Raw genomic sequence first — 111,433 nt, forward strand, 5'->3', positions numbered from 1 at the left:
GGACCGCGGTGCGGGAACCGGACGATGTGGTCCTGACCGCCGTCACCAAGACACAGCCGGACGAGGCGCTTCTGGAGGCCCTCGCCGCGGGCCAGAGGGTGTTCGGCGAGAACCGCGTCCAGGAGGCGCAGGCGCACTGGACCGGCCGCCGGGGCGATCACCCGGATCTCGAGCTGCGTCTGATCGGCCCCCTGCAGACCAACAAGGCCGCGGACGCCGTCGCCCTGTTCGAAGTCATCGAGACGCTGGATCGGCCGAAACTCGCCGAGGCCCTCGCCGCGGCGGCGGACAAGGCGGGTCGGGCGGTGCGCGTGCTGATCCAGGTCAACACCGGGGCCGAGCCGCAGAAGGCCGGGATTCTTCCGGAGCAGGCCGACGCCCTGATCCGCCATGCCCGGGACAGGGGCCTGATCGTCGAGGGCTTGATGTGCATTCCGCCGGCGGACGAGGCCGCCGGGCCGCATTTCGCCCTGCTGCGCAAGATCGCCCGGCGCAACGGCCTGAAGGTGCTATCGATGGGGATGAGCGGCGACTTCGAGACCGCCATCCGCTTCGGCGCCACCCATGTGCGGGTCGGATCGGCGCTGTTCGGGGAACGAAAACGCCCTGAAACGTCCTCTAGAGACTGAAAACCGCTCCGCTTCGGCTCCAACCCTTGGCGGAACGGCCGACGCCCGCCATTCTGGTACCCATGCCCACGCCCAAGACGATCCTGATCATCGACGACGACGACGACCTCCGCGAGGCGCTGGCCGAGCAACTGGCCCTGCATGAGGCCTTCCGGCCGGTGCAGGCGGCGACCGCGGCCGAAGGCGTGCGGATGGGCCGCGAGGTCCGAGCCGACCTGATCCTGCTCGACGTCGACCTGCCCGACATGGACGGGCGCGAGGCCTGCCGGCTGCTGCGCAAGGACGGCGTCTCGACCCCGATCATCATGCTGACCGGCCAGACCTCGGATTCCGACACCGTTCTGGGCCTGGAATCGGGAGCCAACGACTACGTCACCAAGCCCTTCCGCTTCGCGGTCCTGCTGGCCCGCATCCGGGCCCATCTGCGCAGCCACGAGCAGTCCGAGGACGCCGTGTTCCGCGTCGGCCCCTACGAGTTCCGGCCGGCCGCCAAGGTGCTGATCGACGACAAGGGCCGCAAGGTGCGGCTGACCGAGAAGGAAACCAGCATCCTGAAGTACCTCTATCGCGCCGGGGCCAAGGCCGTGTCGCGCGAGGAGCTGCTGACCGAGGTCTGGGGCTACAATGCCGGGGTCACCACCCACACGCTGGAGACCCACATCTACCGCCTGCGCCAGAAGATCGAGCCGGAGCCGGGTCAGGCGAGACTGCTGCTGACCGACGCGGGCGGGTATCGGCTGCAGCCGTAGGCGTCAGACGTCCAGATCCATCGTCACCGGCGCGTGGTCGCTGGGCTGGGTCCATTCGCGGACCGCGTCGTGGATGCGCGCGCTGGCGGGGACGACCGCCGGGGTCAGGCCGGGCGAGGTCCACAGGTGGTCGAGGCGCAGGCCGCGGTTGGACTTGCGGAAGTCGGCGGCGCGGTAGCTCCACCAGCTGGCCAGCTTCACCGGCTCGGGGATCTGGTCGCGGATCACGTCAGAGAAGCCGCCGGCGGCCTGGAGCCGGCGCAGGGTCTCGACCTCCAGCGGGGTGTGGCTGACGATCTTGGACATGTAGCGGTGGTTCCAGACGTCGTTCTCGCCCGGCGCGATGTTGAAGTCGCCGGCCAGCACCAGCGGGCGCTGGCGGTTGCGGGCCGCCATCTCGGCGGTGAGGCGCTCGTAGAAGTCCAGCTTGTGGTCGAACTTGGGGTTCAGGGCGCGGTCAGGAACGTCGCCGCCGGCGGGGATGTAGAAATTCTGGATCTCGACGCCGTCGACGACCACGCCACAGCAACGGGCGTGGCGTTCGCGGCAGACGTCGAGCGCGGGCGCCTCGCCGATCGGCTTGCGGCTGGCGATGGCCACGCCGTGCCAGCCCTTCTGGCCGCCGATCTTCAGGTGGGGCAGGCCCATGGCCTCGAAGGCGGCGCGGGGGAACTGATCCTCCAGGCATTTGATCTCCTGCAGGCACAGGACGTCGGCGCCGCTTTCGGCGACGAAGCGGGCGACCTGGTCGATGCGCAGGCGGACGGAGTTGATGTTCCAGGTGGCGATGCGAAGCATGGAGGTTTCTTAGTGGGAGCGCGTCCAAAAGGCTCCGCCTTTTCGACCCGGCGCGCTCCTGGCGCTTCGCGCAGGCCAATCGCGACTGCAAGTGGGCTGCACCCGGGCCGCGTCGGGTCGGGAGGTCCCGCAGGGCCGACGAGCGCGGCCCAACATAAAGAGACGCCCGGTCCTTGCGGGCCGGGCGTTTCAGGTTCGTCTCTCTCGCCGCCGGGAAGGGGATGAAATCCGTAGCGGGTCAGACCGGCTCCCGCCGATCTGTGGCTAAAACAACACGCCGGAGAAAAAATGTCAAGCCAATTGGAACCGCTTCCGGACGAAATTCGCCTAAAGGGCGAATCGGTTGGGGCTAGTTCCGACGGGGCCGCTGGGTCGGGTCGCGCAGCTGGAACAGGCTGGCCGCCAGGCCCGAGGCCGGGCGCAGCGTGGTCAGCTGGGTGCGGGTCCGGCCGCCCTGGGCGTCGATGATGGTCCATTCCTGCAGCCGCACGGGATCGCCGGCGAAGGCCAGGACCACAGAACCGTCGTTGGGACGGCGATTGTCACGGGCGGTGATGGCGAAGGCGCCGGAGTCCATGCGGGTGATCCGGTCGATGCGCACGCCCTGGTCGAGCCGGACGGTGCGGGCGAGGAAGGTCGACAGCGGCGTCTGGCCCAGCGGCACCTGGCGGAAGACGTTCAGGCGCGGATCGTAGCGCTTCACGTTCGAGCCGTCGGAGACGACCAGCAGGCCGGCGGGGTTGGTGTATTCGAAGCGCATCCTGCCGGGACGCTGCAGGTAGAAGCGGCCCTCGCGGCGCTGGCCCCCCGAGGTCTCGACGAAGGTTCCCTGGGCGGAGGTCAGGCCCTGCAGATAGGTCTGGGCGCGGGCGAGGACGGCGCGGTCCTCGGCGGACAGCCCGGACTGGGCGTGAGCCGGCAGGGCCGCGCCGAACGTCGACAGACCGGCGAGGGCGGCGGATCCGAGCGCAAAAGCTCTACGTGAGACGGTCATGAGGTCTTCTCCCGTTCGGGATGGTTGGGAACTGCCGTCTTGCAGGAGCGGTCTGGCGAGGGCGTGTCCCCAGCCTGACCATATTCCGGCGCCGCGATGAAGCCCTGTTCAGGTTCGCGCGGCCGACGATGGTCCGGACGAACGCAGACGGAGCCGGTCCGTTGCCAGGGCGGCCCGGAAGTGTCCGCGGAAAATTCGTGGGACAGTTCGGACAGTTCGGACAAATCGCTCTCCTCCCCGGCCTCCCTGGAGGCGATCCGCCATTGTACGGCCGCCCGGGAGAGTGCGGGGAAGACAGGTCGAGAAAAACCGGAATGTCCGTACATTCAGAGGTTTGTCGCGCCGCCGGGTGCGGGAAGAGCGTCAGGCGCGCCCGCAGGACTACATCGGCGGGGGCCCGGCGAGGATGTCGCGCTTGCCGGCGTGGTTGGCGGGACTGACCACGCCCTCCTGCTCCATCCGCTCGATCAGCGAGGCGGCGCGGTTGTAGCCGATCTGCAGGCGGCGCTGGATGTAGGAGGTCGAGGCCTTGCGGTCGCGGGTGACCACGGCGACGGCGCGGTCATAGAGGTCGTCGCCCGAGCCGCCGCCCTCGTCGTCGAAGGCCGCGTCGCCGTCGCCGTCCGGATCGTCGGTGATCAGGTCGAGATAGTCCGGCTCGGCCTGCGAACGCAGGTGTTTGCAGACCTCATCGACCTCCTGATCGGTGACGAAGGGCCCGTGCAGACGGGTGATGCGGCCGCCGCCGGCCATGTAGAGCATGTCGCCCTGGCCCAGCAGCTGCTCGCCGCCCTGCTCGCCGAGGATGGTGCGGCTGTCGATCTTGGAGGTGACCTGGAAGGATATCCGGGTCGGGAAATTGGCCTTGATGGTGCCGGTGATGACGTCGACGGAGGGGCGCTGGGTGGCCATGATCAGGTGGATGCCGGCGGCGCGGGCCATCTGGGCCAGACGCTGCACCGCCCCCTCGACGTCCTTGCCGGCGACCAGCATCAGGTCGGCCATCTCGTCCATGACCACGACGAGGAAGGGCATGGGCTCGGGGCGGATTTTCTCGGATTCATAGACCGGGCGGCCCTGGTCGTCGAAACCGGTCTGGACGGTGCGTTCGAAATGCTCGCCCTTGGCCACGGCCTCGCGGGCGCGCTCGTTGTAGCTGGCGATGTTGCGCACGCCGAGCTTGGACATGCGGCGGTAGCGGTCCTCCATCTCGCGGACGGTCCACTTCAGCGCCACTACGGCCTTCTTCGGATCGGTGACCACCGGGGCCAGCAGGTGCGGGATGCCGTCGTAGACCGACAGCTCCAGCATCTTGGGGTCGATCATGATGAAGCGGCACTCGGCCGGGCTGTGCCGGTAGAGGATCGACAGGATCATGGCGTTGACCCCGACCGACTTGCCCGAGCCGGTGGTGCCGGCGATCAGCAGGTGCGGCATGCGCGCCAGATCGGCGACATAGGGCTCGCCGCCGATGGTTTCGCCCAGGGCCAGCGGCAGGAGGTGGGCCGGCTTGTCGTATTCGGCCGAGGCCAGCAGGTCGCGCAGATAGACGGTCTCGCGCCGGGCGTTGGGCAGTTCGATGCCGATGGCGTTGCGGCCGGGGACGACGCTGATGCGGCAGGCGCGGGCGGACATCGAGCGGGCGATGTCGTCGCTGAGGGCCACGACGCGGCCGTGCTTGACGCCGGGGGCGGGCACCAGTTCGTACAGGGTGACGACGGGACCGGGGCGGATCTGGTCGATGACGCCGCGCACGCCGAACTCCTGCAGCACGCCCTCGAGCATCTTGGCGTTCTGTTTCAGCGCCTCCTCGTCGACCGAGGCGACGCGCTTGACCGGCTTGGTCAGCATGCCGAGCGGCGGCAGATCGAAGCCGGTCGAGGGACGGGCGAAGTCGAAGGCGGCCTGACTGTCGTCGATCTCGCGGCGCGAGGTCTTCGGCGCCTTGGCGGCGGCGACCTTTGGTTCAGGGGCGCCGCGGGCGGGGACCGGCTCCTGCCACGGCGGACCGGCGTCCAGAGCGACCGGGGCGTAGTCCTCGGGTTCAGGCGCGGGGCGCGGACGCGGGGCTGTCCGGGCCGGGTCGCGGCGGGCGGCGGTGGCGGGCGGCGGGGCGGACGGGCGCAGGCCCCGGGCCCAGTCGACGGCGTCGCCGAGGTCGGAGAAGCGCAGGCCGATGGCGTAGCCGACGCACCACAGGCCGAGCGGCAGGAACAGGACGCCGGCGCCGATGGCGGCGCCGGGCAGGCGCAGCGCCTCGAAGGCCAGCCGCACCAGGCCGACGAGGCCGTCGCCCCACAGGCCGCCGAGTCCGGCCGCCAGCGGCCAGGCGGCCGGCGGCGCCAGGGCGGACAGCGCCGCCGACAGGGCCAGCACGCCGCCGGCGGCGGAGAGGCCCTTCAGGGGTGTGGGCTTGAGCCTCTGCTGCATGGCGTCGCCGATCGCGCCGGCCAGTCCGAAGGCGATCAGCAGCAGGACGGCGGGCCAGGCGGCGAGTCCCAGCGACTGCATGAACAGGTCGGCGAACATCGCGCCGTTCAGGCCCAGCCAGTTGGTCGGCGGCGCCGCGGAGGCCGCGTTGAGGCTGGGGTCGGCCGGATTCCACGAGATCAGCGCCGCCAGCAGCAGGGCCGCCAGCAGGGCCTGGGCCACGCCGCGGAAACGCACCGCGAACGGCGCGGCCCACAGGACGCGAGCGCTCTCGAAGGCGCGACGGCCGAGGAAGGCGGCGGACATGCGGCGGCGAACTCCGGCGAAACAGGACTGCCCCGGTTGTCGCCCGGGCAGGGTTAAGGGGCTGTTTACCTAGCGAGGGGCGAGGGGCGAGGGGCGATTCAGTCGCATGGCCGGATGGACCTCTCGATGAGGATCGAGAATGCGCCCCGCTCGGCTGTTGCGTGTCCGACCTCGGAGCCCCTAGTAAACGTTGAGGCTGGGCGGCGCGTCGGGGGGATGCATATGGATGAGCGAAAACTTCAGAAGCTTCGAGACGTCCTGGTCGAGCGCCTGTCGAGCGGCGAGGATCCGACGGTTCTGCGGGATCATCTCGTCCGGGAGTTGTCTCCGGACCAGGCGGAACGGCTTATCGCGGAGGCTCGCGACCGCGTCGATGCCGGTCGAGGCGATCCGGTGTTCGCTCGTTCGGTGGACGAAATTCGCAAGCGCCGCGAAACCGGCGCCCACCGGCGCCCCCCCGTCGCGCTGGATAAGCCGAGCTTGCGGGTCACGGCGGGCATGTTTGGAGGAATAGGCGTCCTCCTTCTCATCAGCTCCATTTCGCAGGGCCGGCCCGATCTCTCTCCCTTCGTCGCGGGCCTGCTCTTCGCCGTCCCCGCCGCGGCGCTCTGGAGATCGAACAGTCTGATCGCGGCGGGGGCCCTGATGGGCATCTGCGGCCTAGCGTGCGCCGCTTCGGCCATCTTCGCGGTCAACGCCAGCAGGAGTTTCGGCCTAGCGCCATTCTCCATCGTGGTTATCTGGCTGATCCTGCTGGCGGTCGCGGTCCGGGCGTTCCTCATCGTCCGCGCCGCTCGCCTCCGGTCGGCTGCCTCGCCTCGTTTGGCCGGGGTTTTCGAATAGGTCGACAGCGGCGCACCCCGGGCCGCTTCCGCGACCTTCTCGCACTGGACGCCGGCCCGCCGCGGCGCGACAACCACGCTATGACCAAGCCCGACCGCCATGACGTCATCATCGCCGGGGCCGGGATGGCGGGGGCGACCTTCGCCCTCGCCGCCGCCCAGGGCGGGCTGAGGGTGGTGCTGGTCGATCCCCAGCCCTTCTCGGCCCAGCTGGCGCCGAGCTTCGACGGGCGGTCGACGGCGATCGCCTTCTCGACCTTCCGCATGCTCGATGCGCTCGGAGTCGGCGCGGCGCTGCGGCCGCACGCCTGCCGCATGGACCGGATCCTCGTCACCGACGGCCGGCGGCCCGGGGCGGCGTCGAGGGCGGCGTCGTCGGCCTTCCTGCGCTTCGACGCCGACGAGATCGGCGACCGCACGGACGGCGAGCCGCTCGGCTATATGGTGGAGAACCGCCGGATCCGCTCGGCGCTGGCCGAGGCGATCACCGCCGCGGGGATCGCGGTCCGGGCGCCGGCCGAAGTCGCCGCGGTCGAGGCCGGCCCCGCGCGAACGACCGTGACCCTCGCGGACGGGGCCATGCTGGAGGCGTCGCTGGTCGTCGGGGCGGAGGGCCGCGGTTCGCGGGTGCGGCGCGAGGCGGGCATCGATACGGTGGGCTGGAGCTATGGCCAGAGCGGGGTCGTGGCCACCGTGTCCCTCGGGCGGGACCACGGCAATGTGGCGCACGAATACTTCCTGCCGTCGGGGCCGTTCGCCATCCTGCCGCTGACCGAAAGCCGGGCCAGCCTGGTCTGGACCGAGACCACGCGGCGGGCCGAGGCGCTGAAGGCCGCGTCGGACGAAGCCTTCCACGCCCATCTGATGCGGCGCTTCGGCGACTTCCTCGAGGATGTCGCGGTGGTGGGGCCGCGATTTGTCTATCCGCTGTCGCTGCAGCTGGCGGAGCAGCTGACCGCGCCGCGCACGGCCCTGATCGGCGACGCCGCCCACGCGGTGCACCCGGTGGCGGGGCAGGGATTGAACATGGGGCTGAAGGACGCGGCGGCGCTGGCCGAGGTGCTGATCGAGGCCATGCGCGTGGGCGAGGACCTCGGCTCGGAGACGGTGCTGGACCGCTACGCCCGCTGGCGGCGCTTCGACAATGCGGCGCTGGCGGCCGGATTCGACGGTTTCGTACGGCTGTTCTCGAACGACCTCGCCCCGGTGCGTCTGGCGCGGGACCTCGGCATCGCCGCCGTCAACCGCATCGCGCCGCTGCGCCGCGCCTTCATGCACGAGGCGGGCGGCGCGACCGGCGACCTGCCGCGGCTGTTGAGGGGAGAGAGTCTTTAGGTCGCTATCGCCCGCGACGCGGTCGCTCGCTGCCTGAGCGCGGCGGTTCAGTCCAGCTTGCGCGCTTCGTCGGCCAGCATGATCGGGACGCCGTCGCGGATGGGAAAGGCCAGCCCGGCGCCCTTCGAGACCAGTTCCTGGCGCTCGCGATCCCAGGTCAGCCGGCCGCGGGTCACCGGGCAGACCAGCACCTCGAGCAGGCGCGGATCGACGGAAGCGGGAGTGTGGAAGGCGTCGCTCATGTCGGACCTATTGGATCGAAGGGGTGTCGCCGTCGCCTGATTCCGCGGCGTCGATGGTCATCAGGGCGGTGAGGACGGTGGAGCGGTCGGTCAGGCTGCCGGCCTCCAGCAGCGCCTGCTTTTCCGGCGGCTCGAACGGCAGGGCCATGGACAGGCTGTTGATCAGGGCCTCGGGCGGGGCGGTCTCGGCGGTGTCCCAGTCGATATCCAGCCCGCGCGTCTCCAGATAGGCCCGCAGGGCGTCGAGCAGGGTGTCGCGGTCGAGGCCGACATCGTCGACGGGCGGCGCCGTGAGATCGGCCTCGAACGGCCCGAAGTCGGCGCGGACCTGGCGATAGGGCGTCTGGGTCGGCAGTTCGCTGGCGAGGCGGAAGCGGGCGCAGCCGGTCAGGGTGATCAGATAGCGGCCGTCCGAGGTCTCGGCGAAGCTGGTGATGCGGCCCGCGCAGCCGACCGGCGACAGGCCGGGCAGGCCGCGGGCGCCGGGGTGCGGCTGGATCATGCCGATGATCCGGTCACCGGCCATCGCGTCGTCCACCATGTTGAGATAGCGCGGCTCGAAGACGTTCAGCGGCAGCTGGCCTCGCGGCAGCAGGATGGCGCCGGGCAGGGGGAAGACCGGAATGACCTGCGGCAGGTCGGCCGCCCTGACATAGCCCTGCGCCATGCGTGATCCCCTATGCGAACAGGATGGAGGAAAGGCGGCGGCGGCCGTCGCGGGCGATTTCCGAGGCGGGGTCGGCGGCGTCGAACACGACCAGCAGCTGTTTGCGGGCGGCCTGGTCGTTCCATTCGCGGTCGGCGGCGACGATGGCCAGCAGGCTGGCGACCGCGCCCTGCAGATCGCCGGCCGCGGCCTGGGCCAGCGACAGGTCGTAGCGGGCCTGGTGGTCGTTCGGGTCGGCGGCGACGCGGGCTTCGAGCTCCGCGCTCGCGCCCGTCGGGGCGGCCGCGGCGAGCGACAGCTGGGCGCGCACCGACTGAACCTGGGCGTTCTTCGAGTCGGCCGGGGCCATGGCGATGGTCTGGCGGGCCTGGTCGACATCGCCATCGGCCAGATAGACCCGGGCCATGCCGGCGATCGCGCCCTCGTGCCCCGGCTCCAGGGTCATCACCTGGGCGAAGGCCTGGGCCGCGCCGCCGAGATCGTTGAGCGACAGCGATTCCTCGCCCATCGACATCATCTGCTCGATGTCGGAGTTGGCGCTCGTGCCGCCGGTGAGCTTGTCGATGAAGGCCCTGAGCTGGCTCTCGGGCACCGCGCCCTGGAAGCCGTCGACCGGCTGGCCGTTGACGAAGGCGTAGACGGTGGGGATCGACTGCACCTTCAGCTGGCCGGCGTAGGCGGGGTTCCGGTCGACGTCGATCTTGACCAGCTTCACCGCCCCGCCGGCGGCGCGCACAGCCTTTTCGAGCATCGGCGTCAGGGTCCGGCACGGTCCGCACCAGCTGGCCCAGAAGTCGACCAGCACGGGCCGGGTCTTCGACGCCTCGACCACATCGGCCATGAAGCCGGCGTCGGACCCCTCCATGATGAGGTCTTCGGGCAGGATGGTGGGGTCGGCGAGGGTCATGGCGGTCCTGTATCGGATCATTCGTAACGCGGCAGCCGTCAGATGGTCGCGAACGCGCCGCGCCTCAAGTGGTGCGACGCGCCTGCACGCTGTTCACTCAGGTCGGATCACCGCCCGCCCCGGCCGGGCTGAGCTTCCAGCGGATCTTGGTCTCGGAATCGGTGCGGGCCGAGCCGCGCACGACGATCTGCAGCGAGCGGCGGGTCAGGCCCTCGTCGATATGGACCGAGGGCTCGATGGCCACGTCGGGCCCGTCGGTGCGGAACCACCAGCCCCGGCCCGAATGTCCGCGCAGCAGGATCGAGCGGCGGTCGCGGGCCAGCGAGGCCTGCACGCCGGGCTCGAGCTGGAAGCGGATGGCGTAGGGGGCGGCGATGGCGCGCACCACCTCCTTCTGGCCCGGCGCCGGATGCAGCCGTTCCTCGGCCCGGAGCTCGTCCAGCCGCTGATCGAGATAGAGGCGGCGCTGGTGCAGCAGGCCGAAGTCGTGGACCCAGCCGTCGTGCTCGGCCTCGAGCCAGACCGCGCCCTCGCCGTCGCGGCGATGCACCTCGACATGCAGCGGGCGGCCGATCAGGCGCTGGCCCAGCAGCTCGCCCTTCCAGCCGCCCAGCGGCGCGCCGGTCGAGCTCTCGCCGAGGGTCAGGGTCGAGTGGCCGGGAGGGAGCCGCAGGCCCTGGCGGTCGGCCGCGCGGGGGGTCCAGCCGCAGCCGGTGACCAGCCGGTCGCGACCGCAGACGATCTCCAGCGCCAGCGGCTGGGCGCAGGCGGCGGCGGACCATGCGCCGCGCGCCGGGGCGGCGATGTCGGCGGCCACGGTCAGCAGCGGACTGCGGATGCGGCCCACGCCCGCCACGGTCCCGGCCGGCGGTCCGGCGTTTTCGGCGTCGTCGTGGGCCACCGCCGCGGCGACCCGGGCGGCGCTCGACGGGCCGCCGCCCTGCAGGGTGATCAGGCGGCCGTCCGGCAGGGTCTGGAAGCGCACCGCCGCGGTCAGGCGCCGGATCGCGGCCAGCACGGCGTCGGGCGGCGCCACCGACAGCTGGGCCAGGCCGTCCTCGAGCGTCAGCAGGTCGAGCAGCAGCTCCAGCCCGGCCTCGGGGCTGCGCGAGGCGTGGCCGCCGTCCTCGCCGATGGTCCGGGCCAGCGCCCTGGGCAGGGCGCGCAGGGCTTTCCGGCGCAGCGCGACGCCGGGCGGGCCGGCGAGGACGCAGCCGGCCACCGCCACGGCGACCAGCCGCCCGGCCCTGCCGGCCACGCCGCCGGGCGGGCGCAGCAGCTGGCGCGCCTGCCGGCCCAGCACGTCGGCCAGCCGGAGCCGTTCCGCCTCGGTGGCGACCTGGCCCATGCGGCGCGCGGCGCAGGCGAGGTTGAAGGTGCGGCGGGCGAGGATGGCGGGGTCCCAGGCGAAGGGCGACCAGCGGGCGAAGACCGTGGCCCAGGTCAGAGTCAGCCGCAGCGCCTCGCGCGCGCCGCGCTCTCCCTCCAGGATCAGCGACGGCAACCAGGCGAAGGCGTGCAGCTCGGCGGCGAAGGCGCGGGTCGGGCTGGGCCGGTTCCACGGGTCCTCGGGGGCGGGCGCCTCAAGGCTCGAGCCGGCGAGAATGAATTTCCCGCCCAGGACGGCCCGCCCGGGCGTCGCGTCGACCGGGCGGAAATCGCGCGGGGTGGCCGCGAAGCCCTGGGCGACGCGCCCCTTCAGCGTCAGGGCGTAGCCGGGCAGGCCGTAGAGCTCGATCCACAGCTGGCGGCTCAGCAGGCGGCCGACGACGGCGGGCCACAGACCGGGGCCCGTCGCGGCCTCGACCGTTCGCACCGGCGTTCGCATCGGCGCGCCGCGCAGGCCGGGAATCTCGCCCGGCGCGGGGCTGTCGGCTTCGACGCGGGCGAAGGGACCGAGCGGGCTCATGCGCTCGGGGTTTGGGCGGCCTTGAGGGCCCGGATGTTGTCGGCGTAGGCGGCCGCGCCGCCGCGGAACACGGCGGTTCCCGCGACCAGGGCGTCGGCGCCGGCCGCGACGCAGACGCCGGCGTTGGCGGCGGTGACGCCGCCGTCGACCTGCAGGTGGGCCTTCGACCCGGCGGCGTCGAGCACGGCGCGGGCCCGTTCGATCTTGCGCAGGGTGGAGGGGATGAAGGACTGGCCGCCGAAGCCCGGATTGACCGACATCAGCAGCACCAGGTCGACCAGGTCGACGACCTCCTCCAGCACCGTCAGCGGAGTGCCCGGATTGAGCACCACGCCGGCCCTGGCCCCCAGCTGGCGGATTCGGCCGAGGGTGCGGTGCAGGTGCGGGCCGCTCTCGGGATGGACGGTCAGGAGGTCGGCGCCGGCCTCGCGATAGGCCTCCAGCCACGGATCGACCGGGGCGACCATCAGATGCACGTCGAAGGGCAGGGCGGTGTGGGGCCGCAGCGCCTTCACCACCTCGGGACCGATGGTGATGTTGGGCACGAAATGCCCGTCCATGACGTCGACGTGGATCCAGTCCGCGCCGGCGGCCTCGAGGGCGGCGACCTCCTCGCCCAGACGGGCGAAGTCGCTGGCGAGGATCGAGGGGCAGATCAGGGGCGTGGGCATGGTCCGGGGATAAGGCGGGTCGCGGGCCGTAGCAAGGCGTGGGCTGGGTTTCAGACGCCGCCCCGGCTACACGGTTCGGTCATCACGCCGAACCGGCACGCGGAGGACCGTCATGAGCGAACACCTGGCCACCATCGAATGGCGCCGGGACGGGCAGGCCTTCTCCGACAACAAATACGCCCGCGCCCACGACTGGCGCTTCGACGGCGGCGCGGTGGTGCGCGGCTCCTCGGCCCCGTCCAGCGTGCCGGTCCCCATGTCCGACCCCGCGGCGGTCGATCCGGAGGAGGCGCTGGTCGCCGCTGTGTCGAGCTGTCACATGCTGTTCTTCCTGGCCTTCGCCGCCAGGGGCGGTTTCGTGGTGGACCGCTACAGCGACGAGGCGTCCGGCGTGCTGGGCCGCGACGAGCGGGGCCGGATGTCGATCACGGCGGTGACCCTGCGTCCCGAGGTCGTGTTCTCCGGCGAGACGCGGCCTGACGCCGCCGCGCTCGACGATCTGCACCATCGCGCCCACGAGGCCTGCTATATAGCCAACTCGATCCGGGCCGGGGTCACGGTCGAGCCTCGCTGACCCGGGCCGGCGGACGGCCGTTCCCAAGTCCGTTCCCAGGCCGGAACAAATGAGGCACAAGGCGGCGATGCCCGCCGACTCACTCCAGATTTCCGCCTCGCCGTCGCTGGCCAACGCCCGCGCGGTGCTGGAACGGGTCTGGGGCCACGCCGACTTCCGCGGGCGGCAGGCCGAGGTGGTCGCCGAGGTGCTGGCCGGCCGTGACGTGCTGGCGGTGCTGCCGACCGGCGGCGGCAAGAGCGTCTGCTACCAGATCCCCGCCATGCTGCGGCCCGGCCTCGGCCTTGTGGTCTCGCCCCTGATCGCCCTGATGACCGACCAGGTCGAGGCGCTGAAACAGCAGGGGGTGGCGGCGGCCCGGCTCGACTCCGGGGTGTCGCTGGACGACCGCTCCGAGATCTGGCGCGCGGCGCGGGCGGGCGAGCTGGACCTGCTCTATGTCTCGCCCGAGGGACTGGCCCAGCCGCACCTGATCGACCGGCTGCACGACCTGCCGCTGTCGCTGATCGCCATCGACGAGGCGCACTGCGTCTCGCAATGGGGACATGACTTCCGGCCCGACTACCGGACGCTGGGCCGGCTGGCGGAGCTGTTTCCCGGCGTGCCGCGCGTCGCCGTCACGGCCACGGCCGACGCCCGCACCCGCGACGACATCGTGCGCTCGCTGCGGCTGGGCGAGGCCCGGGTTGTGGTCGACAGCTTCGCCCGTCCGAACCTGCAGCTGTCGGCGGTGCGCAAGGAGAACGGCTCGCGCGCCCGCACCGACGCCGCCGTCATCGATCTGGTCCGCCAGCGGCGCGGCAAGCCGGGCGTGGTCTATTGCGGTTCGCGCGACGGCTGCGAACGGGTGGCGCAGGCGCTGCGCGACGCGGGGACCAACGCCATCGCCTACCACGCCGGCATGGAGGCTCGGGACCGCGACCGGCGGCTGGAGCGGTTCCTGGCCGAGGACGGGGCGGTGATGGTGGCGACCATCGCCTTCGGCATGGGGGTGGACAAGGCCGACGTGCGCTTCGTGATCCACGCCGATCCGCCGGGCTCGCTGGAGGCCTATTGGCAGGAGATCGGCCGGGCCGGGCGCGACGGCGAGCCGGCCGAGGGCATCACCCTGTACGGCCCGTCCGACATCGCCTGGACGCTCCGGCGGCTCGAGGGCCGGCCGATGGCGGAGGAGGTCAAGGCCGTGCAGGTGCGCAAGGCCCGCCAGCTGTTCGCCATGCTGGACGGGGCGGTGTGCCGGCCGCAGGCGGTGCGCCGCTACTTCGGCGAGGGCGACGCCGAACCCTGCGGAATCTGCGACATCTGCCAGGACCCGCCGGCCCAGTTCGACGCCACCGTACAGGCCCAGAAGGCGCTCGCGGCGGTGCAGCGGCTGGGCGAGCGCTTCGGCCGCGGCCGGGTCGTCGACCATCTGCTGGGCAGGACCAAGGACGTCCAGCCGTGGGAGACGGCGTTGTCGACCTGGGGCATCGGCGCCGACACCGCCCTGCACAGCTGGCGCGACGTGCTCGATCACCTGATGTTCGAGGGCCTGCTGGTCGAGGACCCCAACGACGGCAAGCCGCTGGTCAGGCTGGGCGACCCCGAGGCCGTCCGCGGCGTCTATCGCGGCGAACGGGCCATCGAGGTGCGTCTGGCGCCGGCCCGCGCCGGGGCCTCGAGGGAACGGGTCCGGACCGGCCGCAACGCCGCGCTGGAGTCGATGGACGCCGACGTCCGCGCCCGGTTCGAGACCCTGCGGGCCTGGCGGCGCGACCGCGCGGCCGAGCAACGGGTGCCGCCCTACGTCATCTTCCAGGACAAGACCCTGCTGGAGATCGCCCTCGCCGAGCCCGGCGATCTGGAGCGCCTGTCGCATATTCCGGGGGTCGGTCAGACCAAGTTGGACAGGTACGGCAAGGGCGTGCTCGCCGCCCTGGGCCGCCAGACCGCCTGACGGCGCCCCGAACGGCGTTCCACTGGTAAGATTCGGTCAAGGTCTCGGAAGGGGGGCCTTAAACATTCACCGTCACAGTTCGTGGGTGATTCCCCGTCGCGCCCCCTCTCCGATCGACAAACTGGCCGTGGCGGTGGTCCATGAGCCCGCGCGATCCGTGAACACCTATGCGCCGCTGCCCGCGGGCGCGCGCGAGGAGGCCCTGCGTTTCCTGCTGCAGACCGCCGCCGACGCCGGGGTGACGCTGGTGGCCACCAAGCCGGACGGCGACGGCGAGCGCCGGCTGGGCCAGGCCTGGCCCTTCCCGTCGCCTTTCCAGGTCTCCGTCCGCACCGTTTCGATCACCGACGGGGTCGATCGGGTCGAGGCGCGGGCGCGCCGGTCGCTGGAGCGGCTGGGCCTGCCCCGGGGCGACACGCTTCTGGTCTCCAGCGCCGGAGATCTGGCCGGGGCCGAGGGCCGCGCCCTGTGGGACCGGCTGGAGGCGCTCAAGACCCGCGGCCTCTATCGCCGGATCGGTTTCCGCGCCGCCCTCGAGGACGGCCCCGCCCTGCTGGCGCGGCGATTCCAGCCCGACGTGGTCGAATTGCCCATCAATCTTCTGGACCAGCGGGCCCAGCACAGCGGCGTGCTGGCGGAACTGGCGGCGCTGGACGTCGCGGTGCACGCCCGCTCGGTGTTCGCCGACGGCCTGCTGTTCATCAGCGGCGAGTCGCTGCCGCCGGAGGCGGCCGGTCACGCCCACGCCCTGTCGCGCATCCGCCGCCGCCTCGCCGAGGCCCGGATCGATCCGATGCAGGCCACGCTGGCCTATGTCATGGGTCTGCCGGAAGTGTCGGCGGTGATCGCCAGCGTGGCCTCGGCCGCCGAGCTGCGCGCCGTGGTGGCGGCCGCCAACGCCCAGACCCCGGCGCTCGACTGGTCCGCCCTGCAGCTGGAGCCGGCGACGGCCGCCGGCGGCTCCAGCCTTCACGGACGGGGCCGCGTCAGTAGCGCAGCCTGATCCCGACGTAGCCGGAGCGGCCCGGCTCGCCGTAACCAAGCACCTGCTGATAGCGGTCGTCCGCCAGGTTCTCGATCCGCGCGGTCAGCGAAACCCTGTCGGTCAGGGCGTATGAGCCGTTCAGATTGGCCGTGACGAAGGCCTCGCGCACGCCGCCGGCGTCGTCCTGGTCGCTCTCGCCGCGCACGGTCAGGGCCGCCGACAGCCGCTCGCCGGTCCAGCCGAGGGTGGCGGATCCCGCCTGCTCCGGCACGCGCAGCAGGCGGGCGCCGGTGGTCTCGTTGCGCGCGTCGGTCCAGGCCCAGGCGAGGCCCAGGTCGAAGCCGCCGCCCAGCCGGGCGCGGCCCTCCAGTTCCACCCCGTCCGTCGCCGTCTCGGCCACGTTGACGTAGTAGCTGTCGAAGGTGACGGGATCGAACACATAGGTGATCTGGTCCTCGACCTCGAGCCGGTAGAGGGTGGCCCGGCCCTCGATCCGCCCGTCGGCCGACGTCCAGCCGATCGCCGCCTCGTATCCGGTCGCCGTCTCGGGCCGCAGGACCGGGAAGGGTTGCGACGAGAAGCAGAAGTCGCAGACGGACTGGCTGATCGACGGCGCCTTGAAGCCCGTGCCGTACGCCGCCGACAGGGTGACGCCCGCGCCGGCGTCGAACGCCGCCGATGCCCGCCCGGTGGTCTTCGAGCCGAAGTCGTCGGTGTCATCGAAGCGCAAGGCTCCGGAGAGGCTCAACCGGGCGGTCGGCTCGATCCGCGCCGTGGCGAAGGCCGAGGTCGTGCCGAGATCCTCGGTCAGGCCGGTCGACAGGCTGCCTGCGGTTTCCTCCCGCTCGGCGCCGAGCACGAAGGCGACGCCCCCGGCCTCGCCGTCGGCCTGCCAGCGGTACGCCTGCCGGTCCGCTTCGAACGCCCAGGGAAAGGCGGCGATCGTCTCGCGGGCGATGTCGGAGGCCGAAACGCTGAACTGGTGCGACAGGCCGAGCGCGTCGAGGCGCAGGCGGCCGAAGCCGGACCATTGCTCGACGGCCTGGGTGTCTGTGGTGTCGGCCAGGACGAAGGCCGGGGCCGGATAGCCGTCGAGGTCGGCCTCGCTGTCCGACCAGCGGATCGCGCCGTCCACCGACAGGGTCCCGCTGAAGGCGTAGCGGCCCCGGGCGCCGGCGGTGGTCGAGGTGAGGCCGTCCGCCTCCGGATTGCCGTCGGCCTCGTCGGCGGCGGAGACGCCGGCCGTGTCGAAATGCGACACCCAGGCCCCGAAACCGTAGCGGTCGGTCGAGACGCCGGCCGCCAGCCGGCCCCGGACAGTGTCGAACGATCCGGCCTCGGCCTCGGCCGCCAGCCCGTCCAGATCGCGGGTGGTGAAGGCGATCACCCCGCCGATGGCGTCCGAGCCCCACAGCGACGACTGCGGCCCTGACAGCACCTCGATGCGTTCGATGTCGGACAGCTCGAGGCCTGAGAAGTCGAAGGCGCCGTTGACCTCGGCCGGGTCGTTGACCGGCACGCCGTCGATCAGCACCAGGGTCTTGCCGGGCGAGGCGCCGCGCATCCGCACCTGGGCGACGCCGCCGAAGGCCCCGGAGCGGACCACCGACAGGCCGGGCACGTCGGTCAGGATGTCGGAGGCGAAGACGGCGCCGCGCTGGTCGATGGTGCGGCGGTCGATGACCCGGGCGCCGGGGGTGTCGGCGACGATGGCCGGCAGGCGGGTGGCGGTGACCACCACCTCGGGCAGGGTGTCGGGATCGTCCACGGCCTGGGCGTGGGCGGACAGGGGAGCAAGTACGGCCGCGGCCGTGGCGAGAAGCAGGGATCGCATCAGCGATGTCTCCGTCGTCCCCGCGCGAGCGCATCGCGGCGACGTTGGGAAGGGCGACCGACCCGTTCCGGAGGAACGGCGCAGGTGTCGGGTCGCCTCGACGGATCACCGCGCCTCTGCCTGGTCCCGGGCAGCGGACGAGCGACGTCGGCGGCCAGGTCTCCTGGCTTGCGGGTCAAAAACGGAGGATCGCGCCTTCCCGGTTGCCCCCAAGGGATTCACCAGTGACGCCGAAGCCGAAGCCCCGGAATGATCGACCGTCTCGCCGCCTACAGTTGCGGGCACAGCCGCGGTGTCTGACCGCGTTCCCTTAACCGCCTGCGCCGCTTGTCGCAGCGCGGCGAAGCCTGTGCAAGGGCGTCAGACGCCGCTTGAGCGCGCCCGCGCATTCCGTCACCCTGCGCCGCTCGCATGAACGCCCCCCTCGCCCATCTTCCGAACGCCGGCGCCCTCCCGTCCACCGAGGGGGTGACGCCGGTCATGGCGCAGTTCCTGGCGGCCAAGGCCCAGGCGCCGGACGCCATCCTGTTCTTCCGCATGGGCGATTTCTACGAGCTGTTCTTCCGGGACGCCGAGATCGCCGCGGCGGCGCTGGGCATCACCCTGACCAAGCGCGGCAAGCACCAGGGCGAGGACATCCCCATGGCCGGGGTGCCGGTGCATGCGCTGGACGGCTACCTGGCCCGATTGATCCGGCAGGGCCACAAGGCGGCGATCTGCGAGCAGCTGGAGGCGCCGTCCGAGGCGCGGAAGCGCGGCTCAAAGGCGGTGGTCCATCGCGACATCGTCCGCGTCGTCACGCCGGGCACCCTGACCGAGGACAGCCTGCTGGATGCGCGCGGGGCCAACCGGCTGGCGGCGGTGGCGATCCGCAAGGGACGGGCGGCCGTGGCCGTGATCGAACTGTCGGCCGGGTCGGTCGATGTCGTCGCCTGTCCCCTGGATGACCTCGCCGCCACCCTGGCCTCGTTCCGGCCGTCCGAGGTGCTGGTCCCCGACCGGCTGTTCTCGGACGAGGCTGCGAAGGCGGCGCTCGACGGCTCGGGCGGCGTGGTTCAGGCCCTGCCGCAGGCGCTGGCCGAGCCGGTCGGGGCGCGGGTCCGGGTCGAGCGGCTCTATGGCGTGGCGTCGCTGGACGGTTACGGGGCCTTCGAGGAGGCGGAAGTCTCGGCGCTGGGCCTGATCGCGGCCTATCTGGAGACCACCCAGGCGGGGAAAATCCCCGCCCTGTCGCCGCCGCGCCGCTCGGGCGACACCGGCTTTCTCGCCATCGACCCGGCCACCCGGCTGAGCCTCGAGATCGACCGCACCCAGCGCGGCGAGCGCGACGGTTCGCTGCTGGCCTGCATCGACCGCACGGTCACCTCGGGCGGGGCGCGGGCGCTGGCCGAGCGCATCGCCCGGCCCCTGCGGGACCCGGTCGCCATCAACGATGGACTCGACGCGGTCGAATGGCTGCTTGAGCGCCGCGACCTGCGCCGTGACCTGCGTGACGGACTCAAGGCTGCGCCGGACGTGGCGCGCGCCGTCTCGCGGCTGGCGCTGGGGCGTGGCGGACCGCGTGATCTGGCGGCGATCCGCGCCGGCCTGTCGGCCGCCGAGGGCGTCGCCGGCCTGTTCCCGCCGGAACGCGATCCCCTGACCGGCCCGCCGTCGCGCCTCGCCGGCTGTCTCGACCGGCTGGCCCTGTCGCCGGAGACCGGGCGGCTGCTGGTCGATCTGGTCGAGGGTCTGGTCCCGGAGCCGCCGCACCTCGCCCGCGACGGCGGCTTCGTGAACCCCGGCTTCCGCCCCGAACTGGACGAGGCGCGGGCCCTGCGCGACGACAGCCGCCGGGTCGTGGCTGATCTGGAGGCGCGGGCGGTGGCGGCCTCGGGCGTGCCGTTCAAGATCCGCCACAACGCCGTGCTCGGCTATTTCCTCGAGACCTCGGCCAAGGCCGCCGAGCCGCTGTTGCGCCCGACCGGCGACAGTCCGTTCATCCACCGCCAGACCCTGGCCAGCCAGGTGCGTTTCACCACCGTCGAACTGTCGGAACTGGACGCGAAGATCAGCCAGGCCGGCCACCGGGCGCTGGCCATCGAGGGCGAGTCCTTCGAGACTTGGCGGCGCACGGTCCAGACCCTGGCCCGGCCGCTGCAGGCGGTGGCCGAGGCGCTGGCCGAGCTGGACGCCCACGCGGCGCTGGCGGAATGGGCCGAGGAGGTCGGGGCGGTGCGGCCGAGCGTGGACGACACCGCCTGTTTCGAGGTCACCGCCGGACGCCATCCGGTGGTCGAGGCGGCGGTCAAGTCGGCCGGCGATCCCTATACGCCCAACGACTGCCGGCTCGACGGGTCAGGGGCGAGCTGCGCGCGGCTGTCGATCGTCACCGGGCCGAACATGGCCGGCAAGTCGACCTTCCTGCGCCAGAACGCCCTGCTGGTGGTGCTGGCCCAGGCCGGCGCCTTCGTGCCGGCCCGGGCGATGCGGCTGGGCGTCGTCGACCGGCTGTTCAGCCGGGTCGGGGCCGGCGACGATCTGGCCCGCGGCCGTTCGACCTTCATGACCGAGATGGTCGAGACCGCCGCCATCCTGACCCAGGCCACCGACCGCAGCTTTGTGGTGCTGGACGAGATCGGCCGCGGCACGGCGACCTACGACGGCCTGGCCATCGCCTGGGCCGTGGCCGAGGCCCTGCACGACCGCAACCGGGCCCGGACCCTGTTCGCCACCCACTATCACGAGCTGGCCGGGCTGGAGACGCGGCTGGCCCATGTCTGCAACCTGTCGATGAAGGCGAAGGAGTGGAACGGCGACCTGGTCTTCCTGCATGAGGCCGCGCCGGGCGCCGCCGACCGCTCCTACGGCGTGCAGGTGGCGAAACTGGCCGGGGTGCCGGCGGCGGTGGTCAGCCGCGCCCGCGAGGTGCTGGACCGGCTGGAGGGCGAGAAGTCCGCCGCCGTCAGTCTCGACGACCTGCCGCTGTTCGCGATGGCGGAACCGCCCGCCCCGCCGCCGTCCTCGGCGCTCAAGGACGCGCTGTCGGCGATCGAGCCGGACGAACTGTCGCCGCGCGAGGCGCTGGAAGCCCTTTACCGGCTCAAGGCGATCAAGGCCTAGCCGGCGCGGGCGAGATCGAGGACGCAGACCTCGCGCCAGACCGGATGCGGCGCGCAGGCTATGCCGATCAGGGCGTAGGCCGGGTTGAACAGGATGCGGCGGTGGCCGCGGTCCGGCACGCCGTCGTCGACGATCAGCTGCAGGACCACGTCCTCGGCCCGGTGGGACCCGTAGGCGATGGCCTCGCCCGTGGCCGACCAGCGGCCGTACCGGCGCATCCGCTCGGACGGGCTGGAGCCGTCGCCGCCCGTGTGGCCGATCACGCCGCTTTGACCCTGGTCCGCCGCATGATCGCCGGCCGCCCGGTCGAGCCCCGGATGGCTGCGCACGGCCGGCAGGGGCGTCTGGCGTTCGAGAAACTCTATGGCCTCGTCGACGGCGGCCGTCCCCTCCCGGGTGACGAGGGCGATTTCGCCGGTCCGCTCGATGCGGTCGCCGCGGTACAGGGTGCGGAGGGCGCGGGCCTTGCGGGCGTAGGCGGCGGGATCGGTCCGGGCGGCGTTCAGTTCGGCGACGATGTCGGCCCGGGAGGCCGCGTCCGCAGACGCCGCGGGGATTTCAGCATCAAGGGAGGGCGTCGTCGGAGCGGGGGCGCAGCCCGCGAGCAGGGCGGCGAACAGCAGCCCCGGGATCCTGATCATGCCGTCCCCTCCACAACCTCCTGCTCACTGTCGCGCAGGCCGGCGCCACGGTCTATACCGGCGCGATGAACTCCCGCAGCCGGCGTCCGGCCGATATCGCAGAAGGACGTGGGCCCGACGGCGACGCCTGGGCCGAAGCGGCCTCGGCGACCGATCCGCGCGCCGCCGCCACCGCGCTGCTCCGGCAGTCGTGGGACGCCGCCCGGGCCCGCGCGGCCCAGCGCCTCGAACACGGGCTGGGCGGGGTAGAGGTGGCCCGGCTGCACGCCGTCGCGGCGGACGAGATGCTGACCTCCCTGTGGCGGTTCGCGACGGAAACCCTCTATCCCGCCCCCAATCCGACCGAGGCCGAGCGGCTCAGCCTGATCGCCGTGGGCGGCTACGGGCGCGGCGTGCTCGCGCCGTTCTCCGACCTCGACCTGCTGTTCCTGCGGCCGTGGAAATCGATTCCGCGCACCGAGCAGGTCATCGAGTTCATGCTCTATGTCCTGTGGGATCTCGGCGTGAAGGTGGGCCAGTCGGCGCGGAAGGTCGACGAATGCCTGGCCCTGGCGAAGACCGACATGACGGTGCGCACGGCCCTGCTCGAGGCGCGGCCGCTCGCCGGCGACGAGCGGCTGGCCGAGGATTTCATCGCCCGCTTCCGCGCCTTCGTGGTCAAGGCCGATCCGCGGCCCTTCATCGCCGCCAAGCTGGAGGAGCGCGACGTCCGCCATCAGAAGTCGGGGGCGGTGCGCTATCGCGTCGAGCCCAACGTCAAGGACGGCAAGGGCGGCCTGCGCGACCTCAACACCCTGTTCTGGATCGCCCGGTCTCTGGCCCCCGAGAGCCCGCTGGGCGCGCGGGTCATGGACGATCTGCTGACCCCGCGCGAGCGCCGCACCTTCGAGGAGGCCTTCGACTTCCTGTGGCGCACCCGGGCGCATCTGCACCTCGTGGCCGGGCGGGCCGAGGAGAAGCTGACCTTCGACCTGCAGCCCGAGGTGGCCCGGCGGATGGGCTGGCGCGGCCGCGGCGACGAGCCAGCCGTCGAGCGGTTCATGCGCCGCTACTTCCTGGTCGCGCGCGATGTGGGCGGCCTGACCCGCGCCCTGTCGGCCAAGCTCGAGGCGCGCCAGCAGAAGCCGACCCTGAGCCTGTCCCGGCTGATCCCGGGCCGCAAGCGCAACCTCGGCGTCGAGGGCTTCATCGAGGACGGCGGCCGGCTGTCGGTGACCGGGCCGGAGGTGTTCGCCGCCGCGCCCGAGAAGCTGCTGATGCTGTTCCGCTGCGCCGACGCCCATGATCTGGACCTGCACCCGGACGCTTTCTCGGCCGTGAGCCGGTCACTGTCGCTGGTCACGCCGTCGCTACGCCGGGACCCCGAGGCGACGCGGGCCTTCCTCGACATCCTCGCCCAGGGCCTGCGGCCCTACCGGGTGCTGTCGCTGATGAACGAGACCGGCCTGCTGGGCCGCTTCCTGCCCGAGTGGGGGCGGATCGTCGGCCAGACCCAGTTCAACATGTACCACGCCTATACCGTCGACGAGCACACGCTGCAGGCCATCGGCATCATCAACGACATCTGGCGCGGCAAGCTGAAGGCCGAGCACCCGGCCGCGACCGAGATCGTCCACAGGATCGACGACTTCGAGGCCCTGATGCTGGCCATGCTGCTGCACGACGTCGGCAAGGGCGGCGACCGGGGACAGCTGGAGGACGGGGCCATCGCCGCCCGCCGCGCCTGCGACCGGCTGGGGCTCGATCCGCGCCGGACCGAGTTCGTGGTCTGGCTGGTGCGCAACCATCTGGCGCTCAGCGACTACGCCCAGAAGCGCGACGTGTCCGACCCCGAGACGGTGCGGGCCTTCACCGAGCTGGTCGGCGATCCCGAGCGGCTGCGCACCCTGCTGATCCTGACCGTGGCCGACATTCGCGCCGTCGGTCCGGGGGTCTGGAACGGCTGGAAGGGGCAGCTGATCCGCGACCTCTACCAGCGCACGGAGGCGGCCTTCCGCGGCGAGGACATCACGCGGGCCGACCCCCTGGACGACTATCCGGCGCTGATGGCGCGGGCCCGGGCCGAGGGGGCGGTGGCCGAGGTGCTGGACGCCGCCAAGGCGGACCCGGCGACCCGGGTGGCCGTGGCCGCGGGCGACCGGCCGGGCCTGTTCGTCGATCTGGCCCGGGCCCTGGCCGCGGCGGGGGCCGACGTCGTCGGGGCGCGCGTGGCCACGGCGGAGGACGGCACGGCGCTGGACGTGTTCGAGCTACAGGACGGGGCGGGGGCCCCCTACGGCCAGGCCGAGCCGCGGCGGCTCGAGCGGCTGCTCAAGGCGCTGGAGGGGGCGGCGCGCGGTCAGGCGGGCCGCGCCTCGCCGCCGCCCGCGCCGTTCAATCCGCGCCGCGCCGCCTTCGACGTGCGGCCGACGACCATCGTCGATCTGGAACAGAGCCCGACCGCCGCCGTGGTCGAGGTGTCGGGCGCGGACCGGCCGGGCCTGCTGGCCGATCTGGCGCGCGTGCTGGCCGACGCCGGACTGTCGATCCGTTCGGCCCACATCGCCGGCTTCGGCGAGCGCGCCGTCGACAGCTTCTACGTCACCGACGCCCGGGGACGGAAGCCGAAGGCCGGCGCGGCGCTGGAGCGGTTGCGCGGCGATCTGGAGGCCGTGCTCGACCACAAGGAGCGGGGCGGGGCGCCCCTGTCCGCGCCGGTGCGGGCCAGCCTGCGCGACGTCTCCGAGGTCGGCCGCCTGCGCCCCGCCCGCCGCCCGGTATCGCGCGGCCCGGAAGCAGGCTAAGGCGCTGATATGGCCGACAAGACCCCGCCCGACGCCGAACCGATGGAGGCCGCGCCGCCCGTGCCCTCGGCCTCGGGGACGTCGGAGCCGATCGTCCAGCCGCCGGCCTCGGCGACCATGCGCAAGGGCGGCGGCATGATGCGGTCGTCGGCCATCTTCAGCGGCCTGACGCTCGTGAGCCGCCTGGCCGGCTTCGCCCGCGACGTGGTCATCTCGGCGGCGCTGGGGGCGTCGGCGGGACCGGCGGCGGACGCCTACAATACGGCGCTGAACTTCCCCAACCTGTTCCGCCGCATCTTCGCCGAGGGCGCCTTCGCCGCCGCCTTCGTGCCGGCCTATGCGCGGACGCTGCAGGCCGAGGGCGAAGAGGTCGCGGACAAGGTCGCCACCGACGCCCTGGCCGCCGTGGCCTTCGCCACCGTCGCCCTGACCATCGTCGCCCAGCTGACCATGCCGTGGCTGATGACCGTCATCAACGTCGGCTTCCTCGACGATCCGGCGCGCTTCAAGCTGGCGGTGATCCTGACCCAGATCACCATGCCCTACCTGCCGTGCATGGCCATCGCGGCCCTGCTGTCGGGGGTGCTGAACGCGCGCGGCCGCTTCATCGTCTCGGGCGCCTATCCGATCCTGCTCAACCTGATCATGCTGGCCGCGGTCATCCCGGCGCAGGGGAACCAGATCGGCGCGGCCTACGCCGCCTCGTGGGCGGTGCTGGCGGCGGGGGTGTCGCAGGCGGGCCTCTGCTGGTGGGCCGCGCGCAAGGCCGGGGCCGACATCCGCCTCGGGCTTCCGAAGCTGACCCCGGCGGTCCAGGCCATCATCATCACCGCCGTGCCGGCCGCGATCGGCAATTCGGCGACCCAGATCAACGTCTTCATCTCCGGCAACCTGTCCAGCTTCGTCGCCGGCGGCCGGACCTGGCTGGCCACGGCGGACCGGCTGTACCAGCTGCCGCTCGGGCTGGTCGGGGTGGCCATCGGCATCGCCCTGCTGCCGCGCCTGTCCCGGGCCGTGGCCTCGCAGGACCATCAGCAGCAGCAGGCCTCCATGGACGAGGCCCTGACCCTGTCCATGGCCCTGACCCTGCCGGCGGCGGCGGCCCTGATGGCCATGCCCTACTTCCTGATCGACGCCCTGTTCACCCGCGGGGCCTTCCTGACCTTCGACGCGGTCAACACGGCCCAGGCGCTGTTCCAGTTCGGCTGGGGCGTGCCGGCCTTCGTGCTGATCCGCATCCTCGCCCCGGCCTTCTTCGCGCGGGGAGACACGCGGACGCCCATGGTCTTCGCCCTCGTGTCGGTGGCGGTCAACGCCGCCCTGGCGATCGGCCTGTTCTATGCCGGCCTGGGCGTGGCCGGCATCGCCGCCGCGGTGTCGGGCGCGGCCTGGACCAATGTGCTGCTGCTGGGCGGCGCCCTGTGGCGGCGCGGGGTCTACCGGCCCAGCGTCCCGGCCCTGTCGCGTCTGGCGCGGATCGCGGCGGCCGCGGCCGGGCTGGCGGTGGTCGTCGGGGTGGCGGCGACACTGCGGCCCCATATCGAGGCTCCGGTCGCCGACCTGCTGGCGGCCCTGGGGACGACCCACGGCGCCAAGGAGGCGGCGCTGCTGCTGGTCACGGCCGCCGGGGGCCTGACCTATCTGGCGCTGGCCTTCGTCACCCGCGCCGTCACCGTCGCCGAGGTGAAGAGCCTGATCCGGCGATCGCGCTAGCGCCCCAAGGATCGGGCGGGTTGCCCTCGCCGTCCCGCTGGGGCATGTGCCGCCTATGTCAGACGCGTCGACTTCCTCTCCCGCACCGGTCGCCTACGCCGGCCCGCGCCGCATTCTCAGCGGCATCCAGGCGTCCGGGGCCCTGCATCTGGGCAACTACCTCGGGGCCCTGAAGCGGTTCACCCAGCTTCAGGAGACGGGCGCGCCCTGCTTCCTGTTCGTGGCCGACCTGCACGCCATCACCGTGTGGCAGGACCCCGCCCTGCTGGCCGCCCAGACCCGCGAGATCGCCGCCGCCTACCTGGCCTCGGGGCTGGACCCGGCCCGCTCCGTGATTTTCCCGCAGTCGGCGGTGCGGGCGCATGCCGATCTGGCGTGGATCCTCAACTGCGTGGCCCGGCTCGGCTGGCTGGACCGGATGACCCAGTTCAAGGAGAAGTCGGGCAAGCACAAGGAACGCTCGTCGGTCGGCCTCTACACCTATCCGGTGCTGCAGGCGGCCGACATCCTGCTCTACAAGGCCACCGAGGTGCCGACGGGCGAGGACCAGAAGCAGCACCTCGAGCTGACCCGCGACATCGCCGCCAAGTTCAACAACGACTTCAACGTGCCCGGCTTCTTCCCGCTGCCGGAGCCGCTGACCCAGGGGCCGGCCCCGCGGGTGATGAGCCTGCGCGACGGGGCGGCCAAGATGAGCAAGTCCGATCCGTCGGACCAGTCGCGCATCAACCTGACCGACGACGCCGACTCGATCACAGCCAAGATCCGCAAGGCCCGCACCGACCCCGAGCCGCTGCCGGAGACGGTCGAGGACCTCGACGCCCGGCCCGAGGCGAAGAACCTGGTGACCATCTACGCCGCCCTCGCCGACGAGACCCGGGAACAGGTGCTGCGCGAATGGGGCGGCAAGGGCTTCGGCGCCTTCAAGCCGGCGCTGGCCGAGCTGGCCGTGGCCTCGATGGCCCCGGTGACGGCCGAGATGCGCCGGCTGATGGCCGATCCGGCCGAGATCGACCGGGTGCTGAAGGACGGGGCGGACCGGGCCGCGGCCATCGCCGAGCCGGTGCTGGACGAGGTGCGCAAGATCGTCGGCTTCTGGCGGGCCTGAGCGCGTTTTCCGGACGCGACGTCCGGCGAGGGACTGGCGAACGGCGGCGCTTCACCCAGATAGGGTGCATGGCCCTGAACCATCCGCTCGATCGCCCCGTGTGGAGCACCCTGACCAGCCGTCAGGCGCATCTGGCGCTCGGCGACGCGCGGGCCCTGCGCATCGACCCGGCCCATGGCCTGTTCGCGGCGGCGGCCGATGACTCGCCGGAGAGCACGGAGGCGCTGGGGCGGCTCAATATCTCGCCCAACGGCATGGGGCTGGTCGAGACCGGCGACATGCCGGTTCCGCCGGGCGCGGCGGTGCGCAGCCGGGCGGCGTGCGTCCAGATGGTCGCGACGTCGCTCAATGGCGGCGGCAAGGCCGTCGACTTCGAGCCGCTGGGAGAAGCCGACGCGGCGGAGATGCTGGCGCTGGCGACGCTGACCGCGCCCGGCCCGTTCTTCGAGAAGACCCATCGTCTGGGCGACTTCATCAGCGTCAAACAGGATGGGCGGCTGGTGGCCATGGCCGGCGAGCGGATGAAGCCGGAGGGGTTCACCGAGGTTTCCGGCGTCTGCACCCATCCGGACTTCCGCGGCCGGGGCTACGCCGGAGCGCTGATGCGGGTGGTCACGGGCCGCATCCTCGAGCGGGGCGAGCAGGCCTTCCTGCACGCCTATGCGGCCCACACGGCGACCATCGCCCTGTACGAGACGCTGGGCTTCCGGGTGCGGACGCCGATCACCTATACGGTGCTGGACGGCCCGGCCTGAGGGTCCGCGATGGCAGGGTTCGCACTGAAAAAACGCGGCCTGTCCTTCATGAACATACAAGCCCGATGTCCCGTTTGTGGGATCGCCACGCCTGGACGGCGGCGGCGGGGTATTGAAGCTGTCAAAGACCAGGCCCGGCGGGCATTTCACCAGTATGCATGCGCCTGCGTCAGAAGCGGACGTGGGGTGGGGATCGAGGGGTGTTTTCTCTGTTCCGGGGTGACCGGGAGTGTCTGATTCGGCCCGGAATGGTCGGGATGACAGGGTCCGGGATGGCAGGGTTTTCCTTCTCCCCTCCGGGGGAGAAGGTGGGCGGCGAAGCCGCTCGGATGAGGGGGATGTTTGACGTCAACTGGCGGGCGGTCGATGTGTCGCCGGCCAACCCCTCATCCGCCCCTCCGGGGCACCTTCTCCCCCAAGGGGAGAAGGGTCTTGAGTCAATCCACCCGGTCCAGCCGGGCGATGAAGAAGCCGTCGAGGCCGCCCTTTTCGGCCCACATGGAGGGCAGGATGCGCAGCCAGCCTTCGGGGGTCAGGGCCTCGTCGGGCGCGCCGAGGTCGGCGGGGACGGCGAGGGCGGTCCTGAAGGCGGGGTTGCGACGCAGGAAGGCGATGATCTGGGTCTCGCCCTCCTCGCGCTCGATCGAGCAGACGCAATAGACCAGGCGGCCGCCCGGCCTGACGCGAAGCGCGGCGGCGTCGAGCAGGCGATGCTGGACGTCGGCCAGCTTGGCCACGTCGGCGGGCCTGGTGGCGCGCAGCACTTCCGGATTGCGCCGGAAGGTGCCGGTCGAGGTGCAGGGGGCGTCGAGCAGGACGGCGTCGAAGACGCGCGGGTCATCCCAGTCCTCGGCGGGCACGGCGACGACCTCGGCGGCGAGGCGGGTGCGGGCGAGGTTGGCCTCGAGCCGTTTGAGGCGGGTCGCCGAGCGGTCGAGGGCCACGACCGAGGCGCCGGCGGCGGCCAGCTGCAGGGTCTTGCCGCCGGGCGCGGCGCAGAAGTCGACGATCGTCTCGCCCGCCTTCGGGGCCAGCAGGCGGACCGGAACCGCGGCGGCGGCGTCCTGCACCCACCAGACCCCGTCGTCGAAGCCGGGCCAGCCGGCCAGGTCGCCCCGACGGCCGGTGCGGACGGTTCCGCCCGGCAGAACCTCGCCGTCGACGGCGTCGGCGACGGCGGCGGGATCGACCCCCGGCCTGAGGCTGAGATCGGTGGGCGGCTCCTCGCGGGCGGCGAGGGCCAGCCCGGCCAGGGTCGGTTCCCCATAGGTCGCGCGCCAGCGGGCGGCCAGCCAGTCGGGCAGGTTGGACTCGGCCGTGGTCAGGCCGGGCCCCTCGCGCTCGATGCCGCGCAGCACCGCGTTGACGAGGTTCTTGTAGGGCCGGGTCTTGGGGTCGCGCTCGGCCAGTTTCACCGCCGTCGACACCGCCGCGAAGGCCGGGGTGTCCAGCACCAGGGTCTGGGCCAGGGCGACGCGCAGGATGGTGCGCACCGCCAGCGGCGGGCCTTTCTTGAGGCGGCGGTCGAGGATCTGGTCGATCTCGCCGAGCCGGCGCAGGGCGGCCATGGCCACGGCGCGGGCGAAGGCGCGGTCGGGGCCGGGCAGGTCGGCGACCTCGCGGAACGACAGGGCGGCGTCGAGGCCGCCGCGGCCCTCGAGCGCCGCGTTCAGCAGCACGCCGGCGGCCAGCCGCGCCTCGACGCCGATGTCGGCGGCCTCGTCGCGGGGCAGTTCAACCTTCGGCGGGCGCGGTCCGCGCGACCTGTCGGCCATGCGGCGGCCGCGCGCGGCTGAGTTGCGGCCCTGACCGGGGCCCTGCGTCGGTTCGCGGCTCAAACCGACACCTGCGTGCCGAGCTCGACCACCCGTCCGGGCGGGATGTGGAAGAAGTCGGTCGGGTTGGCGGCGTTGCGCATCAGGAAGATGTACAGCCGGTCCTGCCACAGGGGCATGCCCTGGTTGGCCGAGGGAATGATCGAGCGGCGGCCGAGGAAGAAGCTGGTCGACATGATGTCGAACTTCAGACCCTGCTGCTTGCGGCATACGTTGAGCGCCTTGGGCACGTTGGGCCGCTCCATGAAGCCATAGGAGATGACCAGCTTCTTGAAGTCGTCCGAGATCGGCTCGATGCGCACCCGGTCGGCCTCGGAGACGCGCGGCCGGTCTGTGGTGCGCACGGTCAGGATGACGTTCTTCTCGTGCAGCACCTTGTTGTGCTTGAGATTATGCATCAGGGCGACGGGGGCGATGTCCGGGTCCGAGGTCAGGAAGATGGCCGTGCCGGGGGCGCGGTGCGGCGGCCGCGCGCGCAGCATCTCGATCAGATCGGCGAGCGGCAGGCTGTCCTTGCGGGTCTTCTCGGAAATGATCTGGGTGCCGCGCACCCAGGTCCACATGATCAGCACCAGCGCGGCGCCGAGCACCAGCGGCATCCAGGCCCCGTCGGGAATCTTCAGCAGGTTGGAAGTCAGGAAGACGGTGTCGATGAAGCCGAACGGGATCAGGGCGCCCAGCACCGCCCACAGAGGCCAGTTCCATTTCCGGCGGATGACCGAATACGCCATCAGGGTGTTGATCAGCATCACGCCGGTGACGGCCACGCCATAGGCGGCGGTCAGGTTGTGGGAGCTCTGGAAGGCGAACAGCAGCACCAGCACGCCCACCAGCAGGAAGGTGTTGACCGCCGGGACATAGATCTGGCCGGCCTGGGTCTCGGAGGTGTTGCGGATGTCGATGCGCGGCAGCAGGCCGAGCTGGACCGCCTGCTGGGTGACCGAGAAGGCGCCGGTGATGACCGCCTGGCTGGCGATCACCGTCGCGGCGGTGGCGAGCGCCAGCATGGGCCAGTAGATGAAGGTCGGAACCATGCTCCAGAACGGATTCTCGGACGCGCCGGGATTGTCGAGGATCAGGGCGCCCTGGCCGAGATAGTTCAGGGTCAGGCAGGGCAGGACGAAGGCGACCCAGCCGAAGCGGATCGGCGCCTTTCCGAAATGGCCCATGTCGGCATAGAGCGCCTCGGCGCCGGTGACGGCCAGGAAGACGCTGCCGAGAATGACGAATCCGAGGAAGCCGTCGTTGATCAGCAGCTGCACGCCGTAGTGCGGCGACAGCGCGCGCAGGATGCTGACGTCGTCGAAGATGTGGATCAGGCCGAGGACGCCGAGGCTGAGGAACCAGACGGCGGTGATAGGGCCGAAGAAGCGCGCCAGACCGGCGGTCCCGCGCGCCTGCACAAGGAAGAGGGCGATCAGGATGCCCGCGGAGACGGGCACGATGAAGGGATCCAGCCTGCCGCCCACGCCGGGCGCGTCCTTGACCCCCTCGATGGCCGAGAGGACCGAAATGGCCGGCGTGATGATGCCGTCGCCATAGAACAGCGCCGCGCCGCAGATGCCGAGGATGAAGATGAAGGCGCTGCGTCGGCCGACTGCGTGGGTGGCCAGCGCCATCAGCGCCAGGGTGCCGCCCTCGCCCTTGTTGTCGGCGCGCATCAGGAACATGACGTATTTGAACGTCACCACGATCATCAGCGCCCAGAAGGCCAGCGAGACGACGCCGATGACGGCCAGGTCGCCGCCGACGCCCTCGCGGGCATGGCCGATGGCCTCGCGCAGCGCGTAGAGCGGGCTGGTGCCGATGTCACCGAACACGACGCCGATGGCGCCTATGACAAGGCCCCATTTGCCGGCCTTGACGTGACCGCCCTCGCCGGCCGCCGCGGGGTGCGGATGGGCCGGGGCGACGGATTTGTCGGCGGGGGTCTGGGGATTTGCGGCGGCGGCGTCCGCGCCGTCTTCACCTTGGGGAGAGGCCCCGGCCATGAAGTTCCTCCGGGACGCCGCACGGCGCGGTTCCCATCAAAAGAGCGGCGAGCCTTTAGGCCCTTTCATCGGACGGTTCAATCGTGCTGCGGGTGCGAAGGTTGCAGGCGTCCGGGGCCTGGAAGGAACCGTGTTTGTGAAAGCGCCCCCGGCGTCCTATCTTGGGGATAACGCCATGTCAGACAGCCAACGATTTCCCGTCGCCGCCCACGCCCTGGCCTATCTGGCCCACAAGGGCGCCTACTCGCCGGCCGAGGCCGCGCCGAGTGCGGTTCTGGCCGCCTCGGTGCCGACCAATCCGGTGGTGGTGCGGCGCGTGACCGCCCTGCTGGCCAAGGCCGGGCTGATCGCCACCCGGCCGGGCGCGTCCGGCGGCGCATGGCTGCTGCACCGGCCCGAGGACATCACCATGGACGCGGTGCTGCGGGCCGTGAACGGCTGCGCCCAGTTCGGCTCCCCGCCGGCCGGGGCCAAGGGCTGCCCGGTCAGCGAACATATCCCGCGCCAGGTGGCCCGGGCCATCACGGCGGCCGACAAGGCCGCGGGCGAGGCCCTGTCGAAGATCACCATCGCCGACCTGCTGGCTCCGAACCCGCCGTCGCTGGCGGGCTATGCGCCGCATCCGTCCTGCCCGGTCGCGGCCTGAGCGAGGCGGCCCTGACCACGGTCCGAAGCCCGACGGCGCTCATCACCGGCGCCTCGGCGGGGATCGGATCGGCGCTGGCGTCGGTTTACGCCCTGCATGGCTGGGACCTCGTCCTGACGGGGCGCCGGCAGGCCGCCCTGCAGGACCGGGCGGAGTTCCTGCGCGACATCTATCAGGCGACGGTCACGGTCCTGCCCGAGGACCTCGCTGATCCCGCCGCGCCCCGCCGCCTGTTCGAGGCCATCGGGGCGAAGGGCCTGACCATCGACGGCCTGGTCAACAACGCCGGCTTCAGCCGTACGGCGGGATTCCTCGACACCGAGCCGGAGGCGCACGCGGCGATGATCCGGGTCATGCTGACCGCGCCGGTCGAGCTGGCCCGGCTGTTCGCCCCGGGCATGGTCGAGCGGGGCTACGGCCGCATCCTCAACGTCGCCTCGCTGGCCGGGCGGATGCCGGCGACGGGCGGGGACACGCTCTATGGTCCCATCAAGAGCTTCCTGATCAAGGCCTCGCAGGGGCTGCATCTGGAGCTGCGCGGGACGGGGGTGCATGTCACGGCCCTGTGCCCCGGCTACACCCTGACCGAGTTCCACGACGCCAACGGCACAAGGGCGGAGGTGTCGGCGGCCTATCCGGGCTGGATGTGGATGGACGCCGGACGGGTGGCGCGGATCGGCTATGACGCCTGCGAAGCCAACCGGCCCGGCGTCACGCCGGGGGTGGTCAACAATCTGCTGGGCGGGCTGGCCAAACACCTGCCGGACCGGCTGGCGCTGGCCATGGTCGGCGGGCATGCGAAGCGGCTGAAGCGGATCTAGTCGACGCTCATCCGGGGCGCCGGAAAGTCGCCCGGACGTGACGGGTCGGCTGGATCGCGACCTCGCAGCGGTCGGGGCCGACCACCCGGTCGCAACCCTCCCAGTCAACGGTCCAGTCCGATCCGGCCCGGCCCGGATGCGCGGCCGACAGAACCACCGTGCTGTCCAGACGGCGACGCAGCCAGCACAGTCTCGGGCGGCCGAACTCTTCCCAGCGATAGGCGTCGGGGCCGCAACGAAGATCGGGCTCGCTGGTCACCAGGGTTCGAACGTCCGCCTCGCCGTCGACCACGACGGTGAGCAGCCCGGTCGCGGGGTCGCCGACCACCACGATCTCCCCCAGTTCCGTCGCCTCGGCCGGCTCCGCGGCCTGCGGGACGGACTGCAGGACGGACTGGGAGGCGAGGACCAGGAGCGAGGCGATGACGATCATGATCCGGCTTTCCTGATGAACGGCCCGACGCCTCTACACCCTCGGGGCCGGCCCGAAAGGGGCTCCGCTCAGTGCCCGCCCTCGGGATACGGCGTCGTCACCGCCCCCGAGATCATCCCCGGAATGGCTTCCGACAGGCCCAGCAGGATGAACTGGATCGCCAGGGCGCACAGGATCAGGCCCAGCACCCGCACGATGATCGACATGCCGATCTCGCCGAGCATACGGCTGATCGGGCCCGTCAGGGCGAAGCACAGGAAGGTGGCGATACAGGCCGCGACGATGGCGACCATGCCCGCGACCTGGCCCTGATAGCCGATCTTCGAGGCCTCGCCCGCCTGGATGATGATGGTCGAGATGGCGCCGGGCCCGATCATCAGGGGCATGGCGAAGGGCACCACCAGCCGCTGGAAACGCCGCCGCGCATAGCCGCGCACGTCCGCCGGATCGCTGTCCGTGTCGTTGTCGGCGAAGGATTTCAGGAAATCCCCGCGCGTCATGTCGAGACCGAGCAGCAGAAGCAGGATGCCCCCGGCGATCCGGAACGCGGCCAGCGAAATGCCGAAGAACTGCAGCAGCCCCAGACCGGTGAAGAAGAAGAAGGCCAGGAAGGCGGCGGCGAACAGGCAGATCAGCCCCGCCACCGACAGCCGCTGACGCATGCCGGCCCCCGCCGTCGCCGCGGCGAAGATCGGGATGTTGCCGATCGGATCCACCAGGGCGAACAGGGCCACGAACAGGTTGACGCCCAGATCGACCGCGTCCATGTGCTGACCTCGCCCTGCAATTCACCCGTCCGCAGCCATCTAAGGCTGACGCCCGCGCGCGCGTCCAGTCCTGATTGGCCCCGAGGAGCGACGCCATGACGCCTGTGTTGACCGACCCCCGCCTGATCATCGGCCTGGACCTGCCGTCGATCGACGCCGCCCGGGCCATGGTCGACCGGATCGGGGCGACCGTTTCGGCCTACAAGATCGGTCTGACCCTGCTGGCGCGGCCGGGCGGCGTGGCCTTCGCCCACGAACTCAGGGCGCGCGGCAAGATGGTGTTCCAGGACTGGAAGCTGCACGACATCGGCGCCCAGGTGGAGGGCGCCGCCCGGGCGGTGGCCGAAGGCGGCTGCGACCTGCTGACCGTCCACGCCGAGCCGCAGGTGATGCGCGGCGCGGTCAGGGGACGCGACGCGGCGGGGTCGGGCACGAAGCTGCTGGCGGTGACGGTGCTGACCAGCCTGTCCGACGCCGACCTGGCCGAGCTGGGCTACGGCTTCAGCGCGGCGGACCTGGTCGAGCGGCGGGTGCGCCAGGCGCTGGACTGCGGCGTCGACGGCGTGGTGTCGAGCCCGCTGGAGGCGGCGCGGGTGCGCGCCCTCGCCCATGAGGCGGGCCGGCCGGACTTTCTGATCGTCACCCCGGGCGTGCGGCCCGAGGGCGCGGACAAGGGCGACCAGCAGCGGACGGCGACGCCGCGCGCGGCGCTGGAGGCGGGGGCGACCCACCTCGTCGTCGCCCGCCCCGTGGTGGCGGCCGACAATCCGCTGACGGCCGCCTCGGCGATCGTCGAGTCGATCGACGGGATCGCGCTCTAGCCGCGTTCGCCGGGCTCCTGGCGGTATTCCTGCCGGGGCGGGGCCTCGCGGGGTTCATAGGGCCGGGGGTAGGACGGGGGTTCGTAGCGCGGCGGTTCCGGCAGATAGGCCGGCGGATAGGGGGCGGGCGCGCGGTCCCGGCAGTCGCAGCGGTCGTCGACGGCGCCGTAGTCCGCATCCTCGAGGCGGCCTTCGTACCGGTAGGCCCCGTACTCTTCGTACTCCTCGTACGCCTCGTAGCTTTCGTAGGATTCGTACGAGCTTTCCTCATAGCTGTCGTGACGCTCGCTGTAGCCGTAGCGGCCGCCGCGGTCGTGATCGTCGTAGCGGCGCCGGTCGCGGCCGCCGCAGGACGGCGGTTCGCGGCCGTCGCGGCCGAAGCCGGTGACCACATAGCCGAACGGGGCGCTGGCGCAGGCGAGCACGCGACGGTCGATGTCGTAATAGACGGGCGCGCCGACGTAGCCGTAGCCGCCGGCGTCGCCGCCGTACCCCCCGCCGACATAGACCGTCCCGCCGCCGTGGCCGCGGCCGCGAATGCCGCCGACGTCATAGGCGCGGGCGTTGAAATGGGAGGTGGCGGAGGCCTCCGCGAAGGCCCGGGCGCTGGCGTTCACATTGATGTTCACATTGCGCGAGCCGCCGCCGCCGCCGCCATGGGCGCAGCACGGCGGGGGAGGCGGCGGGGGCGGGGCGCAGCAGGGACCGCCGCCATGGCCGCCGCCATGCCCACCGCCTCTGGGGTCGCCGGCGAGGGCGGGCCCGGCCGCGAGCAGGACGAAGGCGGCGGAAAGGGTTAACAGGCGCATGACGCGGACTCCGGATGCTGGAGCCGTTCTAAGCTACTGGAAAGAAAAGGGTCCGCCGTGCACCGAGCGGGCGAAAACCCGGCCCCGGCTTTCCCCGGACGGCGTCGGAATTAACCCTGTTCCGCCCTAACGGTCGTAGAGATAGACGTCGGCGCATCCGCAATCGCGGTCGTAGCGCCGGTCGCGCCGCTCGCGGGACACCCGTGACGACGGATGGCGGTCGTCATTGTAGCCCCAGACGTCCCGGTAGCCCGGGCGCGGGCGGGGCTCGTATCCGCCATAGCCGTAGCGCTCCCGGTCGTAGCCATAATGGTCGGCGCGACCGTAGCCGTGGTGGTCGCGATAGCCATGCCGCCGGTCGTATCGGCCATCGTGACCGTAGCCATGTCCGTAGCGCTGCCCGTAGACCGGGGCCGGCACATGGACGTACGCCTGATCGGAATAGCCGTCGGCCCAGCGGCCGGTGGCGACATAGGACCGCGTCTCGATTTCCGACAGCGGCGTGCCGCCGACGACGTGGCCGTACGGGCTGACGTAGACCGGCTGGCCCCAGGTCTGGGCCGAGGCCGCGCCGGCCAGGGTGAAGAGGAAGAGAGCGCCGACAGCGGCGACGGGGCGGATCATGACGGCGAACTCCTGTGCGACAGGGTTAACGCTGTTCGTCCGCCAAGGTTCGTCCACGGTTCTCCGGGCTCAGAAGTCGACCGCGAGGCCCTTCTTCTCCCAGTCGCCGTAACGGGTCGGCTCGGGACCGCGCGGGCCGCCGTGCTCGGGCGGCAGCGCGGACTCGCCCCCCGAGGCGCGACGTTCGGCCGCCTCCAGCAGGGCTCGCCGCGCGGCGTCGCCCAGCGGGCGTTCCGGCGTGGCGTGGGGCACGTCCGCGTTGAAGGCGGGAGGCGCGGCCTCGGGGGCGGCCTCGGGGGCGGGGGCGTCGGAGGTGGGATGATCGGTCACAGCGGTCCTGCCTTGAGCCAAAGCCCGGGACTCCACAAGTTAGCGCCGGGCGCCTTCCGCGCCAGAGGCCACCGAGTTCCGATCGACGATGAACCATCTGAAGACCTTCACCCTGCTGGCGGCGCTGACGGCCCTGTTCGTCGGCCTCGGCTATCTGATCGGCGGGACGGCCGGCATGCTGATCGCCCTGGTGTTCGCCGGCGGCATGAACCTGTTCAGCTACTGGAACGCCGACAAGATCGTGCTGCGCATGTACCGGGCCCAGCCGGTCGACGAGACCCATCCCAACGCGGTGGTGCGCACCTATGTCGCGGACGTGGTGCAGATGGCCAGGGACGCCGGCCTGCCGCGTCCGGTGGTGGCCATCATCCCCAACGACCAGCCGAACGCTTTCGCCACCGGCCGCAATCCGGAGAACGCCGCCGTCTGCGCCACCACCGGCCTGCTGGATATGCTGACCCGCGAGGAGATCCGCGGGGTCATGGCGCACGAACTGGCCCATGTGAAGAACCGCGACACCCTGACCATGACGGTGACCGCCACCGTCGCCGGCGCCATCGCGGCCCTGGCCAATTTCGCCCTGTTCTTCGGCGGCGGCGACGACCGCGAGCGGCCGGGCGGCATCGTCGGCACATTGGCCCTGATGATCCTCGCGCCTATGGCGGCCGGCCTGGTGCAGATGGCCATCAGCCGGACGCGGGAATACGAGGCCGACCGCGTCGGCGCGGAGATCGCCGGCGATCCTGCGTCCCTCGCCTCGGCCCTGCAGAAGATCGAAGGCTGGTCGAAACGCATCGTGAACGTCACCGCCGAGCGCAATCCGGCCTCGGGCCAGCTGTTCATCATCAACCCGCTGGCGGGGCGCGGCGCGGACAACCTGTTCTCGACCCATCCGGCCACCGGCAACCGCGTGCGGGCCCTGATGGAGCTGGGCGCGAGGATGGGGCTGAACCCGCGGCGGCCGGCGGTGGTCGAGGCCGCGCCGGGATCGGTCACGACCAGCGTGCCGACCACGCCGTCACAGGCGAAGGGGCCGTGGGGCTGATCCTGCCCCATTCCCGCCCTTGCATCGCGGGGCGTCTGGTCCTTTAAGCGCGCGCAACACCGCTGACGCCTCCCCGCGTTCGTTCAAGGACCCTCCCATGACCCTGCCTGCGCCCAAGAAGGTCGTGCTCGCCTATTCCGGCGGGCTGGACACCTCGATCATCCTCAAGTGGCTGCAGACCGAGTACGGGGCGGAGGTGGTGACCTTCACGGCCGACCTCGGCCAGGGCGAGGAGCTGGCGCCCGCCAAGGAGAAGGCGCTGAAGCTGGGCATCAAGCCCGAGAACATCTTCATCGACGACCTGCGCGAGGAGTTCGTGCGGGACTACGTCTTCCCCATGTTCCGCGCCAACGCCCTGTATGAGGGCCAGTATCTGCTCGGCACCTCGATCGCCCGGCCGCTGATCGCCAAACGCCAGATCGAGATCGCCCGTCAGGTGGGCGCCGACGCCGTCTGTCACGGGGCCACCGGCAAGGGCAACGACCAGGTCCGATTCGAACTGGGCTATTATGCGCTGGAGCCCGACATCCGGGTGATCGCGCCCTGGCGCGAGTGGGCCTTCAAGTCGCGCGAGCACCTGCTCGACTTCGCCGAGAAGCACCAGATCCCGATCTCCAAGGACAAGCGCGGCGAGGCCCCGTTCAGCGTCGACGCCAACCTTCTGCACTCGTCGAGCGAGGGCAAGGTGCTGGAGGATCCGGCGGTCGAGGCCCCGGAGTTCGTGCATCAGCGCACCCTGTCGCCCGAGGACGCGCCGGACCGGGCGACCGTCATCACCATCGGCTTCGAGAAGGGCGACGCGGTCTCGATCAACGGCGAGGCCATGAGCCCGGCGACCCTGCTCACCGCCCTGAACCAGTACGGCCATGACAACGGCATCGGCCGGCTGGATCTGGTCGAGAACCGTTTCGTCGGCATGAAGTCGCGCGGCGTCTACGAGACCCCGGGCGGGACCATCCTGCTGGCGGCGCACCGCGGCATCGAGTCGATCACCCTGGATCGCGGCGCCATGCATCTGAAGGACGATCTGGCCGTCAGATACGCCCACCTGATCTACAACGGCTTCTGGTTCTCGCCCGAGCGCGAGATGCTGCAGGCGGCGATCGACCATTCGCAGGGCAAGGTGTCGGGCACGGTCCGGGTCAAGCTCTACAAGGGCAATGCGACCGTGATCGGCCGCGAGAGCCCGCACAGCCTGTACGACCAGGAACTGGTCACCTTCGAGGACGGCGCCGTGGCCTACGACCAGAAGGACGCCGCCGGCTTCATCAAGCTGAACGCCCTGCGCCTGCGGGTGCTGGGCAAGCGGGACCAGCGCGGCGGGAACTGACGGACGCCGACGGGGCCGGGCGTACAAATGGCCTCGCCCTCGGCCCGGTTTGGCGCCACCGTAGGGGCAGGAGCATGGGCTCCTTCGACGCATCAGGAACCTCGCATGTCTCTTCGTATCGTTCTGGCCGCTTCGGCCGTTCTGGCCCTGGCCGCCCCCGCCTTCGCCCAGGAAGCCCCGCCCGCGCCGCCGGCCGCCGCGGCCGAGGCCGTCGATCCGGCCGAAGCCGCGCTGGAAGCCAGGGGCGAGGCTTTCGGCGCGCGCATGGAAGGGATGGCCGGCGAAATGCAGGCCGCCATCACGGCCGCCGCCGGCGACCAGGCCCAGGCCAGCGCCGCGCTGGACGCTATTGTCGCCCGGTACCAGATCGAGGCCGACGCCTTCGCCGAGGAGCTGAAGACCTTCCTGGACGCCAAGGCGGCGACCGCCCCCGAGGACAAGAAGGCTGAGCTGGCCAACGTCGCGACCACGGTCGTCCCGATGATCAAGGGACTGCCGACCATGGTGCGCGGTCAGATCGAAGCGGCGGCGACCGCGGGCGCGGCCGCCGGAGCCGCCGCGGGCGCCGCTCCCGCCCAGTAGGCGCGTGCGGAAGAGGCGGCGGGCGGGGGCGTCCGCCGCCTTACCGCGATTTCACTTGAGGCCGGACGATCTTCGGCGGAGTTTGCGCCTGTCCTTCAGGAGCCCCGTCATGATCAAGGCCCTTTCCCTCGCCGCCGCCCTCGCCCTGCTGCCCCTGTCCGCCTCGGTCGCCCAGGAGGCCCGCGGTTCGTCGGAAGCCGCCCTCGAGGCCGCCGCCGCCGCCTTTGAGGCGCGGATGGAATCCTTCGGCGAACGCGCCGAGGCCATCTCCGGGGACGCGAGCCTGACGGAAGCCCAGCGCGAGCTCCGGATCGCCGCCCTGTGGACGGAGTATCAGCCGGACGTCAACGCCTTCACCGCCCTGGCGTCCCAGCACGCCGCCGGGATCGCCGCGGAGGCGCTGGCCGACATCGACGTCGAGGCCATCGTCGCCGAGGCCCTGGCGGGGGTCGATGTCCCGGCTGTCACCGCCGAAGCCCTGGCGAAGGTCGAGGCGTCGGGCGCCGTGAGGGGCGCCATCGCCGCCGGACAGGGCATGGCCGTCAACGGCTCCTGGGCGTCCAATGACCCCGAGCACATGGCGACCTATGGCCTGATGGCCGAGTACGCCCTCGGCGAGGCCATGGATTCGGCCGACGACGCCGGCGCCGCGGTCGAGCCCGACGCGGATGTCGAGGCTGACGTGGACGTGGACACAGACGAGGCCGATTCCGACGAAGGCTGATCGTTCCGGCTTGACCGTGGGCGCGGCTGACGCGACACGGCGGCATGTCCAGCCTGCCTGTCGATCCGCAGCTCTATCTGACCTTCCTCGGCGTCATGGCCGTGATGGCCTGGACGCCCGGACCCGCCAATCTGTTCTCGGTGGCCAACGGGGTCCAGCGCGGCCCGGCCGGGGCCCTGGCCGGGGTGGTCGGCATGAACGCCGCGACCCTGGTCTGGTTCGGGGCCGCGGCCCTGGGGCTCGGCGCCCTGGTGATCGCCTTCCCGCAGGTGTTCCGGCTGATCTCGATCGCCGGCGCCCTCTATGTCGCCTGGCTGGGGATCAACGCCCTGAGGGGCGCCTTCCGCACCGCCGCCGATCCGGACTCGCCGACCATCCGCCTCGGACGCAGCGCGCTGCTGGACGGGTTCATGGTGCAGATCGCCAACCCCAAGGCGGTGCTGTTCTTCACCGCCGTGCTGCCGCCGTTCCTTGATGTGAGCCGCCCGGCGGCCCCGCAACTGGCCCTGTTCGCGCTCGCCACCATCGGCATGGACGTGCTGTCGATGTCCGCCTACGGTCTGGGTGGGGCGGCGCTGGCCCGGCGCATGTCGGAGCCGCGCTTCAGGCGCGGTTTCGCCCTTGTCACCGGCGGACTTCTGCTGGCGGCGTCGGTGCTTATTGTTTCGCGTTTATAAGGGCTTGTCCGTCGGCGGAACCGTGTTGTTCATGTGCCGTTCAGCTGGAAAGGCGTCTGCTGGGCGCCCAAGGAGAATTGAGATGAAGACTCGCGTCCTCAAGCCCGTCCTGCTGGCCATGACGGCGGCGCTGGCTCTCTCGGCCTGCGCGACGGCGACCCCCTACGGTCCGGCCGGACAGGGCAGCCGCTACGGCTATTCCGATGCGCGGATAGACGACACCCGTTTCCGCGTCGCCTTCGCCGGCAATTCGGTGACGTCGCGCGAACAGGTCGAGATGGGCCTGCTGCTGCGCGCCGCCGAGGTGACGCTGGAAAGCGGCCACGACTGGTTCGCCACGGTCAACCGCGCCACCGATCGCGACGTGCGCTATTCGGCCTCGCCCGATCCCTTCTACTACGACCGGTACTGGCCGTACTGGGGCCCGTCGTGGCGCTACTACCGCCGCGGCTACTGGAGCCCGTGGCGCGACCCGTTCGGCCCGAGCATGGATATCCGCGAGATCGACCGCTACGAGGCCACCGCCGAGATCGTGGTCGGGAACGGGCCCAAGCCGGCCGGCGATCCGAACGCCTTCGACGCCCGCGAGGTGGTCCAGAACCTCGGCCCGCGCGTGCCGCGCCCGATGTGAGGCCAACGAGCCCCTTCGCCCGACGGCGGAGGGGCTTTTTGTCAGCCGAGGCGGGGCGTCTTGAGCCGCCGCTTGTTGGCGTGGGTCTCGGGCGCCGCGCCCAGCTCCTCGGGCAGTTCGCCCTTGAAATAATAGCGCTGCCACGCCTCCTTGGCCGCGTCGGGATCGCCCGAGGCCAGCCGCCGGTTGAAGTCGGTGCGCTGGCGGTTCCACGCCTCGAACTGGTCCTTCATCACCGCATTGGACTCCAGCGAGCGGATCACCGGCTCGAAGGCCTCGGCCTTGCGATGCTCGATCGGGGTGATGAAGCAGAACGGCTCGCCGCGCTCGAACTTGACCCGTCCGGGCCGGGTGAAGATCCAGTTCATGGTGAAGGGGAAGGGCAGCCAGTCGGTCTCGATCAGGCCCGTCAGCGGCGCGATGCCGTCCTTGACGTGGTTGGGCGCGCCGGTGGCCAGCAGGCCCCAGCCCGGCGGGGTGCGGAACAGGTATTGCGGATGCATGGTCATCACCCCGCGCGAGAAATGCGAGGTGACGATGTGGTGCAGATTCGGCGCGTGGCGGTCGGGGGTGATGACCAGGTCGCTCTGGGCCGGGCCGCCGTTCCACTCCGCCGTGAAGCTGATCGGGCACAGGATCTCCCAGCCCGTGGTGTTGGCCATGGTCAGCGGCAGACAGCGGTAGGGATGGCGGCTGGGGAAGGCGTCCATCCAGTCGCGCGGCTGGCGGCCCGGCACCAGATCGCACGGCTGGTCCGACATCGGGTAGCATTCCAGTTCCACGGCGGCGCTCCGGAGGGTATCGGGGATGGTCCTCCTCACTAGCTGCGCCCGATGACCCAAGACAAGCCGCCCGCCGACACAGCCCCGGCCTACGACCGCGCCCGCCTGCTGGCGTGGATGGCGGAACACGGCGTGGCGCAGACCACGCACGACCATCCCGCCGTGTTCCGGGTCGAGGAAGGGCTGGAGCTCAAGGCGGCGATGGCGGGGGCGCACACCAAGAACCTGTTCCTCAAGGACAAGAAGGGCCGGCTGTGGCTGATCTCGGCCCGGCAGGACACGGTCATCGACCTCAAGCGGGCGCCGAAGGCGATGGGCTCGGACCGGCTGTCGTTCGGCAACGAGACGCTGCTGTGGGAGACGCTGGGACTGACGCCGGGATCGGTGACGGCGCTGGGGCTGATCAACGATGGACAGCGGCGCGTGACCTTCGTCCTCGACAAGGCCTTGTGGGAGGCGGAGATCGTCAACTTCCACCCCCTGACCAACACGGCCACGACGGCGCTGGCGCAGGCGGACTTCCGGCGGTTCCTGTCGCTGATCGGGCGAGAGCCGATCGTGGTCGATTTCGATCAACTGGGGGCTGAAGGCGTATGAGCGGCAGGAGGTGGTGTTGAGAAAAGGCGTAGCTTGGAGAATGCCCGTTACGGCGGGACTGGTCGGATTTTTCCTGTTCGGTCTGGCTGTACTGCTTCGATTCGCGGAGCCGCCCTGGCCTGTCGAGGCGTCGCTTGCATCCGCTACAGTTGGGTTGGCTCTGGTTCTGGTCTACCTGCGTTCCGGCGTCAGGGACCGGGAACAACGATTGCACGAACTTGCTCCCGCTCTTCGCGAACGACTCCAGAAGCAGAGGTGGGTAAGCTTGCTGCTCGCGGTTGGTCTGTTCGGAATCTTCGGTATGGCGGGCTCTGTGGCGATTGCGCGGAGCTTCTCCAATCCAGCCGTGTCCAACGCCCTGATCGGCTGCTGTATAGTGGGGTTGTTGGTCTGGTGCCTTGCCGCAGCGGCGGGCCACTGGGCGCGTCAACACGCACTCGACCAACATGAGGCCACGGTACGGATGTCGCCCGACAATCAGGCATGACCAAACTGATCTGATCCGGCGGTTCTATCCCGGCGCGGACAGTGCTAGAGCCCCCGCGTCTCCCCGACCCCCACGCCAGACACGGACGCCGCCATGCCCGCCGCTCCCGACTTTCCTCCCGCGCCCGACCGCGTGGCGCCGCAGCGCGCCCTGATCTCGCTCAGCGACAAGACCGGGCTGGAGGATGCGGCCCGCACCCTGCACGACCTCGGCGTCGAACTGGTCTCGACCGGCGGCACGCGCGCGGCCATCGCCGGCTTCGGCCTGCCGGTGAAGGACGTGGCCGACCTGACCGGCTTCCCGGAGATGATGGACGGACGGGTCAAGACGCTGCACCCGGTGGTGCACGGCGGCCTGCTGGGCGTGCGCGACGCCGCCGACCACGCCGAAGCCATGGCGACGCACGGCATCGGCCCGATCGATATCGTCTGGGTCGACCTGTACCCGTTCGAATCAACCGTTGCCTCGGGCGGGGCCTTCGACGCCGTGGTCGAGAACATCGACATCGGCGGCCCGGCCATGATCCGCTCGGGCTCCAAGAACCACGGCTATGTCGCCGTCGCCGTGGACGGCGAGTCCATCGGCCTGATCCTCGAGGCGCTGAAGGCGGACGGGGCCACCACCCTGGATCTGCGCAAGCGGCTGGCCGCCCGCGCCTTCGCCCGCACCGCCGCCTATGACGCCGCCGTCTCCGGCTGGTTCGCGGGCCAGGTCGGCGACGCCGCCCCGGCGCGGAAATCGATCAGCGGCGCGCTGGCCCAGACGCTGCGTTACGGCGAAAACCCGCACCAGACCGGCGCCTTCTATCGCACCGGAGAGGCCCGTCCCGGCGTGGCCAACGCCCGCCAGCTGCAGGGCAAGGAGCTGGGCTACAACAACATCGCCGACGCCGACGCGGCCTACGAGCTGGTCGCCGAGTTCGAGGCCCCGGCCTGCGTCATCGTCAAACACGCCAACCCCTGCGGCGTGGCGGTCGGCCATGACCTGACCGAGGCCTACGCCCGCGCGCTGGAATGCGACGCCGTCTCGGCCTTCGGCGGCGTCATCGCCGTCAACCGGACCCTGGGCGGGGCCGATGCGAAACTGATCACCGACATCTTCACCGAGGTGGTCATCGCCCCCGGCGCCGACGACGAGGCCCTGGCGATCTTCGCGGCCAGGAAGAACCTGCGCCTGCTGCTGACCGACGGCCTGCCCGATCCGCTGGCGGCCGGCGAGGTGTTCCGCTCGGTGGCCGGCGGCTTCCTGGTGCAGGGCCGCGACCGCTCGCGCATCGCGCCGTCGGACCTCAAGATCGTCACCCGCCGCCAGCCGACGCCGCAGGAGGTCGACGACATGCTGTTCGCCTTCACCGTGGCCAAGCACGTCAAGTCCAACGCCATCGTCTATGCGAAGGACGGCCAGACCGCCGGCATCGGCGCCGGCCAGATGAACCGCCGCGACTCGGCCCGCATCGCCGCCATCCGCGCCCGCGAGGCCGGCGAGGCCAAGGGTCTGGCGCATTCCCTGGCCCAGGGGTCCGCCTGTGCGTCGGAAGCCTTCTTCCCGTTCGCCGACGGCCTGCTGGAGGCGGTCGCGGCGGGCGCCACGGCGGTGATCCAGCCGGGCGGCTCGATCCGCGACGACGAGGTCATCGCGGCGGCGGACGAAGCCGGCGTGGCCATGGCCTTCACCGGCGTGCGCGTGTTCCGGCATTGAAGCGCAGGGCGCTACCGCTCGCGACGCGGTCGCTCGCTGCTTGAGCGCGGACGTTTCTCTCCTCCGGCCGTCATCCTCGGGCTTGACCCGGGGATCAGACGTCGTTGCGAGCGGGGTGCGGGGCGGGCCCCTCGATCGCGATCCATCATCCAACGGCGCGCACCGGCGGGTCTGACCCTCGGGTCAAGCCCGAGGGTGACGGAGCGATGCTCACAATCCGCCGCCAGCCATCACGGTTCCGGCGACAGACCCTCGCGATTCCAGCAGCTTGCGAAAAAGCCGGCGTCACCAACCCGCCACAGGAAGCCGCGGCGGCATAATGCGCGCCGGTCTTTGACAAACGCACCCTCGTCCCGCCGCCAGGCGCGGACCAACAAACGCTTCGGACTCTTCGGACTGTTCAGACCTTTCAGACCATAATTTTGGTTCCACCCGGCCTAAGCGTCTCGCCCGATGCCGGCTTCCCCCGGCCCGGCCCTCCGCTATGGTGGCGCTTATGGAAACACTCGCGCAACGCTGGGCCCGGCTTGAGCCCCACACCACCGTGGTCGGCCCGGACGACGACCGGCCGCGGCCGGCGGTGCTGCTGTTCCATGGCTGCGGCGGGCTGAGGGGCCACCTTCCGAAGTATGCGGACGTGGCGAAGGCGGCGGGCTGGCGGGCCTTTACGGTCGATTCCTTCGGCCCGCGCGGCTGGAGCCGGCAGTTCGCCATGGCGACGGTGTGCACCGGCCTGCTGCTGCGCGGCGCCGGGCGCGGCGGGGACATCCTCGCCACCCTGCACGGCGTGTCGCGGCGGCCCGACGTCGACGCCTCGAAGATCGCGCTGGCCGGCTGGAGCCACGGCGGCTGGGGCATCATGGAGGCGATGAGCGCCGACCGCTCGCGCCCGTCGCTGGGCGTGACCGATCCCGGGAGCATCGACCTCGACGGCGTGGTCGGCGCCTATCTGGCCTACCCCTATGTCGGGATCGCCGCGCTGAACCGGATGCGGCCGTGGCGGCATTGTCCGAAGACGCTGGCGGTGATCGCCCGCTCGGACCACCTGACCACGGTGCGCAACGCCGAACGGGTCCACGCCATGATCCGCGACTGCGGGGCCGAGGTCGACACCTGGGTCGCCGACGGCAGTCACAGTTTCGACGAGCCGATGACCGCGCCGCCGATGCGCTACGACCCTGACCTCAGCGAAGAGGCCCTGCGCCGGTTTGGGGCCCTGCTGCACGATGTGGCGGTCGCGCCGCCGGTCTGAGCCCGCTATAGCCCCGGGATGACCACCCTTCTGTATGGCCGCCCCCCGGCGGTGTTCGATCCGCCCGGCGACGCGGTCCAGACCTCGCCCCTGATCCCCGGTTCGACCCCGCTCGAGTCGGTCGCCGGCGGCTCGGCCGACGCCGCCATGATCTACGCCCCGCCCGGGGTGCTGGAGCGGCGCCATGCGCTGGCCCTGGCGCTGCGGGCGCTCAAGCCCGGGGGCAGGCTCGACGTCATGGCCCCCAAGGACAAGGGCGGCTCGCGGCTGAAGAAGGAGCTGGAGGCGTTCGGCGTCGAGGTCGGCGAGAGCGCCAAGGCCCATCACCGGCGCTGCGTGGTGGTGAAGCCGGACGCGGTCGAAGGTCTCGACGAGGCGATCGAGGCCGGCGCGCCCCGGCGCGTGCCCGGTCTGGACGCCTGGTCGCAGCCGGGCGTGTTCGCCTGGGATCGGGTCGACGCGGGCACCCTGCTGCTGGCGCAACACCTGCCGCCGATGAAGGGCGCGGGGGCTGATCTGGGCAGCGGCTACGGCGCCCTCGCCACGGTGGTGCTGCGCTCGCCGGCGGTGACCGCGCTGCGCCTGATCGATGTGGACCGGCGGGCGATCGAGGCGGCGCGCCGCAACGTCGAGGATCCCCGCGCCACCTTCGAATGGGCCGATGCGCGGACGGTCGAGGCCAACGGCGATCTGGACTTCGTGGTCATGAACCCGCCCTTCCACGACGGCGGCGCCGAGGACCGGCGGCTGGGCCAGGCCTTCATCCGCCAGGCGGCCGCCATGCTGAGGAAGGGCGGCGTCCTGTGGCTCGTGGCCAACCGCCACCTGCCCTATGAGGCCGAGATCGCGGCGGCCTTCAAACGCTCCCAGCCGGTCGCCGACAAGGGCGGCTACAAGGTCATCGAGGCGGTGAAGTGAGCCTTTTGCTTTCGTCATCCTCCGGCGAGCGTAGCGAGACCGGGGGACCCAGCGGCGCCGAAGGCGATTTGCTCACGCAGGGTGTCTGCCGCAGTTTCGCGCTCGCGCGCGCCGCTGGGTCCCCCGGTCTGCGCCGCTTCGCGGCTGGCCGGAGGATGACGAAAGGGAGGGCGCGATGAAGACCCCCACCGCCCGCGTCGACAAGCTGCTGGGCTCCATGGGCTACGGTTCGCGCACCGAGATGGCGCGGCTCGGCAAGGCGGGCGGCATCGTGCTGGACGGGGTTGAGCTGACCGACGTGTCGAAGCGGATCGCGGTGACGCCGGACCTGCCGGCGCGGATGGAGGTTGACGGCCAGCCGCTGGACCCGCCGCCGGGGCTGGTGCTGATGCTGCACAAGCCGTTGGGCATGACCTGTTCGCGCAAGGAGGACGGGGCGCTGGTCTATGACGTCCTGCCCGACCGCTGGCGGCGGCGCGACCCGGCCATCTCGACCATCGGCCGGCTGGACAAGCAGACCACCGGCCTGCTGCTGCTGACCGACGACGGCGACTTGCTGCACCGGGTGATCAGCCCCAAACGCCACGTGGCCAAGGTCTACCGCGCCACCCTGGCCCGCCCGCTGGCCGGAACCGAGGTCGAGCTGTTCGGCGCCGGCGGTCTGGTGCTGGAGGGCGAGGACAAGCCGCTGGCCCCGGCCGCGCTGGAGGTGCTGTCGCCGACGGAGGCCCGGCTGACGGTGACCGAGGGCCGCTATCACATGGTGCGGCGGATGTTCGCCGCTGCCGGCAACCACGTCGAGGCCCTGCACCGCGAGCGGGTCGGCGGGCTGGCCCTGCCCGACGACCTGGCGCCGGGGGAATGGCGGCTGCTGGACTCGGCGGAGATCGACGCCATCTTCGAAACATGACCTCCGTCAAGATCTGCGGCCTGACCACGCCGGACGCGCTCGACGCCGCCCTGGCCGGCGGCGCGGCCTTCGTCGGGGCGGTGGCGTTCCCGAAGAGCCCGCGCCACCTCGATCCGTTGCACGCCGCCACCCTGTTCGACCGGGCGCGGGGCAAGGCGAAGGTGGTGGCGGTGACCGTCGACGCCGACGACGCCCTGCTGACCGAGATCGCCCTGATCCTCAAGCCGGACCTGATCCAGCTGCACGGATCGGAGACGCCGGCGCGGGCGGAACGGGTGCGGACGCTGACCGGGGCGGGGATCATCAAGGCCCTGCCGGTCCGGGCGCATGAGGATTTCGCCGAGGCGGAGGCCTGGGAGCCGTTCGCCGAGCATCTGATGTTCGACGCGAAGCCGCCCGAGGGTTCGAACCTGCCGGGCGGGGTCGGGGCGCGGTTCGACTGGACGCTGCTGGCCGACCGGGCCTTCCGGCGGCCGTGGTTCGTCGCGGGCGGGCTGACGCCGGACAATGTCGCCGACGCCATCCGCATCTCGGGCGCGCCGATGGTCGATGTGTCCTCTGGCGTGGAAAGCGCGCCGGGTGTTAAGGATCCGGGGCTGATCACGGCTTTTCTCGACGCCGCCCGGTCGGCCTGATTTCCGCCGCTCCCCCGCGCGAGACCTGATCCGTGAACGCCATCCTGCCCAACAGCTACGCCATGCCCGACGCCGAGGGCCGCTTCGGTCCCTACGGAGGGCGGTTCGTGGCCGAGACGCTGATGCCGCTGATCCATCAGCTCAATGACGCCTATGAGGCGGCCAGGGCCGATCCGTCGTTCCAGGCCGAGCTGGACGGCTTCCTGACCGACTATGTGGGCCGGCCCAGCCCGCTGTATCTGGCCGAGCGGCTGACGGCCCACTACGGGGCCGCCGACATCTGGTTCAAGCGCGACGAGCTGAACCACACCGGCGCGCACAAGATCAACAACTGCATGGGCCAGATCCTGCTGGCCATGCGGATGGGCAAGACGCGGATCATCGCCGAGACCGGGGCCGGCCAGCACGGCGTGGCGACCGCGACGGTGTGCGCCCGCTTCGGCCTGCAATGCGTCGTCTACATGGGCGCCACCGACGTCGAGCGGCAATCGCCGAACGTGTTCCGCATGAAGCTGCTGGGGGCCGAGGTGGTGCCGGTGACCGCCGGGCGGGCCACCCTCAAGGACGCCATGAACGAGGCGATGCGGGACTGGGTGACCAATGTCGAGGACACCTACTACCTGATCGGCACGGCGGCGGGGCCACACCCCTATCCGGCCATGGTGCGGGACTTCCAGGCGGTGATCGGTCGCGAGGCGCGGGCCTCGATGCTGGCGCGGCGGGGCAAGCTGCCGGACGCCTGCGTGGCGGCGATCGGCGGCGGCTCCAACGCCATCGGCCTGTTCTATCCCTTCATCGAGGACGCCGGCGTGCGGCTGATCGGAGTCGAGGCGGCCGGGCGCGGGCTGGACGGCCCGGATCACGCGGCCTCGATCCAGGGCGGACGGCCGGGCGTGCTGCACGGCAACCGCACCTATCTGCTGCAGGACGACGACGGCCAGATCCTCGAAGGCCATTCGATCTCGGCCGGGCTCGACTATCCGGGCATCGGGCCGGAGCACGCCTGGCTGAAGGACATCGGCCGGGCCGAGTATCGCGCCACCACCGACGCCGAGGCGCTGGAGGCCTTCCAGCTGTGCTCGCAGCTGGAAGGCATCATCCCGGCGCTCGAGCCCAGCCACGCCCTCGCCCGCGTCGGCGAGATCGCGCGCGAGGTCGGCAAGGGCGGCGACGTGGTGCTGAACATGTGCGGGCGGGGCGACAAGGACATCTTCGCGGTGGCGAAGCATCTGGGCGTGGAGCTCTGACCATGATGATGACGGCGATGCTGATGGCGGCGGCCCTGTCGGGCGAGTCGATGCAGGCGGGCCTTCCGGACCTGCCCTTGCTGGCGGGCGCGACGGCGGCCCCGGATTGCGGCAACCAGGCTGTGCTGGCCGGCGCCTGGTGCGTCAGCGCCCCCTTGTCGGCCATGGACGGCGTGGCCCAGGCCTATGTGGCCGAGCTGACCGGCAAGGGCTGGCTGGTCGCCGACGGCAGCGACAGCCGCGCCCTGCTGGTGCGGCGCAAGACGGACGGCGGCTGCGAGGCCGTCCAGATGCTGATCGTGCGTGACACCTCGACGCCGGCGACGGCGGACAGCGTCGCCTGGCTGGGGGTCGCGAGCCTGCCCGGCGACGTGTGCGCCCCGGAGGCGGAATGACCACCGCCCGTATCGACGCCCGTTTCGCCGCGCTGAAGGCCGAGGGCCGGGCCGGGTTCGTGGCCTATGTGATGGCCGGCGATCCGACCCGGGAGCAGGCGCTGGAAATCCTGCGCGGCCTGCCGGCGGCCGGGGCCGACATCATCGAGCTGGGCTTTCCCTTCTCCGATCCGATGGCCGAGGGGCCGCCCATCCAGCGCGCGGCGCTGCGCGGGCTCAAGGCCGGGCTGACGCTGAAGGGCACGCTGGCGCTGGCCGCCGCCTTCCGCGAGGGCGACGCCGACACGCCGCTGATCCTGATGGGCTATCTCAATCCGATCGAGACCCACGGCTACCGGGCCTTCGCCGACGACGCGGCGGCGGCGGGCGTGGACGGGGTGATCGTGGTCGACTGCCCGCCGGAGGAGGCCGGGCCGCTGTCCGACGCCCTGGACGCGGCGAAGGTGTCGCTGATCCGGCTGGCCACGCCGACCTCGGACGACGCCCGGCTGAAGATCATCGCCGGGCGCACCTCGGGCTTCGTCTACTACGTCTCGGTGGCGGGGGTGACCGGGGTCAAGGAGGCCCAGGCCCTGTCGGTGGCCCCGGCGGTCGAGCGGGTGCGCGCGGCCTCGGGCCTGCCGGTCGCGGTCGGCTTCGGGGTCAGGACCCCCGAGCGGGCGGCGGAGATCGCCCGCGTGGCCGACGCGGTGGTGGCCGGCTCGGTGCTGGTCGACGAGGTGGCGGCGGCGCTTGAGGCGAACGAACCGGCGGCCGGCCGCGTTCTGGCCAGGGTGCGGTCGCTGGCCGGGGCGGTCCGGGGTGCACGGGCCGGAGAAACCGTCTAGAGAGCGGCCCATGGTCGACAAGAACAAACCCCAGCAGGAGAAGCGCGGCGGCTGGCTGTCCCGCTTCGCCCCCGGCGTGCGCAAGATCGTCAGCCGGCGCGACACGCCCGACAATCTGTGGGTCAAGGACCCCGACACCGGCGAGATGCTGTACCGCTCCGACCTCGAGGGGTCGCTGTGGGTCACGCCGACGGGCCGGCACATGCGCATCGACGCGCCGACGCGGTTGCGTTTCACCTTCGACGACGGCCAGTACGAGGCGATCGACACGCCGGAGGTGCCGGAGGACCCGCTGAAGTTCTCGGACGGCAAGCCGTACAAGGAACGGCTGGCGGCGGCCCGCAAGGCGAGCGGGCGCAAGGACACGATGGCGATCGGTTTCGGCGAGCTGGACGGCGTGCCGGCGGTGGTCATCGTGCAGGACTTCACCTTCATGGGCGGGTCGCTGGGCATGGCCGCGGGCGAGGCCTTCATCGCCGCCGCCCGGGCCGCGATCGAGCGGGGCGTGCCCCTGGTCTGCTTCACCGCCGCCGGCGGCGCGCGGATGCAGGAGGGCGCGCTCAGCCTGATGCAGATGGCCCGCACGACCCTGGCCATCCAGGAACTGAAGGCGGTCCAGCTGCCGTTCGTGGTGGTGCTGACCGATCCGACCACCGGCGGGGTCACCGCCAGCTACGCCATGCTGGGCGACGTGCACCTGGCCGAGCCGGGGGCCCTGATCGGCTTCGCCGGCCCGCGCGTCATCGAGGCGACCATCCGCGAAAAGCTGCCGCCGGGCTTCCAGCGCGCCGAATATCTGCAGGAAAAGGGCATGGTCGACCGCGTGGTCACGCGGGCCGAGCTGCCGGCGGTTCTGGGCCGGATCCTGTCGATGCTGATGGGCGGGAAGCGCCGGGCGGCGTAGACCATTTTTGCTTCAGTCGATTCGACCTGAATCCAAAAAATGGTCCACTTTCATGCGAGAGCCTGATTCACGCTTTCAGCGGAACCGCGTAGCGGTTCCACTTCAAACGATCAGGCTCTAGGCCCAATGGACCCAATTTCCGAACGTCTGCGCGCCCGCCATCCGCAGCGCATCGATCTGTCGCTGGACCGGATGCGGGCGCTCTGCGCCGCCCTGGGCGATCCGCAGCACAGGCTGCCGCCGGTGATCCACGTGGCCGGCACCAACGGCAAGGGCTCGACCGTCGCCTTCATTCGCGCCATCGCCGAGGCGGCGGGCCTGAGCGTCCACGCCTACACCTCGCCGCATCTGGTGCGGTTCAACGAGCGAATCCGGCTGGCCGGGCGGCTGATCGAGGATGAGGCGCTGAACGCCGTCCTCGACCGCGTCGAGGCCGCCATCGACCGGTCCGGAGCCGAGGCCACGGTATTCGAGAGCGCCACCGCCGCCGCCTTCGTCGCCATGAGCGAGACGCCCGCCGATCTGGCCGTCGTCGAGGTCGGCCTGGGCGGCGTGCTGGACGCCACCAACGTCATCGAACGGCCGCTGCTCAGCGTCATCGCCCCGGTCGACCTCGATCACGCCGAATTCCTCGGGACCAGCCTGCGCGGCGTGGCGGTCGAGAAGGCCGGCATCCTCAAGGCCGGCGCGCGCGGCCTGATCGCCCGCCAGCCGGAGGAGGCCATGGCGGCGATCGAGATGGCGGCCGACGCCGTGCGGGCGCCGCTGACGGTCATGGGGGTGGATTTCGACGCCTGGGCCGAGCGCGGCGGCATGGCCTTCCAGGACCAGGCCCGCTTCCTCGACCTGCCGGCCCCGGCGCTGGCCGGGCCGCACCAGGTGGCCAACGCCGGTCTGGCCGTCGCCGTGGCGCTGGAGCTGGACCTGCCCGAGAGCGCCATCGTCAACGGCCTGCGCACCACGCGCTGGCCGGCCCGGATGCAGCGCCTGACCGCCGGACCCTATGGCGAGGCCGCGCGCGCGGCGGACGCCGAGCTATGGCTGGACGGCGGGCACAATCCGCACGCGGGCCGGGCGCTGGCCGAGGCGCTGCTCGAGCGTCAGGCGCGGGCCCCGCGGCCGCTCGCCCTGATCGTCGGCATGCTGGCCAACAAGGACGCCGGCGGCTTCTTCGAGGCGCTGAAGGAAACCGGCGCCACGGTCTTCACCGTCCCGTTCGAGGGCGCGGCGGCCGAGCCGGAGGCCCTGGCGGCGGTGGCGCGCGGACACGGACTGGGGGCGACGGCCTGCGCCTCGGCGACGGAGGCGCTGGAGCGCGCGCTCCGCCTCGGGGCGGGCCGGGTGGTCATCTGCGGCTCGCTCTACCTCGCGGGCGAGGTGCTGGGCGCGAGCCGCGAGACCTGGCCGGACTAGATCAGGCGGAGATGCCCGCCTCGGCCAGCCATTCGACGATCTTGCCCTTGGGCATGGCGCCGACCTTCATCGAGGCCAGCTGGCCGTCCTTGAACAGCATCAGGGTGGGGATGCCCTTCACGCCGAGGCGCGACGGGACCATCGGGCTGTCGTCGATATTGACCTTGGCGATGACGACCTTACCGGACAGCTCGTCGGCGATCTGTTCGAGGGCGGGGCCAATCTGCTTGCAGGGGCCGCACCACTCCGCCCAGAAGTCCACCAGCACGGGGGTGGAGGATTTGAGGACGTCGGCGTCGAAACTGTCGTCGGTGACCTTGACGGTGGCCATGGGCTCTCCTTGGCGCCTCCTGGCGGAGGCCGCGCGATTGTGTGTCCGCCGGGATCATGGGGTGATTCCGGCGCTTCGGGTCCGATGTGGGGCGCGTCGCCGATCAAATCAACGCGCGTCGTCGATCAACGGGCGACGAGGGCGGCGTCCATCAGCGCCTGCGGGACCGGCATCAACCTCGGCCGGTCGGTCCACACCAGCGCCGCCTCGACCGGCCGGTCCGGATAAAGCCGCCTCAGCACCGCGACATAGACCGCCAGTTGCAGCACATAGGCCGGGTCGGCGGCCTCGATCCGGTCGGGGGCGGGACGGTTGGTCTTGTAGTCGACCACCAGCACCCGCTCCGGCGTGATCACCAGCCGGTCGATCCGGCCGGAAACGGCGACGCCGGGCGGAAGCTCCGGCGCGCTTCCGGACAGGGCGACCTCGGCCCGCGAGCCGGGGCCGAACACCGGGGCGAAGCGGGCGTCGTCCAGCACCGAAAAGGCCGCCGCGATCATCTCCGCGCGCTGGTCGTCGGTCAGGTCCCGTTCGCGGGACAACATGCGGGCGGCGGCCGGGGCCCGCCCGGCGGGGGCGATGTCGGGCAGCCGCTCCAGCAGCCGGTGGATCAGATCGCCGCGCCGGAACCGGCCCAGCGGCGCGCCCGGTCCGGCCGCGGTCGCCAGCGGCGAGGGGGCGGGAATGCGGACCGCGCCCTCCATCTGCGACGGTGAGGCGTAACGGGCGGCGCGGTCGGGGGCGGGCGGCGACCCGGCCCAGCCGGGCAGGGCCGCGCCGGTCGAAGCGTCGGCGCGTTCAGGGGGGAGCCGGGCCGGGTCGGCGCCATAGCGGCGCACGCCGTCGCCGATGTCTCGCGCCTCATCGCCGAGCCGGTCGAAGGTTTCCGTCAGCACCGACCACCAGCTGCCCTCGTCATAACCCAGCTTCGAGTTGCCGCAGGCCCGGCCGAGCAGGATCAGCCGGTCGCGGGCCCGGGTCAGGGCGACATAGAGCAGGCGCAGGGTCTCGGCGTCGGTGCGCGCCTGCCGGGCCTCGCGCGCGGCCCTGGAGGCGTCGCAGTCCTCCTTCGCCGAGCCCGGGCACATCAGCCAGGCCTCGGACCCGTCGTCGAGCGCCACCGGCATCAGCGACGGGCCCTGGGCCTTCGCCCGCGAGGTGGTGTCCGGCAGGATGACGATGGGCGCCTCCAGCCCCTTGGCCCCGTGCACGGTCATGACCCGCACCTCGCCGCGGGGCCCTTCCAGCTCGCGCTTGACCTCGACGTCGGCGGTCTCGAGCAGGGCGACGCACGTTTCCAGATCGACCGCGCCGCGGTCCTCGGCCGAAAGCACCTGGTTGAGGGTCTCGTCGATGGCCTCCTCGGCCTCGCGCCCCAGCCGGCGCAGAACGCGGGCGCGCCCCGAAGCGCCGGTGTCGTCAACGCGGTTGAGCAGGCCCGAGAAGAAGGCGAAGGGGTCCCGGTCGCGGCTGTCCAGCGCGAAGGCGAGAAGGTCACGGGCGTGGGACCACTCCGGCCGCTCGGCCGCGCGCCGGCGAAGCTCGCTCCACAGCCTGCCCCGCGTCTCCGCTCCGGCGAGGGCGAACAGACTGTCTTCGTCGACGTCGCAGAACGGGCTGCGCAGCACGCCGGCGAGGCTGAGGTCGTCGTCGGGATAGAGGGCGAAGCGGGCGAGCGCGATCAGGTCGTCGAAGACGATGTGCGAGGACAGTTTGAGGCGGTCCGCCCCGGCCACCGGCACGCCGGCGGTCTTCAGGGCCCGGATGATTTCCTCGAAGGTGGCGTCGCGGCGGCGCACGAGGATCAGGAAGTCGCCGTAGCCGCACGGCCGGGGCTCGCGGGTCCTGCGGTCGTACACCGCCTCGCCGGTCTCGACCTGGCGGCGGATCCCGGCCGCCAGCCGCGCGGCCAGCTGCTTGCGCCCGCTGGTGCCGGGCTCCTGGTCGACCGGATCCCAGACCTCGGGTTCGGGCGGCCTGATGTCCTCGAACAGGGGCCACAGGTCGACGCAGCCGTGCTGGCCCTCGCGCCGGGCGAGGTGGGGCGGGATGGCGCCGATGTCCTCGCCGGCGAGGGCGGCGGTCCGCCCGGGCCCCTCGAACACCGCATCGACGAAGCGCAGCACCTCCGGCGTCGAGCGGAAGGAGGTCGCCAGCTCGACGCCCTGGAACCCGGCGCCCGAGCCCGTCACCAGCGCATCGTAGCGCTGGGCCTCGTGGCGAAGCCGCTCCGGCCGCGCGCCCTGGAAGGAATAGATCGACTGCTTCTCGTCCCCGACCGCGAAGACGGTGCGGGCGAGGCGTTGTCCCGAGGCCGGGATCGGTGTGAAACGCTGCCCGCCCTCGCCGGCGAAGAAGCCTTCGGTGAGCGCGCGCAAGATGTCCCATTGCTGGGGCGCGGTGTCCTGGGCCTCGTCGACCAGCACGTGCTCGATGCCGCCGTCGAGCTTGTAGAGCACCCAGGCGGCCGAGGCTTTCTCGGTCAGCAGGTCGACGGTGCGGGCGACGAGATCGCCGAAGTCCAGCGCGCCCTTCGCCGCCTTGGCCTCGTCGTAAAGCCGGGCGTGAGCCTCGGCCAGCATCAGCACGTGGCGGGTGTCGGCGGCGACCCGGGCCTTGCGCAGGGCCTCGAGCGCTGAAAGGTATTTGAGCTGCAGGTCCGCCAGCCAGGCCCCCGCGAGCGGGGGCGCCTTGGCGGTGGCCATGGCCTTGCGCGGCTCGCCGCCGGTCAGGAAGACGTCGCCGAGGCCGGCGAAGCTCCAGTCGGCGCCGCGCATCCGCCCGGCGCATTTCTGGTCGTTGGCGGAGCCGGTCGCCATCAGCGACGCCGTCTCCAGCCATTCGGTGCGGTCGAGCCAGCGCATGAAACCGGTCTCGATGGTCTCCGGCGTTTCGTCGGGATGGGCCCCGACGATCACGTGGGGCGCGGGGGCCCGGTCCTCGAGGATGCGGGCGGTGTAGTCGGTCAACCTGGCCCGGTCGGCTTCGACCATGCCCAGCAGAGACTGGAAGGCGCCCCAGTCCAGTTCGACGGCGAAATGGCTGTAGGCCCACCCGAGCGGGCCGTCGCCATCGGCCAGCGCGCGCCGGGCCAACTCCTCCCGCGCGCCATGCGACAGGGCCAGCGCCGCCTCGTTCTCCAGCACGGTGAAGCCGGGGGTGACGTCGGCCTCGATCGGGAAGCGGCGCAGCAGCTTTTCGCAGAAGGCGTGGATGGTCTGGATCTTCAGTCCGCCCGGCGTCTCCAGCGCCTTGGCGAACAGGCGGCGCGCCTTCGACAGGTCGGGGCCGGTCAGGGAGCCGGGGTCGCGGGTGTCGAGATCGGCCAGCGACTGCGCCAGCTTCTGGTCGCTCATCACGGCCCACTCGCCGAGCCGGTCGAACAGGCGCGCCTGCATCTCGGCCGCGGCGGCCCTGGTGTAGGTGACGCACAGGATTTCGCCGGGCTGGACCTCCTCCAGCAGCAGCCGGGCCACGCGGTCGACCAGGGTCGAGGTCTTGCCCGAGCCGGCGTTGGCCGTAACGAACACCGACTGGCGCGGATCGGCGGCGGCGATCTGATGCGGGTCGGGCAGGATGCGGGCGCTCATTCGGCGTCCCCGCCGTCTTCCCCGCCGACGACGTGCCATTCCCAGACCCGGGCGAGATGGTCGTAGTTGCCGCCGAACGAGCCCATGAACTGCGGCGCCACCCACGACAGATAGGGGGTGTCGGGATCGTCGAAGCGGGCGATGCGGGTCTTCAGGCCTTCCAGCGCCGCTTCCGACAGGGCCACGGCCTCCTCGCCCAGCGCGCGCACCGCCGCCTGACCGGGAACCTTGCGTCCCACGACCCGGACATAGGTCAGTTCCTCCGGTGGGACCGGGCCGGCGTCGGACAGGCCGGCCTCGGCGAGGATGGCGCCGGTCAGGGTCAGCTGCGGCGAGAAGCCCGACCTCACCTGTTTCGGCGACGGGATGGAGCCGGTCTTGAAGTCCAGTATGGCCGCGCCCGTGGGCGACAGTTCAATGCGATCGGCCTTGGCGGTCAGTCTGAAGGGGCCGGCCGGGGCGGGAATCCACAGCTCGACCTTTTCCTCGACCCGGATCTCGACGCCGCGCGCGCGCCGCCCGGCCTCCCAGCCGGCCAGCCAGCGGGCGCAGTTGCGGGCCAGCGGCGTCTCGCGGGCCATGGCCGCCTCCTCGAAGCCATGGTGACCCAGCTCCTCGAGCAGCAGGCTCTCCAGCTGGTCGGCGCAGTCGTCAGGCAGGGCCTCGGGCCAGGACAGGGTCAGACGCTCGACCGCCTTGTGCACGGCGTTGCCCCGGGCCAGCGCTTCCGCGGACTGACCGGGTCGGTCCATTTGTCTCAGATTCAGGACATAGCGCGCATAGATGGCGTAGGGGTCGCGCACCCAGCGCTCGACGCCGGTGACCGGCAGTTCGCGCGGCCGGCGCTCCACCGGAGGTCGCGGGGCCGGGCGGCGGGCGTAGTCGGGCGTGGCGCGGGCGGGGGCGTCCAGCGCCCGGGCCTGGTCGAGGTGGACCGACGGCCGCTCCAGTTCGACCGGGGTCTCTGGCGCGTTCGCCCCGCGGGTCAGCATCTCCAGCCGCCACAGCCAGCGCGACTTGACCGCCGGCTGGCCGCCGCGCCGTTCGGAATGGACCAGGATGGCCTCGTCGGCGCAGGCGGCCTGGACGAAATCCTGGGCGGTCTGGCCGAGACGGCGCTCGGGCGGCGGCAGGCCCAGAGCCTTGCGCATCGGCCGCGACAGGAAGGGGTCGGTCGGGGCGGCGTTGGGCCAGACGGTCTCCTCCAGCCCGGCCAGGATCATGCGGTCGGCGCGCACCAGCCGCGCCTCGATGGCCCCGAGGATGCGCAGGCGCGGCTGGTTGGCGCCCCCGGTGCGCACCGTCTCTTCGGTCAGCAGGGTCCGGACCAGTTCGGCGAAGTCGGTGCGGGACATCTCGCCGAGCGAGGCGCCGCCCTCGATCAGCCCGGCCGCCATCGCGGCGGCGGCCTCGCCGTCGGGACCGGCCCAGGCCTCCTGCCCGGCGACGGACTCGATCAGCATGGTCAGGGCGCGGGCGGCCGCGTCCAGCGGGGCGGCGGGGACGAAGGGGGCGCGGGCGGCGTCGGACAGGCTCTCGAGCCGGTCGAGCAGGCGACGGGCGGCGGCCACGCGTTCCAGCGTGCGGTCGGAGCGGGGCCGGCCGTCGTCGCGCGGCTCGCCCGCCTTGAGGAGGGTGCGGCGGGCGCGGGCCCAGTCTCGCAGGCGCGGGCCGCGCAGGGCGTATTCCTCCAGCGCCTTGATGGCCCTCGCCGGCTCGACGCCGTCGAGGTCGAACCGGACCAGCGGGTGTTTGAGCAGGCCGAGCAGGGCGTGCGGGTCGAGCGGATCGGCGATGAAGCGGGCGGCAAGGTCGACCAGCCGCCCCGCCGGCATGCGCGACAACGGCTGGCCCGAGGAATTGTCGGCGACCACGCCCCAGCGCTCCAGCCGGGCGGCGACGCGGCGGCCCAGCGCAAGGTCGGGGGTGACGAGGGCGCAGGTCCTTCCCGGCGTCTCCAGGGTTTCGCGCATCATCAGGGCCAGGGTCGCGGCGGCGTCCTCCTCGGCGCGGACGGTGACCACCGACAGGCCCTCCAGCCCCTCGGCGATCGGATCGGCCGAGCGCTCGCGGAAGGCGTCGGCGCGCAGGGTTCCGATCAGGTCGCGCCAGTCGTCGGTGGCCTCGGCCGGGCGCAGGGCCTCATTGAGCAGCCGCTGACGGGCGCGGGCCCTGGCGGCGCGGACGGGCGCCTCGGGCGGCTGGAACCATGGGCGCACCGCCTCGCGCCCAACGCCGTGCCGGTCGAGCAGCCGCCACAGGGCGTTCTGGGGGTGCTGTTCGTTGTCTCGAAGCTGTGACCAGACCGCCGGATCGAGGTCGCGGTCGAGGCCGGGCAGGACGACGCAGCCCTGCGGCGCCTGGGCGACGGCGGCGAGCACGTCGGCGGCGGCGGGGGCGGTGCCGGTCGAGCCGGCGGCGATGACCGGCCGGGTCGGCGGCCGCTCCGTCCAGGCCTCGGCCAGCAGGCGCAGCAGCCGGGCCCGCCGCCACGCCGGATCGACCAGCCCCATGGCTTCCAGCCGCTTCGGCCAGGCCTCGACGGCGAGGCCGAGGAACCGCGCCGACTCCTGCCAGTGTTCGGCCAGGTCGCCCTCGACCAGGGTCGCCACGCGCTCGAGGCCGGCGATCTCCTCCAGCTGGCAGGAGTCGAGGAAGCCCCCCAGCGCGTCGGCCATCTCCAGCGCCCGCAGCGGGGCGAGGCCGGGGCGGAAGTCCTCGACGATCATCCGCGCCATCTCGAAACGGCGGGTCAGGGGCGCGATGGCGGGCGGCAGGTCGAGGCCCAGTTCGCCGGGCGCGAACGGCGGCTCGTCCTCCTCGAGGTCGCCCAGCGGCCGGACCTGCGGCAGCAGCACCGGCCGGTCGCCCGCCAGCTTCGTCAGGGCCGAGGTGAAGGCCCGGGCGGCGCGGCGGTTGGGCAGCAGGATGACGGCGTCGGACAGGGCCTCGGGCGGGTGTTCGCCGAGCCAGTCGAGCACCCCCGCCGCCAGATCCTCGAGGAACGGCCGCCGCGCCTCGACCGCGTACCAGCGGGGACCCGGCGATCCGAACGGGTCGAAGCGGGGGGTCATCCCGTCCCGGCCAGTCTCGCCTCGGCCTCGTCGCGCGCCTGCGGGTCGCCGACGTGCATCCAGTCGCCGTCGAGCACGCAGCCGTACAGCCGACCGGCGGCGGCGGACCTGCGCCACAGGCCGCTCAGCGAGAACGGTCCCTCGGGCCCGTCGGCGACATAGTCGGGCCGGCAGATGTGGACGCCCATATAGGCGTAGGGCGCGCTCGGCGCGTCGCCACGGAAGGTCAGCCGGCCATCCCGGGCGAGGAAGACGTCGCCGTCGCCTTCGAATCCGATCGAGCCCTCGCGCCGCGCCAGCAGCAGGGCGACATCCATGATTGACGGATTCCACAGGCGAGCGAGTTGATTCAGCGCGGAATTCCCCTCACGGCCGTTGTCGGTCCAGACGCTGTCTATATTGGCCACGAACACCGGATCCGGGCCCAGCAGCGGGGCGGCCTTCTTCAGCCCGCCCCCGGTCTCGAGCAGTTGCGGCCGCTCGTCGGAGATGACGATGTCCGGTCCGCGCCCGCGCGCGGCGAGGTGATGCTCCAGCCGGTGGGCGTACCAGTGGACATTGACCACGGCCCGCTCGACCCCGGCCTCGGCGAGCCGGTCGAGCACATGATCGATCAGCGCGCGGCCGGCCACCTCCACCATCGCCTTGGGCCGGTCGTCGGTCAGCGGCCGCATCCGCGTGCCGAGTCCGGCGGCCAGCACCATGGCGGTCCTGGGGGTGGCGCTCATCGGCGCAGCTCCGCCGGGACATGGGTGTCGAACCATTTGAGAAGCGCTTGTCCCGCCAGTGGGAGATTGCGCTCGAGGTGCCGCCACATGCGCGGCATGAAGGCGCGGTAGCGCGGCTTGCCGTCGCGCACCACCAGCCGCGCGAAGACGCCGAGGATGCGGGCCTCGTTCAGCGCCGCCAGCCCGGCGTAGTCGCGCATGAAGGCGTCGCGGTCGACCTGCGGCCGCAGGCTGAAATAGTGGTCCAGCGCCCTGGCTTCCAGTTCCGGCGCCACGTCGCGGCGGGCGTCCTGCAGCAGGGAATGCAGGTCCCACGACGGATGGGCCCGCACCGCGTCCTGGAAATCGATCAGGCCGACGCGGGCGGCGCCGTCCCGCCCCGGCAGCCAGATCAGGTTTTCGGCGTGGTAGTCCCGGTGGGCCATCACCGACGCCTGGCGTTCGGCGCCCTCGATGATCGGCGCCCAGGCGGCGTCCCACCCGGCGAGCGCCGCATCGGAGAAGCGCAGCGCGGGCTCCAGCTTCGGCATCCATTCGACGAACAGGTCGGCGCCGCCCTTCAGCGCGGTCGCGTCATAGGTGAGCAGCGGCCAGTCGCCGGCCGCGCCGGTCAGGAGATCCGGCGTCGCCGCCTCATGCAGGGTGGCCAGCGCCTCGACCGCGGCGAGGTACAGCGGCTCTTCCGGCTCACCCGCCTCGATGACCCGGGCGAACAGGTCGCCGCCGAAGTCCTCGAGCACAGCCAGCCCCGCGGCGGCGTCGACGGCGACGATCTCCGGCGCCGACAGCCCCAGCGAGCGCAGGTGGGCCGCTACCGCCGCGAAGGCCTCGATCCGGCCGGCCGACAGCCGGGCCACCGCGTTCCAGCCCTCGGCCCGGCGCCGCTCGGGCGACCATGAGGGGTCACAGGGCTGGGACTCCGCCGCCGGGGCCTGGTCCATCAGCATCAGGGTTGCGCCCTGGGGCGTGGTCAGCCGCTCGTAGCGCCGGGTCGAGGCGTCGCCGGGCAGGGGCGCGCGCGCGGCGTCGGCGAGGCCGGCCGCCCTGAGGAAATCGAGACGCTGGTGTTCGCGGTCAGACATGGAGGGCCTTCAGCTTGCTTTCCCACGCCCCTACGCCAGAAACGGTCGCAACGCGGCCCGTCCCGAGTTCCGCCAGGCTGACGCTCAGCCGGTCCGGCCCGAGCCAGGCCGCCGGGTCGTCGCCCAGCCGTTCGGGCCATTCGATCACGGCGCAGCCCTCGTCCAGCGCCTCGTCGAGACCGATCTCGGCGGCCTCCGCGGGGCGGGTCAGGCGGTAGAGGTCGAAATGCGCCACCGGGGGCTCGCTCTCGTAGAACTGCACCAGGGTGAAGGTCGGCGACGGCACGTCCTCGTCCGGCCGGGTCAGGGCGCGGATAAGACCGCGCGCCAGGGTCGACTTGCCCATGCCCAGCGGCCCGTACAGCAGGACGGTCTCGCCCGGCGCCAGCAGCGGGGCGATCTCCGCGCCCAGCCGCGCGGTGGCCGCCGCGTCGTCGAGCGCCAGCGTCATGCGCCCTGTCTCAGGCAAAATCGGCGTCCGGCTGGCTGGGCAGGACCCGTTCGGTGAAGGCTTTCAGCGCATAGGTGGCGCGCGCGGCGTCGATATCGAGCCGCGACGGCGGGATCGGCTTGCCGACCTTGAGGAAGAACCGCTTGCGCCGCTTGTTCAGCAATTCGTGGAACAGGGTGATGTCGCGCAGCTCCGGCGAAATCCGGTCGAACCAGTGGAACAGACGGGAGGTCGGGCCGGCCACATGGATCGGCACGATCGGCGCGCCGTATTTCCGCGCCAGGGAGGGGGCGGTGGGGGCCCATTCCGGATCGGTCACCGAGCCGTCGCGGGCGACCCGCGCCAGCCGGCCGGCGGGGAACATGACCACGCAGCGCCCGGCCTCGAACGCCTCCTTCGCCGCCTGAAGGGTCGCCCGGGTCTTTTCGCGGGTGCGCTTCTCGACCACCCATTCGACCGGAATGACCGCCTCGCCGAGACGGGGCGAAACGCGCAGGGCGTCGGCGTTGGCGAAGAAGACGGCGTCCTGCCGCCGCGTCCGGATCGCGTCGAACACCGCGATGCCGTCGGCGATGCCGGTCGGGTGGTTGGCGACGACGATGCAGCGGCCCGTCGCCGGTATCCGGTCGGCGTGCATCGTCGTGACCTTCAGGTCGAGCAGATCGCTCATATAGTCGAGCGCCTCGGGTCCCGAGAGCGGCCGCACCGCGTCGGCCATGCGCACGGCCTGGCGATAGTTGAGCAGCCTGTAGAGGAAGGGGCGCGCCAGCGGCCACAGGGCCGACCCGGTCAGGCGCGGCGCGCGCTCGGCGATCAGCACATCGCAGATGTGCGGCTCGGCGGATCCGGGCGGGGTCAGGACGGCGGCGGTCATGCCGCGCGGTTGTCGCCGGTCCCGCGGCGGTCCGCAAGCGGTTCGAAAGCGTCGCGGCATTGACGCGTCGCCCCCGCGGCGCCACCCCTTCGCGCCATGAAATCCGCTCAACGCCGAGGACTCCCGCGCATGCGCCCAGCGACCCGCCGCCTGACCCGCCTTCTGACCGGCCTCAGCGCCGCCGCCCTGATCGCCGGCGCCGCCCTGCCGGCCCTGGCCGGGACGCCCGTGCCCCCGGCGGACGCCGCCGCCACGGCCGCGCCCGCCGCGCCCGTCCAGGCCGCCGAGCCGTTCAGCTACCGTGACATGATCCCCGCCAACCGGCTGGGGGATCCGCAGGTGTCGCTGGACGGCCGCTGGGTCGTCTATTCGGTGACCGCCACGGATGTGGAGGCCAACCGGCGCCAGGGCTCGCTCTACATCATGGATCTGCAGGATCCGGGCGAGGGCCGGCGGCTGGCGATCAGCGAGGGCGGGGCCAATACGGCGCGCTGGGGCTCCGACGGCAAGCTGTATTTCCTGTCCGGCCGCTCGGGCTCGAGCCAGGTCTGGCGCGCCGACGCCGACGGAACCGACCCGGTGCAGGTCACGGACCTGCCGGTCGACGTCAACGCCTACCGACTGAGCCGCGACGCCGGCAAGGTGGCGGTGTCGCTGGCGGTGTTCCCGTCCTGCGCCGACCTGGCCTGCACCGTCGACCGCGCCAGGGCCGAGGCGGACAGCAAGAGCACCGGCCAGGTCTATGACCGCATGTTCGTGCGCCACTGGGACACCTGGAACGACGGAACCCAGAACCACCTGTTCGTGGTCAATACCGACGGCTCGGGCGAGCCGGTGTGGGTGACGAAGGGCTTCGATGGCGACACCCCTTCCAAGCCGTTCGGCGACGAGGGCGAATTCACCTTCACGCCCGAGGGCGACGCGGTGGTGTTCTCGGCCCGGCTGGCCGGCCAGAGCGAGCCGTGGAGCACCAATTTCGACCTCTACCGCACCAATGGCCTGACCGGCGACGGCACGTTCGAGAACCTGACCGACGACAATGACGCCTGGGACACCGGTCCGGTGTTCTCGCCCGACGGCCGCACCCTGGCCTACCGCGCCATGGCCCGGCCCGGCTTCGAGGCCGACAAATACGCTGTCTTCCTGCGCGACATGGACACCGGCCAGGTCCGCCAGATCGCGGCGAACTGGGACCGTTCGGCCGACAGCCTGCAGTGGTCGCGCGACGGGAACACCGTCTATGTGACCGCCGGCGACGTCGGCCAGACGCGCATCTTCTCGATCGACACGCGCAATGGCGTGGTCACGCCCGTGACCGGTCCCGGTCATGTCTCGGCCTTCGCCCAGACGCCGACCGGCTTCGTCTTCGCCCAGGATTCGCTGACCCGTCCCAGCGAGCTGTTCGTCAAGACCTTCCTCGGCCGCGAGATGCCGCGCCGCATCACCGACGTGAACCCCCAGCTCGACGACCGGGCCTTCGGCGAGCCGGAACAGTTCAGCTTCGAGGGCTGGAACGGCGAAACGGTGCACGGCTACGTCATCAAGCCGGCCGGCTATGTCGAGGGACAGAAGTATCCCGTGGCCTTCCTGATCCACGGCGGGCCGCAGGGTTCGTTCGGCAACAGCTGGTCCTACCGCTGGAATCCCGAGACCTACGCCGGGGCCGGCTATGCGGTGGTGATGATCGATTTTCACGGCTCGACCGGCTACGGCCAGGCCTTCACCGACGCGATCAGCCAGCACTGGGGCGACCGCCCGCTGGAGGATCTGCAGAAAGGCTGGGCCCACGTGCAGCAGGCCTACCCCTTCCTCGATGGCGACCGGGCCTGCGCCCTCGGCGCCTCGTACGGCGGCTATATGATCAACTGGATCGCCGGCAACTGGCCCGGCGAGTTCAAATGCCTGGTCAACCACGACGGCGTCTTCGACACCTTCGGCATGGGCTATTCGACCGAAGAGCTGTGGTTCACCGAGTGGGAATACGGCGGCACGCCGTGGGACAACCCGCGCGGCTACCAGGAATTCAACCCGGCCAACCACGTCCAGAACTGGCGCGACCCGATGCTGGTGATCCAGGGCGACCTCGACTTCCGCATCCCGACCGCCCAGGCCCTGTCGACCTTCACCGCCCTGCAGCGGCGCGGCATCGAGAGCCGGCTGGTGGTCTTCCCGAACGAGAACCACTGGGTGCTCAAGCCGGCCAACAGCCTGCAATGGCACACCGAGGTGTTCGGCTGGCTCGACAAGCACCTGAAGCCGGTCGACTGACCGACTCGCCAGAAAAAGGGGCGCTCCCGCCAGGGAGCGCCCCTTCATCATGCCGGCGGCGTGATCAGTTTACGCGCGCGTTGGCGGTGGCCGCCTCACGCAACTTGGCATGCTCGATCTCGGTCATGCAGCGCGGGGTGCTCCAGACCGGTTCGGACGGGGCCAGCGCCACCGCCTCACGGGCGGTGATGAAGACCGGCGCGGCGCCGTAGACGCGGGCGAAAGCCCGGCGGCTGGCCGCGTCCCTCTCACAGATGAGCACGCCGCGGGCCGACGCCGGGTCGGCCCTTGTCGTTCGGGCCTGAACGGGCGTCATGGCCGAGACGGTGGTTGAAACAGCCATACCGGCCACGAAGGCGGCGGCGACAAGGGTGCGAGCGGTGCGCATTCGAACCTCCAGAACGCCTGAAAATGCTCAGGACGCGGAGCGAAGAATGCGCCTTTCACCGCCGATGTAAATATTTTGCGACAAATCGAAGTATGAAATTTTACAGACGGCCGCCGGAGCCTCGCTGAGCCTTTCCCCTCCCTCGCGCGTTCTCTCCGCTCTACGGAGAGCCAGTGCTTGTTCAAGCCCTTGAAAGACAATCCGAACTGGCTCGTCGTGCGAGACCGGGCTCTCGTCCCTGCGGGCGCGAGGATGCGCGGCTGGCGCGACTGGGTCGTCGCCAACGATCCGGTCTACGCCGCGGCGCGGCGGCCGGGACCGCCGGAAAAGGTCGCCGCCGCCATCACCCTGCTGCTGGTCGCCGCGGTCGTGCTGTTCCTGATCCTGTTCGACTGGAACATGCTTCGGGGGCCGATCGGCCGGTGGGCCTCGGCGCGGTATGACCGGGAAATCCAGCTCAACGGCGACCTCGACGTCAATCTGTTCAGCTGGACGCCGTCCGCCCGGGTGCGAAGCCTGCGCGTCGGCGGTCCGGACTGGGCGCGCGAGCGCGACACATTGCAGGTCGAGGATCTGCAGCTGTCGGTGCGGCTGCGCGCGCTGCTGGCCGGGCGTCTCGAGATGCCGCGGGTGGTCATCGCCCGTCCGCGGGCGGTGCTGATCTCGACCGCGGACGGGCGCAGGAGCTGGCATCTGAATCCGGACCAGCCGGACACCGGCGAAGGGATGAAGCTGCCGCCGATCAACCGGCTCCTGATCCAGGACGGTCGCGTCACCCTCGACGAGCAGAAGCGGAAGCTCCGGCTGGAGGCGACGTTCGACGCGCGCGAGGGCTCCGATGGTCGGGCCGGCTTCCACCTCGACGGGCGCGGCACGCTCAACGGCACGCCGCTGACGGTGGTGGTCCGGGGCGGCCCCTTCATCAACATCCGCCGCGACCGCCCCTACGGATTTCACGGCGAGCTCTCCGGGGTCGGCACGCGGATGGTCGCCGACGGGTCGATCACCCGGCCCTTCGATCTGGGGCATTTCAACGCGACGCTGCGCCTGCAGGGCCGGGACCTGGCCGACATCTATCTGCTGACCGGCATCACCACGCCGAACACGCCGCCGTACCGGCTGGCGGGCAGGCTGAGCCGGGCCGACACCAAATTCACCTTCAGCGACTTCACCGGCCGGGTCGGGTCGTCGGACCTGTCGGGGGATGTGGTGGTCAACAAGGTGGGCGACCGGCGCCGCGTCGACGCCGACCTGCGCTCGCGGCTGCTCGACATCGACGACCTGATGGCCGTGCTCGGGGCCGAGCCGCGGGTGACGCCCTCCGGCGACACGGTGGTGAGCTCCGGCGCGCCGGGCCGCCTGCTGCCCGACGCGCCGCTCAACGTCGACCGCTTGCGGGTGATGGACGGGACGCTGCGCTACAAGGCGGCGCGGGTGAAGCGCAACGAGCTCGACGTGCGCCAGGTCGACATCGGCGCCGACCTGAAGCGCGGCGTGCTCGATCTCGACCCGGTGGCCTTCACCTTCAACCGCGGCGAACTGCGCGGCACGGCCAGGATCAACGCCACGCGCGACACGCCCTACAGCGCCATCGACTTCCGCCTGCGCGGCTATCCGCTGGAATCGATCATCCCCGCCCGCAACGGTGTTCCCACGGTCACCGGGCGGGCCCTGGGCCGGGCGCGACTGGAAGGGCCGGGGGCGTCGGTGCACGACTTCGCCGCCACCTCGAAGGGGACGATCAGCCTGGTCGTGCCGCACGGCCAGATGCGCGCCGCCTTCGCCGAACTGATGGGCATCAACCTGACCGCCGGCCTGTTCAAACTGCTCGACGACGACGATTCGACGGCGGAGATCCGCTGCGCCGTGGCCGACTTCACGGTCAGCGGCGGCACGGCCACGGCGCGGACCTTCGTCATCGACACCACCCCGGTCGTGGCCCACGGCAGCGGCACCATCGATCTCGGCGCCGAGACCATGAACCTGCGCATCGACGGCGAGACCAAGGAGGCGCGGCTGATCCGGCTGTGGGCCCCGATCCTGGTGCGGGGCCCGCTGACGTCGCCCAAGGTCGACGTCGACAGCGGCGCGGTGGCGGCGCAGGTCGGCATCGGCGCGATCCTCGGGGCCCTGGTCAATCCGTTCGCGGCGCTCGTGGCCTTCGTCGACCCGGGCCTGGCGGAGGACGCCAACTGCGGCGCCCTGATCTCGTCCGCGAGGTGAATTGAGTCGAAGCGTGGCTTTGCGGCTATCCTCGCCGGATGACGCGCAGAGGATTGTTCGCCCCCGCCGCCGCCGCGCTGGCCGCCGCCTGTTCGCCCCTCGTCGCGCTGAACGCGCTCGGCCCGCGCGACGGCGGGGTGCGGCGGGTGGCGAGCGGCGTCCCCTACGGCGACGACCCGCGCCAGCGCCTCGACATCCTGGCGCCGGCGGCCGCCCCGGCGCGGCCATGGCCGGTGCTGGTGTTCTTCTACGGCGGCGGCTGGGACTCGGGCGAGCGGTCGCACTACGGCTGGGCGGCCCACGCCCTGGCGGCGCGCGGGTTCGTGGTCGCGGTCCCGGACTACCGGCTGGTCCCGACCGTCCATTTCCCGGGCTTCATCGAGGATGCGGCGGCCGCCGCCGCCCACGCGGGTGCGATCGCGGCGCGGCATGGCGGCGATCCGGCCCGGCTGGGCGTCGTCGGCCACTCGGCGGGCGCGCATCTGGCCATGATGATCACGCTCGACCGCCGCTACATGGCCGCGGCCGGGGCGCCGGGACTGATCCGGGCGGCGGCGGGGCTGGCCGGGCCGTACGACTTCCTGCCGCTGGACGTCCCCGCCTCGATCAATGCGTTCGGCCGCGCCCCCGACCTGACCCTGACCCAGCCGGTCACCTTCGTCCGCGCCGACGCCCCGCCGCTGTGGCTGGGCCACGGGACGGAGGACGAGCTGGTGCAGCCCGAGGACGCCACCATCCTGTGCCGGCGGATGACGGCCGTCGGCGGCCGCTGCGAGGCGAAACTGTATCCCGGCCTGACCCACGCCGACCTGATCGCGACCTTCTCTCCGCTGTTCCGCAAGAAGGCGCCGGTGCTGGAGGACGTCGTGGCCTTCCTGACGCGCGAGCTCGCCGCCTAGCCTCGCCATTGTCACGATCTTCCGCTATCTGGGGTCATGACAGACATGATGACCGGCCCGATGACGGGCCCGGCGGCGCTGGACCGCCTCGAAACCCTCTACAACGCCTCTGTGGCCAATCTCCGCGAGGCGGTGCGCACCTTCCTCGCCACCGGCGAGCGGCCCGATCCCGAGGCCCGCGCCCGCGGCCTGTTCACCTATCCCGAGCTCAGGGTCAGCTGGTTCGGCGAGCGGCCCGCCGTCCTGGCCACCCGCGCCTATGCCCGCATCTCGCGGCCCGGCGTCTATTCGACCACCATCACCCGCCCCGAGCTCTTCCGCCCCTATCTGACCGAACAGCTCGGCCTGCTCGAGGCTGACTACGGCGCGACCTTCGAGGTCGGGCCGTCGGACCAGGAGATCCCCTTCCCCTATGTGATGGACGGCTCGGACGTGGCGCTGGACCGCAGCCAGACCGCCGCCGTGGCCCGTCACTTCCCGACCACCGACCTGGCCCATATCGGCGATGAGATCTCGGACGGGATGTTCAACCCCGCCAACGATTTCCCGCTGGCCCAGTTCGACGGCCTGCGCACCGACTTCTCGCTGGCCCGGCTGCGCCACTACACCGGCACGCCGGTCGAGGACGTCCAGTCCTACATCCTGTTCACCAACTACAACCGCTACGTCGACGAGTTCGTGCGCTGGGCCTGCGCCCAGGTGGCCGATCCGGCCAGCCCGTACGACCGGCTGGTCTGCGCCGGTGGCGTGGTCATAACCGCCGATACGCCGAATCCGGGCGACGTGGTCATGGACGCCGCCTGGAAGAAGCACCAGATGCCGGCCTACCACCTGACCGCGCCGGGCTGGAACGGCATCACCCTGGTCAACATCGGCGTCGGCCCGTCCAACGCCAAGACCATCTGCGACCACCTGGCGGTGACCCGTCCCCACGCCTGGATGATGATCGGCCACTGCGGCGGGCTGCGCGACAGCCAGGTGATCGGCGACTATGTGCTGGCCCACGCCTATCTGCGCGACGACCACGTGCTCGACGCCGTGCTGCCGCCCGACATCCCGATCCCCTCGATCGCCGAGGTCCAGCGCGCCCTCTACGACGCGGCCAAGATGGTCTCCGGGGCTCCGGGCGAAGAGGTCAAGCGGCGCCTGCGCACCGGCACGGTGGTCACCACCGACGACCGCAATTGGGAGCTGCGCTACGCCAAATCGGCCCAGCGCTTCAACCAGAGCCGGGCCGTGGCCATCGACATGGAAAGCGCCACCATCGCCGCCCAGGGCTACCGCTTCCGCGTCCCCTACGGCACCCTGCTGTGCGTCTCGGACCGGCCCCTGCACGGCGAGATCAAGCTGCCGGGCCAGGCCAACCGCTTCTACGAGGGCTCGATCTCGGAGCACCTGCAGATCGGCATCCAGGCGGTCGACCTGCTCCGCGCCGAAGGCTCGCGCCTGCACTCGCGCAAGCTCCGCGCCTTCGACGAGCCGCCGTTCCGGTAGATCTAGCGCTTCAGCCGCTTCGCATTGGCTATCGCGGCGGCGTGGATCGGGGCCAGGGTCTCGGCCTGCAGCTTCAGCATCGTGGCCCCGAAGGCCCAGCCGTCGCTGACCGCGCGGCCCATGGCGGCCGCGACCCAGCCGCCCTGGGCCAGCGCGGCCTCGGCCGGGTTGCGGGCGGTCAGGACGGCGTTCAGCGCCCCTTGCGCCGCGGCGGTCTCGCGGGCGGCGGCGGCGGCGGTCGTGGCCGCCAGGCTCATCGCGCCGTTCAGGCCCGCGGTCGCCGAGGCGGTCAGGGCCTCGACCTTCTCCGACCCCATCAGGCTCATCTCGCGGATGTCGGCCCGCAGCGGGTCGCGCAGGCCGTCGGCGACGATCTCCAGCCGCCGGGCGATCACGTCGCCGGACGCCTGCAGCAGTTCTTGCCCGGCCCTGGCCGTGCGGGTCGCCTGATCGATCGGTGTCATGCGCCGACCGTGCGCGCCAATGGTGTTTACGGCAAGACCTCGGCGGTGAAGTCGGCCACGTCCCTGAGCAGCGCCGGAACCGCCGCGTCGATAATCTCCTGTCCCTTTTCCGGGCTGGCCTGGGCCGGGTCGGAGCCGATGCGGCCGTCGGGGAAGCGGGCGCGGTAGTCCAGCGCGTCGCGGATCGGCCCGACCGGCGCGATCTTCGGCGCATAGTCGGCGACCTTGATCCGGTCCGGATAGGCCGCCTGGGTCACCGCGATCTCGGACGGGGTGGCGTGCATGCCGTGGCCGGTCGGGAACATCCGGTTGCACAGGCTCATGACCCCCGGCAGGTCCCACCAGTTGCGCAGTTTCAGCGCGAACGGCGGCTGCTCTTCGGCGAACGACCAGTCGGCGTGGATCTCGGAGAAGGCGGCCTCGATGGAGGCGACGTTGCCGCCGTGGCCGTTGAGGAAATAGATCCGCTCGAAGCCGTGCCGGCCCAGCGACGAGACCCAGTCGGTGATCGCGGCCATGAAGGTCGAGGGCCGCAGGGAAATGGTGCCGGCGAAGGCCAGGTGGTGTTGGGCCATGCCGATGTTGAAGGTCGGGGCGACGACCAGCTGTTCGTCCTGCCGCTCGGCCGCGTGGGCGATGATCTCGGGGCACATCCAGTCGGTGCCGAGCAGGCCGGTCGGCCCGTGCTGCTCGTTCGAGCCGATCGGGACCACCACCGTTTTGACGGTCTTGAGGCGCGCGTCGATCTCGGGCCAGGACGACAGGTGAATCAGCATGGGGGACTCCGGTACGAACGGGGGCTGCCTAAACCCCCGGGCTCCCGTCGCCAAGCCTTGCGGCTTGCGTCGCCGCGCCTTCGCACCGAAGTACCGCTCATGAGCCTCGCCGCCCCGCCGTCTTCCGTCGATGTCGCCGTGATCGGGGCCGGAGCCGCCGGCATCGCCGCCGCCCGGGCGCTGGCCGGGACCGGCCTGTCGACGGTGGTGCTGGAGGCGCGCGACCGGATCGGCGGCCGCGCCCATACGATCGTCCGCGACGGCCATGCGCTCGACATGGGCTGCGGCTGGCTGCACTCCGCCGACGAGAATCCGCTGGCGAGGCTGGCGGAAGGCGCAGGCTTCACCCTCGACCGCACCCGGCCCCCCTGGGAGAGCCAGGCCTTCAATCACGAGATGTCGGCCGGGGAGCAGGCCGAATTCCGCGCCGCCTTCGCCGCCTTCGAGGACCGCGTCGCCGAGGCCGCCGCGCGCGGCGAGGAGGGCCCGGCCTCGATCCTGTTCGAGCCCGGCAACCGCTGGAATCCGCGCATCGACGCCATCTCCGGCGCCCTGAACGGGGCCCGTTTCGCCGAGGTCTCGATCCGCGACTACGACGCCTATCGCGACACCGGGGTCAACTGGCGGGTGGCCGAGGGCTACGGCCGGCTGGTCGAGCGGCTCGGGGCCGGCGTCCCGCTCGTGACCGACTGTGCGGTCAGCCGGGTCGACCGGTCCGGCCCGGTCCTGCGGCTCGAAACCGCGAAGGGCGGGGTCGAGGCCCGCGCGCTCATCCTCACCCTGCCCACCGACCTGATCGCGGCGGAGGCGGTGCGATTCGACCCGCCGCTGCCGGACCTGATGGAGGCCGCCGCCAGCCTGCCGCTCGGCCTCGCCTCCAAGCTGCACATGACCGTGACAGGGGCGGAGGACTTTCCGAAGGACAGCCAGCTGTGGGGCCGCGCCGACACGGCCGACACCGCCGGCTACCACCTGCGGCCGTTCGGCCGGCCGATGATCGAGGCCCGGTTCGGCGGCGACATCGCCCGCCAGCTCGAGGCCGACGGCGAGGCCGCCTTCTTCGCCTTCGCCTCGGACGAACTGGTCCACCTGCTCGGTTCGGACATGCGCAGGCGGATCGCGCCGGTCGCCGCCTCGATGTGGGGCGCCGACCCGTGGTCGCGCGGCGCCTATTCCCACGCCCTGCCGGGCCACGCCGGCGACCGCGCGCGGCTGAAGGCCCCGGTCGAGCGCCGCATCTTCATCGCCGGAGAGGCGACGTCGGAGGTGTTTTACGGCACCGCCCACGGGGCGTGGCTGGAGGGCGGACGGGCGGCGCAAGAGGTGCTGACGGCGCTGGAGGGGGCGGGTCCCGCCTGAGCCCGCGCGGGTGCGGGGCGGTGCTTGGCGGGCGGCGCGCCGCGTGTGAAGGTCAGTCTGGACCTCCGCTCGCGCCCGGCAAGCGGCGCGTCTCCGGCGAACTGGGAAGGGGCGAGGCGGTGCGTGATCTCCTGAAATCGGCCTTCGGGGCCCTGGCGGCGATTCTGGCCCTTCTCGTCGCCGCTCCGGCGGCCGCCAGCCAGGCTCCCCCGGCGGCGGCCGGCGAGGGGGTGCTGGTCTATTCGGTGAGCACCCTCAGCATCTCGATGAACTTCACCTTCGAGTATCGGCGGATCGGCCTGCCGACCGGGGAAGCGGTTCAGGACCGGCCCCGGTTCATAGAGTGCCGATGCGTCGGCTTCTTCCGCGCACAGATGGCGAATCCCGACTATGCGGGCCGCGAGACCGGCAAGGTCTTCGTCACCCGCTTGCCGGCCGGCCGTTACGAGGTGTTCGACTTCGGCTTCGGCGGTTCGCTGGGGGGAATGGGCACGTCATGGTCGTCGCGCACCAGGTTCTCGATGCCGTTCACCATCAGGCCGGGCGAAGCGACCTACATCGGAAACTTCGCGAGGGCGCCGTCCCTGGGAACGCCTCTCGAACCGCAACTCGGGGCGGCCGGTTTCTTCGTCATATCCGACAAGTCGGAGCGGGACTTCCCGATCGCCCGCTCGCGTGAGCCTTCGCTGACCGATATCCGCAAGGAAATCACGGACGTCAGCCAATTCTCCCACGCGGCGCTCCGGACCAGCGAGCCTTAGGAGTCGCCCCGCCGCCGAGCGTCCGATAGGGATTGGCCGCCACGGTCGGGTCATCGCCCGGGTGGCGGCTCATCCAGCCTGATCGACGAAGCACCATGGCCAGACCTGCGACGCCGAAATCCCGCGCCGGCATGGCGAAGCCCGCGCCCAAACGCCCCGCCGTCATGACCGGGGCCGTGGTCCCCGTGCTCGGCTGGCCGCCGGACGAGGACCGGGTCGAGGCCATCTTCGAGCGGCTGTCGCGCGTCATGCCCGATCCGAAGACCGAGCTGAACTTCTCCAGCCCCTTCACCCTCGTGGTCGCCGTGGCCCTCTCGGCCCAGGCCACCGACGTCTCGGTCAACAAGGCCACCGACCGCCTGTTCGCCGTCGCCGACACGCCGGCGAAGATGCTGGCCCTGGGCGAGGACGGCCTGACCCCGTTCATCGCCTCGATCGGCCTCTATCGCGGCAAGGCGCGCAACGTCATCGCCCTGAGCCGCATCCTGCTCGAGCAGTACGGTGGCGAGGTCCCGCTGAACCGCGAGGCGCTGCAGTCCCTGCCCGGGGTCGGCCGCAAGACCGCCAGCGTGGTGCTCAACGAACTGGGGATCGAGGCCGCCATCGCCGTCGACACCCATGTGTTCCGCGTCTCGCACCGGCTGGGGCTGGCCAACGCCGCCACGCCCGACAAGGTCGAGGCCCAGTTGCACCAGGTCGTGCCGGAGGCGTGGCTGCCCAAGGCCCACCACTGGCTGATCCTGCACGGCCGCTACACCTGCACCGCCCGCAAGCCGAAATGCAGCGCCTGCGTGATCAGTGACCTGTGCCCCTCGCGGGCGGGACTGCAGGCGCTGGGCGAGGCGGCCTAGAGCCGCGCCTTCACCGCCTCCGCTAACCGCGCGCCGCCCTCCGGCGCCGAGCCGAGATAGAAGTCCGGCTCGATCAGTTCGGCCTCCATCAGCAGCCAGCCGCCGTCCGGCCCCTGCGCCATGTCGATGCGGGCGTAGAGCAGGTCCTCGTCGATGGCGGCGAGGGTCCGCTCGGCCAGGGCCAGCGCGCCGGCGGGCGGCCGGGGCAGGGCGGCGTACTGGCCGCCGAACTGCACCTGGATGCGGAACTCGCCGGCGACCGGCCGCTTGTTGACCACGTGGCTGAGCGCGCCGCCGAAGAACAGCAGGGAGGTCTCTCCTTCCGTCTCGATCGACGGCAGATAGGGCTGGATCATCGCCGGGCCGTCCGGCGCGTCGGCCAGCCGCTCGCCGCGCGACAGGCGCAGCGTCTTCCACGCCCCGCCCGAGACGCGCGGCTTGACGATGAGCACCTCCGAGCCGAACCGGTCGAAGGCAGCGTCGACGTCGGCCTGGCTGACGCCCTCGACCCAGACCGTCTCCGGGATGGCCACGTCCCGGTCGGCCAGCCGGCCGAGGTAGGCCTTGTCGGAATTCCACGCGATCACTTCGGCCGGGTTCAGCATCCGCACGTCCGCCGCGGCCCAGGTCTCGCAGGCCCGCATCCAGCGCGCGTGGTCGCGGTGATAGCCCCAGACGATCAGCGGCAGGACCAGCGGAAAGCCGGTCAGGCCGGACGCGTCCCCGACATGATCCGTCCACGGCGTCGGCTCGACGGCGACGCCGACGGTGGCCAGCGCTTCGGCCAGCCGCTCCAGCACGCCGGGCCACTGCCCCGCATAGGAGGCGTCGGCGGGGTCGGGGGTCAGGACGGCGATGCGGGTCATGGCCGCCCTATAGCGAAGCCTGTAAAACATATAAAGATGTCCTTATATGTTTTTTTGTAGCGCCACGGCCCGGGTTCGATAAACGCCGCCCCATGACCCAGCCCTCCTCTTCGGCCCCCCTCTATGACGTCTGCGCCGTCGGCAACGCCATCGTCGACGTCCTCGCCCCCTGCGACCCCGCCTTCCTCGAGGCGCAGGGCCTGACCGCCGGCTCGATGCAGCTGGTCGACGCGGACCGCAGCGCGGCCCTCTACGCCGCCATGGCCGCCGGCGTGGAGGCCTCGGGCGGGTCGGCCGGCAACACCGTCGCCGGCGTCGGTTCGTTCGGTGGCCGCGCGGCCTATATCGGCAAGGTGGCGGACGACACCCTGGGCGCCGTCTTCACCCACGACATCCGCGCCGCCGGCGTGCATTTCGAGACCCCGCCGCTGCGGGACGGCGCCGCCGCCGGCCTGGCCACCGGGGTCTGCATGATCAACGTCACGCCCGACGGCCAGCGCACCATGTGCACCTTCCTCGGCGCCGCCAACCAGCTGCGGGTCGCGGACATCGACGCCGACCTGATCGGGGCCTCGGCCATCGTCTATCTCGAGGGCTATCTGTTCGATCCGGCCCCGGCCCGCGCCGCCTTCGAGGCCGCCGCCGCCGCCGCCCACGCCGCCGGGCGCAAGGTCGCCATCACCCTGTCCGACAGTTTCGTGGTGCATCGCTGGCGGGCCGAGCTGCTGGCCTTCATCGCGGCCTCGGCCGACATCGTCCTGGCCAACGAGGCCGAACTGCACGCCCTGTTCGAGACCGGGGACTTCGACCACGCCGCCGCCCACCTCGGCCGCATCGTCGACATCGCCGCCGTCACGCGCGGGCCCAGGGGCTCGGTGGTGTTCGGCAAGGGCGGAGCGGAGCGGGTCGAGGTCGCCGCCGCGCCCGTCGACAAGGTCGTCGACACCACCGGCGCCGGCGACCAGTACGCCGCCGGCCTGCTGCTCGGCCTCGCCCGCGGCCTGTCGCTCGAGGACGCCGGCAAGCTCGGCTCCCTCGCCGCCGCCGAGGTCATCGCCCACTGGGGCCCGCGGCCGATGGCATCGCTGGAGACGCTGGCGAAGGATGCAGGGCTGGCGCTGGCCTGATCAGACCGGGGTTCCGGCGGTGGCCGAGAGGCGCAGGCCTTCGGACGCCTTCAGGATCGCGGCGTGCCGGGAAGCCTTTGGCGCGCCCCTGAGGCTCAGGGCCAGACGCTCGGCCTCGGCCCCGGGCACGCCGTCCCACGCCCGCATGTAGCAAAAACCCGGCACTTTCCGCCCGGTGACGTCGATGTCGCCGACGAAGCGGTTCGACGGTCGGGCGACGACAAAGGCCTGCCATTCCCCGGTGGATGTCTGGATGGCGACGAGATGGGCCACGGATCAGCGCGTCCGGATCGTCACATACAGCGCCCCGTCGCCGCCATGCTTGCGCGCCGCCGGCGCGAAGCCGGACACCACCCCGCGCAGGGCCGGGCCCTGCAGCCATTCGTGCACCGAGGCGCGGATCACGCCGCTGCCGCCGCGCCGGCCCTGGCCGGTGATGACCAGCACCGATCTGAAGCCCCGGGCCTGGGCCCCCATCAGGAAGGCGGTGAGGGCGTCCTGGGCCTGGAAACGGCCGTAGCCGTGCAGGTCGATCCTCGCCTCGATCGGATCGCGCTCGCGCGACAGGCGGCGCTGGCGGCGGGGCTCCAGCTCCTCGGGCAGGCCCCGCGGGCGGGCGGGCGATGATGCGGGCGGGGTCCAGGATGGCGCGACGCTCCGGGCCTTCACCAGGCCTTTCGGCAGCGGGGCGGCCGGCGGATCGACGACGGCGGCGCCCGGGATGACCCGCGCCGCCTTCTTCGGCCTGGCGGGTGTGACCGAGCCCGCGACCCGCGCCCAGATCCGGCGGTCCTCCGGGCTCAGGTCGTCGCGGCGGCTCATGTGGTGCCGGGGGCGTTCCCGTCGGCGTCCTCGTCCGAGCCGGGGTCCTGCGGCCCGGGCGTCTGGATCAGCAGGTCGCCCGGCTGGCAGTTCAGTTCGCGGCACAGGGCGTCCAGGGTGGTGAAGCGGATGGCCCGCGCCTTGCCGGTCTTCAGGATCGACAGATTGGCCAGGGTCACGCCGACGCGGTCGGCCAGCTCGGTCAGCGACATGCGCCGTTCGAGGAGGATGCGGTCGAGCTGTACGCGGATGGCCATCGGAACTCTCTATACCGGCGGGCGGCGGGACGAAAAGGCGGCGCCTTCTGATCGCGCGGCCGCTCCGGCGCGCGTCGGGTCGAGAAGACGGGGCCTTCTGATCGCGCGCCCACTCATATGGTCAGCTCGGATTCGTGACGCAGGCGCGCGCCCTCGCGGAAGACCTCGGCGATCACCACGATGATGACGACCGCGAAGGACGGGGTGATCAGGTCGAACAGGCTGGGCGCCTCCATGGCGCCGCGCACGAAGCGGGCGACCAGGAACTGGCCGGCCCAGACGCCGACGGTGACCGAGGCGAAGGCCCCGGCGATCTGGTGCAGGCGGCGCACGTTCAGCGGATGGAAGGGATCGCCCATGCGCAGCGTCGCGACGATGCCGATCAGCAGACGGAAGATCAGGGCGGAGATGGAGAGGTAGGCGAAGGCGGCGGTGGCGACCAGCAGCACATAGGCCCACGGCAGGGGGATCACGATGGCGTCGTCCCCGGTTCCGGCGGTCACCAGCGACCAGCCGAGCAGCTTGAGCGCCACCACGGCGGCGGGGACGAGGACGGCGCCGACGGTCAGGACCCAGAAGGCGACGGTGCAGGCGGTGCCCGCCACGCTGGAGATCGAGACCAGGCTCAGACGGGGCAGGGAAGGGGCGCGTATCCCGAGCGTCGGCGTCTTCGGGAATCGCATGCGGGCCTCGTTCAGGCCGGAAGTCCAGGCGCGAATGCCGCGCGGGGTCCGGCGAACCCACACGCGGTCTTATTCTTCGCGTTTGTCATACGGATCGTCAAAGCTCCGGTGAACCGAAAGGAAATCACAGGGCCTGGACGAGCGTGGCGACCAGCGCGGTCGGCAGGGCGGCGAGCAGGAAGGCGTTCAGGACGCCGTGGCCGACCTTTTCGATGAAGTAGGAAGCGTTCATGGTGTTCATTGTCGTTCTCTCTTGATCCTGAGTGAGGGATGTTTTCACCCCTCGTTCGTTGTACCGCTGCATCGATCTTGCCGGTTCGGCTCGGATCGGGGAACGTTGCGGCGTCCGTCCTTGGGTTAATAGATAGGGCGTGCGCGGCGGGAAGTCATGTTACATATCGTTTAACGATATTAAACTTTGGCAATGGATCGTTACAGGGCGCGTGATCGGCATGAAACTCAGACTTATCAAAGGGATGCGGCTGGTCGCGGCGACGCACAACCCGGGCAAGGTGCCCGAGATCGAGGCCCTGCTGGGCGGACATTACGACGTGGTCACCGCCGGGGCGCTGAATCTGCCCGAACCCGAGGAGACGGAGACCACCTTCGCCGGCAACGCCCTGCTCAAGGCGCGGCACGCCGCGGACCGATCCGGCGAGGTCGCCCTGGCCGACGATTCCGGCCTGTCGGTGGCGGCGCTCGGCGGGGCGCCGGGCATATTCTCCGCCCGCTGGGCCGGCCCGGACAAGGATTTCGCCCTGGCGATGCGCAAGGTCGAGGAACGGCTGGAGGAGGTCGGCGCCCCAGATGACGACTCTGGCCGCCGGGCCTGGTTCACCTCGGCCCTGGCGGTGGCCTGGCCGGACGGACCGGCGGTGGTCGTCGAGGGCCGGGTCGAGGGCCGGCTGACCTTTCCGCCGCGCGGGGACCGGGGGTTCGGCTACGACCCGATCTTCATCCCCGACGGCCATGACCGGACCTTCGGCGAACTGGACCCGAAGCTGAAGGATTCGATCAGCCACCGCGCCCGGGCGTTCGAGAAGCTGAAGGCGGCGCTGATGGAGGAGGGGTGAGAGGTCAGGGATGAGGGATGAGGGACTACCAGGCAGCGGTTCCCGGGTGGGAAGCGTCGGAGTCGCTTCACAACGATCGCAATCACCGCCCCTCATCCCTCATCCCTCATCCCTCATCCCTCGCCCCCCCACACCCCATGCCCCCTTCCCCCGGCTCCGACCTCGCCCTCTACCTCCACTGGCCGTACTGCGCCCGCATCTGCCCCTATTGCGACTTCAACGTCGTGCGCGACCGGGGGCGGGGGGAGGAGCAGGCGGCTCTGGTCGAGGCGATCCTGACCGATCTCGAGGCGCAGGCGGCCCTGACCGGTCCGCGCCGGCTGGCCTCGATCTTCTTCGGCGGCGGCACGCCCTCGCTGATGGCGCCCGGGGCGGTCGGGGCGGTGATCGAGCGGGCCCACGCCCTGTTCCCGCCGCGCGGACCGATCGAGATCACCCTCGAGGCCAATCCGACCGACGCCGAGGCCGGCCGGTTCGCCGCCCTCGCCGCCGCCGGGGTCAACCGGCTGTCGATGGGGGTGCAGGCGCTGGACGACGCGGCGCTGGCCTTCCTCGGCCGCAACCATTCCGCCGACGAGGCGCGCCGGGCCGTGGCCGTGGCGGGGCGGGCCTTCGACCGGCTGTCGATCGACCTGATCTACGCCCGCCCGGGCCAGACCGTGGAGACCTGGGCCGACGAACTGACCGAGGCGCTGGACCTCGGCTTCGAGCACGTCTCGCCCTACCAGCTGACCATAGAGCCCACGACCGCCTTCGGCCGGGCGGTGGCCCGCGGCGCCTGGACGCCCCCGGACGAGGACACGGCCGCCGCCCTCTACGAGACCACCCAGGCCGTGCTCGAGGGCGCCGCGTTCGAGGCCTATGAAGTGTCCAACCACGCCCGGGGCGTCGCCGCCCGGTCGGCGCACAATCTCCACGTCTGGCGCGGCGGCGACTATCTCGGCGTCGGCCCCGGCGCGCACGGGCGGCTGACCCTGGAGGGGGTGCGCACCGCCACCGTGGCCCATCGCGGCATCGCGGACTACGTCGCCGGGGTCGCCGCCGGCGCCCCCTGGGTCGAACGCCAGTCCCAGACCCCCGTCGAGGCCGCCGAGGAACAGGTCCTGCTCGGCCTGCGCACCGTCGAGGGCGTTCCGCTCGCCCGTCTCGCCGCCCTCGGCCTGACTCCCGAGGCGGCGCCGCTGGTCGACCTCCTCGCCGACGGCTTCCTGGTCCGCTCCGCCGACCGCGTCGCCGCCACCGACCGGGGACGCCCGGTGCTGGACGCGGTTCTGAAGGCCCTGCTGGCCTGAATCGCGCGCAGGGAGGAGACGGAACGGCCGTGACGCTGTGCTGACAATCCGCGAATCTATAGTCGGGTTCAAAGAAAAATAGCCGGCGATATCAACTATATCTCCCTTTCTCGATCCGATCTTCCGCCGCAGGAAGCGGGGGGCGCATACTAGCCTCCGGTCTTTGACAATCGAACCATGCAGCGGGCGGGCGAGGCCGGTCGCCGCGACGAACCTGTTCAGACCGTTCAGACGATTCAGACGATTCAGACCCTGTTTTTCGTCCGACCCCGACACCGCTCGACGATCGCCTCGCCCTTCCCGCCTTGAGCCCGCCGCTCCCCTCGGGCACGGTCCCGCCGATGCCCGATCCGTCCGTCTTTCCGCCGACCGCCCCCCCGCCGCGCCCCGTCGCGTCGGGCCTGTATCTGGTCGCCACGCCGATCGGGAACCTGCGCGACATGACGCTGCGGGCGCTGGACGTGCTGGCCGCCGCCGATCTGGTGCTGGCCGAGGACACGCGGGTGACCGGCAAGCTGCTGTCGGCCTACGGGCTGAAGGCGAAGCTGGAGCGGTGCGACGACCACGCCTCGGCCCGCGCCGCCGAACTGGCCGTCGAACGGCTGCGCGAGGGGGCGGTCGTGGCCCTGGTCTCTGACGCCGGCACGCCGCTGGTCAGCGATCCCGGCTTCGTCGTGGCGCGGGCGGTGATCGCCGAGGGCCTGCCGGTGCATCCGATCCCCGGCGCCTCCAGCCTGCTGGCCGCGCTGTGCATCGCCGGGCAGCCGGCCGACCGGGTGCTGTTCGCCGGCTTCCTGCCGCCGAAATCGGGGGCGCGGCGGGCGGCGCTGGAGGATCTGCGCACCGGTCGCCAGACGCTGGTCTTCTTCGAGAGCGGGCCGCGGCTGGCCGACAGCCTGGCCGACATGGCCGCGGTGCTGGGGCCCCGCCCGGCCGCGGTCGCCCGCGAGTTGACCAAGCTTTACGAGGAATGCATTCGCGGCCCGCTGCCCGACCTTGCCGCCGATCCGCGCTGCCAGGCGCCCAAGGGCGAGATCGTCATCGTCATCGGCCCCGGCGAGACCGAAACCGTCTCCGACGCGGACGCCGACGCGGCCCTGGCCGAGGCGATGACCCGGCTGCCGCCCGGCGAGGCGGCGGCGGAAGTGTCGAAGGCGCTCAACCTGCCGCGCAAGCCGCTCTACAGGCGGGCGCTGGAGCTGCAGGGCCGGTGACCCGCGCCGCGCCCCCGGCTCGCCTCAAGGCGCCGAGGGTCGTCGCGGCCAAGCGCGGCTGGCGGATGGCGCTGGGGGCCCTGTCCCACAGGGATGGCCATCGCTCTGAGTGGATCGCCGCGGCCCTGCTGATGAGCCGGGGCTATCAGCTGCTCGGATTTCGCCTCAAGACCCGGGCCGGCGAAATCGACATCCTGGCCCGGCGCGGCCGCACCCTGGCGGTGGTCGAGGTCAAGCGCCGGGCCACCCTGGACCTGGCCCTCGCCGCCCTGTCCGGAAAGCAGTATGATCGGCTGCTGGCCGCGGGCCGCGCGGTGTTGCGTCAAAGACCCAGCTTGGCCGGACATCTGCTCAGAATCGATATGGTGGCGCTGGCTCCGGGCCGGCTTCCGCGCCATCGTCGTGGCGTGGAGCCGTTCGGGAGGGGGCGGGCATGACGCGCGACGAGGCCGAGTTCTTGCTGATGGAGGCCGGCCAGGCCGACGACGGCGCGTTTCCGTTGCTGGAAGCCGCCATCGCCTGCGCCATCCACGACTACCCCTTCCGCGATCCGGAACCGGTGCGGACCCTGGCCCACAACGCGGCCCAGCGGCTGGCGGAACGCATCGGGAGCGAGGGACCGGACGAGGCCCTGGCGGAGACCATGGCCTCGGACCTGCGGCTGAACGGCGACCTGCTGAACTATGACCATCCCGGCAACACCGACGTGATCGACGTGGCCGAGCGCCGGCGCGGCCTGTCGGCGACGCTGGCCATCTTCTATCTCGACGCGGCCCGGCGGGCGGGGGTGCGGGCGCAGGGCGTCGACTTCCCCGGCCATTTTCTGCTGCGGGTCGAGACGCCCGACGGGCCGGTGGCGCTGGATCCGTTCAGCCAGGGCCGGCTGGTGCTGCCCTCGGAACTGACCCGGCGGGCGCTGCGGGCCGGGTTGACGCCGCACGTCGCCGACCGGCTCGACGTGCTGATGGCCCCGGTCAGCGACCGGCAGGCCCTGCTGCGCCTGCAGAACGTGCTGTTCAGCCGGGCCATCAACGCCCAGGACTTCGAGGGCGCCGAGCGTTCGGCCCTGCGCCGGGCCCTGCTCGATCCCGAAGATCACCGTCCGTGGCTCGACGTCGCCGCGGCCCGCGAAAAGCAGGGCGCCCTGGCCGGCGCGCTGGAGGCCCTGTCGCGGGCCCGGACGCTGGATGATCCGACCGAGGCCCACCGCCGGATGTCGGTCGACCGGGTGCGCCTGCAGCTGAACTAGGGTTGCGCGCCGCCCTCCCGCTGCCCATTAGCCAAGCTCCGATCGTTTGGAAGGACAGGGCATGCTGAGAGTCGCGATCCAGATGGACCCCATCGAGGCGGTCAACATCGAGTCCGACACCACCTTCCTGCAGGCCATGGAGGCCCAGAACCGGGGCTATCCGGTCTGGGTCTACGACTTCCGCACCCTGGCGCTCGAGGACGGACGGCTGTTCTGCCGGGCCTGGCCGGTGACCCTGCGCCGGACCGCCGGCGACCACGTCAGCTTCGGCGACGAAGTCCGGCTCGACCTCGCCGAAGATGTCGACGTCATCCTGATGCGCCAGGACCCGCCCTTCGACATGGCCTATGTCACGGCCACCTATCTGCTCGAGACGGTGCACCCCGGGACCTTGGTCGTTAACGATCCGGCCGAGGTCCGATCGGCGCCGGAGAAGCTGCTGGTCACCCGTTTCCCGGGTCTGCAGCCGCCGACCCTGATCAGTTCCGACCCGGTCGCCCTGATGGATTTCCACCGCCGGCACGGGGACGTGGTGCTGAAGCCGCTGCACGGCGCGGGCGGCTCGGGCGTGGTGCGGCTGAAGGCCGACGATCCCAATCTCGAGGCGCTGATCGAGATCCACGCCGTCGGCTCGCGAGATCCGCTGGTGATCCAGAAATTCATCCCCGCGGTGTCGAAGGGCGACAAGCGCATCCTGCTGGTCGACGGTGAGCCGGTCGGGGCCATCAACCGGGTGCCGGCCGAGGGCGCGGTGCGCTCCAACCTGCACGTCGGCGGCACCGCCGCGCCGGTCGAGCTGACCGCCCGCGACCGCGAGATCTGCGCCGCCATCGGCCCAACGCTGAGGGCGCGCGGCCTGATCTTCGTGGGCATCGACGTCATCGGCGACTGGCTGACCGAGATCAACGTCACCTCGCCGACCGGCGCCCAGCAGCTGAAACGCTTCACCGGCGTCGACGCGGCGGCGCTGATGTGGGACGTGATCGAGCGCAAGCGGGCGGTCCGCGCCGTCGCGTAACGCCGCTCTTGCAAACTGTTCGGGTTCATGGTTCGTTCTCCTCGCGGATTGCGGGAGGGGCCGATGGTGGCCAGCGTCGTCACGGTGGCGTTCGAAGGCGTGGACGCCCGGCGCGTGGACGTGCAGGTCCAGCAGCTGTCCAGCGACCAGCCGTCCTTCACCATCGTCGGCCTGGCCGACAAGGCGGTGGCCGAAAGCCGGGAACGGGTGCGCGGGGCCTTCGCCGGCATCGGCCTGGCCATGCCCTCCAGGCGGATCATCGCCAACCTGGCTCCGGCCGACCTGCCCAAGGAAGGCAGCCATTTCGACCTGCCGGTCGCCCTCGCCCTGCTGGCGTCGATGGGCGTCATTCCGGCCGACGCCCTGGCCGGCTGGGCGGCGGTCGGCGAACTGGGGCTGGACGGGCAGATCGCGCCGGTCGGCGGGACCCTGCCGGCGGCCGTGGCGGCCGACGCCATGGGGCTGGGCCTGATCTGTCCCGAAGCCAATGGCCCCGAGGCGGCCTGGGCCGGGGAGGTGGCGGTGCTGGCGCCGCGGTCGCTGATCGGGCTGGTCAATCATTTCAAGGGCGTGCAGGTGCTGCGCCGGCCCGAGCCGGGGGCGATGCGGTCCGGCGATCGGGTCCCCGACCTCAACGAGGTCAAGGGGCAGGAGAGCGCCAAACGGGCGCTGGAGATCGCGGCGGCCGGCGGCCACAACCTGCTGTTCGTCGGTCCGCCGGGCTCGGGCAAGTCGATGATGGCGGCGCGGCTGCCCGGCCTGCTGCCGCCGCTGACGCCGAAGGAGTTGCTGGAAACCTCGATGGTCTGGTCGGTGGCCGGGTTGATCGAGCGCGGGGCCCTGACCCGCGACCGGCCGTTCCGTTCGCCGCATCACTCGGCCTCGATGGCGGCCCTGACCGGCGGCGGGCTGCGCGCCAGGCCGGGCGAGGCCTCGCTGGCGCACAACGGCGTGCTCTTCCTCGACGAACTACCCGAGTACAGCGCCCAGGCGCTGGATTCCCTGCGCCAGCCGCTCGAAACCGGCGAGATCGTGGTGGCCCGGGCCAACGCCCACGTGCGCTATCCGGCCCGGTTCCAGCTGGTGGCGGCGATGAACCCGTGCCGCTGCGGCCTGGGCGGCGGCGGCAAGGGGGCGTGCGGCAAGGCTCCGCGCTGCCAGCGCGATTACCAGAACCGCATCTCCGGACCGATGTTCGATCGCATCGACCTGACGGTGGAGACGCCGCCGGTCACCGCCGCCGACATGGCCCTGCCGCCGCCCGCCGAGGGCACGGCCGAGGCCGCCTCCCGGGTCCAGGCCGCCCGCGCCATGCAGCAGGACCGCCTGCGCGCCGCCGGCATCGATCCGGAGACCTCGTATGATCAGGCGATCAACGCCCGGGCGTCGGGCGAGACTCTGGACCGCTTCGCCACCCCCGATGAATCTGGTCGCGCCCTGCTGATGCGTGCGGGCGAGGCCGGCGGCCTGACCGCCCGGGGCTGGACCCGGACGCTGCGGCTGGCCCGCACCATCGCCGATCTCGACGGCTGCGACGGGGTGCTGCGCCGGCACATCGCCGAGGCGCTGGTGCATCGCCGTTCAACGGTCGGCGCCCAGGCGGATTTCGACCGGCAGGCGGGCGCGAGCGAGGGACGGGCCGGCGCGCCCGCCTGGTGACCTCAGACTTCCTTAACCGACCCGCTTGAACCAGCCTTAAGACATGATCCGCCATGATCGCCGTCCAAGGGGATGTCGATGGCGCGCAGGACGAAGGCGGTTCCAGACACGGCGAAGACGGACGCTTCGGCCGCCGAGGGCGCCGAGCACCAATTCCTGCGCCTGATGAGCCACGAGATGCGCACGCCGCTGAACGGCGTGATCGGCATGCTCGGCCTGCTGTCGCGCACCCGGCTCGACGGCGCCCAGCGCGCCTACGCCGAAGCCGCCCGCTCCTCCGCCGAACACCTGCTGGGCCTGGTCAACGACCTTCTGGACTACGCCCGGCTCGAGGCCGACCGGCTGGAGTTCGACTCTGCGCCGGTCGACCTGGAGACGCTGGTGCGCGGCGTCGCCGAACTGCTCAGCCCCCGGGCGCACGACAAGGGGCTTGAGATCGCCTGGTCGGTCGCGCCGGAGGCCGTCGATGTCATGGCCGACGAGGGGCGGCTGCGCCAGGTGCTGTTCAATCTCGCCGGCAACGCGGTGAAATTCACCGAGAGCGGCGGTGTCCGGATCACGGTTGAACGCTCGGGCGGGTCGCTCAGGGCGCCCCGGCTGGCCTTCATCGTCGATGACACGGGGCCCGGCGTGCCGGTCGAGGCGCGCGGCCGCATCTTTGAGGAGTTCGGCCACGTGGACGCCTCCGACGCCAGCCGGTTCGGCGGGGCCGGACTCGGCCTGGCCGTGGTGCGCAAGCTGGCCCACGCCATGGGCGGAACCGTCAGCGTCGCCGACCGGCCCGACGGCCCCGGCGCCCGCTTCCGCTTCGAGGCGGTCTTCCCGGCGGTCAGGAACGCCCCGGAGCGGGCCCTGTCGCTGGCCGGCCAGACCGTGGCCGTGGTCAGTCCCGATCCGTTCGTGGCCGCCGCCGCCGCCGCCCAGATCGAGGCGTCGGGGGGCGAGGTCTCGGCCAGGGCCCCGGTCGTCCTGATCGACCATGCGGCGCGGGCCGCCGGCCTGAGCCTCGTCTCCCGTCCGCTGGACGCCCGCGCCATCGTGCTGCTGAAGCCCTCCGAGCGCGACCTGATCGCCCGCTACCGGTCGGCCGGGTTCCACGGCTATCTGATCAAGCCGCTGCGGCGCGGCTCGCTGGCCGAGCGCGTGCTGGCCGCCTCGGGCGCGCAACAGACCATGCAGCCCGGGCCGCCGCCTCCGCCGCCCGAGGACGACCGCGTCGCCGTGACCCGGTTCTCGGGCACCCGGGTGCTGCTGGTCGAGGACAATCCGGTCGGGGCCCTGCTGGCCGCGACCCTGCTGCGGCGCGAGGGCTGCGCGGTCGAGACCGCCGCCAGCGGCCATGAGGCGCTCGACGCCCTCAAGCGGGCCCGGTACGACCTGGTCTTTATGGACATGCGGATGCCCGGCATGGACGGCCCCAGCGCCGCCCGCGCCATCCGCGCCCGGGGCGACGGGACGCCGATCGTGGCCCTGACCGCCAACGCCTTCGCCGAGGACCGCCGCGCCTGCCTCGAGGCCGGGATGGACGACCATCTGGTCAAGCCGCTGGAGCCCGAGGCGCTGCGCGCCTCTCTCGCCCGCTGGACGAACCGCGCGGAGCGCGCCAAGGTCGCGGTCGCATAGGGACGCGGGGGGCGTCTCACGAGGGACGCCAGATGACCGACTCTTCCACGGATGCGGCGCCGCGCAAGGCGGGGGCGAAGGATGTCCTTAAAGCGCTGGGTCGTGGCCGCGTCCTGATCACCCTGCTGCTGGGCTTCGGTTCCGGCCTGCCGTTCCTGCTCACCGGGGCCACGCTCAGCATCTGGCTGGCGGAAGGCGATGTGGCGCTGTCGGCCATCGGCTTCATTTCGTGGGTCGGTCTGGCCTATTCCTTCAAATTCATCTGGGCGCCCGTGGTGGACCGGTTCGACGTTCCCTTGCTGGGTCGACTGGGCAGGCGACGCGGCTGGATGCTGTTGTCCCAGGCAGTGGTCGGCGCCGCCCTGATCACCATGGCGATCATCGGCCCGGAAGGCGGTTTGACCGCGCTCGGCGCCGCCGCCCTGGTCACCGCCTTCGCCTCGGCGACCCAGGACATTGTCGTCGACGCCTGGCGGATCGAAAGCGCCGAGAACGATGACGATCTGGGCCTGCTGACCTCCGCCTTCCAGCTTGGCTATCGCTTCGCCATCCTGGCGGGTAATGCGCTGATCCTCTTCTTCGCCAGCTGGTTCGGCTGGAACGGCGCCTACGGAATCTGGGGCGCGGCCATGGCCATCGCCATAGGCGCGACCCTGTTCGCGAAGGAGCCGGTCGACCGGCGCGAGATCGCGGCCGCCACCGGAGGCGCGCCGCCGTGGACGCTGCGGGGAATGTTCGACGTCGTGGTCGGCCCGTTCATCAACTTTCTCAAGACCCACAAGGCGGCGGCCTTCCTGATGCTGGCGGCGATCAGCCTCTACCGGCTGCCGGACTTCGTGATGGGCCCGATGGTCGGGCCCTTCTACATCGACCTGGGCCTGACCAAGGAGGCGATCGGCGCCATGCGGCTGAGCGTCGGCCTGGTCGCGGCCTTCGTCGGCATCGCGGCGGGCGGACTGAGCGCGGTGCGTTTCGGCTTCGGTCCGACGCTGCTGCTCGGCGCCCTGATCGGGCCGCTGTCCAACCTCGGCTATACCCTGATGGCGGTGGTTGGCCTGTCGACGCCGATGTTCGGCGGCGTGCTGTTCGTCGAGAATTTCTCCGAGGGCTTCGCCGGCGCCGCCCTCGTCGCCTACATGTCCAGCCTGACCGGCATCGGCTACACGGCGACCCAGTACGCCCTGTTGAGTTCGTTCTACGCCCTGCTCGGCAAGTTCCTGAAGGGGTTCTCGGGCGTCGTCGTCGAGGGGCTGCAGCAGGGGCATGAGTTGATGGTCGCCTATGCTCTGTTCTTCGCGGGCACGGCGGCGGTCGGGATTCCGGCCGTCATCCTGTGCTGGCTGCTGGACCGGCGGAACCGCCGGCTGAAGGCGGCGGCCGGGGTGACCTGACCGCCTACTCCTCCCCGATCGCCCCTTCCTCATAGGCGGCGAACGTCGCGGCGGTGATGATCTCGCTGACCGAGGCGCCCAGCGAGACGATCTGGACGGATTTCTCGAGGCCGACCAGCAGCGGGCCGATGACCGTGGCGCCGCCGAGCTGCTGGACCAGCCGGGTCGAGATGGCGGCCGAGTGGATGGCCGGCATGACCAGCACATTGGCGTGGCCCGACAGGCGCATGAAGGGGTAGGCGGCGCGGGCGTCGGGGTCGAGCGCCAGCTCGGGCGGCATCTCGCCCTCGTATTCGAAATCACAGCCGCGCTGGTCGAGGATGCGGATGGCCTCGCGCACCTTTTCGCCCCGGTCGCCCGGCGGGTTGCCGAAGGTCGAATAGCTGAGGAAGGCCACGCGGGGCGTCTTGCCCAGCTTGCGCACCGTCTCGGCGGCCTGGATGGCGATCTCGGCCAGCTCCTCGGCGTTGGGCAGTTCGTGGATCGAGGTGTCGGCGACGAAGAGGGTGCGCCCTTTGGCCAGCAGGATCGACAGGCCGATCATCCGCTCCTTGACGTCGAGGACGCGGCGGACCTCCTTGAGCACCATGTTGAAGTTGCGGGTCACGCCGGTGACCATGGCGTCGGCCTGGCCGCGGGCGCACATGGTGGCGCCGAAATAGTTGCGGTCCTGGTTGATCATCCGCTGCACGTCGCGCTTCAGATAGCCGCGGCGCTGCAGGCGCTCGTAGAGCCAGTCGGTGTATTCGACATTGTGCTCGGAGACGCGGGCGTTGACGATCTCGATGCCCATGTCGTCGAAGTTCAGCCCCGCCTCGGCGGCGTTCTTGCGGATCAGCTCCTCGCGGCCGAGCAGGATCGGCGTGCCCAGTTCGGCCTGTTTGAAGCCCCAGGCGGCGCGGATCACGGCGGTTTCCTCGCCCTCGGCGAAGACCACCCGCTTGTTCGGCGCGGCGCGCACGGCGCCGGAGATGTTCTGCATCAGAGCCGCCGACGGATCGAGCCGCGAGCGCAGTTCGGTCCGGTAGGCGTCCATGTCCTCGATCGGCTTGCGCGCCACGCCGGTGTCCATGGCGGCCTGGGCCACGAAGGGCGGGATGTACCAGATCAGGCGCGGGTCGAACGGGGTCGGGATGATGTAGTCGCGGCCGAACTTGAGCTTGCGGCCGCGGTAGGCGGCGGCGACCTCATCCGGCACGTCCTCGCGGGCCAGGGCGGCGAGGGCCTCGGCGCAGGCGATCTTCATCTCGTGATTGACACGGCGGGCCCGCACGTCGAGCGCGCCGCGGAACAGATACGGGAAGGCCAGCACGTTGTTGACCTGGTTGACGTAGTCCGAGCGGCCGGTGGCGATGATGGCGTCGGAACGCACCGACATGACATCTTCCGGGGTGATCTCGGGGTCCGGGTTGGCCATGGCGAAGATGATCGGGTTGGGCGCCATGGAGGCGACCATCTCCTTGGTGATGGCGCCCTTGGCGGCGAGACCCAGCACGACATCGGCGCCGACCATGGCCTCGGCCAGGGTGCGGTGCGGGGTGTCGGTGGCGTGGGCGGCCTTCCACTGGTCGACGTTGTCGCGGCCCTTCCAGACCACCCCCTCGCGGTCGACGATGACGGTGTTTTCGGCCCGAACGCCGGCGGCCTTCATCAGGGCGATCGACGACAGGCCCGCGGCCCCGGCCCCGGCCAGCACGACCTTCAGGTCCTCCAGCTTCTTGCCGGCGATATGGGCGGCGTTGATCAGGCCGGCGGTCGAGATGATGGCCGTGCCGTGCTGGTCGTCGTGGAAGACCGGGATGTCGAGCAGATCCTGCAGCTCGGACTCGATGACGAAACATTCGGGGGACTTGATGTCCTCCAGATTGATGCCGCCCCAGGTGTCGCCGATGTTCTTGACCACGGTGACGAACTCTTCCGGGTCCGTCGTCTTGACCTCGACGTCGAAGCTGTCGACGTCGGCGAAGCGTTTGAACAGGACGGCCTTGCCCTCCATCACCGGCTTGGACGCCATGTGGCCGAGGTTGCCGAGGCCGAGGATGGCCGTGCCGTTCGAGATGACGGCGACCAGATTGCCCTTGGACGTGTAGTCGTAGGCCTTGTCCACATCGGCGGCGATGGCCAGCACCGGAATGGCGACGCCGGGCGAATAGGCCAGCGACAGGTCGCGCTGGGTGGCCATCGGCTTGGTCGGGGCCATGGAGATCTTGCCCGGCCGGGGACTGCGGTGGAACTCCAGCGCGTCCTCGTCGGAGAAGGTCTGTTTGTCGGTCAGGTCGGGCATGGTCGGCAGGGATTCCGAAGGCGGGGTCGGGAGGATTGTTCCTAGGCTGTGGGACGGACGCGGACAACCGCCCGGACCTTTACGTTGCGGAAAACGGGCCGCGCACGATTGATCGCCGCTTGCGTCGCCGGCCCGGCCTCGCCCTTCGGGTTCGTTGGCGGGGGATGACGAGGTCATGCAGTTTCGCCCCGCCGCGCGGGCGCGGCAGGTCGAGCGGGGAGGTCGGCGGAGCGCGGGCGTTCGGCCCGGAACCGTGTGAGCGGCCCCCGTGCTTTCGCCGTAGGGGGCCTTGGTGATTTTCGGCTGAACGTCCGCGCTCCGCCGTGATCGTGCCTCGCGAGCGCTTCGGGGCGGGTATCGCAGGGCGGTGCGGGGTTTGCCATTTTCGGCCCCGCGGCCTTCACCCTTTAGACCCTTTCGAAACTAAGCCCGGGCGGGCAGGAGCGGCCAGGCCCCTGGGCTCCTCCGTTTCAAACCGGAGGACAGTCCCTTTCCACGCCGGAGGGGGGAGCAACCCGTCCTCCAGGATGGTCCGGTTCCGCCGCGCGCCTCCGAAAAGGCGGCGCCCGGCGTCCCGCAACGATCACACCCGCCGCACGTGGTTGGCCCTGGCGCCAGACGCCCTCCCCCGCGACGGGGTGAAGCGCATTGTAATGAGCCCGTCCCCTGTGCGCAGGAGAACGGGTCTAGCAACAGGTCATGTTGTTGATTATGCGCGCTATTTGTTCGCTGAACCTGACTATAATTCCCCGGATTGTCAGCACAGCGTCATGACGCCTGCGCCGCCCCTTCCACCACGCTTCGCGCGGTCCCCCTCCCCACTGCGTGGGGAAGGTGAGGAGACGGACGCTCAGACCGCCAGAGCCCCCGTGCCCTCGATCTCGACCGGGCCGGTCATGAAGACATGGCCCGAGACCTCGTCCCAGTCGATCTCGAGTTCGCCGCCGTCGGCCTCGATGACGGCGTGGCGGCCGGTGAGGCCGCGGCGGGCCGTGGCGACGAGGGCGGCGCAGGCGCCGGTGCCGCAGGCTTTCGTCAGGCCGGCGCCACGCTCCCAGACCCGAAGCCGGATGCGGTCGGGGGCGAGGACGTTGGCGAAGCCGACGTTGACGCCCTCGGGGAACAGCGGGTGGTGCTCGACCAGCGAGCCGGAGCCGCGCACGAAGGCGTCGTCCTGGCGGTCGGTGAAGAAGACCACGTGCGGATTGCCCATCGAGACCGCGCCCGGCGTATGCAGGATCGGGTCGTCGATGGGGCCGACCTGGAGCTCGATGCCGCGGGTGTCCATCGCCTCGGCCAGCGGAACCTCGGTCCAGTCCAGTCCGGGGCGACCCATGTCGACGCGGACGCGGTGATCGCCCGCGCGGGTGGCGGTGGTCGGACCGCCGAGGGTGTCGATGACGACAGAGTCCCTGCCGTTGGCCTCCATCAGCAACCAGCCGACGCAGCGCAGGGCGTTGCCGCAGGTCTCGACCTGGCCGCCGTCGGCGTTCCAGACGCGCATGAAGGCGTCGGCGGTCGCGGACGGCTCGATGGCGATCAGCTGGTCGCAGCCCTGGCCGGCAGCGCGGTCGGCGATGGCGCGCACCTGGTCGGCCGTCGGCGCGAACGGCGTCTCGAGCGCGTTGACGACGACGAAGTCGTTGCCGGCGCCGTTCATGCGGACGAAGGGACGGGTCATCGGGCGGGATATAGGCCTTGCCGGTTCCTTGCGCGAGCGACGCGCGTTATCGCTGTACCATGAGCCGTTCCAGACCCGTGCCCGCCAACGCCCCGAAGGCCGAGGGCCTGCGCCTCAGGGCCCGGCTGCGCTACCTCTACCACGGCTCGTCGCCGCTGGCGGTGCGCTTCCGGCTGGCGGTCATCGTGGTCGACTTCGCCATCATCGGCTTCTTCCTCGCCGCGCCGATCCTGCGCGAGGCGGGCTGGGCCTTCTATGTCGTCGACGCCGTCGTGGCCGTGGTGCTGCTCGCCGACATGGCCGGGCGCGCCCTGGCCTACAGCGACATCAAGGACTGGCTGAAGAAGCCGTCCACCTGGGTCGACGTGTTCATCCTCGCCACCCTGCTGTTCCCCGCCTGGCTGTACAATTTCGGCTTCCTGCGGATGCTGCGGCTGTGGACTCTGCTGAGCTCGGACTTCTTCTGGCGCACGGTCGGCCGCCGCTTCGACGACACGCGGGTGGAGGAGGTGACGCGGGCGCTGGCGGCGCTGGTGACCTTCGTCTTCGTGGCCACCGGCTTCGTCTACGCCACCTTCAGGGGGCGCCACGAGGATCTGCACGGCTATCTGGACGCGCTGTATTTCACCGTCGCCACCCTGACCACCACCGGCTTCGGCGACATCACCCTGCCCGGCAACTGGGGGCGGGTGCTGTCGATCATCATCATGCTGACCGGCATCACCCTGTTCCTGCGGCTGGCCCAGACCATCGTGCGGCCGCACAAGGTGAAATTCCCCTGCCCGGTCTGCGGCCTGCAGAAGCACGATCCGGACGCGGTCCACTGCAAGGCCTGCGGCGAGGTGCTGTGCATCCCGGACGAGGGGCATCATTGAAATGACAAATCCGTAACCTCCGCGCGCCTCGCCTTGCCGGAGGGGCCGCCGCCGGTAAGGTGCCGCCCGACCAACCGTCGGGGACCGCCCAGAATGATCCGCACCGCCGCGCTCGCCGCGCTTCTCGCCTCCACCGCCCTTTCGAGCGCCGCCATGGCCCAGACCACGCCCGTCCACTCCTCCGCCGAGGCCTCGGGCGCCGGCGCCGGCTTCGCGACCTCGGACGCGACAGACCCGTATCTGTGGCTGGAAGAGGTCGAGGGCGAGCGGGCCATGGCCTGGGTCAACGAGCATAACGAGCGTTCGCTCGGCGTCCTGCGCGGCGACCCGCGCTTCGAGACCCTGCACCGGCAGGCGCTGGAGATCGTCCAGTCCCGCGACCGCATCCCGTCGCCGGGCTTCAACCACGACGGCACGATCGACAATTTCTGGCAGGACGCCGAGCATGTGCGCGGCGTCTGGCGGACCACGACGCTGGACAGATACCGCTCGGCCGAGCCGCAGTGGGAGACCGTGCTCGACTTCGACGCCCTGTCGGCGGCCGAGGGCAAGAACTGGGTCTACAAGGGCGCGACCTGCCTGCCGCCGGACGAGACCCGCTGCCTGGTCAGCCTGTCCGACGGGGGGAAGGACGCGGTGACGGTGCGCGAGTTCGACCGCGCCACGAAGACCTTCGTCGAGGACGGCTTCGTGCTGCCGGAGTCCAAGGGCGGGGCGACCTGGGTCGATCAGGACACCCTGCTGGTCTCGCGCGATTTCGGACCGGGCACCCTGACCAGCTCGGGCTATCCGATGATCGTCAAGGTGCTGAAGCGCGGCCAGACGCTGGATCAGGCGACGACGGTGTTCACCGGCCAGCCGACCGATGTCTCGGTCTCGGGCTATACGCTGCGCGACGCCGACGGGGTCATCCAGGCGACCCTGATCAACCGGGGGGTCAGCTTCTACGAGGGCGAGACGCACCGGCTCAACGCCGACGGCACGACCACCAAGCTGGAGCTGCCGGCCAAGTCGAACATCAACGCCCTGGTGCGGGGCCAGATGGTGGTGACGACGGACCAGGACTGGACCGCGCCGTCGGGCCAGGAATTCCGGACCGGCGACGTCATCGCCTGGGACCTCGAGCGCTGGCTGGCCGATCCGGCGACGCCGGCGCAGCTGGTCATCCGGCCGGGCGAGCGCGAGGCGATCGAGGGCATCTCCAACACCCGCAACAAACTGGTCGTCGCCCTGTACGAGAACGTGCGCGGCTCGGTCTATGTCTATGAGCCCAATCCCGCCGGCGAGTGGAGCCGCACGCGGCTGGACCTGCCGCAGAACGTCACCGTCGGCATCGGCTCGGCCAGCGAGCGCGACGACCGGGTGTTCGTCAACGTGGCCGGCTATCTGAACCCGTCCAGCCTGTATCTGGCCGATGCGGCGGGCGGTTCGGCGGACGCGGTCAAGTCGCTGCCGGCCAAGTTCGACGCCACGGGCATGGTGGTCGAGCAGTTCGAGGCGACCTCGGCCGACGGGACGAAGATCCCGTACTTCGTCGTCCACAGGGGCGACATGCCGCTGGACGGGTCGAACCCGACCCTGCTGTACGGCTACGGCGGCTTCCAGAACTCGCTGCTGCCCGGCTATTCGGCCACGGTCGGCAAGCTGTGGCTCGAGCGCGGCGGGGTCTACGTCATCGCCAACACTCGCGGCGGCGGCGAGTTCGGGCCGCGCTGGCACCAGGCGGCGCTGCAGGAGAACCGCCAGCGGGCGCATGAGGACTTCCAGGCGGTGGCCGAGGACCTGATCGCCCGCGACATCACCTCGCAGCCGCGCCTCGGGGTCATGGGCGGCTCGCAGGGCGGGCTGTTCATGGGGGCGATGCTGACCCAGCGGCCGGACCTGATCAACGGCGCGGTCATCCAGGTGCCGCTGTTCGACATGCTGCGCTTCCACAAGCTGCTGGCCGGGGCCTCGTGGATCGCGGAATACGGCAACCCCGACGTGCCGGAGGAGCGGGCGTGGATCGAGCGCTACTCGCCCTACCAGAACCTGCGCGCCGGCCAGCCCTATCCGGAGGTGTTCATCCACACCTCGACGAAGGACGACCGGGTGCATCCGGGCCACGCCCGCAAGGCGGCGGCGCGGCTGGAGGAGCTCGGCTATCCGGTGCTGTTCTACGAGAACACCGACGGCGGTCACGCGGCGGGGGCCAACCTGCGCGAGACGGCCCGGCGGATCGCGCTGGAGTACACCTATCTGAGCCGGCGGCTGATGGATCAGCCGGCGGCGGAGTAGAGCCCCCATGAAACGACTGCTTCTGACCGCTGCGATCCCGGCCCTGTGGCTCGCCGCCGTCCCCGCCTTCGCGCAGCAGGCCGACGGTCCGGACGATATCATCATCGCGGACGTGCGCAGGCCGGCGCCGCACTTCCCGGCCGACCTGACCCCGGCCGGGGTGCGGGCCGCCGACGATCATCTGGCGCTGGAGGAGGTCAACGGCGCCGAGGCCATGGCCTTCGTGGCGGAGTCGAACCGCAAGGCGCTGGCGGCGCTGGAGGGGGACCGGCGCTACGAGACCTTCCGGGCGCAGGCGTTCGACATTCTGTCGGCGACCGACCGCATCCCGTCGCCCAGCTTCCTCGGCGAAGGCATCGGCAATTTCTGGCAGGACGCGGCCAATCCGAAGGGGATCTGGCGGCGCACGACGCTGGACAGCTACCGGTCCGACGCGACGCGGTGGGAGACGCTGCTCGACATCGACGCCCTGTCGCGGGCCGAGGAAAAGGACTGGGTGTGGAAGGGCGCGGACTGCCTCGCGCCGGACGAGACGCGCTGCCTGGTCTCGCTGTCGGACGGCGGCAAGGACGCGGTGGTGGTGCGCGAGTTCGACACCTCGACCGGCCTGTGGGTCGAGGACGGCTTCATCCTGCCGGAAGGCAAGCACCGGCTGGAATGGCTGGACCGGGACACGCTTCTGGTGGCGACGGACTTCGGGCCGAACACCCTGACGGAGAGCGGCTACCCCTTCATCGTCAAGGCGCTGAAGCGCGGCCAGACGCTGGCCCAGGCGACGGAAGTCTATCGCGGCGACATCGGCGACGGCGGGTATGGGGTGAGTCCGAGCGTCCTCCGCAACGGCGCTGGAGCGGTACAGGCCGTCCTGATCAGCCGGCCGCTGGACACGTTCCGCAGCGAGACTTGGCAGCTGATCGACGGCCAGCCGGTCAAGCTGGGCCTTCCCGAGCGGGTCAACGTCCGGGGCGTGACCGGGGGGCGTCTGATCTTCACAATCGACGAGGATTGGCGACTGGCCTCGCGGGGCGACCGCCCGATCCATAAGGCGGGCTCCTTGCTGGCCTACAGCCTCACCGCGCTCGGCGGCCGGGGAGACCGTGACACCGCTGCCCGAATCCGTGATTCGGAGACCGTTTTCGAGCCGAGCGATCGCCAGTCGGTGGAAGATGTCGCGGTTCTCGACGGCGGCCGCCTGGTCGCCACGCTCTATGACAATGTTCGCGGCCGGCTGGTTCAATTCGTCGACAGCGAGCGGATGTCAGACTCCAGGCTCGTCAACTTCTGGAATCAGCAGGCTCTTCAGATTCCGGAGAACGTCTCGGTCCATCTGGGCGACCTCAGCCGAGCCTCCAGCCGGCTCTTCTACAGCGTCGACGGCTTCCTGACCCCCTCGACCCTCAGCCTCGCCGACGCGCGCGCGGGAGTCACCGAAACCCTCCGCACTGCCCCCGCCCGCTTCGACGCCTCGACCCATGTGGTCGAGCAGTTCGAGGCGACGTCGTCGGACGGGACGAAGATTCCGTATTTCGTCGTCCGGCCGCGCGATCTGGTGATGGACGGCCATGCGCCGACGATCATCTACGGCTACGGCGGGTTCCAGGTGTCGAAGCCGCCGGCCTACATCCCCGAGATGGGCAGGCTGTGGCTCGAGAACGGCGGCGTCTACGTCAACGCCAACATCCGCGGCGGCGGCGAATTCGGCCCGACCTGGCACCAGTCGGTGCTCAAGGAAAACCGCCAGCTGGCCTTCGACGACTATGCTGCGGTCGCGCGCGATCTCCATCAGCGGGGGATCACCAGCCCGCGGCGGACCGGCGTCTATGGCCGCTCGAACGGCGGGGTGCTGACCTCGGTGGCGATGACCCAGCATCCGGAGCTGATCAACGCGGCCGTGATCGAGAGCCCGCTGATCGACATGCTGCGCTATCACGAACTGCCCGCCGGGGCCTCGTGGATCGGCGAATACGGCGACCCGCGCATCCCGGAGGAGGCGGCGTTCATCGCCCGCTATTCGGCGTATCAGCAGCTTCGTCCGGAGGCGGAGTATCCGCGCGTCTACATCACCACCAACACCCGCGACGACCGGGTGCATCCGGGCCACGCCCGCAAATTCGCGGCGCGGCTGGAGGCGATGGGCCACGACCACCTCTATTACGAGGAGACCTCGGGCGGACATTCCAACGACGCCGATCCGGTGGCCAACGCCCGGCGCTGGGCGAGGCACTACGTCTATCTGGCGCAGCAGCTGATGGACTAGGACGCGGCTCCCTTCTCCCCCAAGGGGAGAAGGAGAACTCAGGCCGGTTCGACCAGCTTCAGCTTCGCGGTCTTCTTCGGCTTGTCGGCCTTGGCCGCCTTCTTCGCCAGCTTGTCGGCCTTCTTCGCCTCGCGGGCGGCCTTCTTGGCGGCCTTGATCTCGGCTTTCGCCTTGTCGGGGGCGGCGTCGGCCTCGCCGGCGAGGTCGGCCAGCAGGGCGAGGAAGCCGTCGCGCTTGCCCTTGGGCAACAGGGCCAGGATGCGCCTGTCGGCGGCCTCGACACGGGGGTGGGCGGCGTCCAGCGCGGCCTGGCCGGCGGGCGAGAGGCGCACGGCCTTGGCCCGGGCGTCGATGGTCGAGCGTTCGCGCTCCAGCAGGCCCTTGGCGGTCATGCGCGCGACGAGGTCGGCCAGGGTCGAGCGGTCGATGCCGGTGGCGCGGACCAGGTCGGTCTGGGTCAGGCCGGACTTGTGCGAGACCGCCTCCAGCACCGCGAACTGGCGCTGGGTCAGGCCGTCCGGGCCCGCCTCCTCGGTGTAGATGTCGAGCGCCAGCTGCAACGCGCGGTGCATCAGATGGCTGGGCGAGGCGGCGAGGCCGCCGCGTTTGGCTTTAGAGCCTGACTTGACCATCGCCCGTATCCCCTTGGCTGCACGCCATAGCTAGCAGCCGCGTTTTACGGTTTGACGACGGACGATCCGGGGACGTCCCGAGACGGAGACGTCAGGGGGCAGTGTCGGGCTCGGCCGGGGCCATCGGATCGACCGGTTTGTCGGCGGCGGTCAGGTTGCGCATGATCAGCGGGATCTGCGAGAGGCCGAAGATCGACGAGGCCATCCACAGCACGCCGCGGAAGCTGACCCAGACGTCCGCCGGATCGACGTCGCCGCGGCCGATCCGCTCCGCCGCCCATGCGACCAGGGCCTCGCTGCGCACCAGCTCGTTGGCGACGGCGACGCAGAGGAAGAACAGGCCGTAGCGGAAGGTCAGGATGCGCCACGCCCGGTCGTTGATCGGGATGACCGTGCCCAGCAGGGCCCGCAGCGGCTGCTTGCCCAGCATGACGCCTCCCAGCAGGGCGACGGCAAGGCAGCCGTTGAGAATGGTGACCTTGAGCTTGACCCACAGGCCGTCGCCCGTGAACAGGGTCAGCAGGCCGAAGACCAGGGCGAAACCGCCGACCAGAAGCGGCAGCAGCGCCAGCCGCTTCTCGACGACCAGGCCCACGGCCACGGCGACGGCCGATCCGGCCACCAGGGCCCAGGTGGCCTGGACCAGCGCCTCGTCGCCGCTCATCCCGCGCAGGCGCAGGACGAGGAAGGCGAGGCCGAACGCCAGCAGGCCGCCGAAATCGACCAGCTGGCGCAGGCTGGACTCTTTTCTGGCCGTCGGGACGGCGGTGTCGGGCTCACTCATGCGTCAGTCCTCAAGTCCCACCAGCGAACGTGAAAAGGCCCGGGCGTCGAAGGGTTGCAGGTCCTCGATCCCCTCGCCGACGCCGATCAGCTTGATCGGGGCGTCCGAGGCCTGGGCGACGGGCACAAGGACGCCGCCGCGGGCGGTGCCGTCCAGCTTGGTCATGACCAGGCCGGAGACATAGGCGGTGCGGCCGAAGATCTGCTCCTGGGCCAGGGCGTTGCGGCCGACCGTGGCGTCGAGCACCAGCAGGGTCTCGTGCGGCGCCTCCGGGTCGATCTTCTTCAACACCCGGACGATCTTGAGCAGCTCATCCATCAGGGCGGTCTTGTTCTGCAGCCGCCCGGCGGTGTCGATCAGCACCACGTCGAACCCTTCCGCCTTCGCCCGGGTGTAGGCGTCGAAGGCCAGGCCGGCGGGGTCGGCCCCGTCGCGGCGGCTCTCGAAGGTCGCCCCGGCGCGCTCGGACCAGACCTTGAGCTGTTCGCGGGCGGCGGCGCGGAAGGTGTCGCAGGCCACCACCATGACCCTGGCGCCCTGGCCGGTCAGGTCGGCGGCGATCTTGCCCAGCGTCGTGGTCTTGCCCGAGCCATTGACCCCGACGAACAGGGTGACGAAGGGGCGCGGGCCGTCGAGCGGCTCGTAACGGGCCTCGTGCGTGACAAGCTCGGCGGCGACGGCCTCGGCCAGCGCCTCCTTGACCTCGCGCTCATTGGCCCCGGCGCCGAAGCGCAGATCGCGGAAACGGGCCACGATGCGGTCGGTGGCGGCCGGCCCGAGATCGCTCTCCAGCAGATGCTCTTCCAGTCCCTCAAGAGCGGCTTCGGACAGGGGTTCCTTGACGAAGGCGGCGACGACCTGCTCGGTCATCTGCTTCGAGGAGCGGGACAGGCCCTCGCTCAGCCGCGAGAGCCAGCCCTTTTTCGGCGCGTCGTTCATGGGTTGGCTTTAGCGGGGCGAAGCGGGCGCGTCACGCGATCTCGCATGCCCTCTCTCGCGGCCCGTCATCCTCGGGCTTGACCCGAGGATCAGAGGGTGAGGCGGGCTGTGCGCCCGTGGCGGCCTCGCAACCGCGCCCGTGCATTCCTTTACGCAGCACCGGACGGTCTGATCCTCGGGTCAAGCCCGAGGATGACGGTCGTTGGGCGGTGGAAGCGGGATTGGCCACCATCAGTGACCGCGGGGCGTTGTCACGCTAGAACGCCTTGAGCCAAGGAATATCCGCACTTGCCCAAGAGTCACCCGTTCCACGCCCCCACCACCCACGGCTTCGTCCGCGTCGCCGCGGCCACGCCGGTGGTGCACACCGCCGATCCGGTCGCCAACGCCGAGGAGCATGTGGCCCTGATCAAACAGGCCGGCGAGCAGGGCGTCGACCTGCTGGTGTTTCCGGAACTGTCGCTGAGCGCCTACGCGATCGACGACCTGCTGATGCAGGGCGCCTTGCTGGACGAGGTGGAGCGGCAGATCCAGCGTGTGGCCGACGCGGCGGCCGAGGCGGGGCTGGCGGTCGTGGTCGGGGCGCCGCTGCGGCGTGGAGACCGGCTGTACAACTGCGGCGTCGTGCTGGCGAACGGCGCGGTGCTGGGCGTCGCGCCCAAGACCTATCTGCCGAACTATCGCGAGTACTACGAGAAGCGATGGTTCGCGCCCGCCGACCCCGGCGAGCAACAGGATATCCTCGTCAACGACGTCTGGGCCGCCTTCGGGACCAATCTGCGCTTCGAGGCCGCCAACCGGCCCGGTTTCGTTTTCGGCGTGGAGATCTGCGAGGACTATTGGGCGCCCCTGCCGCCCTCGACGCGCCAGGCGCTGGCCGGAGCCCGTATCCTGCTGAACCTGTCGGCCTCCAACGTCGTGATCGGAAAGTCGGACGACCGCGCCCTGTTGTGCGCCAGCCAGTCGGCCCGGGCCATGGCCGCCTATGTGTTCGCCGCCTCGGGCTGGGGCGAGAGCACCACCGACCTCGCGTGGGACGGGCAGGCGACGATCTTCGAACTGGGCGCCAGGCTGGCCGAAGGCGAGCGGTTCGCGATGGACAGCCATCTGACCATCGCCGACATCGACGTGGAGCGGATCGGTCTCGAACGTCTGCGGACAGGCACGTTCGCCGACTGCGCCCGACGGGAGCTTCCGAACGACACCCCGGTCCCTCTTCTGTTCGACGCGAGGGAGGAAACGGCCGGCGACCTGATCCGTCCCCTCGACCGCTTCCCGTTCGTGCCGGACGACCCCGCGCGGCTGGACCAGGACTGCTACGAGGCGTTCAACATCCAGGTGCAGGGGCTGATGCGGCGGCTCAAGGCGACCAATGGCGAGCGGATCGTCATCGGCGTCTCGGGCGGGCTGGATTCGACCCAGGCCCTGCTGGTGGCGTGCCGCGCCTTCGACCGGCTGGGCCTGCCGCGGGCCGGCATCCTCGGCTTCACCCTGCCGGGGTTCGCGACCTCCGAAGGGACGAAGTCGAACGCCTGGGCCCTGATGAAGGCGCTGGGGGTGACCGGGGCGGAGATCGACATCAGGCCGACCGCGATGACCATGCTGGAGGGGATCGGCCATCCCTATGCGAAGGGCGAGCCGGTGCACGACATCACCTTCGAGAACGTGCAGGCGGGGCTGCGCACGGACTATCTGTTCCGGCTGGCGAACCAGAACGGGGCCTTCGTGCTGGGCACCGGCGACCTGTCGGAGCTGGCGCTGGGCTGGTCGACCTACGGCGTCGGCGACCACATGAGCCACTACAACGTCAACGGCGGCATCGCGAAGACGCTGATGCGGCATCTGATCCGCTGGGTCGCCGACCGCGCGGTGGTGGGGCCGGAGGCCGTGCCGGTGCTGCGGGGCATCCTGGGCACCGAGATCTCGCCGGAGCTGGTGCCGGCGGGCGACGATGGAAAGATCCAGTCGACCGAAGGGGCGGTGGGCCCCTACGCCCTGAACGACTTCTTCCTGTTCTACGTCACCCGTTTCGGCCTGAAGCCGTCGAAGGTGGCGTATCTGGCGCATCAGGCGTGGAAGGACGCCGCGGCCGGAAGCTGGCCGGCGGGGACGCCGGACGAGGAAAAGATCGAATACGACCTCGCCACGATCAAACACTGGCTGCGGAAATTTCTCGTCCGCTTCTTCCAGACCTCGCAGTTCAAGCGCTCGGCCCTGCCGAACGGGCCCAAGGTGGTCACCGGCGGCTCGCTGTCGCCGCGCGGGGACTGGCGCGCCCCGTCGGACGCTACCGCAAGGGTTTGGCTGGACGAGCTGGAGGGGAATGTGCCGGACTGAGCGCTTTCTCTCCGTCATCCTCGGGCTTGACCCGAGGATCAGAGGTCAGGCGGCCCAGTGCCTCCAAGACGGCCCCGCGACCGCGACCGTACCATCTTCAACGGAGCACCGGACGGTCTGGCCCTCGGGTCAAGCCCGAGGGCGACGGTTGGGGAGAGGTTCAGTCCACTTCGCCCAGAAACGGAAAGATCGCCGCCTTGGCCTCGGGCTCGTCGAGCATGGGGGCGTGGCCGACGCCGGGGACCTCGACATAGTCCATCTTCGGGGCGCGCTTGCGCATCTTTGCGGCGATCTTCTCGCTGAGCAGGTCGGAGGTCTGGCCGCGCACCAGAAGCACCGGCCGGGTCTTCGCGAGGCGGCTGAACATCGGCCACAGGTTGGGGACGAGGGCCTTCGTCCCGGCGGCGCGGATCGGCACGGCGATGTCGGGGTCGTAGTCGAGCTCCGGCGATCCCTCCGCACCGATGCGGAAGACGCGGCGGGCGAAGGCGTCCCAGTCGGCGTCGGTATAGTGCGGGAAGGCGACGGCGTTGATCGACTTCACCCAGGCCGCGGCCTCGGCCCACCCCGGGGTTTCCACCGGCTGGCCGGAATAGGCGGCGATGCGCGCCAGGCCCTCCTTGGCCACCTCGGGACCGACGTCGTTGATGATGGCGGCGGCGATGACCTTCGGGCGGATCGCGGCCAGGGCCATGGTGATCAACCCGCCCATGGAGGTGCCGAGGAAGACGGCGCGCGCGATGCCGGCCTGGTCCATCAGGGCCAGCACGTCCTGGGCGTAGTTCAGCGGCTGGTAGGTCATCGGGTCCGGGGCGCGGTCGGACCGGCCGCGGCCGCGCACATCGAGGACCAGCACCCGGCGGCCGCTCTGGGCGATCAGGGGGGCGATGGTCTCGAAGTCGGCCGAGTTGCGGGTCAGGCCGTGGATGGCGATCACCGGCAGCTTCGCCGGACCGGGGGCGGCGGCGTAGTCGCGGGCGTAGAGACTGAGCCCGTCCGGACTGGTCCAGCGGCGGTCGGCGAAGGTCTGGGTCATGCGGGGCTCCGGGTGGTCGCCCTGTGTAATTCACCGCCGGGAGAATTCCATCAATGCCCCAGCAGGTCTTTTACGAATTGATCGAGGTTTCCACCCTCGAAGCGGAAGCCGGGGATGCCGGCGCGGCGGGCCGCCTCGAGGTCCGAGGCCTGGTCGCCGATCAGGAAGGACCGCGCCGGATCGATGCGGTGGTCGGCGATGGCGCGCAGGATCATGCCGGGGTTGGGCTTGCGGTCCGGATGGTCGGGATGGCGGTAGCGCTCGTCCAGCGCCTCGGCGTGGAAGGGACAGGCGTAGACGGCGCCGATTACCGCCCCTTTCGCCGCCAGCCGGCGCACCAGCAGGGCGTTGAAGGCCTTCATCTGCGCTTCCGTGAACAGGCCGCGGGCCACGCCGGACTGGTTGGTCACTATGACGCACAGATAGCCGAGCGCGGTCAGGCGGCGCACGGCTTCAGCCGCGCCGGGGATCAGGCGCAGATGCTCTTCGAGGTGGGGGTAGCCGGTGTCCTCGATCAGGACGCCGTCGCGATCGAGGAAGACGGCCGGAACGCCGGATGTCATGATCCCCGCGCATACGCCGCCCCGCGCGGTCGTTGCAACCCGTCACGCGAAGTGACGCGACGGCGTTTGGCGGGAAGGCGATCGATTTGGTAGGGAGCGCGACCTTCGGCGAGGCGTTGACCCCGCGCCGCCTGTGCCCGCGCGCACGATCGGAGACCGTCCCGACATGACCATTCCCTTCATCGACCTTCAGGCCCAGCGCCTCCGCCTCGACGGCCGGATCGAAGCGGCCGTCCAGGCGGCCGTGACCGGCGGCGCCTGGGTGATGGGGCCGCAGGTGCGCCAGTTCGAGGCCGACCTGGCCGCCTTCGGCAAGGCGAAGCACGCCCTGGGCTGCGCCAACGGCACCGACGCCCTGGCCCTGCCGCTGATGGCCTGGGGGATCGGGCGGGGCGATGCGGTGTTCGTACCCAGCTTCACCTTCGCCGCCACGGCCGAGATCGTGCCGTGGTTCGACGCCGAGCCGGTGTTCATCGATGTCGACGCCACGACCTACAACATGGACCCCGGCCATCTGGAGGCGGCCATCGAGGCGACGCTGAAGGAAGGCCGGCTCAAGCCCCGGGTGGTCATCGCGGTCGACCTGTTCGGCCAGCCCGCCGACTATCCCGCCATCAAGGCGATCTGCGACAAACACGGGCTCAAGCTGATTTGCGATTCGGCGCAGGGCTTCGGCTGCACCCTCAATGGCGAGCATCCGCTGAAATGGGCCGACATCACCACCACCAGCTTCTTCCCGGCCAAGCCGCTGGGCTGCTACGGCGACGGCGGGGCGGTGCTGACGGATGACGACGAGCTGGCCCAGCTGATCGATTCGATCCGCGTGCACGGCAAGGCGGTGGCCATCGACCTGAAGGACCGCACCTTCGAGCACGATCCCAAATACCTGAACATGCGCATCGGCCTGAACAGCCGGCTCGACACCATTCAGGCCGCCGTCCTGATCGAGAAGCTCAAGGTGTTCGGCCAGGAGATCGAATGGCGCAACCGCATCGCCGCCCGCTACAACGAAGGCCTGCGCCCCCATGTGGCGGCGGTGCCGGACGTGCCGGAGGGCAATGTCTCCAACTGGGCCCAGTACACCATCGAGCACGAGAACCGGGACGGGCTGGCGGCGAATCTGAAAGAGCAGGGCGTGCCGACGGCGGTCTATTATCCGATCCCGCTGCACCTGCAGCCGGCCTATGAGATGTACCCGCGCGGCCCGCAGGGCCTGCCGGTCACCGAGCGGCTCAAGGACCGGGTCATCAGCCTGCCGATGCACGCGGATCTGGACGAGGCGACGCAGGACCGCATCATCGCCGCCGTGGCTTCCTTCAAGGGCTGATCCGCATGACCACTCACGAGCCCGTCCTCAAGTTCGGCGTCGCCGGCGCCGGCGTCATGGGGCGCAACCACGCCCGCGTTCTGGCCGACATCCGCGACGTCGAGCTGACCCACGTCTTCGATCCCGACGCGACGACGGCCGGGGGCGTGGCGGCCGCCTATGGCGCGGCGGCGGTGACCACGGCGGAGGCCTTCGTCGCCGCCGGCCTGGACGCCGCCGTGGTGGCGACGCCGAACCGCACCCACGCCGACCTGACCGTGGCCCTGCTGGACAAGGGCGTCCATGTGCTGGTCGAGAAGCCGATCGCCGCGACCCTGGCCGACGCCCGGCGCATGATCGACGCGGCCAGGGCCAACGGCCGGGTGCTGATGGTCGGCCAGGTCGAGCGCTTCAATCCGGCGGTGGACGCGGTCAAGCGGGCCATCGACGGCGACGACATCATCTCGATCCAGATCACCCGCGTCGGCCCTTTTCCGCCGCGCATGGGCGAGGTCGGGGTGGTCATCGACCTGGCGGTGCACGACATCGACATCATCCGCCACCTGACCGACTCCGAGATCGTTGAGGTCCAGCCGCAGCTGGCCCGCACCCGCGCCGAGCGCGAGGACACCGCCCTGCTGCAGTTCCGGCTGGAGAACGGGGTCATCGCCCACATCACCACCAACTGGGTCACCCCCTACAAGGTGCGAACCCTGCAGGTGGCGACGCGCAACAAGTTCGTGGTGGCCGACCTGATCACCCGCCAGGTCACCGAATATTTCGGCCAGCAGGCCGACGGCTCCTACCAGACCCGCGCCGTCAACAGCTGGCCCGCCGAGCCGCTGAAGCGGGAGCTGGAAGCCTTCGCCCACGCCATCCGCACCGGCGAACCGGCGGCCGTGACCGGCGAGGACGGACTGCGCAATCTGGAAGTGGCGCTGAGGTGCCTCGGAGAGGGCTGAACCCTCCATGCCGCCGGCGCGTTACCGGTGGATGACCGAGGTCCCCCTAACGCCCGCCCCCGGCGATGACGCCGAGCCCGGTACGCCCGGAACCGGCGAGGCCATCTGCCCGGGCTGCAACGGCACCGGCGTGGTCGGCGACCGGCCGTGCCCGACCTGCGAGGGCACGGGCCGGGTGATTGAGGGGGTCGGCGAGGCCTAGCTGCCCACCACCTGCATCCCAAGCCACTCCGCCACCAGGGCCGGTTTCTCGGCGTCTTCGATCTCGACCGTGACCTCGTGCTTGAGCAGCCAGCGGCCGCCGCCCTTGTCCTCGACGGAGAGCAGCCTGAACCGGCCGCGAACGCTGGAGCCTGCCCGCACCGGGGCGAGGAAGCGCAGTTTGTCGAAGCCGTAGTTGACGCCCATCACCACCCCCTCGAGCGGCGGTACGGCGTCGTAGGTCATGGCCGACAGCAGGCTGAGGGTCAGGAAGCCGTGGGCGATCGTGCCGCCGAAGGGCGTGGCCTTCGCCGCCTCCGGGTCGATGTGGATGAACTGGCGGTCCTCGGTGACCTCGGCGAAGGCGTCGATGCGGGCCTGGTCGATGGTGATCCAACGGCTGACGCCGATCTCCTGACCCACCAGCCCGGGCAGGTCGGCGACGGGCGTCGGCGTTCCCTTGCGCTCGGTGCGGCTCATGCGGCCTTCCCCCAGGTTTCCGGATCGAAGCGATCCTCGATGATGGCTGCGAACAGCGATGGGTCGACGTTGCCGCCGGACAGGACGACGGCGGTGGTCCGGTCGCGGGCCTCGACCTTGCCGGCCAGCACGGCGGCCAGCGATACGGCGCCGCCGGGCTCGACGACCAGCTTCAGGACGCGGAAGGCGTAGCGCACCGCCTCGGCCACCTCGGCGTCCGAGACGGTCTCGACGCGGTCGAGACGGCGATTGATCGGGAAGGTCAGCTCGCCGGGCCGGTCGGTCATCAGGGCGTCGCAGATGGTGCCGCGGGCCGGGGCATGGGTCAGGCGCTGGCCGGCGGCGAGGGACAACTGGGTGTCGTTGTAGTGCTGCGGCTCGACGCCGATCACCGGCGTGTGCGGGGATAGCGCCGCCATCGACAGGTTGATGCCGGCGATCATCCCGCCGCCCGATGCGCCGCAGACCAGCTGGTCCAGCGGGGCGACGCCGACGGCCTTGGCCTGGTCGACGATCTCCAGCCCGATGGTGCCCTGGCCCTCGATGACGAACGGATCGTCGAACGGGCGGACCAGGACCGACCCCATGGAGGCGGCGATCTCCTCGCCGATGGCCTCGCGACTCTCGGTGTAGCGGTCGTACATCCGGACCTCCCCGCCGAAGGCGAGGACGCCCTCGACCTTAACGGTCGGGCTGTCGGCGGGCATGACGATGATCGCGCTGGTCCCGACCATCCGCGCCGCCGCCGCCACGGCCTGGGCGTGATTGCCCGAGGAATAGGCCACCACGCCGCGGGCCCTCTCGTCGGCCGTCAGACGGCTGATGCGGTTGTAGGCTCCGCGGAATTTGAAGGCGCCGGCCACCTGCAGGGTCTCGGCCTTGAGCAGGACGCGGCCGCCGACACGGGCGTTCAGGGCCGGGCTCTCGATCAGCGGGGTGCGCATGGCGTGGCCGGCGATCTGGCGGGCGGCGTCCTGGACGCCGGCGAAGGAGGCGGTGTGCATATCCCTCCATAACCCTTCCGCTCATCCCGGCGAAAGCCGGGACCCAGGTCTTTGGGTGATGTAAGCGGGCTGGACGTGCCGAAACGGTCGTCCTGAAACACGACGCCAGGCTGGACAGGACTGGGTCCCGGCTTTCGCCGGAATGAGCGGATTTTGAGGATGCCGGGCGTCGCACTAGCATCCCGCACATGGACCCTCTCATCCTCGCCATCGACCAGGGCACGACCTCGACCCGGGCCATCGCCTTCGAATGCGCGCCCGAGGGCGGCTTGCGGCCGGTGGCGGTCAGCCAGATCGAGCTGGCCCAGCATTTCCCCAAGCCGGGCTGGGTCGAGCATGACGCGGCCGAGATCTGGACGGCGACGCTGCAGACCTGCCGCGAGGTCATCCGCAAGGCCGGCGGCGTCGGGCGGTTCGCCGCCATCGGCATCACCAACCAGCGCGAGACCTCGGTGATCTGGGACGCGGCGACCGGCGAGCCGCTGCACCGGGCCATTGTCTGGCAGGACCGGCGCACGGCGGATGTCACGGCGCGGCTGGCGGCGGCGGGCCACGAGCCGATGGTTCAGGGTGCGACGGGACTGATCCTCGACCCCTATTTCTCGGCCTCGAAATTCGCCTGGCTGCTGGACGCGGTTCCGGGCGCGCGGGAGCGGGCGGAGACGGGCGCGGTCAAGCTGGGTACGATCGAGACCTGGCTGATCTGGAAGCTGACGGGCGGGACCAGCCACGTCACCGACGCGACCAACGCCAGCCGGACCTCGCTGATGGATTTGACGACGCGCCGGTGGCGGCCCGATCTGGCGGACCTGTTCAATGTCCCTGTGGTGGGACTGCCGGACATCCGGGGCTGCGCGGATCACCTCGGGAATTGCGAGGCGTCGCTGTTCGGCGCGACCCTGCCGATCCACGGCGCGGCGGGCGACCAGCAGGCCGCGCTGGTGGGACATGGAGCCCTGAGGGCCGGCGACGCCAAGATCACCTACGGCACCGGAGCCTTTCTGGTCGCCAACGTCGGCCCCGCGCCGATGGCCTCGACCAGCCGGCTTCTGGGCACCCTGGGCTACGACGCCGGGGGGCTGGCGGCCTATGCGCTGGAGGGATCGATCTTTTCGGCCGGCTCGGCGATCCAGTGGCTGCGCGACGGGCTGAAGGTGATCACCGAGTCGCGCCAGTCCGAGGCCATGGCGCAGGGGCTGACCGACAACGGCGGCGTCTATCTGGTCCCCGGCTTCACCGGCCTCGGCGCACCGTGGTGGGAGCCGGAGGCGCGCGGGACCATCGTCGGCCTGACCCGGGATTCCGGACCGGCGCAGATGGTGCGGGCGGCGCTGGAGGCGCTGGCCTACCAGACCCGCGACCTGCTCGACGCCCTGGCGAAGGACGGAGCGCCCAGGCTCAAGGTGCTCAAGGTCGACGGCGGGGTCACCGCCAACGCCTTCGCCATGCAGTTCGTGGCCGACATCTGTGAGGTCGTGGTCGAGCGGCCCGCCTTCCAGGAGATGACGGCGCTGGGGGCGGCCAGGCTGGCGGCGCTGGGGATCGGCCTGATCGGCGACCTCGAGGACCATCCGGTCGAGGCGCCGGCGCGCTGGACGCCGCGCATGGGGGCGGAGGAGCGCGAGCGGCTGCTGAAAGGCTGGCGCGGCGCGGTCAAGGCCGCCATCATCGCCGCGCAATGAGCCAGCCCGACCTAGACGATCCCCAGGCGACCTTCTCCGGCACGCGCGAGGTCGATCCCCGCTACGCGCTCGATGAGGCCCGGCTGGGCGACTGGCTGGCGGCGAATGTCGAGGGCTACGCCGGGCCGCTGACGGTGCGCCAGTTCAAGGGCGGCCAGTCGAATCCGACCTATGAACTGACCACGCCCGGCCGGACCTATGTGCT

The 111,433-nt window shown here is 71.2% G+C and carries 101 protein-coding genes and 1 riboswitch (1 of these 102 cut by a window edge); of the genes, 59 read left to right on the plus strand and 42 right to left on the minus strand.

The annotated features are described in order from the left end of the window. Positions 1–8 precede the first annotated feature (8 nt). Complete coding sequence (locus VEB62_RS04645) at positions 9–629, plus strand: YggS family pyridoxal phosphate-dependent enzyme (RefSeq protein ID WP_324796319.1); 621 nt, start codon at positions 9–11, stop codon at positions 627–629. Positions 630–691: 62 nt separating this feature from the next. Beyond that, positions 692–1,378, plus strand: coding sequence for a response regulator transcription factor (locus tag VEB62_RS04650; protein ID WP_324796038.1), 687 nt, complete (start codon positions 692–694; stop codon positions 1,376–1,378). A 3-nt stretch (positions 1,379–1,381) separates the two neighbouring features. Here VEB62_RS04650 and VEB62_RS04655 read toward each other — a convergent pair whose 3' ends face one another. The 3 genes from VEB62_RS04655 to VEB62_RS04665 form a co-directional block, all read right to left on the minus strand. Then, positions 1,382–2,176, minus strand: a complete 795-nt coding sequence (locus VEB62_RS04655; protein ID WP_324796041.1) for an exodeoxyribonuclease III — start codon at positions 2,174–2,176, stop codon at positions 1,382–1,384. A 349-nt stretch (positions 2,177–2,525) separates the two neighbouring features. Further along, on the minus strand, positions 2,526–3,170 hold the full coding sequence (locus VEB62_RS04660) for a LolA family protein (protein ID WP_324796044.1): 645 nt from the start codon (positions 3,168–3,170) through the stop codon (positions 2,526–2,528). A 381-nt stretch (positions 3,171–3,551) separates the two neighbouring features. Continuing rightward, complete coding sequence (locus tag VEB62_RS04665) at positions 3,552–5,906, minus strand: FtsK/SpoIIIE family DNA translocase (RefSeq protein WP_324796047.1); 2,355 nt, start codon at positions 5,904–5,906, stop codon at positions 3,552–3,554. Positions 5,907–6,128: 222 nt separating this feature from the next. Here VEB62_RS04665 and VEB62_RS04670 point away from each other — a divergent pair, with 222 nt between their 5' ends. Continuing rightward, positions 6,129–6,749 (plus strand): hypothetical protein, encoded by a 621-nt coding sequence (locus VEB62_RS04670; RefSeq protein WP_324796049.1) that lies wholly within the window; start codon positions 6,129–6,131, stop codon positions 6,747–6,749. A gap of 80 nt (positions 6,750–6,829) precedes the next feature. After that, complete coding sequence (locus tag VEB62_RS04675) at positions 6,830–8,083, plus strand: UbiH/UbiF/VisC/COQ6 family ubiquinone biosynthesis hydroxylase (protein ID WP_324796052.1); 1,254 nt, start codon at positions 6,830–6,832, stop codon at positions 8,081–8,083. Positions 8,084–8,130: 47 nt separating this feature from the next. Here the strand turns inward: VEB62_RS04675 and VEB62_RS04680 are convergent, their stop codons facing one another. The 5 genes from VEB62_RS04680 to rpe all read right to left on the minus strand — a co-directional run bounded on the left by VEB62_RS04680 (position 8,131) and on the right by rpe (position 12,479). Beyond that, a complete protein-coding gene (locus VEB62_RS04680) occupies positions 8,131–8,325 on the minus strand; it encodes a Trm112 family protein (protein WP_324796054.1) in 195 nt (64 codons plus the stop codon). A 7-nt stretch (positions 8,326–8,332) separates the two neighbouring features. Continuing rightward, complete coding sequence (locus VEB62_RS04685) at positions 8,333–8,992, minus strand: LON peptidase substrate-binding domain-containing protein (protein WP_324796058.1); 660 nt, start codon at positions 8,990–8,992, stop codon at positions 8,333–8,335. A gap of 10 nt (positions 8,993–9,002) precedes the next feature. After that, on the minus strand, positions 9,003–9,899 hold the full coding sequence (trxA, locus tag VEB62_RS04690) for a thioredoxin (RefSeq protein ID WP_324796062.1): 897 nt from the start codon (positions 9,897–9,899) through the stop codon (positions 9,003–9,005). A 97-nt stretch (positions 9,900–9,996) separates the two neighbouring features. Then, a complete protein-coding gene (locus tag VEB62_RS04695; protein ID WP_324796066.1) occupies positions 9,997–11,808 on the minus strand; it encodes a heparinase II/III family protein in 1,812 nt (603 codons plus the stop codon). Further along, positions 11,805–12,479 carry a ribulose-phosphate 3-epimerase gene (gene rpe, locus VEB62_RS04700; protein ID WP_324796069.1) on the minus strand — a complete coding sequence of 225 codons (675 nt, stop codon included), beginning with the start codon at positions 12,477–12,479 and terminating at the stop codon, positions 11,805–11,807. The genes VEB62_RS04695 and rpe overlap by 4 nt, the downstream gene beginning before the upstream one ends. A gap of 112 nt (positions 12,480–12,591) precedes the next feature. Here rpe and VEB62_RS04705 point away from each other — a divergent pair, with 112 nt between their 5' ends. The 3 genes from VEB62_RS04705 (at position 12,592) to VEB62_RS04715 (ending at position 15,992) form a co-directional block, all read left to right on the plus strand. Continuing rightward, complete coding sequence (locus VEB62_RS04705; RefSeq protein ID WP_324796072.1) at positions 12,592–13,053, plus strand: OsmC family protein; 462 nt, start codon at positions 12,592–12,594, stop codon at positions 13,051–13,053. 67 nt (positions 13,054–13,120) lie between these two features. Further along, positions 13,121–14,989: a DNA helicase RecQ gene (gene recQ / locus VEB62_RS04710; RefSeq protein ID WP_324796074.1), complete on the plus strand. Its 1,869-nt coding sequence runs from the start codon at positions 13,121–13,123 to the stop codon at positions 14,987–14,989. Positions 14,990–15,074: 85 nt separating this feature from the next. Continuing rightward, the gene (locus VEB62_RS04715) at positions 15,075–15,992 is read left to right on the plus strand and encodes an aldo/keto reductase (RefSeq protein ID WP_324796077.1); all 918 of its coding nucleotides are present in this window, start codon (positions 15,075–15,077) and stop codon (positions 15,990–15,992) included. Here VEB62_RS04715 and VEB62_RS04720 read toward each other — a convergent pair. After that, positions 15,976–17,808, minus strand: coding sequence for a TonB-dependent receptor plug domain-containing protein (locus VEB62_RS04720; RefSeq protein WP_324796078.1), 1,833 nt, complete (start codon positions 17,806–17,808; stop codon positions 15,976–15,978). The genes VEB62_RS04715 and VEB62_RS04720 overlap by 17 nt on opposite strands. 136 nt (positions 17,809–17,944) lie before the next feature. Then, a riboswitch (cobalamin riboswitch) is annotated at positions 17,945–18,141 on the minus strand. A 78-nt stretch (positions 18,142–18,219) separates the two neighbouring features. Between VEB62_RS04720 and mutS the strand changes: the two genes are divergently transcribed. Then, positions 18,220–20,910: a DNA mismatch repair protein MutS gene (gene mutS, locus VEB62_RS04725; RefSeq protein ID WP_324796081.1), complete on the plus strand. Its 2,691-nt coding sequence runs from the start codon at positions 18,220–18,222 to the stop codon at positions 20,908–20,910. Here mutS and VEB62_RS04730 read toward each other — a convergent pair. Next, entirely contained in the window at positions 20,907–21,551 is a 645-nt protein-coding gene (locus VEB62_RS04730; protein WP_324796084.1) for a CAP domain-containing protein, read from the minus strand. The genes mutS and VEB62_RS04730 overlap by 4 nt on opposite strands. Before the next feature lie 65 nt (positions 21,552–21,616). Between VEB62_RS04730 and glnD the strand changes: the two genes are divergently transcribed. The 4 genes from glnD to VEB62_RS04750 all read left to right on the plus strand — a co-directional run bounded on the left by glnD (position 21,617) and on the right by VEB62_RS04750 (position 27,910). Further along, the gene (gene glnD / locus VEB62_RS04735; RefSeq protein WP_324796088.1) at positions 21,617–24,334 is read left to right on the plus strand and encodes a [protein-PII] uridylyltransferase; all 2,718 of its coding nucleotides are present in this window, start codon (positions 21,617–21,619) and stop codon (positions 24,332–24,334) included. A 9-nt stretch (positions 24,335–24,343) separates the two neighbouring features. Then, positions 24,344–26,047, plus strand: a complete 1,704-nt coding sequence (murJ, locus tag VEB62_RS04740; protein WP_324796091.1) for a murein biosynthesis integral membrane protein MurJ — start codon at positions 24,344–24,346, stop codon at positions 26,045–26,047. Between the two features lie 55 nt (positions 26,048–26,102). After that, positions 26,103–27,155: a tryptophan--tRNA ligase gene (gene trpS / locus VEB62_RS04745; RefSeq protein ID WP_324796093.1), complete on the plus strand. Its 1,053-nt coding sequence runs from the start codon at positions 26,103–26,105 to the stop codon at positions 27,153–27,155. A 68-nt stretch (positions 27,156–27,223) separates the two neighbouring features. Beyond that, positions 27,224–27,910 (plus strand): GNAT family N-acetyltransferase, encoded by a 687-nt coding sequence (locus tag VEB62_RS04750; RefSeq protein ID WP_324796096.1) that lies wholly within the window; start codon positions 27,224–27,226, stop codon positions 27,908–27,910. Between the two features lie 437 nt (positions 27,911–28,347). On the opposite strand, the gene VEB62_RS04755 is transcribed toward VEB62_RS04750, so the two are convergent. Beyond that, complete coding sequence (locus tag VEB62_RS04755) at positions 28,348–29,685, minus strand: RsmB/NOP family class I SAM-dependent RNA methyltransferase (protein ID WP_324796099.1); 1,338 nt, start codon at positions 29,683–29,685, stop codon at positions 28,348–28,350. 59 nt (positions 29,686–29,744) lie between these two features. After that, positions 29,745–31,736: a potassium transporter Kup gene (locus VEB62_RS04760; RefSeq protein ID WP_324796102.1), complete on the minus strand. Its 1,992-nt coding sequence runs from the start codon at positions 31,734–31,736 to the stop codon at positions 29,745–29,747. 175 nt (positions 31,737–31,911) lie between these two features. Between VEB62_RS04760 and VEB62_RS04765 the strand changes: the two genes are divergently transcribed. Together VEB62_RS04765 and VEB62_RS04770 are read left to right on the plus strand one after the other, a co-directional pair. Then, positions 31,912–32,382: an Rrf2 family transcriptional regulator gene (locus tag VEB62_RS04765; RefSeq protein ID WP_324796103.1), complete on the plus strand. Its 471-nt coding sequence runs from the start codon at positions 31,912–31,914 to the stop codon at positions 32,380–32,382. Between the two features lie 41 nt (positions 32,383–32,423). Then, on the plus strand, positions 32,424–33,203 hold the full coding sequence (locus VEB62_RS04770) for an SDR family NAD(P)-dependent oxidoreductase (protein WP_324796322.1): 780 nt from the start codon (positions 32,424–32,426) through the stop codon (positions 33,201–33,203). A 7-nt stretch (positions 33,204–33,210) separates the two neighbouring features. On the opposite strand, the gene VEB62_RS04775 is transcribed toward VEB62_RS04770, so the two are convergent. Then, a complete protein-coding gene (locus VEB62_RS04775) occupies positions 33,211–33,636 on the minus strand; it encodes a hypothetical protein (RefSeq protein WP_324796106.1) in 426 nt (141 codons plus the stop codon). 68 nt (positions 33,637–33,704) lie between these two features. Beyond that, entirely contained in the window at positions 33,705–34,403 is a 699-nt protein-coding gene (locus VEB62_RS04780) for a MarC family protein (protein WP_324796109.1), read from the minus strand. 104 nt (positions 34,404–34,507) lie between these two features. Here VEB62_RS04780 and pyrF point away from each other — a divergent pair, with 104 nt between their 5' ends. Next, positions 34,508–35,224, plus strand: a complete 717-nt coding sequence (pyrF, locus tag VEB62_RS04785; protein WP_324796324.1) for an orotidine-5'-phosphate decarboxylase — start codon at positions 34,508–34,510, stop codon at positions 35,222–35,224. Here pyrF and VEB62_RS04790 read toward each other — a convergent pair. The 3 genes from VEB62_RS04790 to VEB62_RS04800 form a co-directional block, all read right to left on the minus strand. Beyond that, complete coding sequence (locus tag VEB62_RS04790; protein ID WP_324796112.1) at positions 35,221–36,033, minus strand: hypothetical protein; 813 nt, start codon at positions 36,031–36,033, stop codon at positions 35,221–35,223. The two genes, pyrF and VEB62_RS04790, sit on opposite strands and share 4 nt — an antisense overlap. 126 nt (positions 36,034–36,159) lie before the next feature. Beyond that, positions 36,160–36,657 carry a hypothetical protein gene (locus VEB62_RS04795; protein WP_324796115.1) on the minus strand — a complete coding sequence of 166 codons (498 nt, stop codon included), beginning with the start codon at positions 36,655–36,657 and terminating at the stop codon, positions 36,160–36,162. Between the two features lie 69 nt (positions 36,658–36,726). Continuing rightward, on the minus strand, positions 36,727–36,987 hold the full coding sequence (locus VEB62_RS04800; protein ID WP_324796118.1) for a DUF1674 domain-containing protein: 261 nt from the start codon (positions 36,985–36,987) through the stop codon (positions 36,727–36,729). 88 nt (positions 36,988–37,075) lie between these two features. Here VEB62_RS04800 and htpX point away from each other — a divergent pair, with 88 nt between their 5' ends. From htpX to VEB62_RS04830, 6 genes are all read left to right on the plus strand, one after another. Next, positions 37,076–38,032 carry a zinc metalloprotease HtpX gene (gene htpX, locus VEB62_RS04805; RefSeq protein ID WP_324796121.1) on the plus strand — a complete coding sequence of 319 codons (957 nt, stop codon included), beginning with the start codon at positions 37,076–37,078 and terminating at the stop codon, positions 38,030–38,032. A gap of 97 nt (positions 38,033–38,129) precedes the next feature. Beyond that, complete coding sequence (locus tag VEB62_RS04810) at positions 38,130–39,362, plus strand: argininosuccinate synthase (RefSeq protein WP_324796124.1); 1,233 nt, start codon at positions 38,130–38,132, stop codon at positions 39,360–39,362. A gap of 105 nt (positions 39,363–39,467) precedes the next feature. Further along, positions 39,468–39,944: a hypothetical protein gene (locus tag VEB62_RS04815; protein WP_324796126.1), complete on the plus strand. Its 477-nt coding sequence runs from the start codon at positions 39,468–39,470 to the stop codon at positions 39,942–39,944. A gap of 109 nt (positions 39,945–40,053) precedes the next feature. After that, positions 40,054–40,668: a hypothetical protein gene (locus tag VEB62_RS04820; RefSeq protein ID WP_324796129.1), complete on the plus strand. Its 615-nt coding sequence runs from the start codon at positions 40,054–40,056 to the stop codon at positions 40,666–40,668. 44 nt (positions 40,669–40,712) lie between these two features. Then, a complete protein-coding gene (locus VEB62_RS04825) occupies positions 40,713–41,345 on the plus strand; it encodes a LysE family translocator (RefSeq protein ID WP_324796130.1) in 633 nt (210 codons plus the stop codon). Positions 41,346–41,427: 82 nt separating this feature from the next. Beyond that, positions 41,428–41,976: a CC0125/CC1285 family lipoprotein gene (locus VEB62_RS04830; RefSeq protein ID WP_324796133.1), complete on the plus strand. Its 549-nt coding sequence runs from the start codon at positions 41,428–41,430 to the stop codon at positions 41,974–41,976. 41 nt (positions 41,977–42,017) lie between these two features. Here VEB62_RS04830 and VEB62_RS04835 read toward each other — a convergent pair whose 3' ends face one another. Beyond that, positions 42,018–42,758: a DUF6065 family protein gene (locus VEB62_RS04835; RefSeq protein ID WP_324796136.1), complete on the minus strand. Its 741-nt coding sequence runs from the start codon at positions 42,756–42,758 to the stop codon at positions 42,018–42,020. A gap of 51 nt (positions 42,759–42,809) precedes the next feature. Here VEB62_RS04835 and VEB62_RS04840 point away from each other — a divergent pair, with 51 nt between their 5' ends. The 12 genes from VEB62_RS04840 (at position 42,810) to VEB62_RS04895 (ending at position 54,041) form a co-directional block, all read left to right on the plus strand. Further along, complete coding sequence (locus tag VEB62_RS04840; protein ID WP_324796139.1) at positions 42,810–43,355, plus strand: prolyl-tRNA synthetase associated domain-containing protein; 546 nt, start codon at positions 42,810–42,812, stop codon at positions 43,353–43,355. Between the two features lie 265 nt (positions 43,356–43,620). Next, positions 43,621–43,842, plus strand: coding sequence for a hypothetical protein (locus tag VEB62_RS04845; RefSeq protein WP_324796142.1), 222 nt, complete (start codon positions 43,621–43,623; stop codon positions 43,840–43,842). Positions 43,843–43,935: 93 nt separating this feature from the next. Next, a complete protein-coding gene (gene purH / locus VEB62_RS04850; protein WP_324796144.1) occupies positions 43,936–45,540 on the plus strand; it encodes a bifunctional phosphoribosylaminoimidazolecarboxamide formyltransferase/IMP cyclohydrolase in 1,605 nt (534 codons plus the stop codon). A gap of 496 nt (positions 45,541–46,036) precedes the next feature. Continuing rightward, on the plus strand, positions 46,037–46,792 hold the full coding sequence (locus VEB62_RS04855) for a dienelactone hydrolase family protein (protein ID WP_324796146.1): 756 nt from the start codon (positions 46,037–46,039) through the stop codon (positions 46,790–46,792). 18 nt (positions 46,793–46,810) lie between these two features. Beyond that, positions 46,811–47,710, plus strand: a complete 900-nt coding sequence (locus VEB62_RS04860; protein WP_324796149.1) for a class I SAM-dependent methyltransferase — start codon at positions 46,811–46,813, stop codon at positions 47,708–47,710. A gap of 175 nt (positions 47,711–47,885) precedes the next feature. After that, entirely contained in the window at positions 47,886–48,620 is a 735-nt protein-coding gene (locus VEB62_RS04865) for a pseudouridine synthase (RefSeq protein WP_324796152.1), read from the plus strand. Then, complete coding sequence (locus VEB62_RS04870) at positions 48,617–49,255, plus strand: phosphoribosylanthranilate isomerase (RefSeq protein ID WP_324796154.1); 639 nt, start codon at positions 48,617–48,619, stop codon at positions 49,253–49,255. Before VEB62_RS04865 ends, VEB62_RS04870 begins: the two co-directional genes overlap by 4 nt. Positions 49,256–49,317: 62 nt before the next feature. Continuing rightward, positions 49,318–50,502 (plus strand): tryptophan synthase subunit beta, encoded by a 1,185-nt coding sequence (trpB, locus tag VEB62_RS04875; RefSeq protein WP_414641983.1) that lies wholly within the window; start codon positions 49,318–49,320, stop codon positions 50,500–50,502. A gap of 2 nt (positions 50,503–50,504) precedes the next feature. After that, positions 50,505–50,897: a hypothetical protein gene (locus VEB62_RS04880; protein WP_324796160.1), complete on the plus strand. Its 393-nt coding sequence runs from the start codon at positions 50,505–50,507 to the stop codon at positions 50,895–50,897. Then, positions 50,894–51,724, plus strand: coding sequence for a tryptophan synthase subunit alpha (gene trpA, locus VEB62_RS04885; protein ID WP_324796162.1), 831 nt, complete (start codon positions 50,894–50,896; stop codon positions 51,722–51,724). The genes VEB62_RS04880 and trpA overlap by 4 nt, the downstream gene beginning before the upstream one ends. Positions 51,725–51,734: 10 nt before the next feature. After that, positions 51,735–52,628 carry an acetyl-CoA carboxylase carboxyltransferase subunit beta gene (locus VEB62_RS04890; RefSeq protein WP_324796164.1) on the plus strand — a complete coding sequence of 298 codons (894 nt, stop codon included), beginning with the start codon at positions 51,735–51,737 and terminating at the stop codon, positions 52,626–52,628. Between the two features lie 126 nt (positions 52,629–52,754). Further along, the gene (locus tag VEB62_RS04895) at positions 52,755–54,041 is read left to right on the plus strand and encodes a bifunctional folylpolyglutamate synthase/dihydrofolate synthase (protein ID WP_324796166.1); all 1,287 of its coding nucleotides are present in this window, start codon (positions 52,755–52,757) and stop codon (positions 54,039–54,041) included. Position 54,042: 1 nt separating this feature from the next. Here the strand turns inward: VEB62_RS04895 and trxA (VEB62_RS04900) are convergent, their stop codons facing one another. The 7 genes from trxA (VEB62_RS04900) to VEB62_RS04930 form a co-directional block, all read right to left on the minus strand. Next, positions 54,043–54,372, minus strand: a complete 330-nt coding sequence (trxA, locus tag VEB62_RS04900) for a thioredoxin (protein WP_324796168.1) — start codon at positions 54,370–54,372, stop codon at positions 54,043–54,045. Positions 54,373–54,497: 125 nt separating this feature from the next. Then, on the minus strand, positions 54,498–57,962 hold the full coding sequence (addA, locus tag VEB62_RS04905) for a double-strand break repair helicase AddA (RefSeq protein WP_324796171.1): 3,465 nt from the start codon (positions 57,960–57,962) through the stop codon (positions 54,498–54,500). Next, positions 57,959–61,036, minus strand: coding sequence for a double-strand break repair protein AddB (gene addB, locus VEB62_RS04910; protein WP_324796173.1), 3,078 nt, complete (start codon positions 61,034–61,036; stop codon positions 57,959–57,961). Before addB ends, addA begins: the two co-directional genes overlap by 4 nt. Continuing rightward, entirely contained in the window at positions 61,033–61,740 is a 708-nt protein-coding gene (gene murU, locus VEB62_RS04915) for an N-acetylmuramate alpha-1-phosphate uridylyltransferase MurU (protein ID WP_324796327.1), read from the minus strand. The genes addB and murU overlap by 4 nt, the downstream gene beginning before the upstream one ends. Positions 61,741–61,760: 20 nt before the next feature. Further along, positions 61,761–62,846: an N-acetylmuramate/N-acetylglucosamine kinase AmgK gene (gene amgK / locus VEB62_RS04920; RefSeq protein ID WP_324796176.1), complete on the minus strand. Its 1,086-nt coding sequence runs from the start codon at positions 62,844–62,846 to the stop codon at positions 61,761–61,763. Then, the gene (tsaE, locus tag VEB62_RS04925; RefSeq protein ID WP_324796178.1) at positions 62,839–63,297 is read right to left on the minus strand and encodes a tRNA (adenosine(37)-N6)-threonylcarbamoyltransferase complex ATPase subunit type 1 TsaE; all 459 of its coding nucleotides are present in this window, start codon (positions 63,295–63,297) and stop codon (positions 62,839–62,841) included. The genes amgK and tsaE overlap by 8 nt, the downstream gene beginning before the upstream one ends. 10 nt (positions 63,298–63,307) lie before the next feature. Further along, on the minus strand, positions 63,308–64,171 hold the full coding sequence (locus VEB62_RS04930) for a lysophospholipid acyltransferase family protein (protein WP_324796180.1): 864 nt from the start codon (positions 64,169–64,171) through the stop codon (positions 63,308–63,310). Between the two features lie 129 nt (positions 64,172–64,300). Here VEB62_RS04930 and VEB62_RS04935 point away from each other — a divergent pair, with 129 nt between their 5' ends. Continuing rightward, entirely contained in the window at positions 64,301–66,439 is a 2,139-nt protein-coding gene (locus tag VEB62_RS04935; RefSeq protein ID WP_324796182.1) for a prolyl oligopeptidase family serine peptidase, read from the plus strand. A gap of 64 nt (positions 66,440–66,503) precedes the next feature. Here the strand turns inward: VEB62_RS04935 and VEB62_RS04940 are convergent, their stop codons facing one another. Further along, positions 66,504–66,827 carry a hypothetical protein gene (locus VEB62_RS04940; protein WP_324796183.1) on the minus strand — a complete coding sequence of 108 codons (324 nt, stop codon included), beginning with the start codon at positions 66,825–66,827 and terminating at the stop codon, positions 66,504–66,506. 177 nt (positions 66,828–67,004) lie between these two features. Between VEB62_RS04940 and VEB62_RS04945 the strand changes: the two genes are divergently transcribed. The 3 genes from VEB62_RS04945 to VEB62_RS04955 are packed head-to-tail and all read left to right on the plus strand — an operon-like array spanning position 67,005 to position 71,443. Beyond that, positions 67,005–69,050, plus strand: a complete 2,046-nt coding sequence (locus VEB62_RS04945) for an AsmA family protein (RefSeq protein ID WP_324796185.1) — start codon at positions 67,005–67,007, stop codon at positions 69,048–69,050. Positions 69,051–69,088: 38 nt separating this feature from the next. After that, a complete protein-coding gene (locus tag VEB62_RS04950; RefSeq protein ID WP_324796187.1) occupies positions 69,089–69,949 on the plus strand; it encodes an alpha/beta hydrolase in 861 nt (286 codons plus the stop codon). A 36-nt stretch (positions 69,950–69,985) separates the two neighbouring features. Continuing rightward, a complete protein-coding gene (locus tag VEB62_RS04955) occupies positions 69,986–71,443 on the plus strand; it encodes an AMP nucleosidase (RefSeq protein ID WP_324796189.1) in 1,458 nt (485 codons plus the stop codon). Between the two features lie 2 nt (positions 71,444–71,445). On the opposite strand, the gene VEB62_RS04960 is transcribed toward VEB62_RS04955, so the two are convergent. Next, positions 71,446–71,907, minus strand: coding sequence for a phasin family protein (locus VEB62_RS04960; RefSeq protein WP_324796191.1), 462 nt, complete (start codon positions 71,905–71,907; stop codon positions 71,446–71,448). A 26-nt stretch (positions 71,908–71,933) separates the two neighbouring features. Further along, positions 71,934–72,683: a creatininase family protein gene (locus VEB62_RS04965; RefSeq protein ID WP_324796193.1), complete on the minus strand. Its 750-nt coding sequence runs from the start codon at positions 72,681–72,683 to the stop codon at positions 71,934–71,936. A 99-nt stretch (positions 72,684–72,782) separates the two neighbouring features. On the opposite strand from VEB62_RS04965, the gene VEB62_RS04970 reads away from it, so the two are divergent. The 3 genes from VEB62_RS04970 to nth all read left to right on the plus strand — a co-directional run bounded on the left by VEB62_RS04970 (position 72,783) and on the right by nth (position 75,654). Further along, positions 72,783–74,042 (plus strand): flavin monoamine oxidase family protein, encoded by a 1,260-nt coding sequence (locus tag VEB62_RS04970; protein WP_324796195.1) that lies wholly within the window; start codon positions 72,783–72,785, stop codon positions 74,040–74,042. Positions 74,043–74,161: 119 nt separating this feature from the next. Then, positions 74,162–74,803 (plus strand): hypothetical protein, encoded by a 642-nt coding sequence (locus VEB62_RS04975; protein WP_324796197.1) that lies wholly within the window; start codon positions 74,162–74,164, stop codon positions 74,801–74,803. 95 nt (positions 74,804–74,898) lie between these two features. After that, positions 74,899–75,654 (plus strand): endonuclease III, encoded by a 756-nt coding sequence (gene nth / locus VEB62_RS04980; protein WP_324796200.1) that lies wholly within the window; start codon positions 74,899–74,901, stop codon positions 75,652–75,654. On the opposite strand, the gene VEB62_RS04985 is transcribed toward nth, so the two are convergent. Continuing rightward, the gene (locus tag VEB62_RS04985; protein WP_324796202.1) at positions 75,651–76,520 is read right to left on the minus strand and encodes an ATP-grasp domain-containing protein; all 870 of its coding nucleotides are present in this window, start codon (positions 76,518–76,520) and stop codon (positions 75,651–75,653) included. The genes nth and VEB62_RS04985 overlap by 4 nt on opposite strands. 92 nt (positions 76,521–76,612) lie before the next feature. On the opposite strand from VEB62_RS04985, the gene VEB62_RS04990 reads away from it, so the two are divergent. Then, entirely contained in the window at positions 76,613–77,647 is a 1,035-nt protein-coding gene (locus VEB62_RS04990; RefSeq protein WP_324796204.1) for an adenosine kinase, read from the plus strand. Here the strand turns inward: VEB62_RS04990 and VEB62_RS04995 are convergent, their stop codons facing one another. From VEB62_RS04995 to VEB62_RS05010, 4 genes are all read right to left on the minus strand, one after another. Continuing rightward, complete coding sequence (locus VEB62_RS04995) at positions 77,648–77,920, minus strand: hypothetical protein (RefSeq protein WP_324796207.1); 273 nt, start codon at positions 77,918–77,920, stop codon at positions 77,648–77,650. 3 nt (positions 77,921–77,923) lie between these two features. Continuing rightward, positions 77,924–78,469, minus strand: coding sequence for a Smr/MutS family protein (locus VEB62_RS05000; RefSeq protein WP_324796211.1), 546 nt, complete (start codon positions 78,467–78,469; stop codon positions 77,924–77,926). After that, positions 78,466–78,726: a helix-turn-helix domain-containing protein gene (locus tag VEB62_RS05005; protein WP_324796215.1), complete on the minus strand. Its 261-nt coding sequence runs from the start codon at positions 78,724–78,726 to the stop codon at positions 78,466–78,468. The genes VEB62_RS05000 and VEB62_RS05005 overlap by 4 nt, the downstream gene beginning before the upstream one ends. A gap of 113 nt (positions 78,727–78,839) precedes the next feature. Beyond that, on the minus strand, positions 78,840–79,409 hold the full coding sequence (locus tag VEB62_RS05010) for a DUF2975 domain-containing protein (protein ID WP_324796217.1): 570 nt from the start codon (positions 79,407–79,409) through the stop codon (positions 78,840–78,842). A 452-nt stretch (positions 79,410–79,861) separates the two neighbouring features. Here VEB62_RS05010 and rdgB point away from each other — a divergent pair, with 452 nt between their 5' ends. The 9 genes from rdgB (at position 79,862) to VEB62_RS05055 (ending at position 89,928) form a co-directional block, all read left to right on the plus strand. Continuing rightward, a complete protein-coding gene (gene rdgB / locus VEB62_RS05015) occupies positions 79,862–80,482 on the plus strand; it encodes an RdgB/HAM1 family non-canonical purine NTP pyrophosphatase (RefSeq protein ID WP_324796219.1) in 621 nt (206 codons plus the stop codon). 137 nt (positions 80,483–80,619) lie between these two features. After that, positions 80,620–81,774, plus strand: a complete 1,155-nt coding sequence (hemW, locus tag VEB62_RS05020; RefSeq protein ID WP_324796222.1) for a radical SAM family heme chaperone HemW — start codon at positions 80,620–80,622, stop codon at positions 81,772–81,774. Positions 81,775–82,115: 341 nt separating this feature from the next. Further along, complete coding sequence (gene rsmI / locus VEB62_RS05025) at positions 82,116–82,988, plus strand: 16S rRNA (cytidine(1402)-2'-O)-methyltransferase (RefSeq protein WP_324796225.1); 873 nt, start codon at positions 82,116–82,118, stop codon at positions 82,986–82,988. Further along, the gene (locus VEB62_RS05030; RefSeq protein WP_414641982.1) at positions 82,985–83,425 is read left to right on the plus strand and encodes a YraN family protein; all 441 of its coding nucleotides are present in this window, start codon (positions 82,985–82,987) and stop codon (positions 83,423–83,425) included. Before rsmI ends, VEB62_RS05030 begins: the two co-directional genes overlap by 4 nt. Then, positions 83,422–84,237, plus strand: coding sequence for a SirB1 family protein (locus VEB62_RS05035; RefSeq protein ID WP_324796227.1), 816 nt, complete (start codon positions 83,422–83,424; stop codon positions 84,235–84,237). The genes VEB62_RS05030 and VEB62_RS05035 overlap by 4 nt, the downstream gene beginning before the upstream one ends. Positions 84,238–84,298: 61 nt before the next feature. Beyond that, entirely contained in the window at positions 84,299–85,255 is a 957-nt protein-coding gene (gene gshB / locus VEB62_RS05040; protein ID WP_324796230.1) for a glutathione synthase, read from the plus strand. A gap of 63 nt (positions 85,256–85,318) precedes the next feature. Beyond that, entirely contained in the window at positions 85,319–86,914 is a 1,596-nt protein-coding gene (locus VEB62_RS05045; RefSeq protein ID WP_324796233.1) for a YifB family Mg chelatase-like AAA ATPase, read from the plus strand. Positions 86,915–86,992: 78 nt separating this feature from the next. Beyond that, entirely contained in the window at positions 86,993–88,537 is a 1,545-nt protein-coding gene (locus tag VEB62_RS05050) for a response regulator (protein WP_324796236.1), read from the plus strand. 32 nt (positions 88,538–88,569) lie between these two features. Further along, positions 88,570–89,928, plus strand: coding sequence for an AmpG family muropeptide MFS transporter (locus VEB62_RS05055; RefSeq protein ID WP_324796240.1), 1,359 nt, complete (start codon positions 88,570–88,572; stop codon positions 89,926–89,928). 4 nt (positions 89,929–89,932) lie between these two features. Here VEB62_RS05055 and VEB62_RS05060 read toward each other — a convergent pair whose 3' ends face one another. Next, positions 89,933–92,212, minus strand: a complete 2,280-nt coding sequence (locus VEB62_RS05060; RefSeq protein ID WP_324796243.1) for an NADP-dependent malic enzyme — start codon at positions 92,210–92,212, stop codon at positions 89,933–89,935. A gap of 850 nt (positions 92,213–93,062) precedes the next feature. Continuing rightward, entirely contained in the window at positions 93,063–93,893 is an 831-nt protein-coding gene (gene dapF / locus VEB62_RS05065) for a diaminopimelate epimerase (RefSeq protein WP_324796246.1), read from the minus strand. Between the two features lie 59 nt (positions 93,894–93,952). Here dapF and VEB62_RS05070 point away from each other — a divergent pair, with 59 nt between their 5' ends. From VEB62_RS05070 to VEB62_RS05080, 3 genes are all read left to right on the plus strand, one after another. Further along, positions 93,953–94,768: a potassium channel family protein gene (locus tag VEB62_RS05070; RefSeq protein WP_324796249.1), complete on the plus strand. Its 816-nt coding sequence runs from the start codon at positions 93,953–93,955 to the stop codon at positions 94,766–94,768. Positions 94,769–94,861: 93 nt separating this feature from the next. Further along, positions 94,862–97,045: a prolyl oligopeptidase family serine peptidase gene (locus VEB62_RS05075; protein WP_324796251.1), complete on the plus strand. Its 2,184-nt coding sequence runs from the start codon at positions 94,862–94,864 to the stop codon at positions 97,043–97,045. A 7-nt stretch (positions 97,046–97,052) separates the two neighbouring features. After that, positions 97,053–99,302: a prolyl oligopeptidase family serine peptidase gene (locus VEB62_RS05080; RefSeq protein ID WP_324796255.1), complete on the plus strand. Its 2,250-nt coding sequence runs from the start codon at positions 97,053–97,055 to the stop codon at positions 99,300–99,302. Between the two features lie 38 nt (positions 99,303–99,340). On the opposite strand, the gene VEB62_RS05085 is transcribed toward VEB62_RS05080, so the two are convergent. From VEB62_RS05085 to ftsY, 3 genes are all read right to left on the minus strand, one after another. Next, on the minus strand, positions 99,341–99,934 hold the full coding sequence (locus VEB62_RS05085) for a MarR family winged helix-turn-helix transcriptional regulator (protein ID WP_324796257.1): 594 nt from the start codon (positions 99,932–99,934) through the stop codon (positions 99,341–99,343). Positions 99,935–100,025: 91 nt separating this feature from the next. Continuing rightward, positions 100,026–100,718: an inner membrane-spanning protein YciB gene (locus VEB62_RS05090; RefSeq protein WP_324796260.1), complete on the minus strand. Its 693-nt coding sequence runs from the start codon at positions 100,716–100,718 to the stop codon at positions 100,026–100,028. Between the two features lie 3 nt (positions 100,719–100,721). Further along, entirely contained in the window at positions 100,722–101,657 is a 936-nt protein-coding gene (gene ftsY / locus VEB62_RS05095) for a signal recognition particle-docking protein FtsY (RefSeq protein ID WP_324796262.1), read from the minus strand. Positions 101,658–101,945: 288 nt separating this feature from the next. Between ftsY and VEB62_RS05100 the strand changes: the two genes are divergently transcribed. Next, positions 101,946–103,994, plus strand: a complete 2,049-nt coding sequence (locus VEB62_RS05100) for an NAD(+) synthase (protein WP_324796264.1) — start codon at positions 101,946–101,948, stop codon at positions 103,992–103,994. Between the two features lie 160 nt (positions 103,995–104,154). Here the strand turns inward: VEB62_RS05100 and VEB62_RS05105 are convergent, their stop codons facing one another. After that, positions 104,155–105,030, minus strand: coding sequence for an alpha/beta fold hydrolase (locus VEB62_RS05105; RefSeq protein ID WP_324796267.1), 876 nt, complete (start codon positions 105,028–105,030; stop codon positions 104,155–104,157). Between the two features lie 50 nt (positions 105,031–105,080). Next, positions 105,081–105,593, minus strand: a complete 513-nt coding sequence (locus VEB62_RS05110) for a D-glycero-alpha-D-manno-heptose-1,7-bisphosphate 7-phosphatase (protein WP_324796269.1) — start codon at positions 105,591–105,593, stop codon at positions 105,081–105,083. A gap of 166 nt (positions 105,594–105,759) precedes the next feature. Between VEB62_RS05110 and VEB62_RS05115 the strand changes: the two genes are divergently transcribed. The 3 genes from VEB62_RS05115 to VEB62_RS05125 are packed head-to-tail and all read left to right on the plus strand — an operon-like array spanning position 105,760 to position 108,063. Beyond that, positions 105,760–106,920, plus strand: coding sequence for a DegT/DnrJ/EryC1/StrS family aminotransferase (locus VEB62_RS05115; protein ID WP_324796271.1), 1,161 nt, complete (start codon positions 105,760–105,762; stop codon positions 106,918–106,920). 5 nt (positions 106,921–106,925) lie between these two features. Further along, entirely contained in the window at positions 106,926–107,861 is a 936-nt protein-coding gene (locus tag VEB62_RS05120) for a Gfo/Idh/MocA family protein (RefSeq protein ID WP_324796274.1), read from the plus strand. A gap of 31 nt (positions 107,862–107,892) precedes the next feature. Continuing rightward, on the plus strand, positions 107,893–108,063 hold the full coding sequence (locus VEB62_RS05125; protein ID WP_324796276.1) for a hypothetical protein: 171 nt from the start codon (positions 107,893–107,895) through the stop codon (positions 108,061–108,063). Here VEB62_RS05125 and VEB62_RS05130 read toward each other — a convergent pair. Both VEB62_RS05130 and VEB62_RS05135 read right to left on the minus strand, forming a co-directional pair. Further along, on the minus strand, positions 108,060–108,542 hold the full coding sequence (locus VEB62_RS05130) for a MaoC family dehydratase (RefSeq protein ID WP_324796279.1): 483 nt from the start codon (positions 108,540–108,542) through the stop codon (positions 108,060–108,062). The two genes, VEB62_RS05125 and VEB62_RS05130, sit on opposite strands and share 4 nt — an antisense overlap. Further along, positions 108,539–109,546, minus strand: coding sequence for a threonine ammonia-lyase (locus VEB62_RS05135; RefSeq protein WP_324796281.1), 1,008 nt, complete (start codon positions 109,544–109,546; stop codon positions 108,539–108,541). Before VEB62_RS05135 ends, VEB62_RS05130 begins: the two co-directional genes overlap by 4 nt. Positions 109,547–109,734: 188 nt before the next feature. Between VEB62_RS05135 and glpK the strand changes: the two genes are divergently transcribed. Further along, positions 109,735–111,228: a glycerol kinase GlpK gene (glpK, locus tag VEB62_RS05140; RefSeq protein WP_324796283.1), complete on the plus strand. Its 1,494-nt coding sequence runs from the start codon at positions 109,735–109,737 to the stop codon at positions 111,226–111,228. Then, positions 111,225–111,433: the start of a phosphotransferase family protein gene (locus tag VEB62_RS05145; RefSeq protein ID WP_324796286.1), read on the plus strand. Its footprint extends 868 nt past the window's final position; 209 of the gene's 1,077 nt are visible here — the first part of the coding sequence; it begins with the start codon at positions 111,225–111,227; its stop codon lies beyond the right edge, outside the window. Before glpK ends, VEB62_RS05145 begins: the two co-directional genes overlap by 4 nt.

It is taken from the genome of Brevundimonas sp. (assembly GCF_035626975.1).
Taxonomy (GTDB): Bacteria; Pseudomonadota; Alphaproteobacteria; order Caulobacterales; family Caulobacteraceae; genus Brevundimonas.

Excerpts from the sequence above, each read along its gene's own strand:
- VEB62_RS04650 (WP_324796038.1), top strand. The coding sequence starts at position 692 with ATGCCCACGCCCAAGACGATCCTGATCATCGACGACGACGACGACCTC.
- VEB62_RS04655 (WP_324796041.1), bottom strand. The coding sequence starts at position 2,176 with ATGCTTCGCATCGCCACCTGGAACATCAACTCCGTCCGCCTGCGCATC.
- VEB62_RS04660 (WP_324796044.1), bottom strand. The coding sequence starts at position 3,170 with ATGACCGTCTCACGTAGAGCTTTTGCGCTCGGATCCGCCGCCCTCGCC.
- VEB62_RS04665 (WP_324796047.1), bottom strand. The coding sequence starts at position 5,906 with ATGTCCGCCGCCTTCCTCGGCCGTCGCGCCTTCGAGAGCGCTCGCGTC.
- VEB62_RS04670 (WP_324796049.1), top strand. The coding sequence starts at position 6,129 with ATGGATGAGCGAAAACTTCAGAAGCTTCGAGACGTCCTGGTCGAGCGC.
- VEB62_RS04675 (WP_324796052.1), top strand. The coding sequence starts at position 6,830 with ATGACCAAGCCCGACCGCCATGACGTCATCATCGCCGGGGCCGGGATG.
- VEB62_RS04680 (WP_324796054.1), bottom strand. The coding sequence starts at position 8,325 with ATGAGCGACGCCTTCCACACTCCCGCTTCCGTCGATCCGCGCCTGCTC.
- VEB62_RS04685 (WP_324796058.1), bottom strand. The coding sequence starts at position 8,992 with ATGGCGCAGGGCTATGTCAGGGCGGCCGACCTGCCGCAGGTCATTCCG.
- trxA (WP_324796062.1), bottom strand. The coding sequence starts at position 9,899 with ATGACCCTCGCCGACCCCACCATCCTGCCCGAAGACCTCATCATGGAG.
- VEB62_RS04695 (WP_324796066.1), bottom strand. The coding sequence starts at position 11,808 with ATGAGCCCGCTCGGTCCCTTCGCCCGCGTCGAAGCCGACAGCCCCGCG.
- rpe (WP_324796069.1), bottom strand. The coding sequence starts at position 12,479 with ATGCCCACGCCCCTGATCTGCCCCTCGATCCTCGCCAGCGACTTCGCC.
- VEB62_RS04705 (WP_324796072.1), top strand. The coding sequence starts at position 12,592 with ATGAGCGAACACCTGGCCACCATCGAATGGCGCCGGGACGGGCAGGCC.
- recQ (WP_324796074.1), top strand. The coding sequence starts at position 13,121 with ATGCCCGCCGACTCACTCCAGATTTCCGCCTCGCCGTCGCTGGCCAAC.
- VEB62_RS04720 (WP_324796078.1), bottom strand. The coding sequence starts at position 17,808 with ATGCGATCCCTGCTTCTCGCCACGGCCGCGGCCGTACTTGCTCCCCTG.
- mutS (WP_324796081.1), top strand. The coding sequence starts at position 18,220 with ATGAACGCCCCCCTCGCCCATCTTCCGAACGCCGGCGCCCTCCCGTCC.
- VEB62_RS04730 (WP_324796084.1), bottom strand. The coding sequence starts at position 21,551 with ATGATCAGGATCCCGGGGCTGCTGTTCGCCGCCCTGCTCGCGGGCTGC.
- glnD (WP_324796088.1), top strand. The coding sequence starts at position 21,617 with ATGAACTCCCGCAGCCGGCGTCCGGCCGATATCGCAGAAGGACGTGGG.
- murJ (WP_324796091.1), top strand. The coding sequence starts at position 24,344 with ATGGCCGACAAGACCCCGCCCGACGCCGAACCGATGGAGGCCGCGCCG.
- trpS (WP_324796093.1), top strand. The coding sequence starts at position 26,103 with ATGTCAGACGCGTCGACTTCCTCTCCCGCACCGGTCGCCTACGCCGGC.
- VEB62_RS04750 (WP_324796096.1), top strand. The coding sequence starts at position 27,224 with ATGGCCCTGAACCATCCGCTCGATCGCCCCGTGTGGAGCACCCTGACC.
- VEB62_RS04755 (WP_324796099.1), bottom strand. The coding sequence starts at position 29,685 with ATGGCCGACAGGTCGCGCGGACCGCGCCCGCCGAAGGTTGAACTGCCC.
- VEB62_RS04760 (WP_324796102.1), bottom strand. The coding sequence starts at position 31,736 with ATGGCCGGGGCCTCTCCCCAAGGTGAAGACGGCGCGGACGCCGCCGCC.
- VEB62_RS04765 (WP_324796103.1), top strand. The coding sequence starts at position 31,912 with ATGTCAGACAGCCAACGATTTCCCGTCGCCGCCCACGCCCTGGCCTAT.
- VEB62_RS04775 (WP_324796106.1), bottom strand. The coding sequence starts at position 33,636 with ATGATCGTCATCGCCTCGCTCCTGGTCCTCGCCTCCCAGTCCGTCCTG.
- VEB62_RS04780 (WP_324796109.1), bottom strand. The coding sequence starts at position 34,403 with ATGGACGCGGTCGATCTGGGCGTCAACCTGTTCGTGGCCCTGTTCGCC.
- VEB62_RS04790 (WP_324796112.1), bottom strand. The coding sequence starts at position 36,033 with ATGCGCCTGTTAACCCTTTCCGCCGCCTTCGTCCTGCTCGCGGCCGGG.
- VEB62_RS04795 (WP_324796115.1), bottom strand. The coding sequence starts at position 36,657 with ATGATCCGCCCCGTCGCCGCTGTCGGCGCTCTCTTCCTCTTCACCCTG.
- htpX (WP_324796121.1), top strand. The coding sequence starts at position 37,076 with ATGAACCATCTGAAGACCTTCACCCTGCTGGCGGCGCTGACGGCCCTG.
- VEB62_RS04810 (WP_324796124.1), top strand. The coding sequence starts at position 38,130 with ATGACCCTGCCTGCGCCCAAGAAGGTCGTGCTCGCCTATTCCGGCGGG.
- VEB62_RS04815 (WP_324796126.1), top strand. The coding sequence starts at position 39,468 with ATGTCTCTTCGTATCGTTCTGGCCGCTTCGGCCGTTCTGGCCCTGGCC.
- VEB62_RS04820 (WP_324796129.1), top strand. The coding sequence starts at position 40,054 with ATGATCAAGGCCCTTTCCCTCGCCGCCGCCCTCGCCCTGCTGCCCCTG.
- VEB62_RS04825 (WP_324796130.1), top strand. The coding sequence starts at position 40,713 with ATGTCCAGCCTGCCTGTCGATCCGCAGCTCTATCTGACCTTCCTCGGC.
- VEB62_RS04830 (WP_324796133.1), top strand. The coding sequence starts at position 41,428 with ATGAAGACTCGCGTCCTCAAGCCCGTCCTGCTGGCCATGACGGCGGCG.
- VEB62_RS04840 (WP_324796139.1), top strand. The coding sequence starts at position 42,810 with ATGACCCAAGACAAGCCGCCCGCCGACACAGCCCCGGCCTACGACCGC.
- purH (WP_324796144.1), top strand. The coding sequence starts at position 43,936 with ATGCCCGCCGCTCCCGACTTTCCTCCCGCGCCCGACCGCGTGGCGCCG.
- VEB62_RS04855 (WP_324796146.1), top strand. The coding sequence starts at position 46,037 with ATGGAAACACTCGCGCAACGCTGGGCCCGGCTTGAGCCCCACACCACC.
- VEB62_RS04860 (WP_324796149.1), top strand. The coding sequence starts at position 46,811 with ATGACCACCCTTCTGTATGGCCGCCCCCCGGCGGTGTTCGATCCGCCC.
- VEB62_RS04865 (WP_324796152.1), top strand. The coding sequence starts at position 47,886 with ATGAAGACCCCCACCGCCCGCGTCGACAAGCTGCTGGGCTCCATGGGC.
- VEB62_RS04870 (WP_324796154.1), top strand. The coding sequence starts at position 48,617 with ATGACCTCCGTCAAGATCTGCGGCCTGACCACGCCGGACGCGCTCGAC.
- trpB (WP_414641983.1), top strand. The coding sequence starts at position 49,318 with ATGCCCGACGCCGAGGGCCGCTTCGGTCCCTACGGAGGGCGGTTCGTG.
- VEB62_RS04880 (WP_324796160.1), top strand. The coding sequence starts at position 50,505 with ATGATGATGACGGCGATGCTGATGGCGGCGGCCCTGTCGGGCGAGTCG.
- trpA (WP_324796162.1), top strand. The coding sequence starts at position 50,894 with ATGACCACCGCCCGTATCGACGCCCGTTTCGCCGCGCTGAAGGCCGAG.
- VEB62_RS04890 (WP_324796164.1), top strand. The coding sequence starts at position 51,735 with ATGGTCGACAAGAACAAACCCCAGCAGGAGAAGCGCGGCGGCTGGCTG.
- VEB62_RS04895 (WP_324796166.1), top strand. The coding sequence starts at position 52,755 with ATGGACCCAATTTCCGAACGTCTGCGCGCCCGCCATCCGCAGCGCATC.
- trxA (WP_324796168.1), bottom strand. The coding sequence starts at position 54,372 with ATGGCCACCGTCAAGGTCACCGACGACAGTTTCGACGCCGACGTCCTC.
- addA (WP_324796171.1), bottom strand. The coding sequence starts at position 57,962 with ATGAGCGCCCGCATCCTGCCCGACCCGCATCAGATCGCCGCCGCCGAT.
- addB (WP_324796173.1), bottom strand. The coding sequence starts at position 61,036 with ATGACCCCCCGCTTCGACCCGTTCGGATCGCCGGGTCCCCGCTGGTAC.
- murU (WP_324796327.1), bottom strand. The coding sequence starts at position 61,740 with ATGGTGCTGGCCGCCGGACTCGGCACGCGGATGCGGCCGCTGACCGAC.
- amgK (WP_324796176.1), bottom strand. The coding sequence starts at position 62,846 with ATGTCTGACCGCGAACACCAGCGTCTCGATTTCCTCAGGGCGGCCGGC.
- tsaE (WP_324796178.1), bottom strand. The coding sequence starts at position 63,297 with ATGACGCTGGCGCTCGACGACGCGGCGGCCACCGCGCGGCTGGGCGCG.
- VEB62_RS04930 (WP_324796180.1), bottom strand. The coding sequence starts at position 64,171 with ATGACCGCCGCCGTCCTGACCCCGCCCGGATCCGCCGAGCCGCACATC.
- VEB62_RS04935 (WP_324796182.1), top strand. The coding sequence starts at position 64,301 with ATGCGCCCAGCGACCCGCCGCCTGACCCGCCTTCTGACCGGCCTCAGC.
- VEB62_RS04940 (WP_324796183.1), bottom strand. The coding sequence starts at position 66,827 with ATGCGCACCGCTCGCACCCTTGTCGCCGCCGCCTTCGTGGCCGGTATG.
- VEB62_RS04950 (WP_324796187.1), top strand. The coding sequence starts at position 69,089 with ATGACGCGCAGAGGATTGTTCGCCCCCGCCGCCGCCGCGCTGGCCGCC.
- VEB62_RS04955 (WP_324796189.1), top strand. The coding sequence starts at position 69,986 with ATGACAGACATGATGACCGGCCCGATGACGGGCCCGGCGGCGCTGGAC.
- VEB62_RS04960 (WP_324796191.1), bottom strand. The coding sequence starts at position 71,907 with ATGACACCGATCGATCAGGCGACCCGCACGGCCAGGGCCGGGCAAGAA.
- VEB62_RS04965 (WP_324796193.1), bottom strand. The coding sequence starts at position 72,683 with ATGCTGATTCACCTGTCGTCCTGGCCCGAGATCGACGCGCGCCTCAAG.
- VEB62_RS04970 (WP_324796195.1), top strand. The coding sequence starts at position 72,783 with ATGAGCCTCGCCGCCCCGCCGTCTTCCGTCGATGTCGCCGTGATCGGG.
- nth (WP_324796200.1), top strand. The coding sequence starts at position 74,899 with ATGGCCAGACCTGCGACGCCGAAATCCCGCGCCGGCATGGCGAAGCCC.
- VEB62_RS04985 (WP_324796202.1), bottom strand. The coding sequence starts at position 76,520 with ATGACCCGCATCGCCGTCCTGACCCCCGACCCCGCCGACGCCTCCTAT.
- VEB62_RS04990 (WP_324796204.1), top strand. The coding sequence starts at position 76,613 with ATGACCCAGCCCTCCTCTTCGGCCCCCCTCTATGACGTCTGCGCCGTC.
- VEB62_RS05000 (WP_324796211.1), bottom strand. The coding sequence starts at position 78,469 with ATGAGCCGCCGCGACGACCTGAGCCCGGAGGACCGCCGGATCTGGGCG.
- VEB62_RS05005 (WP_324796215.1), bottom strand. The coding sequence starts at position 78,726 with ATGGCCATCCGCGTACAGCTCGACCGCATCCTCCTCGAACGGCGCATG.
- VEB62_RS05010 (WP_324796217.1), bottom strand. The coding sequence starts at position 79,409 with ATGCGATTCCCGAAGACGCCGACGCTCGGGATACGCGCCCCTTCCCTG.
- rdgB (WP_324796219.1), top strand. The coding sequence starts at position 79,862 with ATGAAACTCAGACTTATCAAAGGGATGCGGCTGGTCGCGGCGACGCAC.
- hemW (WP_324796222.1), top strand. The coding sequence starts at position 80,620 with ATGCCCCCTTCCCCCGGCTCCGACCTCGCCCTCTACCTCCACTGGCCG.
- rsmI (WP_324796225.1), top strand. The coding sequence starts at position 82,116 with ATGCCCGATCCGTCCGTCTTTCCGCCGACCGCCCCCCCGCCGCGCCCC.
- VEB62_RS05035 (WP_324796227.1), top strand. The coding sequence starts at position 83,422 with ATGACGCGCGACGAGGCCGAGTTCTTGCTGATGGAGGCCGGCCAGGCC.
- gshB (WP_324796230.1), top strand. The coding sequence starts at position 84,299 with ATGCTGAGAGTCGCGATCCAGATGGACCCCATCGAGGCGGTCAACATC.
- VEB62_RS05045 (WP_324796233.1), top strand. The coding sequence starts at position 85,319 with ATGGTGGCCAGCGTCGTCACGGTGGCGTTCGAAGGCGTGGACGCCCGG.
- VEB62_RS05050 (WP_324796236.1), top strand. The coding sequence starts at position 86,993 with ATGGCGCGCAGGACGAAGGCGGTTCCAGACACGGCGAAGACGGACGCT.
- VEB62_RS05055 (WP_324796240.1), top strand. The coding sequence starts at position 88,570 with ATGACCGACTCTTCCACGGATGCGGCGCCGCGCAAGGCGGGGGCGAAG.
- VEB62_RS05060 (WP_324796243.1), bottom strand. The coding sequence starts at position 92,212 with ATGCCCGACCTGACCGACAAACAGACCTTCTCCGACGAGGACGCGCTG.
- dapF (WP_324796246.1), bottom strand. The coding sequence starts at position 93,893 with ATGACCCGTCCCTTCGTCCGCATGAACGGCGCCGGCAACGACTTCGTC.
- VEB62_RS05070 (WP_324796249.1), top strand. The coding sequence starts at position 93,953 with ATGAGCCGTTCCAGACCCGTGCCCGCCAACGCCCCGAAGGCCGAGGGC.
- VEB62_RS05075 (WP_324796251.1), top strand. The coding sequence starts at position 94,862 with ATGATCCGCACCGCCGCGCTCGCCGCGCTTCTCGCCTCCACCGCCCTT.
- VEB62_RS05080 (WP_324796255.1), top strand. The coding sequence starts at position 97,053 with ATGAAACGACTGCTTCTGACCGCTGCGATCCCGGCCCTGTGGCTCGCC.
- VEB62_RS05085 (WP_324796257.1), bottom strand. The coding sequence starts at position 99,934 with ATGGTCAAGTCAGGCTCTAAAGCCAAACGCGGCGGCCTCGCCGCCTCG.
- VEB62_RS05090 (WP_324796260.1), bottom strand. The coding sequence starts at position 100,718 with ATGAGTGAGCCCGACACCGCCGTCCCGACGGCCAGAAAAGAGTCCAGC.
- ftsY (WP_324796262.1), bottom strand. The coding sequence starts at position 101,657 with ATGAACGACGCGCCGAAAAAGGGCTGGCTCTCGCGGCTGAGCGAGGGC.
- VEB62_RS05105 (WP_324796267.1), bottom strand. The coding sequence starts at position 105,030 with ATGACCCAGACCTTCGCCGACCGCCGCTGGACCAGTCCGGACGGGCTC.
- VEB62_RS05110 (WP_324796269.1), bottom strand. The coding sequence starts at position 105,593 with ATGACATCCGGCGTTCCGGCCGTCTTCCTCGATCGCGACGGCGTCCTG.
- VEB62_RS05115 (WP_324796271.1), top strand. The coding sequence starts at position 105,760 with ATGACCATTCCCTTCATCGACCTTCAGGCCCAGCGCCTCCGCCTCGAC.
- VEB62_RS05120 (WP_324796274.1), top strand. The coding sequence starts at position 106,926 with ATGACCACTCACGAGCCCGTCCTCAAGTTCGGCGTCGCCGGCGCCGGC.
- VEB62_RS05125 (WP_324796276.1), top strand. The coding sequence starts at position 107,893 with ATGACCGAGGTCCCCCTAACGCCCGCCCCCGGCGATGACGCCGAGCCC.
- VEB62_RS05130 (WP_324796279.1), bottom strand. The coding sequence starts at position 108,542 with ATGAGCCGCACCGAGCGCAAGGGAACGCCGACGCCCGTCGCCGACCTG.
- VEB62_RS05135 (WP_324796281.1), bottom strand. The coding sequence starts at position 109,546 with ATGCACACCGCCTCCTTCGCCGGCGTCCAGGACGCCGCCCGCCAGATC.
- glpK (WP_324796283.1), top strand. The coding sequence starts at position 109,735 with ATGGACCCTCTCATCCTCGCCATCGACCAGGGCACGACCTCGACCCGG.